General features: G+C 33.5%; 148 protein-coding genes and 5 pseudogenes (1 of these 153 cut by a window edge). 117 read left to right on the top strand and 36 right to left on the bottom strand.

The features are described from left to right. The first annotated feature begins 52 nt into the window (after window positions 1–52). The 17 genes from FH508_RS13720 (at window position 53) to FH508_RS13640 (ending at window position 19197) form a co-directional block, all read left to right on the top strand. Window positions 53–1786, top strand: a complete 1734-nt coding sequence (locus FH508_RS13720) for an ABC transporter ATP-binding protein (protein WP_172771852.1) — start codon at window positions 53–55, stop codon at window positions 1784–1786. Beyond that, the gene (locus FH508_RS13715; protein ID WP_172771851.1) at window positions 1783–3603 is read left to right on the top strand and encodes an ABC transporter ATP-binding protein; all 1821 of its coding nucleotides are present in this window, start codon (window positions 1783–1785) and stop codon (window positions 3601–3603) included. The genes FH508_RS13720 and FH508_RS13715 overlap by 4 nt, the downstream gene beginning before the upstream one ends. 211 nt (window positions 3604–3814) lie before the next feature. Then, window positions 3815–4345 (top strand): sigma-70 family RNA polymerase sigma factor, encoded by a 531-nt coding sequence (locus FH508_RS13710; RefSeq protein WP_228134515.1) that lies wholly within the window; start codon window positions 3815–3817, stop codon window positions 4343–4345. Further along, window positions 4329–5231 (top strand): signal peptidase II, encoded by a 903-nt coding sequence (locus FH508_RS13705; RefSeq protein ID WP_172771849.1) that lies wholly within the window; start codon window positions 4329–4331, stop codon window positions 5229–5231. The genes FH508_RS13710 and FH508_RS13705 overlap by 17 nt, the downstream gene beginning before the upstream one ends. 208 nt (window positions 5232–5439) lie before the next feature. Then, window positions 5440–6162: a toast rack family protein gene (locus tag FH508_RS13700; RefSeq protein ID WP_172771848.1), complete on the top strand. Its 723-nt coding sequence runs from the start codon at window positions 5440–5442 to the stop codon at window positions 6160–6162. 112 nt (window positions 6163–6274) lie between these two features. Beyond that, entirely contained in the window at window positions 6275–6799 is a 525-nt protein-coding gene (locus FH508_RS13695; RefSeq protein ID WP_172771847.1) for a tubby C-terminal domain-like protein, read from the top strand. A gap of 249 nt (window positions 6800–7048) precedes the next feature. Then, window positions 7049–7972 carry a DoxX-like family protein gene (locus tag FH508_RS13690; RefSeq protein ID WP_172771846.1) on the top strand — a complete coding sequence of 308 codons (924 nt, stop codon included), beginning with the start codon at window positions 7049–7051 and terminating at the stop codon, window positions 7970–7972. Next, entirely contained in the window at window positions 7969–8580 is a 612-nt protein-coding gene (locus FH508_RS13685) for a DUF4166 domain-containing protein (RefSeq protein WP_172771845.1), read from the top strand. The genes FH508_RS13690 and FH508_RS13685 overlap by 4 nt, the downstream gene beginning before the upstream one ends. Further along, on the top strand, window positions 8549–10102 hold the full coding sequence (locus FH508_RS13680; RefSeq protein WP_172771844.1) for a YndJ family protein: 1554 nt from the start codon (window positions 8549–8551) through the stop codon (window positions 10100–10102). The genes FH508_RS13685 and FH508_RS13680 overlap by 32 nt, the downstream gene beginning before the upstream one ends. Window positions 10103–10498: 396 nt before the next feature. Continuing rightward, a complete protein-coding gene (locus FH508_RS13675) occupies window positions 10499–12181 on the top strand; it encodes a methyl-accepting chemotaxis protein (RefSeq protein WP_172771843.1) in 1683 nt (560 codons plus the stop codon). Between the two features lie 341 nt (window positions 12182–12522). Continuing rightward, window positions 12523–13446, top strand: a complete 924-nt coding sequence (locus FH508_RS13670) for a hypothetical protein (RefSeq protein WP_172771842.1) — start codon at window positions 12523–12525, stop codon at window positions 13444–13446. A 235-nt stretch (window positions 13447–13681) separates the two neighbouring features. Then, window positions 13682–14587: a hypothetical protein gene (locus FH508_RS13665; RefSeq protein WP_172771841.1), complete on the top strand. Its 906-nt coding sequence runs from the start codon at window positions 13682–13684 to the stop codon at window positions 14585–14587. A 230-nt stretch (window positions 14588–14817) separates the two neighbouring features. Further along, window positions 14818–16392, top strand: a complete 1575-nt coding sequence (locus FH508_RS13660) for a right-handed parallel beta-helix repeat-containing protein (protein ID WP_172771840.1) — start codon at window positions 14818–14820, stop codon at window positions 16390–16392. 537 nt (window positions 16393–16929) lie between these two features. Further along, window positions 16930–17121 (top strand): hypothetical protein, encoded by a 192-nt coding sequence (locus FH508_RS13655; RefSeq protein WP_172771839.1) that lies wholly within the window; start codon window positions 16930–16932, stop codon window positions 17119–17121. Between the two features lie 359 nt (window positions 17122–17480). Continuing rightward, window positions 17481–18077 (top strand): class I SAM-dependent methyltransferase, encoded by a 597-nt coding sequence (locus FH508_RS13650; RefSeq protein WP_172771838.1) that lies wholly within the window; start codon window positions 17481–17483, stop codon window positions 18075–18077. A gap of 30 nt (window positions 18078–18107) precedes the next feature. Further along, on the top strand, window positions 18108–18665 hold the full coding sequence (locus FH508_RS13645) for a DNA-3-methyladenine glycosylase I (RefSeq protein WP_217270091.1): 558 nt from the start codon (window positions 18108–18110) through the stop codon (window positions 18663–18665). Between the two features lie 331 nt (window positions 18666–18996). Beyond that, on the top strand, window positions 18997–19197 hold the full coding sequence (locus FH508_RS13640; RefSeq protein WP_024360941.1) for a cold-shock protein: 201 nt from the start codon (window positions 18997–18999) through the stop codon (window positions 19195–19197). 91 nt (window positions 19198–19288) lie between these two features. Here the strand turns inward: FH508_RS13640 and FH508_RS13635 are convergent, their stop codons facing one another. After that, window positions 19289–19576: a transposase gene (locus FH508_RS13635; protein ID WP_172771836.1), complete on the bottom strand. Its 288-nt coding sequence runs from the start codon at window positions 19574–19576 to the stop codon at window positions 19289–19291. A 690-nt stretch (window positions 19577–20266) separates the two neighbouring features. Between FH508_RS13635 and FH508_RS13630 the strand changes: the two genes are divergently transcribed. Then, window positions 20267–20569, top strand: a complete 303-nt coding sequence (locus tag FH508_RS13630; protein ID WP_172771835.1) for a hypothetical protein — start codon at window positions 20267–20269, stop codon at window positions 20567–20569. Window positions 20570–20750: 181 nt separating this feature from the next. Here the strand turns inward: FH508_RS13630 and FH508_RS13625 are convergent, their stop codons facing one another. After that, window positions 20751–21218: a hypothetical protein gene (locus tag FH508_RS13625; protein ID WP_172771834.1), complete on the bottom strand. Its 468-nt coding sequence runs from the start codon at window positions 21216–21218 to the stop codon at window positions 20751–20753. Between the two features lie 375 nt (window positions 21219–21593). Here FH508_RS13625 and FH508_RS13620 point away from each other — a divergent pair, with 375 nt between their 5' ends. From FH508_RS13620 to FH508_RS13590, 7 genes are all read left to right on the top strand, one after another. Beyond that, window positions 21594–21989 carry a hypothetical protein gene (locus tag FH508_RS13620; protein WP_172771833.1) on the top strand — a complete coding sequence of 132 codons (396 nt, stop codon included), beginning with the start codon at window positions 21594–21596 and terminating at the stop codon, window positions 21987–21989. A gap of 145 nt (window positions 21990–22134) precedes the next feature. Next, the gene (locus tag FH508_RS13615) at window positions 22135–22785 is read left to right on the top strand and encodes a hypothetical protein (RefSeq protein WP_172771832.1); all 651 of its coding nucleotides are present in this window, start codon (window positions 22135–22137) and stop codon (window positions 22783–22785) included. Window positions 22786–22879: 94 nt separating this feature from the next. Next, window positions 22880–23500 carry an NAD(P)-dependent oxidoreductase gene (locus FH508_RS13610; protein ID WP_172771967.1) on the top strand — a complete coding sequence of 207 codons (621 nt, stop codon included), beginning with the start codon at window positions 22880–22882 and terminating at the stop codon, window positions 23498–23500. Between the two features lie 274 nt (window positions 23501–23774). After that, complete coding sequence (locus FH508_RS13605; protein WP_172771831.1) at window positions 23775–24155, top strand: hypothetical protein; 381 nt, start codon at window positions 23775–23777, stop codon at window positions 24153–24155. Beyond that, entirely contained in the window at window positions 24142–24777 is a 636-nt protein-coding gene (locus FH508_RS13600; RefSeq protein WP_217270090.1) for an O-methyltransferase, read from the top strand. Before FH508_RS13605 ends, FH508_RS13600 begins: the two co-directional genes overlap by 14 nt. A gap of 252 nt (window positions 24778–25029) precedes the next feature. Then, on the top strand, window positions 25030–25776 hold the full coding sequence (locus FH508_RS13595; protein ID WP_172771830.1) for a polysaccharide deacetylase family protein: 747 nt from the start codon (window positions 25030–25032) through the stop codon (window positions 25774–25776). A gap of 165 nt (window positions 25777–25941) precedes the next feature. Beyond that, window positions 25942–26511 (top strand): cysteine hydrolase family protein, encoded by a 570-nt coding sequence (locus FH508_RS13590; protein WP_172771829.1) that lies wholly within the window; start codon window positions 25942–25944, stop codon window positions 26509–26511. A gap of 49 nt (window positions 26512–26560) precedes the next feature. Here the strand turns inward: FH508_RS13590 and FH508_RS13585 are convergent, their stop codons facing one another. The 3 genes and pseudogenes from FH508_RS13585 to FH508_RS13575 all read right to left on the bottom strand — a co-directional run. Then, window positions 26561–26737: an asparagine synthase gene (locus FH508_RS13585; RefSeq protein ID WP_172771828.1), complete on the bottom strand. Its 177-nt coding sequence runs from the start codon at window positions 26735–26737 to the stop codon at window positions 26561–26563. A 201-nt stretch (window positions 26738–26938) separates the two neighbouring features. Beyond that, complete coding sequence (locus FH508_RS13580) at window positions 26939–27151, bottom strand: YjcZ family sporulation protein (RefSeq protein ID WP_172771827.1); 213 nt, start codon at window positions 27149–27151, stop codon at window positions 26939–26941. A 367-nt stretch (window positions 27152–27518) separates the two neighbouring features. Further along, window positions 27519–27674: pseudogene (locus tag FH508_RS13575) on the bottom strand (GNAT family N-acetyltransferase); the annotation flags it as partial. Window positions 27675–28368: 694 nt separating this feature from the next. Between FH508_RS13575 and FH508_RS13570 the strand changes: the two are divergent. Together FH508_RS13570 and FH508_RS13565 are read left to right on the top strand one after the other, a co-directional pair. Continuing rightward, on the top strand, window positions 28369–28746 hold the full coding sequence (locus FH508_RS13570; protein ID WP_172771826.1) for a phage holin family protein: 378 nt from the start codon (window positions 28369–28371) through the stop codon (window positions 28744–28746). 432 nt (window positions 28747–29178) lie between these two features. Next, window positions 29179–29487 carry a hypothetical protein gene (locus FH508_RS13565; RefSeq protein ID WP_172771825.1) on the top strand — a complete coding sequence of 103 codons (309 nt, stop codon included), beginning with the start codon at window positions 29179–29181 and terminating at the stop codon, window positions 29485–29487. Window positions 29488–29613: 126 nt separating this feature from the next. On the opposite strand, the gene FH508_RS13560 is transcribed toward FH508_RS13565, so the two are convergent. Next, entirely contained in the window at window positions 29614–30153 is a 540-nt protein-coding gene (locus FH508_RS13560; RefSeq protein WP_172771824.1) for an HXXEE domain-containing protein, read from the bottom strand. A 545-nt stretch (window positions 30154–30698) separates the two neighbouring features. Between FH508_RS13560 and FH508_RS13555 the strand changes: the two genes are divergently transcribed. The 7 genes from FH508_RS13555 to FH508_RS13525 all read left to right on the top strand — a co-directional run bounded on the left by FH508_RS13555 (window position 30699) and on the right by FH508_RS13525 (window position 35687). Then, entirely contained in the window at window positions 30699–30860 is a 162-nt protein-coding gene (locus tag FH508_RS13555; protein ID WP_172771823.1) for a hypothetical protein, read from the top strand. Window positions 30861–31026: 166 nt separating this feature from the next. After that, complete coding sequence (locus FH508_RS13550; protein ID WP_172771822.1) at window positions 31027–31551, top strand: GNAT family N-acetyltransferase; 525 nt, start codon at window positions 31027–31029, stop codon at window positions 31549–31551. Window positions 31552–31748: 197 nt separating this feature from the next. After that, a complete protein-coding gene (locus FH508_RS13545) occupies window positions 31749–32084 on the top strand; it encodes a mediterrocin family bacteriocin (RefSeq protein WP_172771821.1) in 336 nt (111 codons plus the stop codon). An 87-nt stretch (window positions 32085–32171) separates the two neighbouring features. Further along, window positions 32172–34112 (top strand): hypothetical protein, encoded by a 1941-nt coding sequence (locus FH508_RS13540; RefSeq protein WP_172771820.1) that lies wholly within the window; start codon window positions 32172–32174, stop codon window positions 34110–34112. Beyond that, window positions 34109–34717, top strand: coding sequence for an ATP-binding cassette domain-containing protein (locus FH508_RS13535; protein ID WP_172771819.1), 609 nt, complete (start codon window positions 34109–34111; stop codon window positions 34715–34717). The genes FH508_RS13540 and FH508_RS13535 overlap by 4 nt, the downstream gene beginning before the upstream one ends. Further along, window positions 34714–35157 carry a hypothetical protein gene (locus FH508_RS13530; protein WP_172771818.1) on the top strand — a complete coding sequence of 148 codons (444 nt, stop codon included), beginning with the start codon at window positions 34714–34716 and terminating at the stop codon, window positions 35155–35157. The genes FH508_RS13535 and FH508_RS13530 overlap by 4 nt, the downstream gene beginning before the upstream one ends. Window positions 35158–35360: 203 nt before the next feature. Next, the gene (locus tag FH508_RS13525; RefSeq protein ID WP_172771817.1) at window positions 35361–35687 is read left to right on the top strand and encodes a hypothetical protein; all 327 of its coding nucleotides are present in this window, start codon (window positions 35361–35363) and stop codon (window positions 35685–35687) included. Between the two features lie 119 nt (window positions 35688–35806). Here FH508_RS13525 and FH508_RS13520 read toward each other — a convergent pair whose 3' ends face one another. Next, window positions 35807–36451, bottom strand: a complete 645-nt coding sequence (locus FH508_RS13520) for a pentapeptide repeat-containing protein (protein ID WP_172771816.1) — start codon at window positions 36449–36451, stop codon at window positions 35807–35809. A gap of 350 nt (window positions 36452–36801) precedes the next feature. On the opposite strand from FH508_RS13520, the gene FH508_RS13515 reads away from it, so the two are divergent. The 5 genes from FH508_RS13515 (at window position 36802) to FH508_RS13500 (ending at window position 40409) form a co-directional block, all read left to right on the top strand. Further along, window positions 36802–37362 (top strand): GNAT family N-acetyltransferase, encoded by a 561-nt coding sequence (locus FH508_RS13515; protein ID WP_172771815.1) that lies wholly within the window; start codon window positions 36802–36804, stop codon window positions 37360–37362. 151 nt (window positions 37363–37513) lie between these two features. Further along, window positions 37514–38386: a gluzincin family metallopeptidase gene (locus FH508_RS13510; RefSeq protein ID WP_172771814.1), complete on the top strand. Its 873-nt coding sequence runs from the start codon at window positions 37514–37516 to the stop codon at window positions 38384–38386. Window positions 38387–38608: 222 nt separating this feature from the next. Then, the gene (locus tag FH508_RS13505) at window positions 38609–39187 is read left to right on the top strand and encodes a hypothetical protein (RefSeq protein WP_172771813.1); all 579 of its coding nucleotides are present in this window, start codon (window positions 38609–38611) and stop codon (window positions 39185–39187) included. Window positions 39188–39332: 145 nt separating this feature from the next. Further along, complete coding sequence (locus FH508_RS24135; protein ID WP_370635635.1) at window positions 39333–39695, top strand: DUF6713 family protein; 363 nt, start codon at window positions 39333–39335, stop codon at window positions 39693–39695. Window positions 39696–39776: 81 nt separating this feature from the next. Next, complete coding sequence (locus FH508_RS13500; protein WP_172771812.1) at window positions 39777–40409, top strand: hypothetical protein; 633 nt, start codon at window positions 39777–39779, stop codon at window positions 40407–40409. Between the two features lie 127 nt (window positions 40410–40536). Here FH508_RS13500 and FH508_RS13495 read toward each other — a convergent pair whose 3' ends face one another. Then, window positions 40537–41583 carry a beta-propeller fold lactonase family protein gene (locus FH508_RS13495; protein WP_172771811.1) on the bottom strand — a complete coding sequence of 349 codons (1047 nt, stop codon included), beginning with the start codon at window positions 41581–41583 and terminating at the stop codon, window positions 40537–40539. A 564-nt stretch (window positions 41584–42147) separates the two neighbouring features. On the opposite strand from FH508_RS13495, the gene FH508_RS13490 reads away from it, so the two are divergent. The 6 genes from FH508_RS13490 (at window position 42148) to FH508_RS13470 (ending at window position 47614) form a co-directional block, all read left to right on the top strand. Beyond that, a complete protein-coding gene (locus FH508_RS13490; protein WP_172771810.1) occupies window positions 42148–42366 on the top strand; it encodes a hypothetical protein in 219 nt (72 codons plus the stop codon). 158 nt (window positions 42367–42524) lie between these two features. Then, window positions 42525–43616 (top strand): collagen-like domain-containing protein, encoded by a 1092-nt coding sequence (locus FH508_RS24130; protein ID WP_370635633.1) that lies wholly within the window; start codon window positions 42525–42527, stop codon window positions 43614–43616. Window positions 43617–43630: 14 nt separating this feature from the next. After that, window positions 43631–45160: an exosporium protein gene (locus tag FH508_RS24125; RefSeq protein ID WP_370635632.1), complete on the top strand. Its 1530-nt coding sequence runs from the start codon at window positions 43631–43633 to the stop codon at window positions 45158–45160. Window positions 45161–45439: 279 nt separating this feature from the next. Next, window positions 45440–46357, top strand: a complete 918-nt coding sequence (locus FH508_RS13480) for a DUF4868 domain-containing protein (RefSeq protein ID WP_172771809.1) — start codon at window positions 45440–45442, stop codon at window positions 46355–46357. 25 nt (window positions 46358–46382) lie between these two features. Beyond that, window positions 46383–46928, top strand: a complete 546-nt coding sequence (locus tag FH508_RS13475; RefSeq protein WP_172771808.1) for a hypothetical protein — start codon at window positions 46383–46385, stop codon at window positions 46926–46928. A 527-nt stretch (window positions 46929–47455) separates the two neighbouring features. After that, entirely contained in the window at window positions 47456–47614 is a 159-nt protein-coding gene (locus tag FH508_RS13470) for a hypothetical protein (protein ID WP_172771806.1), read from the top strand. 175 nt (window positions 47615–47789) lie between these two features. On the opposite strand, the gene FH508_RS13465 is transcribed toward FH508_RS13470, so the two are convergent. Together FH508_RS13465 and FH508_RS13460 are read right to left on the bottom strand one after the other, a co-directional pair. Then, entirely contained in the window at window positions 47790–48224 is a 435-nt protein-coding gene (locus FH508_RS13465) for a hypothetical protein (RefSeq protein ID WP_172771805.1), read from the bottom strand. A gap of 288 nt (window positions 48225–48512) precedes the next feature. Next, window positions 48513–49043, bottom strand: coding sequence for a GNAT family N-acetyltransferase (locus tag FH508_RS13460; protein WP_172771804.1), 531 nt, complete (start codon window positions 49041–49043; stop codon window positions 48513–48515). A gap of 540 nt (window positions 49044–49583) precedes the next feature. On the opposite strand from FH508_RS13460, the gene FH508_RS13455 reads away from it, so the two are divergent. The 3 genes from FH508_RS13455 to FH508_RS13445 all read left to right on the top strand — a co-directional run bounded on the left by FH508_RS13455 (window position 49584) and on the right by FH508_RS13445 (window position 51349). Next, complete coding sequence (locus FH508_RS13455; protein WP_172770965.1) at window positions 49584–49772, top strand: hypothetical protein; 189 nt, start codon at window positions 49584–49586, stop codon at window positions 49770–49772. A gap of 224 nt (window positions 49773–49996) precedes the next feature. After that, on the top strand, window positions 49997–50185 hold the full coding sequence (locus FH508_RS13450) for a hypothetical protein (protein ID WP_172770965.1): 189 nt from the start codon (window positions 49997–49999) through the stop codon (window positions 50183–50185). Between the two features lie 150 nt (window positions 50186–50335). Next, window positions 50336–51349: a S66 family peptidase gene (locus FH508_RS13445; RefSeq protein ID WP_172771803.1), complete on the top strand. Its 1014-nt coding sequence runs from the start codon at window positions 50336–50338 to the stop codon at window positions 51347–51349. 442 nt (window positions 51350–51791) lie between these two features. On the opposite strand, the gene FH508_RS13440 is transcribed toward FH508_RS13445, so the two are convergent. Further along, complete coding sequence (locus FH508_RS13440) at window positions 51792–52358, bottom strand: GNAT family N-acetyltransferase (protein ID WP_172771802.1); 567 nt, start codon at window positions 52356–52358, stop codon at window positions 51792–51794. A 176-nt stretch (window positions 52359–52534) separates the two neighbouring features. Between FH508_RS13440 and FH508_RS13435 the strand changes: the two genes are divergently transcribed. Next, window positions 52535–52819, top strand: a complete 285-nt coding sequence (locus FH508_RS13435) for a hypothetical protein (protein ID WP_172771801.1) — start codon at window positions 52535–52537, stop codon at window positions 52817–52819. 214 nt (window positions 52820–53033) lie between these two features. Beyond that, entirely contained in the window at window positions 53034–53399 is a 366-nt protein-coding gene (locus FH508_RS13430; protein ID WP_172771800.1) for a hypothetical protein, read from the top strand. A gap of 206 nt (window positions 53400–53605) precedes the next feature. Here FH508_RS13430 and FH508_RS13425 read toward each other — a convergent pair whose 3' ends face one another. Next, a complete protein-coding gene (locus FH508_RS13425; RefSeq protein ID WP_172771799.1) occupies window positions 53606–53779 on the bottom strand; it encodes a hypothetical protein in 174 nt (57 codons plus the stop codon). A 142-nt stretch (window positions 53780–53921) separates the two neighbouring features. Next, window positions 53922–54110: a hypothetical protein gene (locus FH508_RS13420; RefSeq protein ID WP_172771798.1), complete on the bottom strand. Its 189-nt coding sequence runs from the start codon at window positions 54108–54110 to the stop codon at window positions 53922–53924. A 381-nt stretch (window positions 54111–54491) separates the two neighbouring features. On the opposite strand from FH508_RS13420, the gene FH508_RS13415 reads away from it, so the two are divergent. The 5 genes from FH508_RS13415 to FH508_RS13395 all read left to right on the top strand — a co-directional run bounded on the left by FH508_RS13415 (window position 54492) and on the right by FH508_RS13395 (window position 58328). Then, on the top strand, window positions 54492–54929 hold the full coding sequence (locus FH508_RS13415; RefSeq protein ID WP_172771797.1) for a VOC family protein: 438 nt from the start codon (window positions 54492–54494) through the stop codon (window positions 54927–54929). Between the two features lie 50 nt (window positions 54930–54979). After that, the gene (locus FH508_RS13410) at window positions 54980–55186 is read left to right on the top strand and encodes an N-acetyltransferase (RefSeq protein WP_172771964.1); all 207 of its coding nucleotides are present in this window, start codon (window positions 54980–54982) and stop codon (window positions 55184–55186) included. 314 nt (window positions 55187–55500) lie between these two features. Continuing rightward, window positions 55501–55719, top strand: coding sequence for a lactate dehydrogenase (locus FH508_RS13405; RefSeq protein WP_172771796.1), 219 nt, complete (start codon window positions 55501–55503; stop codon window positions 55717–55719). 267 nt (window positions 55720–55986) lie between these two features. Next, window positions 55987–56553 (top strand): hemoblobin-interacting domain-containing protein, encoded by a 567-nt coding sequence (locus tag FH508_RS13400; protein WP_172771795.1) that lies wholly within the window; start codon window positions 55987–55989, stop codon window positions 56551–56553. Window positions 56554–57143: 590 nt separating this feature from the next. Further along, window positions 57144–58328 (top strand): multidrug effflux MFS transporter, encoded by a 1185-nt coding sequence (locus tag FH508_RS13395; protein ID WP_172771794.1) that lies wholly within the window; start codon window positions 57144–57146, stop codon window positions 58326–58328. Window positions 58329–58559: 231 nt separating this feature from the next. On the opposite strand, the gene FH508_RS13390 is transcribed toward FH508_RS13395, so the two are convergent. Next, window positions 58560–59507, bottom strand: coding sequence for a bile acid:sodium symporter family protein (locus tag FH508_RS13390; protein ID WP_172771793.1), 948 nt, complete (start codon window positions 59505–59507; stop codon window positions 58560–58562). Between the two features lie 310 nt (window positions 59508–59817). On the opposite strand from FH508_RS13390, the gene FH508_RS13385 reads away from it, so the two are divergent. Beyond that, entirely contained in the window at window positions 59818–60042 is a 225-nt protein-coding gene (locus tag FH508_RS13385; protein WP_172771792.1) for a hypothetical protein, read from the top strand. A 104-nt stretch (window positions 60043–60146) separates the two neighbouring features. On the opposite strand, the gene FH508_RS13380 is transcribed toward FH508_RS13385, so the two are convergent. Both FH508_RS13380 and FH508_RS13375 read right to left on the bottom strand, forming a co-directional pair. Then, window positions 60147–60476, bottom strand: coding sequence for a hypothetical protein (locus FH508_RS13380; protein ID WP_217270088.1), 330 nt, complete (start codon window positions 60474–60476; stop codon window positions 60147–60149). A 389-nt stretch (window positions 60477–60865) separates the two neighbouring features. Beyond that, complete coding sequence (locus FH508_RS13375; RefSeq protein ID WP_172771791.1) at window positions 60866–61303, bottom strand: general stress protein; 438 nt, start codon at window positions 61301–61303, stop codon at window positions 60866–60868. A gap of 188 nt (window positions 61304–61491) precedes the next feature. Between FH508_RS13375 and FH508_RS13370 the strand changes: the two genes are divergently transcribed. Next, window positions 61492–61785, top strand: a complete 294-nt coding sequence (locus FH508_RS13370) for a transporter suffix domain-containing protein (protein WP_172771790.1) — start codon at window positions 61492–61494, stop codon at window positions 61783–61785. Next, window positions 61778–62209 carry a MarR family winged helix-turn-helix transcriptional regulator gene (locus FH508_RS13365; protein WP_172771962.1) on the top strand — a complete coding sequence of 144 codons (432 nt, stop codon included), beginning with the start codon at window positions 61778–61780 and terminating at the stop codon, window positions 62207–62209. Before FH508_RS13370 ends, FH508_RS13365 begins: the two co-directional genes overlap by 8 nt. A gap of 48 nt (window positions 62210–62257) precedes the next feature. Here FH508_RS13365 and FH508_RS13360 read toward each other — a convergent pair whose 3' ends face one another. Next, window positions 62258–62488 (bottom strand): hypothetical protein, encoded by a 231-nt coding sequence (locus FH508_RS13360; RefSeq protein WP_172771789.1) that lies wholly within the window; start codon window positions 62486–62488, stop codon window positions 62258–62260. A gap of 119 nt (window positions 62489–62607) precedes the next feature. Here FH508_RS13360 and FH508_RS13355 point away from each other — a divergent pair, with 119 nt between their 5' ends. The 7 genes from FH508_RS13355 to FH508_RS13325 all read left to right on the top strand — a co-directional run bounded on the left by FH508_RS13355 (window position 62608) and on the right by FH508_RS13325 (window position 70072). Continuing rightward, the gene (locus FH508_RS13355) at window positions 62608–62844 is read left to right on the top strand and encodes a DUF3953 domain-containing protein (protein WP_172771961.1); all 237 of its coding nucleotides are present in this window, start codon (window positions 62608–62610) and stop codon (window positions 62842–62844) included. A gap of 307 nt (window positions 62845–63151) precedes the next feature. Then, window positions 63152–63574 carry an ester cyclase gene (locus FH508_RS13350; protein WP_172771788.1) on the top strand — a complete coding sequence of 141 codons (423 nt, stop codon included), beginning with the start codon at window positions 63152–63154 and terminating at the stop codon, window positions 63572–63574. Between the two features lie 236 nt (window positions 63575–63810). Continuing rightward, the gene (locus FH508_RS13345) at window positions 63811–65217 is read left to right on the top strand and encodes a YfcC family protein (protein WP_172771787.1); all 1407 of its coding nucleotides are present in this window, start codon (window positions 63811–63813) and stop codon (window positions 65215–65217) included. Between the two features lie 329 nt (window positions 65218–65546). Further along, complete coding sequence (locus tag FH508_RS13340; RefSeq protein WP_228134075.1) at window positions 65547–66260, top strand: hypothetical protein; 714 nt, start codon at window positions 65547–65549, stop codon at window positions 66258–66260. Window positions 66261–66745: 485 nt separating this feature from the next. Beyond that, complete coding sequence (locus tag FH508_RS13335; protein WP_172771785.1) at window positions 66746–68446, top strand: hypothetical protein; 1701 nt, start codon at window positions 66746–66748, stop codon at window positions 68444–68446. Between the two features lie 764 nt (window positions 68447–69210). Beyond that, complete coding sequence (locus FH508_RS13330) at window positions 69211–69501, top strand: hypothetical protein (RefSeq protein ID WP_172771784.1); 291 nt, start codon at window positions 69211–69213, stop codon at window positions 69499–69501. 136 nt (window positions 69502–69637) lie between these two features. Further along, window positions 69638–70072, top strand: a complete 435-nt coding sequence (locus FH508_RS13325; RefSeq protein WP_172771783.1) for a YxiJ family protein — start codon at window positions 69638–69640, stop codon at window positions 70070–70072. A 387-nt stretch (window positions 70073–70459) separates the two neighbouring features. On the opposite strand, the gene FH508_RS13320 is transcribed toward FH508_RS13325, so the two are convergent. Together FH508_RS13320 and FH508_RS13315 are read right to left on the bottom strand one after the other, a co-directional pair. Continuing rightward, window positions 70460–71890: a serine hydrolase domain-containing protein gene (locus FH508_RS13320; protein ID WP_172771782.1), complete on the bottom strand. Its 1431-nt coding sequence runs from the start codon at window positions 71888–71890 to the stop codon at window positions 70460–70462. Then, window positions 71887–72528 carry a DUF6241 domain-containing protein gene (locus tag FH508_RS13315; protein ID WP_172771781.1) on the bottom strand — a complete coding sequence of 214 codons (642 nt, stop codon included), beginning with the start codon at window positions 72526–72528 and terminating at the stop codon, window positions 71887–71889. Before FH508_RS13315 ends, FH508_RS13320 begins: the two co-directional genes overlap by 4 nt. Window positions 72529–72953: 425 nt before the next feature. Here FH508_RS13315 and FH508_RS13310 point away from each other — a divergent pair, with 425 nt between their 5' ends. The 8 genes and pseudogenes from FH508_RS13310 to terS all read left to right on the top strand — a co-directional run. Further along, window positions 72954–73121 (top strand): hypothetical protein, encoded by a 168-nt coding sequence (locus FH508_RS13310; protein WP_172771780.1) that lies wholly within the window; start codon window positions 72954–72956, stop codon window positions 73119–73121. A gap of 773 nt (window positions 73122–73894) precedes the next feature. Continuing rightward, window positions 73895–74053, top strand: coding sequence for a DNA adenine methylase (locus FH508_RS24120; RefSeq protein WP_370635630.1), 159 nt, complete (start codon window positions 73895–73897; stop codon window positions 74051–74053). A gap of 108 nt (window positions 74054–74161) precedes the next feature. Continuing rightward, entirely contained in the window at window positions 74162–74527 is a 366-nt protein-coding gene (locus tag FH508_RS24115) for a DNA adenine methylase (RefSeq protein ID WP_370635629.1), read from the top strand. Between the two features lie 310 nt (window positions 74528–74837). After that, complete coding sequence (locus tag FH508_RS13300) at window positions 74838–74987, top strand: hypothetical protein (RefSeq protein WP_172771779.1); 150 nt, start codon at window positions 74838–74840, stop codon at window positions 74985–74987. A 360-nt stretch (window positions 74988–75347) separates the two neighbouring features. Continuing rightward, window positions 75348–75767: a hypothetical protein gene (locus tag FH508_RS13295; protein ID WP_228134074.1), complete on the top strand. Its 420-nt coding sequence runs from the start codon at window positions 75348–75350 to the stop codon at window positions 75765–75767. 148 nt (window positions 75768–75915) lie between these two features. Further along, the gene (locus FH508_RS13290; protein ID WP_172771778.1) at window positions 75916–76206 is read left to right on the top strand and encodes a translation initiation factor 2; all 291 of its coding nucleotides are present in this window, start codon (window positions 75916–75918) and stop codon (window positions 76204–76206) included. A gap of 87 nt (window positions 76207–76293) precedes the next feature. Next, window positions 76294–76524, top strand: coding sequence for a hypothetical protein (locus FH508_RS13285; protein WP_172771777.1), 231 nt, complete (start codon window positions 76294–76296; stop codon window positions 76522–76524). A gap of 157 nt (window positions 76525–76681) precedes the next feature. Continuing rightward, a pseudogene (gene terS / locus FH508_RS13280) lies at window positions 76682–77408 on the top strand (phage terminase small subunit); the annotation flags it as partial. Here the strand turns inward: terS and FH508_RS13275 are convergent. Together FH508_RS13275 and FH508_RS13270 are read right to left on the bottom strand one after the other, a co-directional pair. After that, window positions 77359–77793: a type II toxin-antitoxin system HicB family antitoxin gene (locus FH508_RS13275; RefSeq protein ID WP_217270087.1), complete on the bottom strand. Its 435-nt coding sequence runs from the start codon at window positions 77791–77793 to the stop codon at window positions 77359–77361. The pseudogene terS and the gene FH508_RS13275 overlap by 50 nt on opposite strands. 111 nt (window positions 77794–77904) lie before the next feature. Beyond that, window positions 77905–78120 carry a type II toxin-antitoxin system HicA family toxin gene (locus FH508_RS13270; RefSeq protein WP_172771775.1) on the bottom strand — a complete coding sequence of 72 codons (216 nt, stop codon included), beginning with the start codon at window positions 78118–78120 and terminating at the stop codon, window positions 77905–77907. Between the two features lie 113 nt (window positions 78121–78233). Between FH508_RS13270 and FH508_RS13265 the strand changes: the two are divergent. The 8 genes and pseudogenes from FH508_RS13265 to FH508_RS13230 form a co-directional block, all read left to right on the top strand. Further along, window positions 78234–78518 (top strand): annotated as a pseudogene (locus FH508_RS13265) (phage terminase large subunit); the annotation flags it as partial. Between the two features lie 465 nt (window positions 78519–78983). Further along, window positions 78984–79946 carry a helix-turn-helix transcriptional regulator gene (locus tag FH508_RS13260; RefSeq protein ID WP_172771774.1) on the top strand — a complete coding sequence of 321 codons (963 nt, stop codon included), beginning with the start codon at window positions 78984–78986 and terminating at the stop codon, window positions 79944–79946. Window positions 79947–80018: 72 nt separating this feature from the next. Beyond that, the gene (locus tag FH508_RS13255; RefSeq protein WP_172771773.1) at window positions 80019–80651 is read left to right on the top strand and encodes a type 1 glutamine amidotransferase family protein; all 633 of its coding nucleotides are present in this window, start codon (window positions 80019–80021) and stop codon (window positions 80649–80651) included. A gap of 447 nt (window positions 80652–81098) precedes the next feature. Further along, entirely contained in the window at window positions 81099–81449 is a 351-nt protein-coding gene (locus FH508_RS13250) for a hypothetical protein (protein WP_172771772.1), read from the top strand. 59 nt (window positions 81450–81508) lie between these two features. Continuing rightward, on the top strand, window positions 81509–82072 hold the full coding sequence (gene lepB / locus FH508_RS13245; protein ID WP_172771771.1) for a signal peptidase I: 564 nt from the start codon (window positions 81509–81511) through the stop codon (window positions 82070–82072). 124 nt (window positions 82073–82196) lie between these two features. Continuing rightward, window positions 82197–82562, top strand: a complete 366-nt coding sequence (locus FH508_RS13240; RefSeq protein WP_228134073.1) for a hypothetical protein — start codon at window positions 82197–82199, stop codon at window positions 82560–82562. 436 nt (window positions 82563–82998) lie between these two features. Continuing rightward, window positions 82999–83286, top strand: coding sequence for a hypothetical protein (locus FH508_RS13235; RefSeq protein WP_172771769.1), 288 nt, complete (start codon window positions 82999–83001; stop codon window positions 83284–83286). A gap of 195 nt (window positions 83287–83481) precedes the next feature. Continuing rightward, a complete protein-coding gene (locus FH508_RS13230; RefSeq protein WP_172771768.1) occupies window positions 83482–83667 on the top strand; it encodes a hypothetical protein in 186 nt (61 codons plus the stop codon). 97 nt (window positions 83668–83764) lie between these two features. Here the strand turns inward: FH508_RS13230 and FH508_RS13225 are convergent, their stop codons facing one another. Next, on the bottom strand, window positions 83765–83974 hold the full coding sequence (locus FH508_RS13225; protein WP_172771767.1) for a hypothetical protein: 210 nt from the start codon (window positions 83972–83974) through the stop codon (window positions 83765–83767). A 329-nt stretch (window positions 83975–84303) separates the two neighbouring features. On the opposite strand from FH508_RS13225, the gene FH508_RS24110 reads away from it, so the two are divergent. From FH508_RS24110 to FH508_RS13165, 13 genes and pseudogenes are all read left to right on the top strand, one after another. After that, the gene (locus FH508_RS24110; protein ID WP_172771766.1) at window positions 84304–84462 is read left to right on the top strand and encodes a DnaB-like helicase C-terminal domain-containing protein; all 159 of its coding nucleotides are present in this window, start codon (window positions 84304–84306) and stop codon (window positions 84460–84462) included. Further along, a pseudogene (locus FH508_RS13220) lies at window positions 84441–85088 on the top strand (DnaB helicase C-terminal domain-containing protein). The gene FH508_RS24110 and the pseudogene FH508_RS13220 overlap by 22 nt, the downstream one beginning before the upstream one ends. Then, a complete protein-coding gene (locus FH508_RS13215) occupies window positions 85085–85579 on the top strand; it encodes a hypothetical protein (RefSeq protein ID WP_172771763.1) in 495 nt (164 codons plus the stop codon). Before FH508_RS13220 ends, FH508_RS13215 begins: the two are co-directional and overlap by 4 nt. A 136-nt stretch (window positions 85580–85715) precedes the next feature. After that, on the top strand, window positions 85716–85934 hold the full coding sequence (locus FH508_RS13210; protein WP_172771762.1) for a hypothetical protein: 219 nt from the start codon (window positions 85716–85718) through the stop codon (window positions 85932–85934). 91 nt (window positions 85935–86025) lie between these two features. Further along, entirely contained in the window at window positions 86026–86223 is a 198-nt protein-coding gene (locus FH508_RS13205; protein ID WP_172771761.1) for an XtrA/YqaO family protein, read from the top strand. Between the two features lie 64 nt (window positions 86224–86287). Then, on the top strand, window positions 86288–87004 hold the full coding sequence (locus tag FH508_RS13200; protein WP_172771760.1) for a hypothetical protein: 717 nt from the start codon (window positions 86288–86290) through the stop codon (window positions 87002–87004). 46 nt (window positions 87005–87050) lie between these two features. Continuing rightward, a complete protein-coding gene (locus FH508_RS13195) occupies window positions 87051–87665 on the top strand; it encodes a hypothetical protein (protein ID WP_172771759.1) in 615 nt (204 codons plus the stop codon). Window positions 87666–87745: 80 nt separating this feature from the next. Next, window positions 87746–88174: an ArpU family phage packaging/lysis transcriptional regulator gene (locus FH508_RS13190; protein WP_172771758.1), complete on the top strand. Its 429-nt coding sequence runs from the start codon at window positions 87746–87748 to the stop codon at window positions 88172–88174. Then, a pseudogene (locus FH508_RS13185) lies at window positions 88171–88704 on the top strand (tyrosine-type recombinase/integrase). The gene FH508_RS13190 and the pseudogene FH508_RS13185 overlap by 4 nt, the downstream one beginning before the upstream one ends. A gap of 270 nt (window positions 88705–88974) precedes the next feature. Next, window positions 88975–89424: a hypothetical protein gene (locus FH508_RS13180; RefSeq protein WP_172771757.1), complete on the top strand. Its 450-nt coding sequence runs from the start codon at window positions 88975–88977 to the stop codon at window positions 89422–89424. Between the two features lie 258 nt (window positions 89425–89682). Further along, window positions 89683–90252, top strand: a complete 570-nt coding sequence (locus FH508_RS13175; RefSeq protein WP_172771756.1) for a hypothetical protein — start codon at window positions 89683–89685, stop codon at window positions 90250–90252. Next, window positions 90221–90466, top strand: a complete 246-nt coding sequence (locus FH508_RS13170) for a phage terminase large subunit family protein (RefSeq protein WP_228134072.1) — start codon at window positions 90221–90223, stop codon at window positions 90464–90466. Before FH508_RS13175 ends, FH508_RS13170 begins: the two co-directional genes overlap by 32 nt. Before the next feature lie 194 nt (window positions 90467–90660). Continuing rightward, window positions 90661–91287: a hypothetical protein gene (locus tag FH508_RS13165; RefSeq protein WP_172771754.1), complete on the top strand. Its 627-nt coding sequence runs from the start codon at window positions 90661–90663 to the stop codon at window positions 91285–91287. A 17-nt stretch (window positions 91288–91304) separates the two neighbouring features. Here FH508_RS13165 and FH508_RS13160 read toward each other — a convergent pair whose 3' ends face one another. Beyond that, the gene (locus FH508_RS13160; protein WP_172771753.1) at window positions 91305–91661 is read right to left on the bottom strand and encodes a hypothetical protein; all 357 of its coding nucleotides are present in this window, start codon (window positions 91659–91661) and stop codon (window positions 91305–91307) included. Between the two features lie 226 nt (window positions 91662–91887). Here FH508_RS13160 and FH508_RS13155 point away from each other — a divergent pair, with 226 nt between their 5' ends. From FH508_RS13155 to FH508_RS13135, 5 genes are all read left to right on the top strand, one after another. Then, window positions 91888–92193 carry a sigma-70 RNA polymerase sigma factor region 4 domain-containing protein gene (locus FH508_RS13155; RefSeq protein WP_172771752.1) on the top strand — a complete coding sequence of 102 codons (306 nt, stop codon included), beginning with the start codon at window positions 91888–91890 and terminating at the stop codon, window positions 92191–92193. 63 nt (window positions 92194–92256) lie between these two features. Continuing rightward, window positions 92257–92778: a hypothetical protein gene (locus tag FH508_RS13150; protein ID WP_172771960.1), complete on the top strand. Its 522-nt coding sequence runs from the start codon at window positions 92257–92259 to the stop codon at window positions 92776–92778. A gap of 153 nt (window positions 92779–92931) precedes the next feature. Beyond that, window positions 92932–93231, top strand: a complete 300-nt coding sequence (locus FH508_RS13145; protein ID WP_228134071.1) for a hypothetical protein — start codon at window positions 92932–92934, stop codon at window positions 93229–93231. After that, window positions 93231–93494 (top strand): hypothetical protein, encoded by a 264-nt coding sequence (locus FH508_RS13140; protein WP_172771751.1) that lies wholly within the window; start codon window positions 93231–93233, stop codon window positions 93492–93494. The genes FH508_RS13145 and FH508_RS13140 overlap by 1 nt, the downstream gene beginning before the upstream one ends. Before the next feature lies 1 nt (window position 93495). After that, window positions 93496–94164 (top strand): M15 family metallopeptidase, encoded by a 669-nt coding sequence (locus FH508_RS13135; RefSeq protein ID WP_172771750.1) that lies wholly within the window; start codon window positions 93496–93498, stop codon window positions 94162–94164. Window positions 94165–94214: 50 nt separating this feature from the next. On the opposite strand, the gene FH508_RS13130 is transcribed toward FH508_RS13135, so the two are convergent. Further along, a complete protein-coding gene (locus tag FH508_RS13130; RefSeq protein ID WP_228134070.1) occupies window positions 94215–95513 on the bottom strand; it encodes an Ig-like domain-containing protein in 1299 nt (432 codons plus the stop codon). 691 nt (window positions 95514–96204) lie between these two features. Between FH508_RS13130 and FH508_RS13125 the strand changes: the two genes are divergently transcribed. Both FH508_RS13125 and FH508_RS13120 read left to right on the top strand, forming a co-directional pair. Then, window positions 96205–96864, top strand: a complete 660-nt coding sequence (locus FH508_RS13125) for a hypothetical protein (protein ID WP_172771749.1) — start codon at window positions 96205–96207, stop codon at window positions 96862–96864. Window positions 96865–96866: 2 nt separating this feature from the next. After that, entirely contained in the window at window positions 96867–97997 is a 1131-nt protein-coding gene (locus FH508_RS13120; protein ID WP_172771748.1) for an RES domain-containing protein, read from the top strand. Window positions 97998–98045: 48 nt separating this feature from the next. Here FH508_RS13120 and FH508_RS13115 read toward each other — a convergent pair whose 3' ends face one another. The 11 genes from FH508_RS13115 to FH508_RS13065 form a co-directional block, all read right to left on the bottom strand. After that, entirely contained in the window at window positions 98046–99200 is a 1155-nt protein-coding gene (locus tag FH508_RS13115; protein WP_172771747.1) for a tyrosine-type recombinase/integrase, read from the bottom strand. Between the two features lie 15 nt (window positions 99201–99215). After that, entirely contained in the window at window positions 99216–99572 is a 357-nt protein-coding gene (locus tag FH508_RS13110; protein WP_172771746.1) for a helix-turn-helix domain-containing protein, read from the bottom strand. Between the two features lie 54 nt (window positions 99573–99626). Further along, window positions 99627–100124 (bottom strand): ImmA/IrrE family metallo-endopeptidase, encoded by a 498-nt coding sequence (locus FH508_RS13105; RefSeq protein WP_172771745.1) that lies wholly within the window; start codon window positions 100122–100124, stop codon window positions 99627–99629. Between the two features lie 77 nt (window positions 100125–100201). Further along, on the bottom strand, window positions 100202–101821 hold the full coding sequence (locus FH508_RS13100; RefSeq protein ID WP_172771744.1) for a DUF2326 domain-containing protein: 1620 nt from the start codon (window positions 101819–101821) through the stop codon (window positions 100202–100204). Next, window positions 101805–102026, bottom strand: coding sequence for a hypothetical protein (locus FH508_RS13095; protein WP_172771743.1), 222 nt, complete (start codon window positions 102024–102026; stop codon window positions 101805–101807). The genes FH508_RS13100 and FH508_RS13095 overlap by 17 nt, the downstream gene beginning before the upstream one ends. Continuing rightward, window positions 102023–102772 (bottom strand): HNH endonuclease signature motif containing protein, encoded by a 750-nt coding sequence (locus FH508_RS13090; protein ID WP_172771742.1) that lies wholly within the window; start codon window positions 102770–102772, stop codon window positions 102023–102025. The genes FH508_RS13095 and FH508_RS13090 overlap by 4 nt, the downstream gene beginning before the upstream one ends. 100 nt (window positions 102773–102872) lie before the next feature. Continuing rightward, entirely contained in the window at window positions 102873–103772 is a 900-nt protein-coding gene (locus FH508_RS13085) for an exonuclease domain-containing protein (RefSeq protein WP_172771741.1), read from the bottom strand. 86 nt (window positions 103773–103858) lie between these two features. After that, the gene (locus FH508_RS13080) at window positions 103859–104305 is read right to left on the bottom strand and encodes a hypothetical protein (protein ID WP_172771740.1); all 447 of its coding nucleotides are present in this window, start codon (window positions 104303–104305) and stop codon (window positions 103859–103861) included. Between the two features lie 56 nt (window positions 104306–104361). Then, on the bottom strand, window positions 104362–104721 hold the full coding sequence (locus FH508_RS13075; RefSeq protein WP_172771739.1) for a helix-turn-helix domain-containing protein: 360 nt from the start codon (window positions 104719–104721) through the stop codon (window positions 104362–104364). 260 nt (window positions 104722–104981) lie between these two features. Beyond that, complete coding sequence (locus tag FH508_RS13070) at window positions 104982–105704, bottom strand: SWIM zinc finger family protein (RefSeq protein ID WP_172771738.1); 723 nt, start codon at window positions 105702–105704, stop codon at window positions 104982–104984. Between the two features lie 146 nt (window positions 105705–105850). Further along, window positions 105851–106216, bottom strand: coding sequence for a helix-turn-helix domain-containing protein (locus tag FH508_RS13065; RefSeq protein ID WP_172771737.1), 366 nt, complete (start codon window positions 106214–106216; stop codon window positions 105851–105853). Window positions 106217–106351: 135 nt separating this feature from the next. Between FH508_RS13065 and FH508_RS13060 the strand changes: the two genes are divergently transcribed. The 14 genes from FH508_RS13060 to FH508_RS12995 all read left to right on the top strand — a co-directional run bounded on the left by FH508_RS13060 (window position 106352) and on the right by FH508_RS12995 (window position 112431). Then, a complete protein-coding gene (locus FH508_RS13060; protein ID WP_172771736.1) occupies window positions 106352–106549 on the top strand; it encodes a helix-turn-helix domain-containing protein in 198 nt (65 codons plus the stop codon). Between the two features lie 44 nt (window positions 106550–106593). Beyond that, the gene (locus FH508_RS13055; RefSeq protein ID WP_172771735.1) at window positions 106594–106818 is read left to right on the top strand and encodes a helix-turn-helix domain-containing protein; all 225 of its coding nucleotides are present in this window, start codon (window positions 106594–106596) and stop codon (window positions 106816–106818) included. Further along, a complete protein-coding gene (locus FH508_RS13050; RefSeq protein WP_228134069.1) occupies window positions 106787–107065 on the top strand; it encodes a helix-turn-helix transcriptional regulator in 279 nt (92 codons plus the stop codon). Before FH508_RS13055 ends, FH508_RS13050 begins: the two co-directional genes overlap by 32 nt. Before the next feature lie 20 nt (window positions 107066–107085). After that, a complete protein-coding gene (locus FH508_RS13045; protein ID WP_172771733.1) occupies window positions 107086–107394 on the top strand; it encodes a DNA-binding protein in 309 nt (102 codons plus the stop codon). A 75-nt stretch (window positions 107395–107469) separates the two neighbouring features. Next, entirely contained in the window at window positions 107470–107739 is a 270-nt protein-coding gene (locus FH508_RS13040) for a helix-turn-helix domain-containing protein (protein WP_172771732.1), read from the top strand. Between the two features lie 19 nt (window positions 107740–107758). Further along, window positions 107759–108124, top strand: coding sequence for a hypothetical protein (locus FH508_RS13035; protein WP_172771731.1), 366 nt, complete (start codon window positions 107759–107761; stop codon window positions 108122–108124). A 117-nt stretch (window positions 108125–108241) separates the two neighbouring features. After that, window positions 108242–108451, top strand: coding sequence for a hypothetical protein (locus FH508_RS13030; protein WP_172771730.1), 210 nt, complete (start codon window positions 108242–108244; stop codon window positions 108449–108451). Between the two features lie 102 nt (window positions 108452–108553). Further along, on the top strand, window positions 108554–109204 hold the full coding sequence (locus tag FH508_RS13025) for an ORF6N domain-containing protein (protein ID WP_172771729.1): 651 nt from the start codon (window positions 108554–108556) through the stop codon (window positions 109202–109204). After that, window positions 109201–110007, top strand: coding sequence for a conserved phage C-terminal domain-containing protein (locus FH508_RS13020; protein WP_172771728.1), 807 nt, complete (start codon window positions 109201–109203; stop codon window positions 110005–110007). Before FH508_RS13025 ends, FH508_RS13020 begins: the two co-directional genes overlap by 4 nt. Then, window positions 110007–111284: a replicative DNA helicase gene (locus tag FH508_RS13015; RefSeq protein ID WP_172771727.1), complete on the top strand. Its 1278-nt coding sequence runs from the start codon at window positions 110007–110009 to the stop codon at window positions 111282–111284. Before FH508_RS13020 ends, FH508_RS13015 begins: the two co-directional genes overlap by 1 nt. Next, a complete protein-coding gene (locus tag FH508_RS13010; RefSeq protein WP_172771726.1) occupies window positions 111281–111775 on the top strand; it encodes a hypothetical protein in 495 nt (164 codons plus the stop codon). Before FH508_RS13015 ends, FH508_RS13010 begins: the two co-directional genes overlap by 4 nt. Then, on the top strand, window positions 111768–111887 hold the full coding sequence (locus tag FH508_RS13005) for a BH0509 family protein (RefSeq protein ID WP_172771725.1): 120 nt from the start codon (window positions 111768–111770) through the stop codon (window positions 111885–111887). The genes FH508_RS13010 and FH508_RS13005 overlap by 8 nt, the downstream gene beginning before the upstream one ends. 36 nt (window positions 111888–111923) lie before the next feature. Beyond that, window positions 111924–112142, top strand: a complete 219-nt coding sequence (locus tag FH508_RS13000; RefSeq protein ID WP_172771724.1) for a hypothetical protein — start codon at window positions 111924–111926, stop codon at window positions 112140–112142. A 91-nt stretch (window positions 112143–112233) separates the two neighbouring features. Then, entirely contained in the window at window positions 112234–112431 is a 198-nt protein-coding gene (locus FH508_RS12995; RefSeq protein WP_107896292.1) for an XtrA/YqaO family protein, read from the top strand. Window positions 112432–112448: 17 nt separating this feature from the next. On the opposite strand, the gene FH508_RS12990 is transcribed toward FH508_RS12995, so the two are convergent. Beyond that, entirely contained in the window at window positions 112449–114188 is a 1740-nt protein-coding gene (locus FH508_RS12990) for an AIPR family protein (RefSeq protein ID WP_172771723.1), read from the bottom strand. 143 nt (window positions 114189–114331) lie between these two features. On the opposite strand from FH508_RS12990, the gene FH508_RS12985 reads away from it, so the two are divergent. Further along, window positions 114332–114784: a hypothetical protein gene (locus tag FH508_RS12985; protein ID WP_172771722.1), complete on the top strand. Its 453-nt coding sequence runs from the start codon at window positions 114332–114334 to the stop codon at window positions 114782–114784. A 261-nt stretch (window positions 114785–115045) separates the two neighbouring features. Continuing rightward, window positions 115046–115343, top strand: the 5' portion of a protein-coding gene (locus tag FH508_RS12980) for a hypothetical protein (RefSeq protein WP_172771721.1). It continues 293 nt past the right edge of the window; only the first 298 of its 591 coding nucleotides appear in the window; the start codon lies at window positions 115046–115048; its stop codon lies beyond the right edge, outside the window.

The following is a 115343-nucleotide window of genomic DNA, read 5'->3' as shown; positions in this document are numbered from 1 at the left end:
TTTCAGTTATAATGAATAGCGAATGTGATTTCCAAGGAACGGAGACGAAAGAATGCAGGCAGTTAGACAGTTAGGGCGCTTTTTAGGGCCTTATAAATTTTTTACGCTTATTGCACCCCTTTTAATGGTGCTTGAGGTAACGATGGATTTAATCCAGCCAACTATTATGCAACATATGATTGATACAGGGATTGCGAATAATGACAATCCATATGTATTTAAAATGTTTATTTTCATGCTTATAAGTGCTGTACTTGGATTAGTAGGGGGGCTGGGGTGCTCTATTTATAGCTCAAAGGCAGCCATTCATTTTGCCTCTGATATACGTCAGTCTTTATATGAGAAAATGATGACCTATTCGGCAAAAGAACGGGATGCGTTTACTACTGGCAAGCTGATTACAATTTTAACAAGTGATGTGGAAAGTATTCAGCGTGCGTTTATGATGACGCTTCGTATTTTTGTACGTGGACCATTGTTATTTATTGGTGCGGTTGTCATCGTGTTTGTAACGGCACGCGAGTTATTTTCAATATTGCTTGTAATTGTACCAATCTTAATTATCGCAATGTATTTTTTCACTAAGTATTCTGGAGTTTTATATCGTAAAGTACAGGAGGCAATTGACGGGGTTAATACGAAGCTGCAGGAGAATTTAGCAGGAATTCGTGTTGTAAAGGCTTTTTGTCGTGAAAAACATCAAGTAGAGCAATTCGGAGATCTAAATGATGCACTTACAAAACGTTTTATTACGGCTGAACAAATTGTAGGTGTGCTCGTACCGTTTACAATGTTTGTAGTGAACCTCGGAATTGTTGCAGCACTTTGGCTTGGTGCTATTAAAGTTGAAGCAGGCACATTGCAAGTTGGTGTAATTCTCGCTTTTATTAACTATTTAACAATTATTTTAAATGGGCTAATGTCTTCCAGTATGGTGTTAATGCAAATTGCTCGTGCACTTCCATCTGGCGAGCGTATTGTTGATGTTCTGAACAAGGAAGTAGCAGTGCAAGAAGCAGCACAGCCAATTACTTCGTCTATTCAAGGAACAATCGAATTTCAAAATGTAAGCTATCGTTATTATGAAACGTCAGAAGATGTATTAAAAAATATAACGTTTTCGGTGAAGGCAGGGCAAACCGTTGGACTCATTGGTAAAACGGGTAGTGGTAAATCGACCCTTGTAAAGCTATTACCACGTCTATTTGATCCGACTAGTGGTAGCATTCTGCTTGATGGTAAACCGCTAAATCAATATGCATTGACCACATTACGTGAACATATTGGTTTTACCTCTCAAAAAGCGCTACTCTTTTCTGGCTCAATTGAAAAAAATATTCGTCTCGGTAAGGAAGCAGCGACACAAGAACAATTAAATCAGGCTCTCGAAGGGGCATGTGCATCTGAATTTGTTGAGAAGCTTGAACGAGGGCTAGCGCATGAACTATCACAGGGCGCAACGAATTTATCTGGCGGCCAGAAGCAACGGTTAGCCCTTACACGCGCATTTGTAAGACAGCCAGCTATATTAGTTTTGGACGATACCACATCTGCTCTTGATAGCGCTTCTGAAAAGCATGTGCAGCAGGCGATAAGCGAGCATTTTCAAGAAACGACAACATTTATCGTCGCGTCGAAAATTACTTCCATCCAACAGGCAGATCTTATTTTAGTGTTAGAGGATGGCGAAATTGTTGGTCAAGGTACGCATCAACAATTATTACAAAGTAACCAACCATACCAAGCAATCTACGCTTCACAGCAAAAGGCTGGTGAACAACAATGAGTCAAAATCAACCAAAGCAAATGAATTTTGGACGTGGGCCACGTATGGGTGGACCTGCTGAAAAGGCCAAAAACCAAAAAACAACAATTTTACGTGTATGGCAATATATCAGACAACAAAAAGTAGGGCTGTTCTTTTCGATATTTTTTGTTATCGCCTCTACATTTTTAAGTTTGGCAGGACCTTATTTGATCGGACATATTGTTGATGATTATATTATGAAAAAGCAAGTTGCAGGTACGATACGACTCGGTATTGTGCTAGCTTGTATTTTTACAGTAGCATCAATTTTCGCTTGGCTACAAACTTATGTCATGATTCAAGTGGCGATGAAGACAATTCGTACATTACGCCTGGACCTATTTAAAAAACTGCAAACATTAACACTGAAATTTTTCGATCAACGTGCACTTGGTGATTTAATGAGTCGTGTAACAAATGATATTGATAATTTAAATACAGCATTGGCACAAAGTGTGACTCAAATCGTGTCGTCCATTTTAACAGTAATCGGTGTTAGTATTGCGATGTTCTCACTTAGCTGGCAATTAGCCATTGTGACACTAATCATTATTCCTTTAATTGTTTTCACTACAAAGCAAATTGTTAAACGTAGTAGTAAAAACTATGCAGCACGTCAACGTGATTTAGGCAAACTGAATGGAACAATTGAGGAAATGATTACGGGAGCGGAGGTACTTACACTTTTCGGTAAAGAGCAACAAACGATTGAATCGTTCCGTAAACAAAATAACAACCTACGCGACTCAGCACAACGCGCAGAAATTACATCAGGCTTATTAGGTCCAATCAATAACTTTATGAATAATTTAGGGCTAGCTGTTGTAATCGGTACTGGTGCATTTTTAGCGGTCAAAGGGGTAGTGACTGTCGGGATAATCGCGGCATTTGTCACATACACTCGTCAATTTTTCCGTCCATTGAATCAGCTGTCGAATTTATTGAATACGTTTCAATCAGCGATTGCAGGGGCAGAACGAGTATTTGAAATTATAGACGAACCATCGGAAGTCGCGGATAAAAAGCATGCAATTGATAGTCGAAGCTTGAAAGGGGAAGTTGCATTTCATCAAGTTTCCTTTAGCTATTTGCCAAATCAACCTATTCTAAAAAATATTAATTTCCATGCTAAGGCAGGGGACACCATTGCACTTGTTGGTCCGACTGGCTCAGGAAAAACAACAATAATTAACCTACTAACTCGTTTTTATGATGTGGATGCTGGTGAAATTCTTATTGATGGTCATAATATTGAGGACTACAAGATGACAACGATTCGAGAGCGCGTTGGGGTCGTGTTACAAGATACTTATTTATTCACTGGTACGATTCGTGAAAATATTCGCTTTGGCAAGCTAGATGCTTCGGATGCAGAGGTGGAGGAAGCGGCAAAAATTGCGAATGCGCATAATTTTATAAAGTATCTCCCAGCGCGATATGATACAGCTGTGCAGGCAGGCGGTGCTAATTTAAGTCAAGGGCAACGACAGCTTATAGCCATTGCACGTGCCATTATAGAAAATGCTGATATTTTAATATTGGATGAAGCGACATCTAGCGTAGATACGCAAACAGAGGTCGATATTCAAAAAGGGTTACAGCATTTAATGCGTGGTCGCACTAGCTTTGTCATTGCACACCGTCTGAAAACTATTGAAAATGCCGATCAAATTTTAGTTATTCAACAAGGTGAAATTGTTGAACAAGGTAACCATCAGCAACTTATGCAAAAACAAGGGATATACAGAAACCTTCAGCAAAAGTTACTTTTAGAAAAAGATGAGCTAAATTTATAAGTCAATAAAAGTTTCATGAGAAAATATTTATTTTTTCATGAAACTTTTTTATCGTTCGGTTGTCTAACTACAAATCGGTTCTTACTCTATATTTAGAAAAAATATAAATATTTTCCTTAAATAAAATTTATTTTATAATGTGTATCATGATTGTGCATGTTACGAGGTTTGCACAAATCACAAGCTTTATGGATTGGGGGCGAGCAAAGTGATGAAAACTCAGAAGGATGCTTGCTTAACAAAAGCGATGACGCAGTATGGCGATTATTTAGTACGTGTGTGCTATACATATGTACAAAACTGGGCAGTAGCCGAAGATTTAGTGCAGGATACATTCGTAAAATATTATGAAAAAATGGACCAATTTCGTGAAGAAGCATCTGTAAAAACATATTTGTATCGTATTGCTATTAACCATTGCCATAATTATTTATCTAGTTGGCGTTATAAACAAATACAAGTTATAGAGTATTGGAATAATTTAATGGGCAATGAAGTAAATCCAGTTGCTCAACTACTTACAAATGAGTCTGATACTATGTTAGTTGCAGCTATTGAGAAACTACCTACAAAATACAAGGATGTCCTATTACTATTTCACTTTGCGGAATTATCGTTAAATGAAGTAGCTGAAACATTAAAGATGAAAGAAAATACAGTCAAAACGAGACTCAGAAGGGCACGTCAATTAATTGGCATGACATTGCAGGAGGAGGGATTTGAATATGGATCAGATTCGTAACGCCATTAATACTGTCTATAAAGAAGGATCATTTTCAATAGACAATCAAGCAAAAACCTTTCATAAAATCCATCAACAAAGAAAACGTTCCCTCATGCCTGTTTTATTAACAATCTGCTTAACTGTAATTCTTTTTATAGGACTAGATTTACTTTTATTTAAAATAGATCTTTTATCACCCGATGCGCCAGCAATAACAGGCTCAGCAAATTATCCCGAAAAATCGGGTAAGGAAAAAGACTATACAATCCTACAGCAACCTTTAATGATAGGTGGGCTAGTAGCAATTGTCATTTGCTGTTGCTTTGTCCTCTATGCGTTACGTAAAAAGTGGCTATGGTGGGTGTTGCTTAGTACGATTATTGTACTCGCAATTGTCGGCAATATGACTGAACGCATTGGCTATCGCTATTATGTAGCAAATGAAGCCGATATCGTGAGTACATTACAATCAGGGGTATGGTCAATAGGAAATACAGAGGATTTGCGTCTTTTTGACACGATGACTATCAAACAATATCGTATGAGTTATTTTTCGACGCCTAACATGCAAGGTATTTCTTTTTTCAAGAATGATGGGAAAGGCTATAAATTAGATTACGGTTTTTTAAGCTCTGAAGGTACGATGCGAGTGATAGCAATACTTGATATTCAATATTTAGTGATTCCCCTTGTTGACGGAAATGACATTGAGAAATTAATCGTAAGCATGAATTTTGAACAGATTGAAGTGCTTGTGAATGCAAATCGTGCACAGCTAGCTACGGTACCTTACCGCTCGAATGTCGATTTATCAGACATCACAATACGAGCTGTTCACGAAGATGGTATTATGGACAATTTATATGAACCATCAGACATAATTTTTTTGCCAGACAATGAATAGCAAATTTAATGAACCCTTCATCTAGAACTGTTTTTAAGAGAAAAGATGAAGGGTTCAAATTTTGCCTAGGGCAAGCATATAGATGAATGGTAATGAAAACCACTACGTCTCAAGTCTTAGTCGAAGTTAAAGCTAAGGGTCGTTTTCATTTTTCTTATATCAGATAAAATGGATTTAATGGAAGAATATAAGGTAGGAGGAAATAACAGTGAAAAAATTGATAGGCTTTGCTTTAATATTTAGTGCTTCGTTGCTCATATTAACAGGTTGTTTTTCTTTTATTCCAGAGAAAGTAAAAGAACAGGAAAATACATTGTCAGTTAAAAAGGATAATGCAGAAAAATTAGAAGTAGAAATAAATCTTGGTGTCGGCGAATTGACGGTTGCAAAAGGTGCAAAGGAATGGATGGAAGGAAATGCTCAATATAATATAAAGAAACTAGCACCAAAAGTACACTACAAACAACGCGGGAAAACTGGTGATTTAGTCATCGAACATAAAGGATCTACTAAAATTGGACTTGGCAATATTAAAAACTTTTGGGATATTGAACTGAATGAAGATATACCAATGGATCTTTCTGTAGAGACAGGAGCATCAAAAGCAAAGTTAGATTTACGTGGCCTAAAGCTTGAAAACTTAGATATTGAAACAGGTGTAGGCGACTTATACGTTGATTTAGGTGGCGATTGGAATAAAAGCTTCGAAACGAATATTGAAACAGGTGTTGGTCAAACTACAGTTATTTTACCTTCTACAGTTGGCGTAAAAATAACGACTGATAAAGGAATTGGCTCAATTAATTTGGAGGGCTTTATTGCTAAAGGTAAAGGAATTTTTGTCAATGAAGCATATGAAAAAGCAGATGTTATATTAGAGATAAACGCTGAAATGGGCGTGGGTGATATTACATTTAAGCTGGATAAATAGATACTAGCGCTATTCCTTGATAAATAAGTGTCAAATACATCAGGTAAATTGTATTTGATGCTTATTTTGTGTTAGCTTAATAGAAGCAACGGACATTGAAGGAGCGAATATTTTGAGAACTTTTACATATAAGCAACCCGCAGCGATTGAATCGACAAACGTAGTTCAAATAGTGGATGAGGAAGGGCAAGTCTCTTCAAATGTTCAGCGGATATACTCTAACGGATTGAAAAAGGTATTTGACCGTATGATGGATTATCGGTATTTTGTACAATTTGATGTAAGGGCACAAGATGGGCAACGTCTTTTTACATGTAAAAAAATATCACGTCGGGGCCGTGTGCATTTTAAAGGGAAAGACATTTTAACAGGTAAAGATTATATGATTGCCTATGATGGCTGGCAAATCATGATTCCAGATTTAATCATAACAGATGGTCACCTTAAAATAATGCTGAATAAGGAAATGGAAGACTGGTCAGTGTTTACATTGGATGAACAGCCAATTGCACGCTGGCAAGCAATTTTTCATGAAACCCATTTTGATATTACACTCCAAATTGAAGATACTAGCCCGATTCAGCATGAAGCCTTTTTTATTGCAATAGGACAGGCTGTGTTGTTTGTAGGTGCATAATATGAGTAATGCATCACATAAATAATTGTTTTAGAATTGTTTTAGTGCCTGGCACTCCCTGTGAACAGCTTTCATCTTGAAAGCTGTTTTTTTATTGAATCGAGGGGTTAATCATAGGAAATTCACTGTTATAATGTTAAATATAGTATAAAATGTTTTCGCTAACTTCAAATTGTAATGTTACACGATAAGGACTTATAAAGATGTAAAAGACTTAAATTTTAAGTCATTACTTGAGGGGAGAATGGAATGAAAAAAAAACCGATATACGTTGAGGTTGATATGCAAGCATCAATTGAAGATGCGTGGAAATATACCCAAAATCCGAAGCTTCATGAAAAGTGGGATTTGCGCTTTACTAAAATTACATATGAAGATAAAAAGCATCCAAATGAGCCTCAACGTTTTACCTACGAAACGAAAGTAATGCCTGGTGTAAAAGTGAATGGTTGGGGGGAAAGCAAAGGGGAGCATATAAAAAAAGATGGTTCGAAAATTTCCTCTTTGCATTTTGGGACGCCACAGAAAATATCGCCAATCGCAGAGGGAAAAGGATACTGGAAGTACATCCCTAAAGATCATGGATTAACATTTTTAACGCAATATGATTATGAAGTGCGTTTTGGCAAACTTGGTAAACTCTTTGATTTTGCATTTCGTCCGATAATGGGCTGGGCAACAGCACTTAGCTTTGATGTATTGAAAAGATGGCTTGAGCAAGGAGAAAATCCAAGTACCCAGTACCGACGTTTCTTTTTAACAATGTTTATAAGTATATTTTTTTGCTTTATATGGCTGTACCATGGTCTTGTGCCAAAAGTAATGGTTCAGCATCCTGATGAAGTGATGATGGTAAAGGAATCACTTACTTTTCTGAATGGTGCCAATCTAAATCTACCGTTTCTAGTTTTTTGCATTGGTATTATAGAAATGATTTTTGCACTCTGCTGGTTATTACCAAGGGGAAAACGGCTACTCTTTCTAATACAAATTATTTTGTTTCCATTATTAACATTATGCGTGTTAGGGGTAAATATAAATATAGCGATGGCGCCATTTAATCCAGTGACCTTTAATGGTGCATTATGGGTATTATCCATTGTCGGGTATATACTTAGTAAAGATTTACCTAGTGCAAAAACTTGTAAACGAAAGCGAGGGGAAGAGGGATGACCATTTATCAAACATTATTAGGTGAAGATTATAAAAGACTTCATCCGAAACTCCAACAGCGCTATGCATTGCCATTAAATCAAACTTTTTCTGCAAAAGGTGTTATGCATAGTATCCAATCAGGAGCGAAATGGATGCGTCCTTTTTATATCGTTGCAGCTAAGTTTAAGTTTTTATTTCCCGAATCAGGAAAGGATGTTCCGTTTACAATAAGCAATATTTGTCGCCAATTACCTAATGGAGAACTAGAAGTGAAATGGGAACGAACTTTTTTTATGAGTAAAAAGACAAGGCATTTTGATGCAAGGATGACAGTAGATCCAGTCAAAAAGGTTGTTAAGGATTATTTGGGTTCACCAGCTCTTTTCTATTCGGATTTATTGTTTTCTGTAACACGTGAGGGGAAATTAGTAATACGCTCTGGTGCACAACGTTTTGTTATGTCTAAGCTAGAATGTAAAATTCCTAAAATGTTAGAAGGACATGTGATTGTCGAGGAAGGCTATGATGACAGCAAAAATGTTTTTACCATTCATGTATATATTCATAATCCACTTTTAGGGAGGTTAATGATGTATGCTGGCGAATTTACGCAAAAATCTCTTTAGTCCAGTGTTATTCCTTGGATGGATACTCTTTATTATTTGCTATCTATTTAGTAAGCAACCGAATTATTTAATTTTACTTACATTTGCTCAACTTGTATTAGTGCCTGCAATGGTAAAAATCGTCGTATCTTTCAATAAAAAGGGTCATGTAATTATGAGTGTGATGATGATTGCTGTAACACTGTTGCATTGGTTAGCTGATAGTGAGCTGGCAATTTACTTAGCAATTGTATACGTTCTTTATACAGCGTTTATTGCATTACAAGGGGTGACACGATTTTTACACAGGGGTTTTGTGAATATCGCTGAGATTGCTATAGATATTGGACTCATATATATATTAATTGGAGGACTGTGGTTCTTTGCTTACATTGCGGAAATCGATACAGGATTTTCTCCGTTAATTACGTGGTTAACCGCTATTCATTTTCACTATTCTGCATGTTTATTAGCTATTTCCATTGGCTTGTTTGGAAGGATACATAAAAGTAAAGGATACAATATCGTTGTTTTCATTTTACTGACAGGCCCACTGCTCGTAGCACTTGGAATAGCATTTTCAACAATTATTGAAATTGTGTCCGTTATGCTCTACATAGTTGCAATCTATTGGTTGTTTAAGCTTGCGTTAAAGATAAGTTTACCAAAAAGACAGTGTATTTTGTTGCAGGTATCTTACGGTGCATTATGTTTTACAATAGTATGGTCTTTACTTTACGCATTCGGTAATTTCTCTGGCATTATCATAGTCAGTATACCAGATATGCTAACATTTCATGGCTTAGTAAATTGCTTCCTGTTTGGGTTGATAGGTGTAATAGCATGGGGCTTGGAAGTTCCGATTTCTACACATCAATCATATACTTTTCCAGTAAGTCGAATACGTGGAAAATTACATACAACAGGAGATGCACATGCTGGTTTAGTCGATGCACTTCAGGATTTTGTCGATACGAGTCATCTTCCTACAGTCATTCCTCATTTTTATGAACACACCAACTGTTATCAATTAATTGCTTCCGTACAATGGCGAGCATGGTTTAAACCACTAGCGTTGATTTATCAAGGTATTAGTCGTTGGATGCAGCAGCTTAATTTACCTTTAACAAGCAAGCAAGTGGAGATGAATGGCGTCATTGTCAAAGTAGATGAACGACAGGATGGTCGACAAGCGCCACGAGCATGGATTCGTACGATCGATGAGCAAACAACATTTGTGGCCATCTATTCACAACATACGACAGCTCAAACAACTTTTATGAATATTGCTTTACCACTCCCTTTTTCAACAATGATAGGTATTTTATATGTTTATGAAAAAGACGGGGACTTACATATAACGAGTTCCGATGGAGGGGATGCAGGCATTTATTTAGCAATGAAACACTATGTATTTAGACTTCCTTTAAATGAGCATTTTACTATTACTGCTAAAAATGAGACAACATTATCGGCTGTGCATACGATGCGCATTTTTGGACTGCCCTTTTTGCGTATAGATTATCAGATCGAACGAAAATAAGGCAAACGATGTCTGCATGTACAAGCAAAATCTCCTGTTTCGTGTTAAAAACGAAATGGGAGATTTTGTTTTTAAGCATTACTAATATAAAAAAACGGGTGAAAAGTCTTAGTAATAACCGAGATTTATAATCCAATTGGGAAAATAATTTGTAAAAAGGATGCTTAAAAACACAAAGAAACTACTAATTTATTCAATTATATTTAAGAAAAATTCTAAAATCATCCTAAAGCAAATAAAAAATGATAGATTACTAATATTGTGCAATACAGTTAAATTTTTTTGATTGTAAACAAAGGTTGTTTTTATTAGGTCTAAAAAGGTTTAGTAGTATATTTCATTAGCAAAGTGAAGGGGATAAAAAAATGACTATATCAAATAAGGGGATAATGAAGAATGCACTTTAAATCCATCGGTAAAAGAATTGTTTTTGCATTTAGTATTGTAGTAGCTGTAATTGTTTTCTATATTAGTTTTAATTTTTATGAAATCTCGCAAAGTAATAAGGCAACTGAACAAATTGTAGATGAGGAATTACAATTATTAATAACTGATTATGAGTTAGCATCAACAATTGGTTTACGGATTGCAGCAGCACGTGGATATGTGTTATCTGGTAATGAAAAATATATAAATATTTATAATGAAAACGTAGAAAGAGCCCTAGAAAATGAACAAAAACGTTTATCTATTTCGGAATCATCGGAATTTACCAAATATGCGGAAATGGCAAAAGAATGGAGTAGCTATGTCCAAAAAGAAGTATTTGATGTATATGACAAAGGAAATGTGGAATTAGCTGTACATAATTTAGCGGCAATGGATACAAAAGCTACAGAAATTCGTGAAGGTTACGAAGGTTTAGCAGAACAACGAAAACAATCCATTAATGCGGTAGGGGATTCCCTGCTTACGTCAGGTGAGCGTAAGCAAACAGCAAGTATTATCGTTGGAATACTTATAGTTGTCATTGCAATTATTACAGCGCTAATTAGTGCGCGTCTTATTTCGAAGCCGATTATTTTAATTACTAAACGCATGCAACGCATTACAGAGGGTGTTTTAAGTGAGCCTGCATTAATTGTAAAAACAAAGGATGAAATAGGGCAATTAACTGAAGCGACAAACACTATGTCTCAAATCTTAAATGATTTGTTAAAGCATATTCAATCTGTTTCAAATGAAGTGGCTACACACAGTGAGGAATTAATGCAATCAGCTACAGAGGTAAAAGAAGGTACAGAGCAAATCGTTGATACGGTTGGAGAAATAGCGAGTGGAACAGAAGTGCAAGCGAGTAATGCTTCTGATGTTGCGACAAGCATGACTGACTTTTCAACTAAAGTAACGGACGTCAACCAAAGTAGTAAGGATGTCTATCAGTTCTCTGAATCTGTGATGAAGTTAACCGAAGATGGTAAAGAGCTTATGGAAGCTTCTACACAGCAAATGATGACCATTGACTTTATTGTGAAGGATTCGGTTGAAAAGGTTGACGAGCTCAATAAACAAACACAGGAAATCTCTAAAATTATTGCGGTCATTCATGAAATTGCTGCTCAAACAAATTTATTAGCGCTAAACGCAGCAATCGAAGCGGCACGTGCTGGCGAGCATGGTAAGGGCTTTGCCGTTGTAGCAGATGAAGTCCGAAAACTAGCTGAACAAGTATCCGCATCAATTAATGAAATCACGACTATTATTAAAATAATTCAAGATGATTCTATGACTGTCACAACATCTTTAGAAAAAGGCTATGGTGAGGTTGCAAAAGGAACAACTCAAATCGTTTCCACTAATGAGACATTTAGTGACATTGCCAATGCTGTTTATTCCATGTCATCTAGCATTGTCCAAATGTCTACTAAGTTAGAGGATGTTGTTCAAAGTACGATGGATATTAATAAATCAGTTGATGAAATTGCTGCTGTTTCAGAGCAATCAGCAGCGGGTATTCAAGAAACCTCTGCAACGATTGAACAAGCTGCAAGCTCTATGGATGAAATTAAAAATAGTTCAAGTAATTTAGCGGAAATGGCAGAAAATTTAAATGACCTAGTTGGTAAATTTAAATTATAAAAATGATTAAACCAATCGGATTTCATACTTTCATCACAATTAAGAGAAATACTTAATGGAAGGTGGAGTAAAATTGACACAACTTTGACTGTTGTACATACGATGCGTATTTTTGGACTATCATTTTTTACGGATAGATTATCAAATCGTACGAAAGCAAATCGGACACGTGTAGGAGATGCCAACACTTATCTTTTTAACTGAAAAAGGGGATAGTTCTATTGCCCATTTAGAAGCTAGAAAGAAAATGTAACAGCCTTTTCATAAATAAATATAAAATTATCAAATTTCAAACTTTCATCACAAATAGTATTTATACTAGGAATTAGGAGGTGGAAGATTTGAAAAAAATTATACTCATAATATTGATGATTGGAATGTTCATCATTCCGTCAGCAGCTTATGCACATCCAATGGATAAAAGTATGCTTTATTCAGATGTTTCTGCTACTACACCTAATTTACAGGAAATAATGGTTCTTCATAGTATTGGACTGCTAGGATATAATGGCGTAGATATGACGTTGAACCCATCAGAAAATTTATCACGCAAAGATTTTACAGCTTGGCTAGGAGGCTATTTGGGTCTAAATGGTTCTACTTTAGATGAACTAGCGCTAGCCGCGAAAAATGAAAACTATATCTCTACTTTAGAAGGAGATATAACATATAAAGAAATAAATTCTGCATTATTGCAACAGAAGTTGGAATTGGAAAAGCCAGATGCAACGCTCACAAAGGATGACTATATTTCTTTTATAACTAAAAATTTGGATTTAGATATAAAAGGAAGTTCTATACTTCAAATGGGCGGTTTCTCTTATGGTCCAATGGGGATAATTGAAGACGTAGTAACAGGTGATGAATTAGGCATTATTATTGAAGGAAAAACATACAGGTTATCTGGTCATGTTCGTATATTTGCTGATTCAACTGACCCAAACAGCTGGATTGGGCAAAACTTAGAAAAGTCTATTTTAACCATGCATGATGATCACGGTCATGATCATGGACAAGGCACAAGCGATGATCATGGACATGAAGAACAGCTGTCTGATTCATCAACACTACAATATATTCAAATAGGTTCAACTACTCAGCAAGTTACGGAAGAAACCCAGCAACAAGAAACGAAGAAATCTTCTAATGAAAACGAAACAGCTGATACAACTTCAACAAGTTCAAGCACGTTATGGATTGTTACACTTATTGCACTTGTGGCAGTTATTATAGCAATTTTCTTGATGAAACGTAAAAAAAAATAAGTATGACTTCAACCAGTAATTGGCGATTTAATCGCTAAATTGCTGGTTTTTATTTGGCTTGATCGAACGAAATCAATTTGAATTACTATTACCTTATCAATACCGAAACAGTCTTTACAATGTTATAACCCATTGAATTGTAATTAATTTGTACAAAATAGTATTATACCTATCGGATTTCATACTTTCAACACAATTAGGCGATATACTATTGTAATGGAAGGTGGAGTAAAAATTGAGAAAATATATATTATTACTATTAATGAGTGCACTACTTATGGCGCCAGCAGTAGCCTCTGCGCATACGACAGATAAAAGTATGCTTTATACAGATGTCCCTGCAACTTCAGAAAACATACAACAAATTATGGTCCTTCAAAGCTTAGGGCTTATTGGATATAATGGTGTCGATATGGCATTGAACCCATCAGAGAACTTATCCCGTAAAGATTTTGCAGCTTGGATAGGAGCATTTTTCGGTCTGGAAGGTTCAACAGTGGAAGAGCTTGCCCAAGCAGCAAAAAATGAAGAATATGTCTCTTCACTAGAGGGAGACATTACGTATAAAGAAATTAATACAGCATTACTGCATAATAAATATGAATTTGAAAAACCAGATGCAACGTTGACAAAAGAAGAGTATATTACCTTTTTATCTGAAAACCTAGATATGGATATGGGTGGACATACTTTACTTCAAATGGGTGGTTTTTCTTATGGACCAACAGGAACAATTGAAGATGTCGTAACAGGAGATAACATGGGCGTTATCGTTGAAGGCAAAACGTATATGCTATCAGGGCATCCTCGTATTTTTGCTGATTCAACTGACCCTGAAAGCTGGATTGGTCAAAACTTAGAAAAATCTATTTTGACGACGAGCGGTGGTCACCATCATGGACATGAACAACAGACATCAGATGCACCAACAATACAATACATTCAAATCGCTTCGACTACACAACAAACAACGGAAGATACAACAAACAAGTATGAAGGAACGTCAACACTCCGAGAAGATCAGCAAAAGAATGAAGGAAGCGATAAAACTTCAACTAGCTCAAGTATGATATGGATTATTGCAGTCATTGCACTAGTCGCAGTGATGATAGCAATATTCTTCATGAAACGAAAAAAATAATGTAGCAAAAAACCAGTAATAAGCGAATGTATCGCTTTATTGCTGGTTTTATTTTTTGTTTTTACTATTGTTACATAAAAATATCAGTTGATACCATTGCCATTTCTTTTGAATTGAAGCCAACATCATATATATTGTAAATTATTTGTACAAAATTGAATAACAGGTAGTTCAATGGGTATATAAATAGGATGTAGAGGGATTGAAACAAAAAGATCGGAGGCATGTGGATGGCAACACTTGTTGTAAAAAGGAGTATAATGCATCGTTATCAAAGTATTAACCAGGCGCTGCAGGATGCTGAAGTAGGAGACTTTATAGAAATAAGAGATGGCGTTTACGAAGAAAGTATAGAGATATCAAAAAGGTTAACGATTTACGGTAAAGGTGATGTCACAATTAAAGGTAGTGTATTTGTTCGCTATCAAACACATGTAGAAATGCGTAATCTCCGTTTTAGTCAAGGTCAGGGAATTTATATTAAAGGTGATTTACAGCTTGAAAACTGTGTAATTGAGCAACAAAGGGTGAGTACGCAAGTTACAGTTAACTTTGGAAGTCTGTTGATGAAAAATGTCGATATAATAGCAAGTCCATCCAATCAATTTGGACTTAGAATTGATAATGGATCTAGCGTGATGCTTTCGGAGTCTTCGATACAACAACATACAAAGGCTCAAATTATTATACAAAATAGTGAAATAGCAATGTCAAAATGTTTGTTGTTAGAGGGTGCGATGAATGGAATTTTTGCCATTAGAAATGTAAAAATGACGATAGAAGATTGTGAAATCCATGGGCACAAAAAAACACAAATTGTTGGAGCTTCGAGTACAATCAATATGCTAAATACAGTAATTCACGGAGGAAAGGATTTAGGTATTCAAGTAATTAGTGGTTCCGACTTAACAATGGATCATTGTGAGATTAAACATCATATAGGAACAAATGTGGTAGTTCATGAAAGCAAAATGGTTGCGACAGATAGTATCATTGCATACGGACAAAGTAACGGATTATATATAGGGGAAAAATCAAAGGTAATTATCTATGATTGCCAGATTTATAAACATGTAAAGCCACAATTGTTTATTGAAAATAGTAAAGCTGAGGTTCGGAAATGTCATGTGAAAAAGGGAAGTACAACAGGAGTTACTATTTTCAATGAATCCGATGTAATAATGACTGAATGTGATATCCAACACCATACACAATTCCATGTTATTGTAGACGCAAGTGGGCTTGTAGTCGATCAGTGTAAAATACATTTTGGGCAGACGGGCGGAATTTATGGCAACGACCATGCGAAGATTACCTTGAAAAATTCACGTATACAGGAATTTGAAAGCCATCATATTTATATAAATAATGCACGTCTTTTTGCGAATAATTGTACTTTTAAACATATTGTAGGGAACGGTATTACGTGTATTGATGCAATTGTGGAAGTAGTGGATAGTAAGTTTTTACAATGTCAGCAAAGTCCTTATTCGATTTTTTGGTCTGATAAGTCAATGGGACGTATCCAAAATTGTGCAATCGATGAAACAGATAGAACTTTTTTAGCGATGACCAATCAATCACTTCTCGAAATCGTCAACATGAGTTTAGCGCATATGAAAACAGTAGCTATTGTACAAGAACAAAGTCAGCTCTATATACGTGGGCAATATAAAGATAGTCAATGCCAAAGAGATAGCTCCTCAAGAATCAGCCGTCCAACCACACAGCCTGTAACATCAGAAAAAATACAGCAATCTGTTGACAGCTTAAGTACATGTAATAGTAGCAATGGAAAAAAATGAAAAAGGGTAGCATAAGTAGTTTCAAAAAAATTTTGAAATTACTTTTTTGTATGTCAATAAACGTATATTTAGCCCTAACACCCTTCATTTTTAATAAGCAAAATTGCTACAAGAACGTAAAGCAGAGAATACATGAAATATTTGGGCAGTACGAGTGAAAATACTTGAACATTACTTTTTTTTGATGCAAAATATTGACAAAGATTACTGGATTTCGACAATTAAAGTATTCTTTTTTACAAGTATATTGTCATTCTTAATTATTGCCTAAGATAGTATTATTTTAGAAAACCTTGTTAATTTATTGGAATTATGGAATAAAATATTTGTAATATTATATACAATATAATAATAAGTGTTGCTAAAGAAGAATATATTATTAGAAAATTTAGTTTTTAGATTGATTATTTCGTATGTTATATCCTATAATTAGTAAAAATGGTTCATTAATAATAATGCTTGTCTTGAGTACTAGAACTTGGATAATGTTTTTGGAATAGTGAATTATTTTTGAAATATGAAATGGGGTGATTAAAGATGTTTGGGCTTTCGAAAGAAGAAATTATGTTGATGCTGAAGAAGGTTGAACTAGCAGATAACCAAAAAAGTGCAATAGCTGATATTTTTCATCAAAATAATCTGCGAATTGAACAACAGTTAGCATTTATTATCCATCTAGTAATAGATGAGCGCGAACGAAATACTTCAAACAATACATATTTAAATTAATTTAGAGTGTTTTTGTCGAAGGCATGCAAAATATGTCCAGACAAAACAATAAAAATTTGTCCATATAAAGTGAACTCATATATATATTTATCGAAAAAATCACAGTGAAATGTAACTGTGATTTTTTTTATGTATCAAAATGGAAATTATTGAAACTTTTAGGTTTTGTAAACGTAAAAATTATATAGGAAACTTACAGGGAATGGAAACGAAAAAATACGAAAAGCATTGCTGCTGAAAATGTAAAGCGATTATCTAGTAGAACAATCGAATATCAGTTTCAAAGCATTAAATTCAACCATAGCCCAAACGTAAGTAGACATCGGAAAAAATTATCGTGATATAGGAGGTTAATTATATTGACAATTTTACAAAGGCTTATTGAACAGGCAAAGCACCCAAATGGGTTAATAGGGTCAATAATGCTACGTATTATGAATGTTGCTCACCGTGGAATGACTTCTTGGTTAATCGAAAGTGGGGCAATCAAGAATGGAGATATTGTTTTAGATATAGGATGCGGGGGTGGAAAAACAATTCAAGCATTATCTAGAATTAATCACCATGGAAAAATCTATGGAATTGATTTTTCCGAACAAGCGATACGAAATGCAACGAAAGTAAATAAGAAAGATGTCGCTAGTGGCAAAGTAATTGTAAAACAGGCAAGTGTTTCTAATATTCCTTACCCAGATGCTTATTTTGATAAAATAATAGCATGCCAAACACATTATTTTTGGCAAGACTTTGCGAAGGATGTTAAAGAAGTATTTAGGGTTTTAAAAAAAGATGGTCAGTTTATTATCATTTCAGAACTTTATAAAATCAATTATCATAGAGAGGACTATAAGACCAATAAAGAAATAAGACAGCTATTTGACCACGTAGGTTTTCAATTTGTGAATATACAAGAACATAAGAGAAATGGCTGGCTTTATATAATGGGCACGAAATAGTCCGATAAAAAATACAATGGAGGTTGAATGATGAAAAGATGTGAATGGGTGAAGTTGGACGAGCCGTTATACGTAGAGTATCATGACAAGGAATGGGGTGTGCCAGTTTATGACGATCAACATTTATTTGAGATGCTATGTTTAGAAGGAGCACAGGCTGGACTTAGCTGGTGGACCATTTTACAAAAAAGAGAGGGCTACCGTGAAGCTTTTGATAAGTTTGATGCTTCCAAAATCGTCACGTATTCAGAAGATAAGTTAGCTGAACTAAAAGAGGATCAGCGGATAGTGCGCAATAAACTTAAAATAGCTAGTGTCGTAACGAATGCGCAAGCTTTTTTAAAAATACAACAACAACATAAATCATTTTCTGATTACATATGGTCCTTTGTAGATCATCAGCCTATTGTCAACAATTGGGCAACAATCGCCGAAGTACCTGTGACAACAGAGTTAAGTGAACAGATGAGCAAACAGTTAAAAAAAGATGGATTTAAATTTGTCGGAAGTACGATATGTTATTCATTTATGCAAGCGGTAGGTATGGTGAATGATCACATTGTAGATTGCAGTTGTCGACAAGTTTAAAAGCAGAGCGGTTTATTGTAGTAAATAGTAAAACGAGATGTATCGTTTATAAGAAAGCGCCTTCAATTAACAACTCTAAAGTTGAATTTGAGCAATTGAAAAGTGGCATAAATAAAGGCGTATCGCATGATTGCTTTAAAATTTAACGAAATTCAGCTAGACAATTGGTATGTTTTCGTATATAATGAAATTAATAAAAAGATTTCTTGATTTAAAATATTGAATTCACCTATTACAAAAAGTAATCGTGTTTTTCGGTACTTTTTATAATAGGTGAATTTTTTTTAAAAAGAAATTGTTTATTAATTTATTTTTTTTGGAGGTTTCGTATATGAAACAAGGTACAGTTAAATGGTTTAACGCAGAAAAAGGTTTTGGATTCATCGAAGTTGAAGGTGAAGCAGACGTATTCGCTCACTTCTCAGCGATTCAAGGCGAAGGTTTCAAATCACTTGACGAAGGTCAAAAAGTTGAATTTGAAGTGGAAGACGGTAACCGCGGACCACAAGCTAAAAACATCGTTAAACTTTAATTAATAAATGCATTTGCAAAAGAGGCATCCATCTGGATAGCCTCTTTTTTTTGTTGTAGAAATATCACTATCTGTTTGTCATGGGTAATTGTCACTTTTCATGCCATGTTAAAAGCATGAGCCTGTAAATAATGAAGACGCCAATATAAGCGCCTGCCATTAAAAATAATGGATTTAAAAATACGGCATGGATCGTGGTCATAAAAACTGCATTATCCACAATAATTTGATAGATGGAGGTGGATGCAATGCCCCCGAAAAAAATCATAGCCAAAACTGCTAATGTGTTAAACAAAGAACGTACGATTTTGCTTTTCAATTGAAGCAATACCATCACAAAAGGAACAAATATGCTTGTAACTACTATTAAAATTTTCAATCCATCACTTCCTTTCCTTAATTATGACCACAGTCTTTTAGACATAAACATTCGCTTTATTAGTTATTCTTTTTAATGAATAACAGCATTTTAGGAAAAAGAAGTGTTAAATAATTGATAATCGGGTAATAAAGATTACGAGAGAGCGTATATAAGGTATCACCAGTTAAGTAATTTAGAAATTTATATGCTGATATAGGATGGTCGTGCCTTACTAAACATATAATGATTTATGAACCAACTTAAAAACAACTGTTATCGCCATAAAATGTGGAGAAAGGGGGAAATGAAAATAAAAGTTAGTCGTGTTTTACACACCAGAAGCCCGAAAAGGAAGGTGTATAACATGGAGAATAAATCGGTTGTAAAAAATGGAATAGGATTTGGTTCTGTTCTAGCAATAACAATATCGTGGAGTGTCAATCATTCAATAATTTGGGCAATTATCCACGGTTGTTTTAGTTGGCTATATGTAATTTATTATGCTTTAACAAGATAAGGTGTTTCTAAACATAAATTCAGACTATGCATATAGTTACTAATCATATACTTTGCCGTTTTGGCATACATAACTAAGTGTTGCTTTGAATCAAGTAAAAATTCAAGCATCAGTATTAGAAAAAAGGATGATACTATTCGTTTACGTAACAAGATAATGATTAAATGGTTTATTGTAGAAAGGTTGATTGGATGACACATCAAGTTACTGCTACGAGCAATATTAATTTTTGTGCAACAGGTGTTGAGGAAGTATTGCAAAATGTAGCTTATATTTTATCTACATTTGTTATGTCTTACCCAGAAAAAAGGGTAAGAGATAAGAAAAAGGAGCATGAAGTACCTTTTCAGTTTGCAAAGAGACGGAATACCGAACGTATTATTGATAGTATTCAACGTTTTGAACCGCGCGCAGTTGTAATAGATGTGGACTATTTAGGAGATGCATTTATCGGAAAGCTAGAACCAATTGTAAAAGTAATAGTTAATGGCTAACGGAGCTTTACTACAGAAGTAAGATAAAATAGTCAGATATCATATAGAAAGCATCTGCTTGACAATGACGGAATAAAATAATGACTGGAAAACGCAGCAGACTTTGTCTGAGCAGCACGGTAATATTTATTCTGGATTGCAAGCAGATGCTATTAAAGTTTAGTTGACCTCTAGTTTATAATTACACAGTAGCAATACGTCTAATTGCGTCAATTTTTTCGCAATCGATAATAATTGGTTCAGATGCTGCTGCCTGTTCTACAAAATATGCACAGCAATTTCGATTATCTAGTTTTAAAAATACAACGCCACGGAAGCTACCTCCACCAGATAAGTAAACATCAACTGTAGTTCCTAGCTCAAACCGTTTTAATAGATGACAAATACAGCCTTTACATTGATGATCATGTTTGCATTCATCTTTCTCTTCTTTCCAGCAATGTTTTTCTTTTTTACATTCATCTCTGTCTTCTTTCCAACAAGATTTCTCTTCTTTGCAATCACAATGATGCTCTTTATGTTTCCATTCATTATATTTATGACAGCATGGTTTTTCTTTATGTCCTTGGTCATGTTTATCACAGCAACATTTCTTTTCAGATTTGCTATAATCCCAATTCATATGTTTGTAATATCTATTATCTTGCATTATTATTATCTCCCTTTTGTTAGTATTTTGTGTAATGCCAGCGCCAGCCTTACATTTATATACTATGAATTGAAAAATGATTGACTTGGTAAAATGTCCAACAAATAGATTTAAAATAAAATATAGCTTCAAAAATTAAATTGGTATGTATACCTAAAAGAAACAGATGGTATAAAAAATATAAGGTCAAATAACATAATTTAGTAGGTAATAGCTTCGGACCATTCACACAAATTCGAACGCAACATGAAGTTATATCACTGTAATGAACTACATATATCTAATACAATCGCTATTACTTAATAATAAAATTACTTCTATAAGAAGGATTTTTTTAAGGTTTCGTCATTTATTCATAAAGGAGAGCTAGAGAGGGTGCAGTTAAGACTAAAAAGAGGCTTTTTTTATATCATGATTATGTTGATTATCTTTTTAGCAATTTATTTAAAAAATCAAATCCCCTCAACTGTACAAATTACTCAAAATAATTTTTCGCAAACAAACGCTGAGGACATAGCACAGAAATTACAGAGTACACAATTAACAAAAAAAATTATTTTGGCGTTACGTGCTGAAGGTTATCAACCAGATAGTACAGTTGAATATTTAATAGATTCCTCTGACAATCAGATTATTACAATCCATCTACATGATTTAGAGAAATTAGATAATAGAACGGAAAGCAAAATTCAAAAAATAGTAACTAATATTGCCCAAAAAAATAGCTTTGATTTATTTATTGTGGATGTGCAACTGACCAATAATGATTGAATTGGATGTAAATGTCCTTGGCAATCAATGAAAATAGATAGTAATAACTATCTTAAATTGAATAATATTGTAAAATTATTATAGTTTATACCTCCTTTTATTGGTATATTTAGTATGTTAAAAGAATTTTTGGGAGGACTTAGTAATGAAGAAGTTTGTATTAATGGCTGTACTTTCTCTACTAGCAATTATGGCAGCAGCATGTGGAAATGAAGTGAGTAAGGGTGGAAACACCTCATTACCATCGAGCGAAGCAAAGAAGGAAGAAACATCACCTGAAAAAGAAACCGAAATCAAAGACGAAGCAGAACAAGAAACAGCTGCTTCAGTAGTAACGGTGAATTATGCTAGAAATTATTTAGAAGATATTCCTAGTATTACGGAAGATCAATTAACATTGGATAAGCAATCATATAATTTCATTTCATCAAATCCAGATTTGTTCCCAGCATTATCAAAAGAGGCAATTCAAAAGACGAAAAAGCTTGCAGATGATAAAATCACATCTAAGCATTTAAATAAAAATGTAAAGCCATATTTAGAGCAAATGGTAAACTTTGCTGGCGATATTATTCAGATTCAAGAGGAAACATTAGATGATGGGACACCAGTGTCGGTGATTTTAATTGAGGATATGGATTTTAACGCTATATTTGCCATCGGTTATCATTCAACAGAATTCCTTGAGGGAGATTTTGTTGAAGTATGGGGTCTACCGTTAGGTCCTTATAATTATGAAAATGTTGATGGTGGTACTACGTTAGCGCAAGTTATTGCCACATCCTTTATCGAATAGTAAACAAGGGCACACTCTTTGAGGTGTGCCTATTGTTATGCAAAAGTAAATGAATAGAACCTATGATATAATCGCTAGGAAAGAGGTGATTATACTGAATATATTAGTTTTAGGCGCTACTGGCCGTGTAGGTAGTCATGTCGTTTCATTGGCATTAAAAGATGGCCATCAAGTCATAGCGTTAGTACGTACGCTAAGTAAATTAAACATAACCGATGAAAACTTACTTGTTAAGCAAGGGAATGTCTTAAATCGTGAGGATATTGCGTCTGCTATGGCTAAAGCAGATATTGTCATTAGTACTTTAAATACTGATGGCGCATCAACTCTTACAGATAGTTTTCCTCTAATCTTACAAGAGATGAAAAAAAGAAAAATAAACCGAATTATTACAGTAGGAACCGCAGGAATATTACAAAGTCGTCTAACACCTAATTTGCTAAGATATCAATCCAGTGAATCGAAAAGAAAGACAACAAGAGCTGCCAAGGAACATCATAATGTTTTGAAAATATTAGAACAATCGGATATGGAATGGACGATTGTTTGTCCTACATATTTACCCGATGGACATTATACTGGTCAATATCGCGTAGAACGAGATTTTCTACCCGATGGTGGAACTGAAATATCAGTAGCAGATACTGCCGAATTTACTTATCAACAAATTCAAAGTACAAAATATCTAAAATCTCGAGTGGGCATTGCTTACTAAAAGAGATAAATATTTTTATTGTCGTATTTGCCTAAAATTAAACACACTAGTTTTAACGATATTTGTTAAAGCTAGTGTGTTTTTTGATAACTAAAGATGATTAATGTTAAAAAAGTGAAAAAAGCTACTTCAATAAAAAGTAGCCCAAAACAGGAGAGTTTTTTGTGAAAGCTGAGTTTTTAAAAGTAAGTATATTATTGACAATGTGTATACAAATGTATACAATCAATTTATATTAAAATGTATACGTTTGTATACAAAAGGAGGATGTAAAATGAGAAGAGAAGAATTTAAAGAATATAAAAGAGAAGGACACCATCGTGGCGAGCGTTATAGAGGAAAGGATAGTTCATCGCATCATCGAGGACCGAAGACATTTCGTCGAGGTAGAGCTATAGCCTTTTTAGAGACACTGAATATAAAGCGTGCAACGATTAAACAACAACTAGAACAGCCTGAGTATCAATCAATTCAACCAATATTAATTGGAGAATTAAAAGCAATGGATACGGTCATTAATGAATTCATTCAATTATTTGAAATTCAAGAAAATGAAACAATGGAAATGGTAAGTGAAGAGGAAAATACGAGTACAAATAATAAAGAATCTATGCTGCAAGAGCAGGCAGGTGAAGATAGTAATGCAACAAATTAATCACTATATCGATACAACTTTTTATCATCAAGATCCATTATTGGAGGATGTGATGGCATCTATAGAAGAAAATGGCATGCCTTCAATCTCTGTTTCACCCTCCTCGGGTAAATTTCTAACAATGCTTGTCTCGATCTCTGGTGCCAAAAAAATATTAGAAATAGGTGCTCTTGGAGGATATAGCGGAATCTGTCTAGCTAGAGGATTTGGGAGTACAGGGAATTTAACTTCCCTTGAATTAGAGGAAACATATGCAAGGCTAGCTGCAAGTAACTTATCAAAAGCGGGATTTAGTCAGCAAGTATCATATATGACGGGACCAGCTTTACAAAGTCTTGCAACTTTAGCAGAACAAAAAAAACGATTTGATTTTTTCTTTATTGATGCTGATAAAGATAATTATGAAAATTACTTAAACTATTGTATTTCACTTGCTGAAGAAGGAGCCTTAATCGTTACAGATAATGTCCTTGCTGGTGGCAGTGTAGCAGATCAGAATGCAAAAAGTAAACGTTATACAGATATTATGAAGAAATTTAATGCAACAGTGGCTAATCACCCACAATTAGATTCTATTCTTATCCCAATTGGTGATGGCATCACAATTTCAAAAGTGAAATAAATGAAAGCCTCGAGAGTTTGCTCTCGAGGTCTTTTACATTTATTAAATAAAAGTAAACAAAAAAAGGCTGTAGCAATAAAAGCTACAGCTTAAAAGATGTTTAGGGAGATTTATGGCTTTAAATTTATTATGGCAAAGATGTAGTATTTTTATACTTCTGATGATAGTTATTATTTTAATTTAAAAAGCATTTTTTAAAGAAATCAACAAATAATAAAGTACTAAATATTTTTCTCTGGGAAGTGAAGATTTTTGAAGAAGTTTCTGCTGGTAATCGTGCCTATTTGTATCTTGGCTGTATCTGTCTTTTTCGTGAGCGAAAGTTTCTCTGCCGATAAAGGGAGGAAATATTACGAAGAAGCAGGTCAAATATTGTGGGAAATTAAAACAAATGAAAAAATAATAGCGTTGACCTTTGATGATGGTCCTCATAAAAAGTACACATCAGAGATATTGGATGTATTAGCTAAATACAAAGCGAAATCAACATTTTTTGTCGTTGGGGAAAATGCAGAAAAAAACTCGGAAGTTGTGCAACGAATGTATGAAGAAGGACATGAATTAGCCATTCACACATATACACACCCATTACGAACGACAGTCCCAAATTTACTGAAGGAAATTAAACAAACACACGATACGATTTACGGTATTACTGGGTATACACCGACTTTATTCCGACCAGTAGAAGGACAATATACAGATGGAATGATTGAAGCTGTTGCAAAAGAGGGATATAAAGTAGTGATGTGGTCTTGGCATCAAGATACGATGGATTGGAAAAGCCCTGGCGTCAACAAAATTGTTCACACTGTATTAAAAGGAGCTAAAGAAGGAAATATCGTACTTTTTCATGATGGCGGAGGAAATCGAGCACAAACCGTTAAAGCTTTAGAAAAAATACTACCTGAACTTGAGAAGCAAGGATACAAATTTGTAACAGTTTCAGAACTACTTGACGTACAAAAGGCAAATAAAAAATTAGATGAAAATAAATAATGATTTTAGTTTAGAAATGGTCACAACTAAAAAATGATTACCTCGATTAGATGCGCAAAAGAAGTGAGCACTTTTCGAGGTTTTTCTGTTCAAGTATGTTGGTTTTATATTATAGTAATTAATGGAATAATTAAAAATTTTAAAATATAGAGACGAGGGAAATGAATGAAGCAAGCTTTATTAGTGATTGATGCCCAACAAGAATTAATGGATGGTAATAATGAAGAACAAGAAGTATTTCAGAAAGATAGATTAATTGAAAATATTAATTACGTAATTCAACAAGCAATAACAGAGAATGCTTTAATTGTTTTTGTTCGAGATAAAGATGTTGCTAACGGACAAGGGCAAGGTTTCCAAGTTCATAATAAAATCAATATCCCAACAGATAACGCAATATTTATTGATAAACTGGCGACAAATGCTTTTTATCAAACAGACTTGCTGCAATATTTTAAAGATCAGAACGTGCATCATATAGTCATAATGGGCTGTAAAACAGAACATTGTATCGATACTGCAGTGAGATCAGCAACAGTGCAATCGTTCGATGTTACACTAATTGCAGACGGACATTCAACAACAGATTCAAAGGCACTTTCTGCTGAACAAATTATTGCCCATCACAATGCAACACTACACGGTCATTATAATGTTGATAATTTTGCTGTTGTCAGAAACGCTCAAGATTGTGTATTTGAGCCTACTCACAATCAATATCGAACAGAAATGTAGATATTCGAATATCTAAAAAAGAAGAGCACAATTACGTGCTCTCCCATTACTAACGACGATGTTCTACAAGGTCTATTGCTCCTAACACAATATGAGCTAAACCAAATCCAAAGACTGTGTTTGCAATCATTTTGTTAGAACCACTTTTTTGCTTAAGTGCATAGCCAGCGGCCGTAACAGCAGAACCTAAAATAGTTGGGATTAAACCTTCTCGAATGTTATTCATCAACAACCCCTCCATCGTAGTTAATTGGCGTAATGACACCATTATTACTATTTACGAATATGCATAATGCTATACTTGTCTATTGTTGATATGTAATATCTCGTCTTTAGACAGACATTATAAAAAGGGTCACTTGGGGGAAGTGACCCTTGGATTTAATAGGAGTTTAAAAATGGTAACACACAATCATTTCTTTGAATGTTAGTAATTAATAAAAGCAGTACCGACAATAATTAAAAGAATAAAGAGTACAACAATTAACGCGAATGCTGAGCCGTTGTTACCGCCACCGTAGTAATTGTCACCAGAGTTACAACCACCGCCATAGTTACAGCCACCACCGTAACCACCGCCATAGCTATATCCACCATAAAAACTATTGTTCCAATTACCTACATTTCCGTAGTATCCCATGAAACATTCCTCCTTCCTTCAATTTATAATATGTTCATTGTAGAATTGCGGAGGGGTATTTATCCCAGTTTGGTTTTTGAAATGTTTTAGTTATAAAAAAATTATAATTTGGATACTTATAATACGTAGAAAACAGTAATGCCACCTAAAAAAAGCTGTAGCGCACAAAGACGCTACAGCTCAATATTGGTTACCTTTTTGGTTTGTCAGTACAGTTATTATAACATACTTTTTTATTAAGGCATAGGATAGCTATTGATTATGAGTAATTGTAGCACTGTCCGAGTCATTGCGATTCGTTTTTATTTAAATTTCTTTGCAGCTAATTGGAATGACAACGTTATCATGTAAGACCTCGATATAATTGCTAAGCCAATTCCAAACGCATGATATGGCTCATATCTTGGAATTCTTGTTTTTCGTATAATGCAGTCGCCCCTATATTTCCCGACAAGACATTCAACTCCATGTAATCTAATTGACGATTTTTTGCCTCAGAAAGCAAAGCTGAACCGATACCCTGATTTTGATAGTGACTTCACACAATAATATCGACAATAAAAGCGTATTGATGTTCAACGATACATGGATAGGAAGGAGACGTAGTTTCTTGTATTAGCAAAAAGCCTACTGTTTGGTTATCGATGGCTGCTATTACAATATATGAGTCTTTATGATTTATCGTATTCCGAATAAATGTCACATCTTGTTTTGCAGGTTTTATATACTATGGTTGTAAGGTGGACATTTCTATAAATAGCTCTTGATATAAGCATTCAATGTCAGGAATTTCATTCACTGTAGCAATCTTTATTTTCACATTAAAACCTCCATTAGCTTTAGTTTTTAATGTAATTTTTTTTATAATAACTTTTTATAATATTGTTTATATATTGTATTTTTACGTTAGGGTAAAAGTTTTAAATATAAAGAAAGAAAATAAATAGCTGGAGTCTAGAAGCGAAAGAGATAAATCTAGTGATTGTATATAAGAAAGATTACTAAAAATAAAATATTTTTTATGTTTGTTGTTTCTGTATTATTGTTAACGTTCATCGAATACGCAATTGAATATGCTAGAAATGAAGGCGTTATAGCGAAATCAAACGATGTAAGTACGGTTTGTGCCTTCAGCTATCACCTGTGTGGGTTTATAAGAAGAGGAAGTAGGTGATATTCTGGAAACAAATACGCTTTGGTCATCATTGGTAGGTGGTATGACTGCATTAATTGCATATCTAATTGGCGGTGTAGATGAATTGGTAACATCTTTAACAATCTTAATGGCTATCGATTTGATATTAGGAGTAATGGTAGGTTGGATAATAAAAGATATCGATTCCCGTAAAACGTTTAAAGGGCTCTTGAAAAAAACAGCCATGATTTTAATGGTTATCGCAGCTGTACAATTGGACAATGCTACAGAAAGCGGAGATTTCATGCGAAATGCTATGATTCTGTTTTTAATAGGAATGGAAGGAATTAGCATAATCGAAAACTTAGGGAAGTTAGGTATTCGTGTTCCAAATTTTTTAGCTAATGCTTTTGCACAGTTAAAAAAGGATAACGATGATAAAAAGGATGATAAAAAGTAACTGTAAGGTAACGTTGCGACTCTACAATAATTTTAATCAAAAAATTATCCCACACAGGAAATGGCAATACACTTAATCAAACAAGACCAGAGCAAAAACAAACAGTCTCCACTTCTTGTCTATAGAATAGTAACATTAACAAGAGCTAAGGCATCAATGAGTAGTGATTGGGAGGAATAAATATTGAAAAATGCATGATGGACAAGTAAATAACAAGCTAAATGGGCTTATTATTCAACAATATAGGGACTGCTAATCCCATTGAAAAAATAAAAAAAGAGTCACATCTAACTAGGTGTGACTTTTTATTATGCATTTAATGATTATGGGGGAAGAAATGTTGAATATGTAGAAAATGCAAAACTCCTTGATGCAGGCCTAATTATGGAAATCAACAACCGAACTCTAGTTTATAAGGAAGAGGTGTTATAAATGCAATTGACCGACGGATCTTGGATTTTTGAAACAGAAGAAATAGATATAGCTGCAATGAGTTTAGAACGAACGGATTATGAAAAAGAAATGCTAAACGCATTTGCTCGTTATGCATATTTACGGTATAAGCAAATAAGAGATTATGTGAATCCACGAAAATGTAAATATATGTTGATTGATAAAGTGAGAGAACAATTAAAGTCACCTGCTAAATTACGAAGAGTTTGCAGTTTAGTAAATATGACAGAAGAGGAAGTACAATACATTGTTACATTTGTGAAAAAGCATTTGAAATATGTAAAGTAAATAAATTTAAGCCCTTAATAAAAGCAAAAGTGTTTAACATTCATGCATAAAAAATACCAATGCCCAAAATAAGATTTAGTCTAACATCTGAGTACAAGCGCTCTTACGATAATCCCAAAAATATATTTATTCAATAAACTTTCTTCCTAACCAATGTGCTATTAAAACAATAGGGAAAAATAAAAGTCCAAATGGTAAACAAATTATTATCATTTTCCATGTAACGATTTCCGCCATAAATAACGATCTATATAAAAGAATGCTGTAGGGGATGATAATAATTAACGATGTAACAGTTCCAGGGGTAAGAGAGCGAAATAAAATCGTCTGCCCAATGTGCGTAAATGCATGGATAAAAAATACGGAAGTAATAATGATGAAAAAATAAAGATTTGTTGCTATGCCATTATAGAAATATATATTAGCGGATATTGTAGCGGCACTTATAAGTAAAAAAATAAGGAGAACGGCCACTGCAAATTGAGCTGTAGTCATTGAAAATTGCTTCACTATTCGATTGGCTATTTTTGTTGGCAATCGTTTATATAGGTTGGTTTGATTGTTATGCAGCCATTTTTCAACCATAATAATCTCTTCAAAATCGTGGATGATAAACATAATAGGGAACAACCATATTAATGTTTGTATAGTTAGCAAAAAATCCATAGTGCAACGCCACTTTCTATTAGTAAATTAAATAGGGTCACTGGACCAGAGTGACCCTAACCAACAAATCAGGAGGTGCAAAGCTAAATTCGCTTTACACTACTATTACTATGATGAAATAGTTATGATAGCTAGCTATTAGCCTGTAAACTAGAAAAAATAAAAGTTATTTACTTAAAAATAACCCCTTAGTATCTACTTTATAAATTTATACATTTCCGTAAGACTTATTATACCAACTAAGAGGTTATTGTTTAATATTTTTTGTTTAAAAGGGAGATCATATAATGATAGAAATCCAATTTACTTGTATTTATAATAACCTTCAATAATTCCCGATTGTTGCTCCTCTAAACTATCTAGTGTTTATGGCACTTAAATAAAAATGCGTATTTAATAGGATAATAGTATAGTGAAGCATTCATATAATAAGCCAATGCTCATGTGATATTGTCGAACTTATTAATCAAATTTACCATTTATGATTGTCAGAAAATATCAATATAGCATATAATGAAAAAAAATATAAAATAAGAGGTGAACTTATGGGGAAACCAGTAGATTACAATCTATTTCCGGCCTATCAAAACACACTTGATGACAGACTGAATGAGCGAAAAGAAGAATATATAGAAGAATTAGAAAAAGCAAAAATCGGTGGATACCTTCTAGACTTTGAAAAAATAACTGAAGAAATACCGCAATAAATAGAATGCATCTCACTTTAAAGTGAGATGCTTTTTTTATTAAACTAACGTGGGAGAGCGCTGCTTAGTGAGTGGTATTCGATTCTGCCCTACAAAAAAGTAATGTAAATATGCAGGAATTGTTATAGAATGGTAAAAATACTCTTTTCGAAAGTAGCGTGTAAAAATGTTTCCTATATTAAAGACCAATCGTTTAGTACTAAGAGAATTAACAGAAAAAGATGCGCAAGCAATATTAGATTGCTTTTCAAACCCAGATGTTTTACGCCATTATGGACAACAGCCATTAACGAGCTTAGAACAAGTAAAACAGATCATCCAAAATTTCTCTAATAATTTTGAGAGCAAACGTGGCATTAAATGGGGTATTGAAATGCAAGGGCAAGAAGGAATAATCGGTACTATTGGTTTTCAAGAGTGGTCCACTGAGCATAAAAAAGCTGACATTAGCTACGCGTTATTTCCCGAAAGTTGGGGGAAGGGCTTCGCAAAGGAAGCTGTAGAAAAAGTGATTTCCTATGGTTTCCAAGAGATGGATTTAGTGCGTATTGGGGCCATTGTGTTTACTGAAAATAATGCATCCAACAAGCTATTAGAAAAATTAGGGTTTGAAAAAGAAGGGGTTTTAAGAAACTTTATGCATCAAAATGATATGCCATATGATACGAATATTTACTCTTTAATTAAGTAAATACTATTATAAAACTTAATGTTACGACCAGCGAAGTGAATATAGCGAGCTGGTCTTTTGTTATTTTTTTAAAAGCACTATCTAAAATCTGAAAATTTAGTTAACTGCATTGATTTTTTTGTTTTGATAGTATATAATGATCGCAAAAAAAATTAAACAAGGAGGCGTAGTTTATATGTAAGAAAAAGGTAAAAAATTTGTCCGCAGGGTTTGCTCTGGTCAGTGCCTTAACGTTTTCAGCAGTAGTTCCTGTTTCCGCTGCTACATTAGAAGCTACGTATAGCGGAAACTTTGTAACAGCTTGGGAACGGTATGCTACAGGATCGGATGGGTTATCTACCATCACGTATGGTTATAATACACGGTTTATTAATGAAGATTATGTTTGGGCAAACCATGCGTCGAATGAGCATTATGCGTCTTTATTTAATGGTGAATGGCATACAGGTTCAAGTCAACCTGCTTCAAGACTATCAAAAGTAGAAGTACGTCATAGAGATAGTGGTACTTATATATATCGTTGTAATTGGTAATCTAGTAAGACTACTAAAGCGAGTTAACACTAGGTTAACTCGCTTTTGCTATCTAAAAGTATTCTAATCCTTAACAAGGTGATTGCGGTGAAAAAAGTAAAGTATATTCTTAGTTTACTACTTTTTAGTATAGGGTTCACTTTTATCGGAGAGACATACGTATGGCATTTAGTTAGCTTTGAAACGAAATATGATTACGTTACGATGTATAAAAATGGAGTAATGTCTATCCATATTCCTCAAGAAGAGATGTTAAAGGATATTACAACAGCAGCTAAGGAAGAAAATTTAGAGGTTTTTGTGGTGGATAGAAAAATTTCCACTATTTATTCTGAAAATATAAATATATATGCGACAGAAGGAACCGCAAATTATTTAAAGGAAAGTTCATCAGTACAGCCTGGTCATTATCAAAGCATCTTTTTAGGGGATATCCAATTTGAGGTTTTACCAATCACCACTATTCCAGATGTTAATAAGTTTGAAAAATATTATGTGATTGGGAATAAAGAAAACCAGATTCGTTTTAAGCAAAAACTGATTGATAAGTATGCAGGAAAGTTTCCACAGGAGGGATATAGTGCCTTTAATAGTGCCTTCAATATTAGCGTTACTTGGGTTATTATATTAGGTCTTTTACTTTTAATCACTTTCTACGAAGTGGCTCAAATGAGGAAAGAAGTAGCGTTAAGAGTTATTTCTGGAGAAAGATTGCAACATATTATTTTTCGAAATGTTATCGCAGATACACTGTTTTTTCTTTGCACGTATTTAGTGCTAATCCTATTATTTATACAGTTTACTAATGCAAACTTTCATATTAGGATTTCCCTTTTAATGTTTGCAATTTTTGTTGTAGTGAATGCATGTATCTTTTTCACACTTTTTTTAAGTGATTATAAAAAAGATATGAAATCCAAAGATAGTGTCAAAAAAGTTTTGCAGTTAAGTTATGTATACAAAATTATTACTATTTGTATAACGGTGATACTGGCTGCGGGATGTCTAACGGCAATTGATGAAGGGCTAACATTTTATAAACAAAAACCTTTTTTTGAAAATGCTAAAGATTATTCTTATGTAAATATAAATGTTGAAGACGGTGAAGTGACACAACAATTAAGATTTGATTTTTATAAAGAGAATCTTGCAATGAATAACACCCTTTCTTTAGTAGATTTACAAACTAAAGAGCTAGGTTCTCCATTTGTTTTTGCTGATAGTGGTACGCTTGAGTATTTACATGATAAAATAAGCGAATTTAATACTGCTTCGCTCGAACAAAAAGTGTATTTTTTAGTTCCAGAAAAATATAATTCTAAAAGTGTTCAAACGGAAATGATAAAAATATGGGAAACGTACTATCCACACCCTTATGAATTTAATATTATTGCCTATAAAAAACAACTAGATATTATAGCAATAGATAAAGGTTTTAATATTAGTAGTAAGATAGTGAAGAATCCAATCATTCTATTCAACAATATGGACACAAATGCGCTTAACCCTTACTGGAATGTTTTTATATTTGGAACATCCATGTATAAAATTCAAGACCAGGAGTGGGAACAATTTATTGAAAACAACCATTTAAGTCTTTCTAAGGCAAATAATTTCAAGACAAATGTTTATGAGCATTATCTTCATCAATGGAATATTTATAAAAAAGGGATAGTTATAGCTTGCGTTTTACTCATTGTTTTATTAATTTTAGAAGCCATCATTATTAAAACCATTTTAAGCTACGAATATAGTATCAATGCAGTTGAAATTGCATTGAAAAAAATAATGGGTTATGGCTTATTTGAAAGATATAAAAAATTATTTTTAACAACCATTATTTTTGGCGGTATTGCAGGAAAGGCTGCTTTTATAATAGGGTATTTCCTGGATTGGAGTTCGGGACTATACTTAATCACTGGTGGATTTTCAGTTGTCATATTAGAACTTTGCTTTGTTTTCTATTACATAAGAATAACAGAAAATAGAAGCATACAATCAATTCTTAAAGGTGGATCCGTTAAATGATCGAAATCAAGAACTTAAGTAAATCTTTTGGAAATCGAGAATTATTTAAAGATTTTAGTTTAACTATTCAAGATGGAGAGTTTATTGTATTTTCAGGGCCAAGTGGATGTGGTAAAACAACACTTTTAAATATGATTGGTGCGATTGAACAAATAGATAGTGGCACAATTTTAGTAGACAGTATGGATATTAGTCAGAAAAAAAACCAGTTAAATTATTTTGGGAATAAGGTAGGATTTCTTTTTCAAAACTTTGCATTAATAGAAGATAAAACCGTAAGTTATAATTTGAAAATGATTAAACAAAAAAATCGTTCAAGTATTAGTCTTGAAGAAGCGTTAAACTCTGTAGGGTTATTAAATAAACTAAATGATAAGATTTATACGCTATCTGGTGGCGAGCAGCAAAGAATTGCACTAGCACGGTTAATGATAAAAAAATGCGATATTATTTTGGCAGATGAACCGACAGGCTCATTAGATAAAGCGAATGCAGACGTAGTAATGAGTATATTAAAAAATATGCATGCATTGGGAAAGACGATTATTTTAGTTACACACGATGAAGACATTAAAAAAAGAGGAGAGCGGATTGTTGAAATATGAGAAAAAAGAAAAAAATGATCATCATTTTAGCAACTATTTTTTCTATGTTTATTGTCTACAATCTATTTTGGTATGCCTGGATGAATGTTAAGTATTCTAACTATACGGGAGAATTAAATGAATTTATACCAAATCGTAGTTATGTATTATCGCAAAATGCTTATCTTTATAATGTGAAATTTCCAGATTATTTATCGTTAGTCGGCAATTTAGCTGTTTCTACTGAAGATAATAAATATGCATTAATTATTTGGCCATCATTTATAGGAGACAATAAATATGGTGTTCAAATTACAGATGAAAATAAGCAAACGTACTCTATTATAATTAATAGAGATTTAAGCGTTATTGATGAGGCTCATAAAAATCTAATTGAACAAAATAAAGAACAAATAGAAACCTTGTTTATAAAGGCGAAAGACATGTGGGGAGAAATATAATTTATGCAAGTTAGCGGATGGCTCTGTACTAGCAGAACCATATTACGTTAGCTCCCATACACGAAGTGCTTCCTAAAGGAGAAAACTCGCATTCATGTTTTCAAGCTGCGAGTTTTTTCTATTTGCTATTTTTGAGCATACTTCGCAAGGGAAAAAATATATCATTTCTTAAACCCATTTTAAAAAGATAAAGGGGAATCACTATGCAAATAGAAAAGCTCAAAATGATAATAAATGGTGACCTATCTTCATTTATAGTTTATTTGGAAAAATTAATTCAAACTAATAGATTTGATGATGGGGAAGTGTTAGGAATTGCAGTACAAGCTTTAAAGGATGGACCTGAGAGCTTATCAAATAGGCAATGGATTTTATTACTAGAGAATGTTATTTTAAGTGATAAATACATTGATAAATGTGAGCGATGTGCGGAAGATATGCCATGGTTAAATATGTATAATGCGATTTTTATTTATCAAGATTTTCTCTGTGATAATTGTCGTTACATGGTAAATAAAATAAATGTCTAGTATAAGGACTTTACTAGCTTGGAGTCAATGAATAATCCAAGTAGCAATTAAACTAGAAAAAAGAGCACACTATGTGTTCCAATCAATACTACTTGGATAAATCAGATGAAAGCTATTTTTTATACTACTTTTATACCTAACAATGAAGCAAACCCAACTGCTTGTTGTGAGGATACTTCACACCCTTTCAAACTTTCCAATGAAACATTCAACCTTTCAAAACTACATGTACTAATATCAATACCTTTTAAAGATGTTTGAGAAAAATCAACATCGTTAAGGTCACATTGATTAAATACGACCTTATTAAATTTGGATTCAAAATAATTGGCTCCTTGTAGTGTGGAATGATTAAACATGACCTGTTTTAAACGAGTGTCTGTAAAGTCACATAAATTTGCAATACAGTCTTCAAATGATACATTTCCTAAGTTAGCTTCCGCTAAATTCAAACCTAATAATTTACAGTTTTTGAATTTGACTCTGTGAATTAGTCCTTCACTAAAGCTGGCATTCGATAAATCGCAATTTTCAAAAATTACATCGGTTAAATCAATTTTTGTAAAAGTTACATCTATAAATCTTACATTTTTAAAGAGTACTTTTGAGAGGACTAGCCTTTCAATGCACTCATTATTAATAACAGTGTTAGAGATTACACAATCTGATAAAAACGGATCTTCTTCATAAAAAATATCTTGAAAATTTGCATTTTCTAAAGATAAAGGTAATTTAGGTGATTCGATTTTAAATACTTTTGCCACGAGGAGCACACCTTTCAAATGGAAGTCTTCATAAGAATAATAAAAAATACATTAATATATAAGACTTTATTTTTTAGTAATAGTGTGGACAAGAAAAAATTTCATACTGGATTAGTCCACGAATTACAAATAGGGGGGCTTTCAATTGGCTATTACGCTCGGAAAATATAATTTATAAATGGTAAGGAGGGATAAATCGGGAAATTAATTGGTACTACGAAAGATGACGTATGAATCCTAGGTAGTATTCGACTGTTCGATGTAATACTGATTTTTAAAAAATAATACGAAAATTTATGTTACGATAATGGGAAGAACGTATGTTAAATTTAGGGAAAAGGATGATGGATATGCATTCCAATTTAAATTTTACTAGTTTACCGATATTTACAACCGAACGTTTTATCTTGCGTAAAGCACAAGAAAATGATTGTCATGATCTTTTTGATTTGTATTCAAATGAGCAAGTGACGAGATATACGCCTTTAACCGCATTTACATCTATTGATGATGCGATGGATGAGTTGAATTGGTATGACACGATTTCCAAAGAACAGACTGGTTTTAGATGGGTAATTGAAGAAGCGGAGTCTAAAAAAGTAATAGGTACTTGTGGCTTTTTGAATTATGAAAAAGAACATAATCGTATTGAGATTGGCTATGATTTAAATCAAAGCTATTGGGGGAAGGGCGTTATGAAAGAAGCGATTAGTTGTATTATTCCATTTGCATTTTTGACGATGAAAATTAACAAAATAGAAGCAAAAGTGGAACCAGAAAATCTATCATCCATTAGATTGTTAGAAAAATTAAACTTTTATAAAGAAGGTGTATTAAGACAACATGAATTTGAGAAGGGGAAATATATTGATTTAGCTATTTTCTCCATTTTAAAAAGTGAATATCAGTGATGTTTTGTTTAAAAAGTATCTCTATTCCATAATTGTGTATTTTCCGTTGGGGTCTTTATATTTTTTATTTTTAGAAATTTCCAAAAAAATGAAACTTTCATAGTTTATTTCCGTATAAAATGGAAAATACTATTTTTTACGGGAGGTAAATATGGTTAAGTTTAGAGGCTACTTTCTTATATTAGTGTTCTTACTAACAGCCTGTACGCAGGATACAGTTATTCCTAAAGAACAAGAAAAAAGTAATGAAAATATTGTGACTACACCTGATGGTAAAATAACGTTTGAGGTTATTAATAACATTAAAATTCCCCAAGAAAAAGTAGAAACAATTAAAGAAGAGATACTTGCTGCATATGAAGTAATAAAAAGTTCAATCCAAACTACATATGTTCCATCGGAAAGAATTCAGATATTTCTCAATGAAGGAAGTCAAATGTCATGGGGCTTTGCAAAGGAAATCCAGCTATATGACATTAAGGATGATCGATATCCACTTGTCCATGAAATGACACATTCTTTACTCGGTTATGGAAATAATTTTGATACAAGCAGTGGTTATTTTACGCAAGAAGGTTTTGCTTCTTATATGGAACAAAAATACGGAAATGATAAAATTAATTCTCATCGGTTAATGAAGTATTTTATGGATTCAAATAAATTAATCCCTATTATCAAGTTAATGGATATGAATTATGCTTCATCTTATTTTCGCCCAAATCTTACAAATCCAATTGAGGAGAGTATCCTAATGGCTCTAAGCTATAATCAATCCAATTCTTTTGTAACATATTTAATTGATACTTATGGAATAGAGAAATTTGAACAGATTTACAACGAAAAGGAGTTGGATAAAAAAATAGAAGAGGTTTACGGTAAAAATATTGATGAGTTAGAAAAAGAGTGGATAGCTATTATTAATAGCCAAACTGATCTAACAACAAATGAGAAATTAGTCAATGATCTCTATAATATTGTCTCAGTTATAGATAAAATAGATCCAAAATATTTTACAAAGGAATAATTTTTTAAAATCATTTATGGCGCTAAGGAAAGCTAATTGATGCAATGCTTTATAAATAATAATAATTTTTCTTTTGCCTGCTTTAATTAGTTTTCTGATCCCCACCTTAAACTAAAAATCAAAGAGCATTTATTTCCATTTTATACTTTAAAGCTAATTGCATTTTACGTTCCAATATTATATTCTAACGTAATACATAAATTTGGAAATGAGATGATTGACGTGAATAGTTTAGAAAGAGCCAATAAAAGAAAAACAAGAGCTATGCAAATTTTGGATGAATTACAATTAATTCAAAAATGGAGTACTGTAGGGGACTGTTATTTAGTAGGAGCAACAGCTTATAATTTAATAGTGTCACCTGATATTGATATGGAGACATTTAGTGAAGAGCTAAATCCAGACAAAATTATGAAAGAATTAGCGTCACTAATTAACAATAAAAACGTATTGGAACTTAAATTTAAAAATTATATGGACTCAGACTTTCAAGGCTTTTACTTTAAAATCATATATCTAGATAATCAGGAAGAGTGGAATATCGATATGTGGCTTTTTTCAAATGAACGTCAAGGCGCTCTCTCAAAAGATTTAGTACCTTTAATGAAAAAAGCATTATCTGATACTACTAGACAAGCTATTCTTGAAATTAAGGAAGCATTATTACAAGAGAATTTAATTTATTCATCAGTATATATTTATCAAGCTGTATTAGATTATGGAGTGAGCAATGTCACTGATTTTTTAGCTTGGACGAAAAATCATAATACGAATGGGCTTATTCCATGGAAGCCTCAATAAGGATGGATGGTGTACTTAATGATAGGTACACCACACCAAATTCACTTTCTTAGCGACTTTTAATGGACATAGATGGCGATTTTACATTGTTTTTTGTACATAGCTTTACAGTAATATTAGGTATATAAAGATGTAGGAGGTTTTTATGCCTAATTTAATGCTTATTCTTTTTTTAATTAACCTTTCATTATTTCTTTTACATGAAATGGACGCAATAAGGCGCTCGGAGTGGCGGTTGTTTGTCATACTAAAAGATATGGAAGATTCAAAGGCTTATAGCATATTTACATCGATTCACCTTTTTCTTTACGTGCTTATTCTTTCCTTACTTTTTAGTGAGTATCAACTAATAATTTTTTGGGTTCTTGATGTATTCTTTATCATTCATACAATACTGCACTTATTTTTTGAAAGGCACCCTCGAAATGAATTTAAAAATTCGTTTTCAAGATCCGTTATTTATTCAATGGGGTTACTTGCTATAATTCATTTATTATTTTTAATGTAGATTTAAGTCAATAAGATGTGGCTTTTTTATCTGGTCGTATATCTCCAAATTATGTATATTTATGTAAAGGAGGTATTGCAAATGAAGAAAATATTAATTGTACCATTTTTATTATTGCTAAGTATTCTTATAGCAGCATGTAGTCAAGATAAGGAAAAAGAGAGTGGTGTTGAAAAAGAAGTTGCTGCTGAAAACTCTACTGAAAGTACATCTGATGGAGAGCCACTAAAAGTTGATAAAGGGGTATTAAACGTTGAAGTAACGATACCAGGTACTTTTTTTGAGGGGCAAGATATTGATAAGGTTATAGCTGAAGCGAAAAATGATGGCATTAAAGAAGTTATAAAAAATGAAGATGGTTCTATCACTTATAAAATGTCTAAAGCAGAGCACAAAAAAATGATGAAGGAATTAGAAGAGGGGATTATTAAATCAGTAGAAGAAATTAAAACGAGTGAAGATTTTTCCTCTATTAAAGATGTAAGTTATAATAAAACATTTTCAGAATTTACATTGTCAGTCAACAAAGAAGAATTTGAAAACAGCCTGGATACAATTGCTTCTTTCGGACTTGCAATTACAGGTATGTATTATCAGTTATTTAATGGCGTAGATCCAGAAAAGTATAAGGTGACAGTCATCTTTAAAAATGAATCGAATGGTGAAGTGATTAATACCATTGTTTATCCAGATGATTTAAATGAGAAAAAGTAAAACAATAATCCAGAAATAAATTACAAATAAAAACAAATAAAAACCAGAATAATTCTACGTTTGAAGAATTATTCTGGTTTATTTTGTTAAATTTAATGCGTTACCAAACATTGATTAGAAGAAATGTTTAGTTTGAATTACAAATAGTACCTGTTTTTATTCCTGTAGGGCCATTAAATCCTGGTATTGTATCAATTACAGTATTTGTTGCTATATCTATCACGGACACAGTATTGTCAGCCTGATTAGTCACATAAGCAAATTTTCCATCTGGTAAGATTGTAACTTGGTCGGGAGATGATCCTACAGGGATTGTTGCAATTACTAAATTTGTAGCGGTACTAATAACGGATACAGTATTACTACCTTTATTGACAATGTAAATAAAGGTGCCATCAGGTGTGATTACTGTTCCAACAGGACCTGTTCCAACAAAGATTGTATCGACTACAGTATTGGTCGCTACATTAATTACAGAAACAGTGTTGCTGTTTTCATTTGTAACATAAGCAAATTGGCCATTAGGTGTGAAAACAATTGATCTAGGGCGAATTCCAACAGGGATTGTAGCAACTACAGTATTGGTCGCTGTATTGATAACAGAAACTGCATTTGAATTTTCATCAGCCACGTAAGCAAATGCGCCATTTGGGGTAAAAGCTATACCTTGAGGTTGAAGCCCTACTGGAATCGTCGCTGTTACAGTATTCGTTGCTGTGTTAATGACAGATACAGTATTATCACCGTGATTTGAAACATAAGCGAGAGTGCCATTAGGTGAAATTGCTACACCAAGAGGATTAACTCCAACAGGTATAGTTGCAACTACCGTATTTGTTGCTGTATTAAAAACTGTTACATTATTGGAAAAGAGTGCAGGTACATATCCAAATTCACCATTTGGTGTAATTGCGACTTCAAGAGGAGCAGTACCTACTGGAATGGAAGCGACGATCGTATTAGTAGCTGTATCAATTACGGATACGCTGTTATCGGGAGTTTCCAATTGTCCAGCGTCTGTAACATATACGAGATAGTTACAGCTTGGTTGCACAGGTAAATATGGTGGTTTGCACTTACAATTACAACAAAATCCGCAGCAATGACAATGACAATTAGGATTTGATATAAATTTGAACTTGAACATTTTAAAATTATTTGGGTCTTTATCCATACTGAACCTCCTTTCAAACGTATATTGATAGAATATGTAAACTAAACTAAATTCCTTGTATATTGTCCTAAACTATTATGAATAAGTTGCAAGTGCTATAGGCTTCTACAATTGGTTGGAGTAATCAAGAGTGGTACTTAAAAGATAAATTCAAAGAGGACTTTCATTAGAAAGGGAGGTAATTTTATAGGAAAGTGTTGTAGTAAAACATCATAGGAAAAATTAATACTTGTTAAATTTAAGCTCCATTAAATAATATTTCGTTATTAATTTTTTTCCCCTTTTTAAAACCACATTTTTCGCATCATCTATTGGCTCTTTCATTCGAGATTTTTATGAGTAATTAATTCAAACCATGATAAACAATTCAATATTGCTACGAAAATATTAATCTAAAAATAAACTTGTCACGAAATAAATTAGGGGATATTAGGTAAAATGTAGGTTGAATTTTCTGAAAATAATAGTCAGAATTAAATTTAATAGATAGTTTGATATCACTGGAACGTATTAATTATATAAAAAGCATAATTCAAACATAAAAGAGTATTGAGGGGGATGAAGATGGGAAATGTGAACATTTTTGAATTTATTGGTGTTTCGACTGATCCTATTTATGAGGTGCTGAATCAGCTTAGTACTAATGAAGAAATCTTTATCGATAAATATATTATTCGGAGAACGGCTAAATTTTATGAGATTGAGAATAGAGATCTGCATGAATGCTTTAGAGAAAAAGAAGGTTGCTATCAATTTTTAAGCAAATTGCTAATAAAAAAATAAACTAATTTGCCATTCAAACATCAGGACAAATTGAAATGGACACGATAATGAAGGCTAAATTGTATTGTCAATCTTAATTCATTTAAATCACCTAGGTATATTGTCTATTTTACTTATTCTAATAAGAATACATTAAAAATGAGGCAGGAGGTGATTTTTTGTCGTTTAGTGATAACAAAGATAGAATAATAAACGATAGCAATAATGAATACTTCAAATATGGTACAAATAATGTTAATCAATTTAGATATAAATGTAATGAAAATGGGTGCTATAGTTACCCTTACAATGCTCAATATTCTTCTATATTTACTGGTCCCACTGGTCCGACCGGCCCACAAGGAATACAAGGTGTTACAGGAGCTACAGGTCCTCAGGGAGGTGTAACAGGGGCAACAGGGCCACAGGGAATCCAAGGAGTAACAGGGGCCACAGGTGTGCAAGGAATTCAAGGAGAAACTGGGGCAACGGGTATCCAAGGAATCCAGGGAGTAACGGGAGCAACAGGAGTCCAAGGAATCCAGGGAGAAACTGGAGCAACAGGACCTCAAGGAATTCAAGGAGTAACGGGAGCCACAGGTGTGCAAGGAATCCAAGGAGAAACTGGAACCACAGGAGCCCAAGGAATCCAAGGTTTAACGGGCGCAACAGGAGCCCAAGGAATTCAAGGAGTAACGGGCGCAACAGGTGTGCAAGGAATTCAAGGAGTAACGGGCGCAACAGGAGCCCAAGGAATCCAAGGAGTAACGGGAACCACAGGTGTGCAAGGAATCCAGGGAGTAACGGGAGCCACAGGAGCCCAAGGAATCCAAGGAGTAACGGGAACCACAGGTGCCCAAGGAATCCAAGGAGTAACGGGAACCACAGGTGCCCAAGGAATCCAAGGAGTAACTGGCGCAACAGGTGTGCAAGGAATTCAAGGAGAAACTGGTGCAACAGGACCTCAAGGAATCCAAGGAGAAACTGGTGCCACAGGTGTGCAAGGAATTCAAGGAGTAACGGGCGCAACAGGAGCCCAAGGAATCCAAGGAGTAACGGGAGCCACAGGTGTGCAAGGAATCCAAGGAGTAACAGGAGCCACAGGTGTGCAAGGAATTCAAGGTGTAACAGGGGCAACAGGTGTGCAAGGAATCCAAGGAGTAACGGGAGCCACAGGTGTGCAAGGAATCCAGGGAGTAACTGGAGCCACAGGAGTCCAAGGAATCCAGGAGAACCTGGAGCAACAGGACCTCAAGGAAATCAAGGAGTAACGGGAGCCACAGGTGTGCAAGGAATTCAGGGAGAAACTGGGGCAACAGGAGCCCAAGGACTTCAAGGAGTAACTGGAGCCACAGGAGCCCAAGGAATCCAGGGAGTAACTGGAGCCACAGGAGTCCAAGGAATCCAGGGAGAACCTGGAGCAACAGGACCTCAAGGAAATCAAGGAGTAACGGGAGCCACAGGTGTGCAAGGAATTCAGGGAGAAACTGGGGCAACAGGAGCCCAAGGACTTCAAGGAGTAACTGGAGCCACAGGAGCCCAAGGAAATCAAGGAGTAACTGGAGCAACAGGTATCCAAGGAATCGAAGGCATACCAGGAACAACTGGCCCGCAAGGAATCCAAGGAGTAACGGGGGTAACGGGTCCACAAGGAATTCAAGGTATAACGGGAGCAACTGGCTTGCAAGGAATAATAGGAGCTACAGGAGCCCAAGGAATTCAAGGAGTAACTGGTGCAACAGGTGTGCAAGGAATCCAGGGAGCAACGGGAGCCACAGGTGTGCAAGGAATCCAAGGAGAACCTGGTGCAACAGGAGCCCAAGGAATCCAAGGAGTAACGGGAGCCACAGGTGTGCAAGGAATCCAGGGAGTAACTGGTGCAACAGGTGTGCAAGGAATTCAAGGTATAACGGGAGCAACTGGCTTGCAAGGAATCCAAGGAGTAACAGGAGCAACAGGAGTTCAAGGAATCCAAGGAGTAACAGGGGCAACAGGAGTTCAAGGAATCCAAGGAGTAACAGGAGCAACAGGAGCAACAGGAGTTCAAGGAATCCAAGGAGTAACAGGGGCAACGGGTACCCAAGGAATTCAAGGAGTAACTGGTGCAACAGGAGCCCAAGGAATTCAAGGAGTAACTGGTGCAACAGGTGTGCAAGGAAATCAAGGAGTAGCGGGAGCCACAGGTGTGCAAGGAATTCAAGGAGTAACGGGAGCCACAGGTGTGCAAGGAATTCAAGGAGTAACGGGAGCCACAGGTGTGCAAGGAATTCAAGGTGTAACAGGGGCAACAGGTGTGCAAGGAATCCAAGGAGTAACGGGAGCCACAGGTGTGCAAGGAATCCAGGGAGTAACTGGTGTAACAGGTGTGCAAGGAATTCAGGGAGTAACTGGTGCAACAGGAGCCAGTGGGCCAAGGTTAATGGAAGTCTTTTTCTCTACTGATCAGTCAGTTGGTAATAATGACTTTCTTGGAACAGGTACTTCATCAGCATCATTTATTAGGAGTTCAATTGTCATTCCGCTAAATGCAACAATTACAAGCATTACTCTAAATATAAGAGATCACACTTTAAGCGCTGGACAAACAGCTTCAGCTCAAGTATTTACAAGTACAAACTGTGGATTTACTGCACCAGTAGCTACAGGAGTTAGAGCTACAGTTACAGGGCCAAGTTCTTCTACAACACCGAATTGTTGTGCAACACAGTCTGCAAATTTAGCTATAAGTGGATGTACACTTTTATCAGTACAAGTTACTACCACGGGTGGGGCTTTCTCAAATGGTGTTTCCGTAACTATCTTATTGTCTACTTAAGAAATTAATTATTTTTGACTAAAATTAATTTATTTTTTATAAGATTATTAATAATGTTATAAAATTCTAATTATCTAAATAATAAAAGGCTCTGGAAATTTTACACTATGTAAAACTATCTGAGCCTATTTTTAATTGAGAAAGGTAAAAGTATCATATATAAGCTTTAACCGTTCCAAATAAATAAACAAATTTCTTTGGGTATACTGTTTTACTAAAAAAACCAAATATTGTATGATTTTATTAATAATTTGATTCAGATAGTTAGGGGGATTAATATTGGATATCGAATTTATTAACAGCAAGATTTCAGAACACTTATTAAGTGGTACATTTGAAGTAAGTTTGTTTCTAATTGAAAAGATTAAAACACATGAACATTTAGATTATTTTTCATTTAAGCCATCTTTAAGTCGGTCTTTGCAAATCGATATTGTAAATATTATTCATCCAACTATTCATAAATTAGTGGGTAAAGAGCAAGTTGAGTTTAATGAAAATGGTCGATCAAATGGAGTTGTTGAATACTGTATGTCATCCTATATAGGGGTTACATATGATAATTTATTCGAAAGCTTACAAGAACCTGGAGAAACGTTGAGTGAAGATACGCAAAAAGATTTATACTGTATTAAAATTGAAATAGAATCGGGGAAATTCGCTTATTTTTTAAATCGTATACCTCAACTAAAGAAGTTTACTAAAGGACTTTGGGGAACAATAGCAGATGCTACTTTTAGAAAAGTATCAGACTCATTTATAGGAATTGAACCAGGGTTTGATTTACTTATTTTTGAAGACGAAGTACTTGTAATTAATAATGTCGCTATGCAAAGAATTTTTGATTTGAAAACAAAGTATGTTCAGAATACGAATTCTGTATTAACGGTCTTTGAAGAAACGAATAAGTTAGAAGGGTTTGAACAGTTTAAAAATGATAGTATTGAGGATGGAAATATTGTAAAGAGGGTTTCAAGATTAATGACAAGGCCTGAGAGAATGACTAGGTTTGTTGACAATTTTGATAAAGTAGAAGAAATTATTATGGAGTTTGATTTAAATATTGAGTTAAATGAAGAAAAAACGAAAATAAAATATACTGATAAAAAACAATTAAATGATATAGTCAAATTACTAAACGATGCTTATTATAAAACGGTATTAACAGGTGAAAGAGGAAGAGATGACTTAAGGTAATTTATAAAGAAAGGGTGGGAGAAAATTGACAAATCTTTTTAAATTATTTTTATTCATATCGTCCTACTCGCCATTATATTTAATTGTAGCAATATCACTATACCCCTATGAAAAATTTAACATACATTCAATTTTTGAAGATAAAGTAACCGTTGCAGTGTATATAATTTTAATCGTATTATTTATTGTTTCATTTTTACCTATTTGGTATATAAATAAATGCGAATTAAATAGCACAATCGTAAGTGAACGTGTAACACGAAAAAATGAAGAAATATTAAGTTATTTAGTCACATATATTGTGCCTTTATTGGCAATCGATATAAATGAAAAAAGTACATTGGTTACAAACGGAATATTGTTTCTTTTGATTGGGTATTTATATATTAAGTCGAATTTAATACATGTTAATATAACGTTTTTAATTTTTGGATGGAATACTTATGAGGATGAGCTTGGACGAATTATAATTTCGAAGGAAAGTCCAGACTATTTTAATAGAATGAAAATTGGTGGAAATAATATACGAGTTAGAAAAATGGCTAATAATATTTATTTGCATCGAGCCTAATACAAGTGTGAAGTTCATAAAAAATAAAATGCCTTTTAGACATCTGGCTATAACATCGAGCAGCCTGATGTCCTTGCAAAAGGCGTTTTTTTATAGATTGAAGTCAAATTGTTTTGAGAAGAGATGGGGCAATCAAAATAAAATGGTTTGAATTATCTGGTCATTTACAAATGCCTTTAAGAGAAATAATTCATTTTCATTTGGCTCTATTTTATTTTCAACCTTAAAGCATTCGATAGCTTTTTCAAATAAGGTGGATTTTACAGCAAGATTTGCTTTTGTTAACTCATTCCAATATATATTCATTTCATTAGCATCACAGATTGATTCATAACCGAGTAGGAACATTTCAGCATCGTAGTGAATGTCATTAATCATAGGCAATAGCAGTGATTGTTTGAAATGGTAGAGTGAATCACATATAGACTGAAGAGGAAGCAAGCTTAAATTTACTACATAATATTGATATTTAAGTTGAAAGTATAGATATTTAAAAAAAGGAAAGTGTATTACTGGAGGTGATTATTATGACGAAGAATAAACAAAACAAAAAGGCTGTAGAACGAGAAGAATTTGGAAATGATTTAAGCCCTGATGATTTAGATGTACGTGAAGATAATGATCTTACAAAAGAACAAGTTAAAAATGCGAATGAAAAGAATGAACAACAAGCAGAAAAACAGTAAATATAAAATGAACAAAACTCCAGATCACACTGGAGTTTTGTGCTGTTAATGGCTTCTTAACTGTACAACTAAATTTTTTCACTTTTCTCATCAATTTTAATGCATCTAATTAGACGCTGTCATATCATAATTCTTTGCAAGACTTAATCAGTTCATTAACCGTTAGTGCTCAAAGTTAATTAGTGAATTTAGATAACTTCTCAAATTGTTCTGGCGTAATATTTTTTACTTTATACGATATAACTGCTTTATTTGAAATCACTTTATATATAGTTGAAGCTTCACTAGAAGGTATTCGAAAAGTAATGTTAATTAGTTTGTATGGTGGATTGTGTGCACCTTCAAAAGTAATAACCCTTAAAGAAACATCATAAAAGTCATTCTGTCTATTTCTTTCAATTTTTTCGATTCTTCCAGAGGTAAATAACTGATTATCTCCGTAAGAAGACATTGTTTCAAGAATGGATTGACCTAATTCACGTAAAAATGCTAATTCAATTACACTTGGTGGTTGATCTTGTGGGAAATATTCTGTATCGGATTGAGCAAAAGCATAACTAATGACGAAGCAAGACATTAATAGTAATGAGATGATTATTTTTTTTCTCATAATACAAATTCCTTTCAGCTTTTGCTCTTGTTATTTGTAGATTCAAGAAAATTTATGTACTAGAAATAATAGTATATGAGGTAAACAATAAATTGAGCTTGCTTAAGTTGAGCATGGCATCCCATTATATATAAAATATTGATTAAAATGATGAGGAAGCCGTTTTGTTGCTTCTTTTAATCTTATTTTTTGATATAATCACCATTAAATACAATAACAGTAGGGGGAATAATCTCAAACAAAAAAGAATGCCTATATCTATGTTACCGATATAGGCGAAGTTTAAAATTAATCCATTTTTAACAATGAATACATATTAATATTTATGAAACGCTCATTAGGTTCTTCGTATTGTCGATGTTGACCTTCGAACATGAAATTAAGTTTTTGTAACACTTTAATAGAATTTACATTTGCAGGCTCCACTTTTGCTTCAATTTTATTTAATTGTAAAGTGTTGAAAGCGTAATCTAGGAGTGCCTTTATAGCCTCTGGAGCGAACCCCATGCCCCAATACGCTTTTGCCAGATCATAACCAATTTCTGCCTTGCCATTTTCAAAATCTATAAAATTGAATCCACATGTTCCAATTATTTCGTTGGATTTTCTTTCAATCATGCTAAAGCGAATCGCCTCATTTGCCTGGGCCAATTCTTCAAGTAGTTCAATCATTTCTTTTGCTTGCGCTTCATGTGTAAAGCTAGAAATGTTCATATATTTTGTTACATCAGGATCAGACCAAATTTTAAACAAGCTATGTGAGTCTGAAATGTCCATTCTTCTTAAATGAAGTCTTTGAGTATTTAGTTCTTTTATCAACACGTATACCTCCAATATTTTTAATCAATGAGATAAAAAATATTGCCATCTGCGCATAGTTCAGTCCCTTCAAAGTTGTATAGTTTAATGATACCAAGCGTGACAAAATAAAGGAATAATAAATTGATTAACAACTTGAAGAAATAAAGCCGAGAAAAACAAAAAATTATGTTAAATCATTTTCATGAGGATACAACTTGAAGAAAACTTTTTCAATAATCATTCTTTTACTAATAGTTCTATCTGTACATCATTTTTAAAGATACAATCATTGAATCAGTTGATGATTCTCCCCAAAAAGTAGAGCGATTTTTTTAAAAAAAAGAAATGTATGAAACAGCACATGAAAAATATGGGGTTTATAGCATGGGGGTAGTTCAAAAAGATTAATTATTACTTGTAAGTCTGAATGTATCCAATTATGTATACAAGGAAGATGTAGAAAAATATTTTGAATAACAACTATTTATCCATGGTTTAAAAGAATATAGTATTGAAGTATATTTTTACGAAAATGGAAATAGATAACGAGGTGATCTAATGAAATCATTATTAGCAAAAATTAAGGACAGCTTTATAAATACTACACCAAAATTTTCTAACAAAGTATGCTATTTTTGTAAGCGTAAAGCATCCGATTTACGGAATTATAAAAATGAGAGAAGCCAAAAAATCAAAGTGTGCTTTTTATGTGTTGAATATGCAGAGAGAAGAGCTTATCGTAAATAAAACATATTTTATCTTCTTTTCGGGGACCTTACATAGCTAGGTGATGCAATTGTTCAATAGAATGCATGCATTTGAAGGCTTTGAATTAACCATAAGATTAACTAGAGCAATAACATTCACTAAAGTGATTATAAAACGAGGGGGATACGTATGATTAAATATCCATTTTTAGAAGATGGGGCAACAATTGGTGTTACAGCACCGTCAGATAACGAGGTGATCTAATGAAATCATTATTAGCAAAAATTAAGGACAGCTTTATAAATACTACACCAAAATTTTCTAACAAAGTATGCTATTTTTGTAAGCGTAAAGCATCCGATTTACGGAATTATAAAAATGAGAGAAGCCAAAAAATCAAAGTGTGCTTTTTATGTGTTGAATATGCAGAGAGAAGAGCTTATCGTAAATAAAACATATTTTATCTTCTTTTCGGGGACCTTACATAGCTAGGTGATGCAATTGTTCAATAGAATGCATGCATTTGAAGGCTTTGAATTAACCATAAGATTAACTAGAGCAATAACATTCACTAAAGTGATTATAAAACGAGGGGGATACGTATGATTAAATATCCATTTTTAGAAGATGGGGCAACAATTGGTGTTACAGCACCGTCATCGGGAATACCAAGTGAACTGCATGACTTATTAAAAAGTGCTTGCACTCGGTTGGAAAAGGAAGGATATAAAGTTTTTTGTGGAGAAACAGCTTGGACTCAAGATAAAGCAAAGTCTGCTTCAGCTAAAAAGCGTGCTGAAGAGTTTAATTACATGATGACTAATGATGAAATCCAAATTATTATTCCACCATGGGGTGGTGAATTACTTATTGAAACACTTGAATTTATAAACTTTGAAACTATCCCGACTAAATGGGTATTAGGCTATTCAGATATTAGTCTTTTATTATTGGCTATAACGTTAAAAACAGGTATAGCTACGGCTCATGGAACGAATTTAATAGATTTAAGAGGAGAATATGTTGATGACACGACAGCGATGTGGCAGTCGGTTTTATCATTAAAAAAAGGTGAATCAATCCTCCAACATTCTTCAGATCAATATCAAAAAGAGTGGGATTTTGACAAACCTAGTCCATATGTTTTTCATTTTACAGAAAAAACATACTGGAAAACTACGCAAGAGAAGGGTGCTAAAATACAGGGGCGTTTACTTGGAGGATGTATTGATACGATAAGGCATCTAATTGGAACAGAATTTGGTAATATCCACACCTTTAATAAGACGTTTATTAAAGGTGAATCTATAATTTGGTTTTTTGAGAACTGTGATTTATCTACTACCGATTTACGTAGGACACTTGTTCAAATGAGATTAGCTGGATGGTTTACAAATTGTTCAGGCATTATGTTCGGTAGAAGTAATGCTGAAATCTCTGTTGAAAATTATACCGTCGAGGATGTCTATAGGGAGCTTTCGAAGGAACTTGAAATGCCGATTATATACGACATTGATTGTGGTCACTTACCGCCCCAAATTACACTAATAAACGGAGCATTTGCAGAAGTGCAAACGAATAATGGTAAAGGGACTATTTTACAACACTTTATTTAATCATGTGCTTATAAGGAGCCACTTGGAAAGAAACTATTTAAGGGTCACCCTGGGATAGTGGCGACCCTTAGAAACAAATCAGGAGGAAGTTAAACTATTTAGCTTAACACTATTATTTATATGCTGCATACCATTAGATTTTATAGTTAATTGCCTTTGAAAAATAAAAAAAGTATAAAGAGGCTCTTAAATTTAGAGAAACTATTCTCGTAGGTATGATCTAAAAAAATTTTAGCACTGCAATATGTATGGAATAATGCAACATAAATTTTTATGTAAAAGACTTATAGTAGCGTTTATAAGGACTAGTGGGGATATGAGGTATTATTGAGTTGTGGTCGCGGAAACTACTTATAGTGACCTGTACGCCAATAGGTAATGTCCATTGGGGTTCAGGTCTAGTTAATAAGTATGTTAAGTGAAATAAATAACTTTTAATATTTTAATGGTGATTTACCTTCTGTAATTCCCACTCACTACGTAAAATGCCCATTTTAATTGCATCATAGTATTTTCCATCAACTATTCGTGCATCTCTTATTTTTGCCTCTAATTGCATCCCCAATTTTTCAGCTACTCGCATCATTCTTTCATTGCCAGACCAAGTAGACATACCTAGGCGATGAAGAGTAGTTTTTTCAAAAAGATAATCGATCCATAAGCTATAAGCCTCTGAACCGTAACCACCATTCCAGTATTCCGAATTATATGTAACAATCCCTGTTTCAAGCCAATTTGTATTTTTGTCAATCCAATAAGCACCAACAACTCCAATAAATTGGTCATTTACTGCCATGACTAATGTACTTGGAACACCTTCAAACAATTGTTCATCATTGGCCCATTCCTTTAAAAACTCATTTTTGGTCATTTGTTTTTCTGGAATATAAGGTCCATTCCATTTTTTAGCGGCCTGTCCTTTATCTACATATTTCCAATAATAAATTGCTTCTAAATCCTCCATTGTAGCTGTTCGTAAAATAACTCTTCTACCTTTTTTATGAATCATTATCATTCTCCTTTTGTTACCTAAAAAATAACTAATTTTATAATATCATACACAGTTTTGTAAGTTAATAAAATAACATTGGTTATATGTAAATGTTGACTAATATTATATACTTGTCTGAATTTAGAGGAGTTCTGCTCTTCTTGTCGAATTAGTACATAAATGGAGGGATACTATTGTTAACCAAAATTAGAAAAGTTAAGTTTGAAAAAGAACGAAAAAATCCTATTTATAATGTTGTTATGGAATGTCCAGATGGGAAGGAACTTTTTGTTAAGTTTGATTATACTTACGCTACAAAAAACTTTTGGCCATTAGAAGTAAATTATAATAAGAAAAATTACGGTGCTAAACTAGCATGGTATACAAGAGAAGTGGAAAATATGACGGTTGAATTATTCCTAGAAACCATTGCAAGCAAGATAAACAAAAAATATAACTTTGTGCTACAGCATTCGTAATTTGAAAAATTTCTTTTAGGTCCTTCACAGCTCGTTGTAAGGGCTTTTTTGTATAAAATGAACAAACCTGTTATGTAGAAGTACTTGTTACTGTGTGAGGACTCTTTCATGACTTTTCAGGCATATAAAAAGCAAAATTTAAGAGAAAAAGTTTGAAAAAAATATTCCATTTTTATAGTTTTCTTTTTATTATTAAAGTTGGAGGGGATATTAGATGTATAGTAATACAGCGAATATGTTTAAACAAACTACTAATCTTATAAATGCTTTGAATAAATTAAAGCAAAACTTATCTTTTGTAAAATCAAATGTAAATAACGATAAAACGCTGGCCATCTATTTTTTAAGTAATGCGTATAGTGACTTTAATTTATTTAAAACAATCTACTTATCTGTAACACCTGGTGATCATAAAATTGAGGCATTTTTAAAAGAGTTTGAGAAATTTTTTGTAGATGTAAATAAGTATTTAGTATTTATAACTGAAGATAGCATAGAAGATACACTTCATAAAGAAGTGGTCCTTTCAATAAATGAAGTAGAAAGATATTTGTTAAATCAGTTAGATATGTATAGATAAAAATTGGGGGACATTCCTTAGAGGAGTGTCTTTTTCTTTTTTCTACTACAACACGCTTTAAGTGATGAGATGGAATGTCAATCTACATCTTTCATAGCATGCATGTATTTTCGGATAATCGAGGAGATGATGGGCTGTGAAATCCATATTAGATAATGGGTTTACACATTAAAAAGAGCTGCCTTAGAAAAGACAGCTAGTTAACATTATTTGATGGCTTTTAAAAAAGCTTTCCCTTTGCTGTATACAAAACGTTCCCACCTAGCTAATAACCCGTCTCCATTTACGCCATTTTCTAATTCTAAAGCATGTTTCTTATGGAAATCTTTGATTCGCTTATTATGTTCTTTTTGCCATTGATGTAAAGGATTATGTTTCATTCTTTCCCTCCTTTTAGTTTGTTAATTATATGGTTAGAAAGGGTCAATTGAAAGCAATATATCTACTTACTTTAAAAATAAATCTGGTAGTTACAAGTGAAGCATATTTAATAACTTGATTAGTAACATTAAAAAAGAAACATTAAGTTTGTTTCTTCTTAGACAACATGACAACACTTGATAAAATGGTGATAAAACCGCCAATCAAGAAAATATAAGCTACTAATATGGACATTTCTTCTAAGTTGTTTGTAAAGATTCTATAGGCTCCTAAAGTAAATAATGCTAAACTACTTACTAAACTAAGAATCGTTCTATTCTTATTAGTCAATACAACGCACCTCCAAATAATGGGATTGATAATAAGCGATAATAACACTTCAGCTAATTAGAAAATCTCATACAATAGGTTTTCTTTCTAACAAATCCAAGTTCCATTATTAACATTATGCCAAATGGAGGTAAAAAAGGAAAATACCCCGTAGAAAGCGAAATTGATGTACTTACCGAATTTAGTCCACTCAAGCACTTTAATATGTAATTTATGTAAATAATAACATAATAAAAACTTCAAAAACATCTTAAAAATTTTTTATGGTGATACTTTTTTTATTTGTTATGGTTAGTATATTATAGATTTACTATTTATCGCTTTGACAATACTGGAAATTGTATACATTACGTTGAAAAAACAACTGAGGAGGAATGAAAGTTGAAAATCAGAAGGATAGATCATGTGGCTATTGTCGTAAACGATCTTTCTGCCGCTAAAGCGTTTTTCCACGATTTTGGACTTGAAGTAAAAGGGGAATGGGAAGCGGAAGGAGATTTGATGGGATATGCAGTTGGACTTAAAGACGCTAAAGTTGGGTGTGTAGGATTGGGAACTCCAGACGGTCCAACATGGATAGAACTCATCAAATTTTATTCACCATTAGATGAAAAAGATCTTCAGCAAACTTTTGCAAATACACTCGGTATCCGACACCTTGCATTTACAGTTGAAAATATGGAAGCTATTGTTGCTAAACTAAAAGGGAAAGGTACGGAAATTTTTAGTGAAATACAGCAATATGAAGATAGTTATAAATTATGCTACGTTCGAGGTCCAGAGGGAATTATTTTAGAGTTGGCTGAGGAAATCCTATAAGTAATGAATGGAAAACTCGAAAATAACATCGCTGCCAACGTTGTAATGGCATAGGTACTGCACTCTTAAAAAGAGCTAAAGGGTGTGCTTTAGAAAAGGAAATGAAAGGTTTTACACTTGAAACACAAGTTGTTAATTTGCTCGCTTGTCGTTTTTATTCTAAAAATGGATTCACCATAGGTTCAGTCGACAATATGCTTTATGCAAACTCAAAATATGCGAATGAAAAGGCTGTGTTTTGGTATTTAAAGTTTTAAGCCTTACTTATAACGCCATGAATAGATGTTTTATGGCTGACATCACTTTATAAATATTGAAAATTTTAAAGGCATGCCAGTAAAGCATGTCCTTTTTTCGCTTTTATAATTTCTTTACTGTACAGGCTGATTATAAAATTCTATATTGTCGCTGACTAGTAAAGAAGCTTCGTCATAATATAGTGGTTAGTGCTAGCCTGACAGGTAGTAATAGATGGACGTATTACTGTTATTTTTATTGTATTGCAATATTTTTCGATAGATAGTGGCATGATATGAATTAGAGGTTAACAAATGTGTAAGGAGGAAAATGATTGGACACTTTATTAACGGAAATTCGAGAAGGAATGGACTATCTTAATTTGCAGGGCAAGCATATTAATAAAATTAAAATGAACGCTGATATTTTTGATAATATGACTAAACTTACCAATATCGAACATGCGAATGATGCCGCTACTTTATTTGGAATTACAATTGAGTCAGATGAAAATATTGAAAAATATGCATTTATTTTAGAAGACGTCAATTAATGAGTAGTGGCTTATTTAAAAAAGTCTGGAACAGCCCTTACATTTGCAGAACGACCAGTTGGATGCTTGGATGAAAGAAAGTGTAACAAGCTAAATAAATATGTACAAAAATTTAATTATAGTGACAATAACCTATGACTAAAGTTATAATTTTTTTGGGGAAATAAGAAAAATTATTACTGACGGATCGCCGTATGTGATGAAAGTCGCCTGTACGGTGAAGGCTCGTTATAAAACTTAAATATAGAGGTATAAGACGAGAATAGCTTGTTAGAAGCACCAATTTTAATACCTGATACTACAAATAACTACTTGGACAATATACTCGAAATTAGCTTCTCTTCTAATTCTTCTTGGGAATCTAAAATAAATTCCATTTTAATCAGTACAGACGGTGGAGTTACATTTAATCCTTTAAATTATGACTTATCATGGGTGAGTTCGGGAAAGGTCACACTTCCTAAAGGATTGCCTTCAGGCTCGTTAATTTTCAAGTTTCAAGCTATTAGTTATAAAGATGCAGTTGTAAATCAAAATGTACTTGAACCATTAGCGGAAGTAAGAATAAAAACAAAAGACACAAATATTGTACAACTGGACAACACAATTGGATTTATAACAGTTAAATCGACAGCAACAGTAGGTGAAATTAAAGCAGCAATTGAATCCTACAATGGTTCAGCTCAAAGCTATGTATTTAGAAAAAATATCGGTGATGATAATTTCGACTATACAGAATCAGATACGATATCAAATATCTATGTATCATGGCTGGATATTACGTCTGAAGATGGGTCGACAAAAGGGCAATATATAATAAATTTTATTGAATAAAAAATGAGAACGTCCATTATGGCGTTCTTTTCTTTTTGTTCAACTACATATTGAGTTAGTAAAGACTGAAATCCTCATTTCATAGAGGAATCATGGCAATGAGGCTAAAGACAATGAGATAGAGTTTTATCAAAAAGCAGAAGGGAATGAGCTTAATGCACCCCCCGTTCAGTTAAAAAGGATGGCATTAGCATTTAATAAAAGCTGGCTAGTAGGAGGGAATGGTGCTCATTTTAAAGCCTATGGATATGATGACAGCATTTAAGCTAACAGGTCATCGATTTTTTGCTTTTAGGATTCACTTCATTAACAAAGTAAATCCTTTATTTATACAGAAAATGCGAAGATCTAGCTTTTTACTCCAATACCTCTATTTTGACACACTACGTGCAGAAAATGATTTAGTTTTTAACTTATAAAAAAAAACCTGTCGTCATTTTAACCGTGGGGATGGTATAATTTTACGTATATTTAATTAGGAAGGAAGTGAATTCATGAGTGATTTAGAACAAATTAAACTCGTGAAGCCACCATTTCCCAAGCTACGATGTTTTTCTTTCAAACCTATAATTATTTAGGAGAGGATTATTTTGAAGAAAAACATCGGAAACAAAACACCTAGCTTATTATTATTAATTGTATTAGTAGGTTTTCCACAAATTAGTGAAACTATTTTTAGCCCATCATTACCTTCTATCGCAGAAGTATTGAACACTTCTATGAGTGAAGCACAGCTTACTATGAGCGTATACTTTATCGCTTTTGCCTTCGGAGTATTTTTCTTTGGACGACTTTCTGATAAAATCGGACGTCGTAAGGCAATGCTTTATGGGTTATTTTTATATTTTGTTGGTAATGTACTTTGTTTAGTAGCAAATGAAATGGCAGTTTTATTAGTCGCACGCTTTATTCAAGCGTTTGGTGCAAGTGTTGGCTCTGTCGTGACACAAACGATTTTACGGGAAAGCTTTACTGGTGTTGTGCGTCATAAATTGTTTGCTCAAATTTCAGCAGGCCTTGCATTTACACCTGCACTTGGTCCGTTAATCGGAGGTTTTACTGATTATTATTTTGGCTTTAAAGCTGTATTTTTAGTGTTAGTCGCTATGAGCATTATTGTATTTTGCTATGCGTCTTTACGCTTACCAGAAACAGCGCTAGCAACATATGAGATGAAGCCAATATTACCAATAGTAAAACGCATGCTTACAAATCCGCGTCTATGGCGTTACGGCGTATTAATTGGCGGTATTAATGGTGTTTTATTTAGCTACTATACCGAAGCACCTTTTATTTTTACGCAATACTTTACACTAACAAGTGCGGTCTATGGTTATTTAGGCATTATCGTTGCACTCGCTTCTATTGCAGGGGCGATGCTATCTAAACGACTCGTTAGTCACACAAAACCTGAGAAAATTATCGTCCGTGGTTTAGTTATAATGTTCATCGGTACATTATGCGCTACAGCAGTCCATTTTTTACCTACTGTATTACAGATGCCCACGATGATTATGAGTGTGTTCATTATTCTATTTGGTACAGGTACCGCTTTACCAAACTGTTTAAGCTTAGCGCTCATCGATTTTCAAGACGTTATCGGTACTGCTAGTGCATTATTTAGCTTAGGCTATTATTTACTCGTCAGCGCGACAATCTTTGGCATGAGCCTTTTCCATAATGGAACAGTCCTTGCAATGCCTTTATATTTTTTGGCGTTAGGAATTGTAATGCTTTTAATAAGCTTACCGTTACTTCATAAACAAGTTTCATAAAATTCATAAAAGTATCCTCTTTTGAGGATGCTTTTTCTTTTGCATGAGTATGGAAAAGAATTATATCCGATCATAGAGGCTTTATAAGTGCTGAAAGGTTGAGCATACAAAAGTATCGAACATTATGGTGAGTACCATCTTTATTGAAAGAAAGTGTGCAGTAACTAAAACAAAAGAACACCAGTATTCATTTTATGATTGTAAGTAGCAGGTAACAAATTATTATTTAAGTTAATTATTAGAAGAAGTGACTGTACGTTTTGTAACAATTTTGCTAAATAAGGACGCTAAAACTTGTTGAAACAGCATTCCGAATACAACGGGCATTGCTACTTTACTTGGGAAATATGTTGTTGCAACAATGACACCAATTGCAATATTTCTCATTCCTCCTGTAAATACTAAAGTCGTCATTTGTGGATAGTCTTTAATAATATATCGACCAATTATTAAAGCAAAAACATAGCCCGAGACAGCAATTACCAAGACTAAAAGTAAAACTGAAATTAGATGTAAGTTGAAATTTGTTAAATATGGAGAAATGGCACTACTATTAATCATTATCACTGCAAATAAACACAGTTTTGAAAAAGGAGCAAGTTTTTTACCAAATTTCTTTGGTATTTCTCCTTTGGAAAGTTCGTTCACTAATATACCTAGAATAGTGGGCAACACAATCATCAAAATTAAATTAAGTATAAGGGAAGCAACATCTAATTGAATTTTTTCACCTGAAACTATATAGAGCATGAACGGCATGATAAACGGAGAAAGTAGCGTATCAATTAAAATAATAGATAAGCCTAACGGCAAGTTTCCCTTACAGATATTTATCCAAATAACACTTGTTACGCCGGTAGGGACTGCAACCGATAATACAAAGCCGACAGTTAATAAATGATCATCGAAAATGATTGTCGATAAAAAATAAGCCCATAAAGGCATCAATAAGTGAAGAAAGATAATGGAAAATAAGATGAGAGCTGGATGTTTTGTGAAAATTTTTACATCTTTAAATTTCATGTTTAAACTTCCAACGAATGTCATAAAAGCAAATAGCCAAGATACGAGGAATAATAGACTGTGTCCAAAGCTTTCTAATAAAACACCTACAACTAAACTTAATGGTGTTAAAATAGCAATGTATTTTTGGAGAAATCCATTTAGTTTTTCTAACATAAACAAGACCTTCTTTTTGAAATATTATTTAAATAACTTTAACATATGTTTTTAGTAAAAAGTAAAATAATTAAAACGCTACAAGTTGATTTTATCTTTTCTAATTTAATGAAAATTACTATAATGTACTTTCAAGCTAAAATGGCTAGGTGAAATATAAAGTCAACCATCGAGTGCTACGAGATTTGGAGAAAACAAGTTAACATAAGTTTTGATTAAGATATTTTTGTGCAATACTTTAATATATGTTAAAATAAACCATATCAATATGTTAAAAGACACAGAAATCATTTAAGAGGAGGGTGAGCGTATGAGTGCAAAGAAGAAAAATGGAAAATTACAAATATTAGCGATAATTTTAATAATATTACTATTTGTTGTGGCATTTGTTTCTTTTTTCTTAGGTCATTTCATGGTAGGTTCAGTTTTATTTGTGATCTTTATCGTTATTTTGAATGCTATTAGTAGTTGGACGAGAGTCAAAAATACAGAGTACATTCATTTTAAAAATCACAAAAACAATGAGAAGTGGTGATTTCCCCCACATTAGCATATTGGCCATTCACTTGAGTGGCTTTTTATATTTGTTTTTCTCTTCTTATAGGAAATTTAATGGAGAAGGGTAGAAAGCAAAAGGTATTATTCCTCTTGCTTCGTTTCTAAAAATAAAGAGAAACTAAATGCAATTAACATTACTATTGAAAAAACAATTGAAGGAGTGGATTTATATATTAATGAAGCAGTCAATAATACTAGAGCAAAAATGATGGTGACTATGCGCAATAGCATATCTGTTTTTTTACTGGGGTTAAAAAAATCTTGAAGTATTCCAAGTAATGCTATTAACCCTGCAAATAGAAGATACAAAGAAAGAAGTAATGGTTCTAAATAGTCTGGACTGAAACTAATTAATCTTACAGTAAAAATGATTAAAAATATGTATTTAAGATATTTATATATGCCTGACAAAATATCACCTCTTTTAAATGATAGTACATCAAAATAATATAAGTACAGAGGGGTATAGAAGTAAATTTGCCAAATCATTAATTAGTAGTTTTATTATATTAAAATTAGGAGCACCTACATGATAACAAACATGGCGCCAAAACTTAAGTAAAATCTGTCTCTGAACAAATGGAGATGGCATGCACTGGACTTCCTACATGGGGTGCTATTTGAGGAACATCTTATGTCGCCAAATGAAAAGCGACAAATAAAAAAAGTCCTATGTTTGTACAAAATCCATACAAACATAGAAACTCACTTATTTTTTATAGTTATAGTAAGTGATTTAGCGAATTTTAGCTTAAATCACAGCATGTTAATTGGGAAAGTAGAGACTTTTCAATTCTTCCTCACGCGTTGTGATGAAGTAAAACTAGGATTTTACCATCTTCAGCGTCATTTGAATAGCGTTCCGCTTCATCATCTGGGACTCCAATTTCCATAAGTGCATGCTTTAAGCCACCAGCTCCAGAGTTTGCCCCTACGACTGCTCCTCCAATTGTTGTAATGATAGGGCCTGCAGCCAATACAGCACCAAATCCTGGAATTAATATACTGGACAATCCTACTATCACGCCTGCTATGCCAATGGCAGCTCCAGTCGCAGCTCCAGCAATGGCCCCATCCATAGTGGAGGGTTTTACTTCCTGTGTGTTTACTGATAGTTCTTTTGCTTTTTTAGCAATAACTGAAATTTCCTCAGTTGTATAGCCGCTCTCTTTTAAATCTTTAACTACTTCAGCTGCTTTTTGTTCATTATCGAATACGCCAATAACTTGATTCTTCATTTCAAATTACCTCCTGTTTGTTTCTTCAACTATGTATTCTTTACCCGTGTTTTTGTATTTCTAGACACAATTCACTTTTAGATTGTTGATGAGACGTTTTTATAAGAGTGATTGTATTTTAAATTCTTGTAATCAAAAATCATTTGGTATATAATTTAGTTAACTTAACTAAATTAGGGGGATTGAAATTGGAAAGAGAGATTATTACAGATGAAGCTAAGAAAAAAAAACCATTTCTATTTAAACTTGGAATAGGGCTTCTAATCCTTTATCCTATCTTATGGGGAGCGGCTGCAATCGTACCATTTACGCCATTTCCGACTCATATAAAGGCAACTTTTATAACATTATTTATAGTTTTGGGAGAAATACTTTGTTTGTTAGGTATTGCGCTTGTTGGGAAAGAAGTGGTGACTAAATATAAAAGTAAGTTAAATCCTAAAAATTGGAGAAGAAGAGGTGATCAACAAAATGATGAATAATGAAAACTTACCTGAGGAAATAAATAAAACTTTAGAAGAGCTTTGGCTGTTACTTGAAACAAAAGAACGAGCTTATACAAATTTCCAATTAAATAATCAACAATATTCGTTATTAACATTAATTATTCGACATCCTTTATCCACTCCTACAGAGTTAGCAGAAAAAATGAATATTACGAAAAGCGCTATTAGCCAACAGTTAGTAAAACTTGAAGCGGAAGGTTATATTTATAGAAAGCAACACGTAGATGATAAGCGTGCATTTTCTGTTGAATTAGCCGAAAAAGGACTGCTTTATAAAAAAGAAATGGATAGATTTATGCAGCAGGTTTCCGAAAAATATTATGCGATTTTATCACCCCAAGAGTTAACAAGCTTTTTATCCGCACTTCAAAAACTAACTAAAGTAATAGAAGGGTTATAGCGCTGAATTTAGTTTCTTATATTGTTTATGAGCATTCAAAAAACTATTCTACCATTTTAAATCTGGATATATTTCAGAGATCTTCATACCTTCTATTGTTCCATTTTCAAGGAGTTCTTCATATCCATTAAATTCTTGAGAAAATTGATCTTTAACTATTGTTAAATAGGATTTCCCACGACTATGACTTATCCAAAGTTCTTCACCTTTATAATAAAAATTTAGTTCATCATTCATCTCGAGATGGCTTTTGAACTCTAAATATTCTTTTTCTGTCATATAATATCCTCCTTTATACAGGGCCTCTTTTGCTTAACTAATATAAGAGACAAATGTGTGGAAATTACAACCATATTACTTTTTGTATTGTATAATCAAAATACAATATTTAAAAGGTGATGGTTATTTTGCTAACGATATTACAAATTCTTTTTTCAATCATAGTAATATCACTCTCGACTTACTCAATTATCACGAGTGATTACCAGTTGAGTTTCCTAGTGATATTCTTCTTAGGATTATTGATATGTATTGTTGGAATAAAAGAATTTCAAAGAGAGAGAAAAGTTTCTGGTTGGTTCCATATAGGGGTATTTTTATTTTCAGTATATGTTTCAATTAAAATCTTTTTTTGATTCAGGATAAATGGCTTACCGTTTTTTATAAAACTCATACTTGAAGTAAGATAACCTACTCGTTAATTTATCACAATAGACTAGAAGTAATGCAAGGCCTTAATCCAGTGCAGGGATGGGGCTTTTCTTATGCTTTAGAAACTATATCAAACATCCAAAACACTTTTGTGATAGGAAGGTTGAGTTTAGTGTTGTTTTGAGCATGTGAATTATAGAAGAAGATTCCATTCTTTTGACTCATACATTATGATTAAGTATGTAGAGATTGTAAAATCCTTGCTATCATATTTAACAACGGAGGACTAAAATGACACCAGAACAAATTGTTAAGAAATTTTTTGAAGAAGTACGTTCAGGGAAAAATCCTGATTATGCAACTGAATTAATGGCAGACAAAGTAATGGCACACCAAGTTATTTCTGAAGAAGAAATAACGGTTATAAGAACGCCGAAAGATTATTCAGATCATGTAAAAGAAATGGTAGATGCGTATGGCAATTTTTCGTTAGAAATCCAAGAATTTATGGTACAAGATCATAAAGTATATGTACGATGGAAACAAGTTGGTACCCATGTTGGAGAGGTTGATGGATATCAGCCTACAAGTCTTCCAGTTATAGAAATAGCAAGCGCAGTTTATCGAATAGAAGATGAAAAAATAGCAGAATATTGGATACAAATCGATCGAGCTGGTATTGAAATACAACTAAATCGCAATAAAAGTAATTAACATCCTTCGGGGTGTTTTTATTTTGCTTTGAAACGGGAGTTTTGGGAAATCCATAACTGAATTGTTGGAAGTGGTGTGTTTATATAAATTTTATAAGGCAACAATCAAATTATTTTTGAAATGGGGGAAAATTAAGACTTTACAAAGAATTCTAACTCCTGTATATTTATTTTCTATTAACGACATATATCGACAATGTTGTTAAATGTTTAAATCTTTGAAAGGTGTGTTATTTAATGGAAAATGAACAGCGAGAAAAGAAGAGGAGTTGGCTCAAAGTACCTCATACATATACTATTATTTTTGCTATTATTTTTTTAGCAGGTATTTTAAGTTATATTATTCCAGCAGGTGAGTTTGATCGTGTAGAAGATGATGAAGGGCGTATGCTCGTTGTAGATGGAAGCTATCATCATATTGAGAGTGATCCAGTTTCATTTTTCGAAATGTTTACAGCGATTCCAATGGGGCTTGAAAAAGGAGCTCAAATTATATTTTACATTTTCTTAGTTAGTGGTGTATTTGGCATTATTCATAAAACAGGTGCGATTGAAGCTGGTGTCTATAAAGGAGTAAAAGCTTTAGAAGGCAGAGAAAAATTACTTATTCCTTTATCGATGATTTTATTCTCTGTTGGTGGTTTTACAATGGGGATGGCTGAAGAAACAATTATTTTCGTACCCATTGGTGTGGCAATTGCACGCGCGATGGGCTTTGATGCTGTAACAGGAACTGCCATGATCACACTTGGTGCTGCTAGTGGATTTTTCGGAGGCATGCTTAATCCCTTTACAGTAGGTGTTGCGCAATCATTAGCAGATGTACCATTATTCTCAGGGATCGGCTTCCGTGCAGTAGTCTATGTTTTTGTATTAGGCTTTGCTATTTTCTATGTATCTCGCTATGCTTTTAAGGTGAAAAAGAACCCGCAGGCAAGCGTTATTTATGATATTGAGCAAAAAGCTAAATCTAATGTATCAGTGATTGACATTCCTACATTAACTGGAAAGCATAAATTTGTATTTATTGTCATGGCTTGTGGAATTGGCTTTAATATTTATGGTGTCTTTAATTGGGGTTGGTTCTTAACACAGCTAACTGCATCTTTCTTAATAATGGGATTAGTTGCAGGATTAATAGGCGGTTTAAAACCTGCCTCTATCTTTGATTCCTTTATTGAAGGAGCGAAAGCTGTAACATTTGGTGCTTTAATTGTAGGTTTTGCCCGTGCCATTACAGTTGTTTTAGAACAAGGGAAGATTATTGATACAATTGTGTATGCAGCATCTGAAACAATTGGACATTTACCACATGCTATTAGTGCAATCGGCATGTTAATTATCCAAGCACTTTTAAATTTATTTATTTCATCAGGCAGTGGACAGGCTGCAGCAACAATGCCGATTATGATTCCGATTACTGATTTATTAGGATTAGAACGACAAGTGGCTGTTTTAGCATTCCAATATGGGGATTCCCTCACAAACTCTATTATCCCAACTTCATCAGCATTAATGGCTTATTTAGCTGTTGCAGGTATCCCATATGAAAAGTGGATTAAATTTATTTGGAAGATGATACTTGGTTGGGTAGTCATTGCTTGTATCGCGTTAATTGCAGCGGTTGCCTTAGGTATCAGTTAAAACATAAAGTAATCAAGTTAGACATAATATAAGCAACTTCTAAGATCTGAGTCCAATATTGTATTGGGCTTAGGTTTTTTAATTTAGCTTGTATATGTTGGTGATTATTGTAATGACATGCCTTTTTGGTATGTCTTTTTTATATGATTACTAATTTATATTCACAATCATAGTCTTTCTAATGTCATCAATCGACAGAGCATAGGGAAAGCATTTTTTAATTTATGTTACCTAAAGATGCTTTGGGAACTTAAAACACTTAAGGCCCAATAAAATCCATTTATGTTATTATTGAAGTAACTTTTTAAATAATTTTAAATGGGGTGAAAATGTTGAAAATCTATTTTTACATAAGTATGTTATTAGTAACATTGGCTTTATCAGGCTGTACTAATCATGAAGCTGATAACGCAGAAGCTACAGCGGAAACGTTGGCTAATGAGCGTTCCAGCACAATTATTAACGAGGATAATAGTAAAAAGACTGTAAAAGTAGAACCTATTCCTTTGAACTTAACGCAAGAGCAAAAAGAAGATTATTATCAAAAATATGTAACTATCATAGAAAGAGTAAATGCAGCAAATAACGAAGACTTCGAACTTGAGTTGGAGCCTATAACAGATTTTCTCGAAGAATATTGGATTGAAATAGAAGACTTTGAAAAGATAGCAAAAGAGCGAGCTAATGCGTCAATTGTTGTTGTAGAAAATAATGAACGTTTTAATCCGATGGCAGTACCGAAGACAGTAACATTAAAAATAGGTTCCAAAGAAGCAAATATTATATTTAAAGGATCTTTTGATACACAATTGAATGAAAATACATCAAAGGGAAGGCAACTATTTTCAATATTTAACGGTATTTCTTCGGAAGCTGTTGACGCTAATGGAAGTTGGACACAACTAGGTTATGAGGAGTCTTTAATTGAGGGTAAAACTGTATATAAAATCGCGGTTGGAGGAAACTACTCGCAAAGTGGTATTATTTCTTCACATATCATAGAGATGGAATTTCATTGTGATATAAACGGAGGAATTAGTTAGAAACCCTAAGCTGCTACAATGGCAGACACATGAATTTGAGTCATACTAATATACAATTAATCCGTAAAAATATTATAAGTTCGATTGGAAAGGCACTCGTGAAAAATAGCGAGTGCCTTTACTTAACATTTTTTATAATTTTTATTTCACTTTGCATTTGATGAAAATTGCTTTTAATTTCTTTCCTAAGGTAATTCATGACCATGTAATTATAAGAAGATACACTGTTAGAAGAATTCCAATAGTAAATATACATTTATCTTTAAACTTATCTCTTTTTCGTCATTAATAACTCCTTGCAATCTTTTTTTATAACATAAAGTATTTTTTCCAAACTTGCCATACTTTCAAAATTAGTCTAATTAAAACAACAATGTAAAATTGGAGGTAGGTTCGGTGCACGACATACATGGCCTGCCTAGTTACTTAGAAAGATTAGGTTCTTAATAAGTAACGTTAAAAATAAAAAATTGGAGTGATTTGATTTGACAAAATTTACACCCTTGCAAGAAGCTCAAGCCTTTGCAGAAGCGTTTCTACTACCTATTGAGCAGTTATCTATAAAACATCCTTATAAGAAGGATAAAGGTCGATATCCTCGAGTCAGAAAATTTATCCAAAACTATTTATTAAATGGTTCAAGTGAAACATTCAATTCTTCTCCAATTCAACAAGGTGTTGGACAACTAATGATGTTCTGTGCTCAGTTTGCACAACAAAAGGCTCAAGCTGGAGAACATGATGCAGTTTACAAAGAAATTGTTAATACTGTTATTCCCAAACTTATCGATAAAGCTTTTAATTTTCCGACGAATCCAATTGATCAACTAGCAGGTTTAATTTATCTTGGGGCAGCAATGCTTAAGAAATTAGATGATTCTCAGAGCGATGTTTCATTTTCTAATGTAGATACATTGTTAGAGCAATACCGAGAGCATTTTGCTAATGAAGTATTAAGTTCCAGAGAATACAATATTTTAAAGTATTATCGTACTCCGTCAGCTTGGGCATACGATGATTCAGAAAAATCATATCGTTTTGCTGCTGGGCCATATGAGGGGCAAATCGGATATTGGATCACTACAGCGGATTTATCAACTGATCCTCAGAAAGATTACTTAAATAACCCAACTGTTCTTGATGATTCGGGAAAGGTTACGTTCGCAGGTATTCAACCAGGTACAAGCGGTAAAGATTATATTAATCATCATGCATATTTTAAAACTAAAAACGAACGATTTATTCTTAATTCTTCACTAAATGCTGTTGCTTGTTGGATGGCAGCGCATGTATATGATGTAAAGGTTAATGAGACTGGCGCTTCATTAGATCCTGCACATAATCTGAAAAATGCGATCCGAGATGTTCTTAGTTATACTCAATGGGGTTCCAATACTTCAGTGGCCAATGCTTCTAAAGGTTGTTTCCAGCAAGAGCCCTATAACAATTCATTATCTGCAAAAAGAGTTCTTCCTGTTCACGGGTTTTCTGATGTCAACCTGACAAATAATATGCTACGTGCTCGGTTCGATTCTCCTGCATATAATGCTTTTGCAATAACATTCTTGCAAATTTATGCAAGTTTAATAGAAAACCCAACAGCCTCATCATGGCACAGTCTTATTCCGAATATAGAATCGGATTCTGGAGTTATGGTTACTCAGTTAATTAATACCTACAAGGAGATTTTTGATAACTATTCAACTATAAAAAATAACTTAGTTAGTAATTCGTTTAGCCAAGCGAAATATTGGGGAATGTACATTCCTGAAAATGCCATGTTAGGTTCATCAGAGTTGATTAAAAATCCGTGGCAAATGCCTAATAAAGGCGAGGGAATCAATCAAGCTATGGTTGGATTATTTAATGTTTATCCTGGAATTACAGGACAAGGAATAGCAAGTATGGAAAACAAAGTATCTATAGCGATTAAACATCAACTTGATGTTGGTCAAGCATTACACGGCCAAAGTAAGTTTCCATCGCACGGTCGTTCAGGCCTTTGGGATTTGGCTCGCTTAGATATATTAGCCGATACTACAAATACAAGTGGAACTGTTGATGCTGCTACAGACCTTACTACCACCGATAAAGAATCTCCGAACTGTGCTGGAGCTCGTCGAGCATTCTACGCTTTAGCTATGGCATTAGCAGTTGATGGTTCTAGTGGTTTTACATTAGATTAATAGGAACTTAGGCTCCTTCTTCCAAACTTCTACGACCTAAAGAGCGAGCTTTCGACAATTATCACAATAACTAAATAGACGAATGCAAACCCCTTGAGTGGATTCGAGGGGTTTTTATTTTGTTTTGAGAGTGGAATTTCTTATCACGGCTTTTATTTTTCGCTGCTATCTTATTATTACCTGTACAATTCTATAACAACAGCGAAAAAGACTCTGCTACAATTTTACAACGAGAATGCTAAGGGCAATAGAGCTTGATTGACAGATTAGTATAAAATATATTTAGGGAATATTTTACATATAATATATGCACAATGTTAAAATATAAGAGAATAGTTTGTCTGGGGGGAGAAAGCCTTGTTTTGGGTCGCAATCACCATCTATATTCTTTTAATAGTTAGTTCTATAATTCTCGAAAAGTTGTTGAAACGGAAATTTAAACTGGAAAAGGATTTTAAATTTAGTAAAAGGTTCACTAAAAATCAAAATTTAATAGAAATTATAATGTTGATTATATTTGTTATTGGTTTTTCTATAACCTTTTTTCCTTTTTATTAATTAAACAGCAGGGACATTTGTTGAAGATATCGAAATAATGCAGCAAATAGAAACTTCTTTAGTATTAAACATACGGGAGCGATTCTGTAATAAGTAGCAATGTTAGCTTTCATTTAAGGACCCTTTAATAAAAAAAGCTAGGAAAGTATCTTTATCTTTACAGGAAATAGTGTTATAAAACGCTGTATTCATTAGGAGGTGTTATTGTGATGGAAATATTCTGGATAAACGGACAATATCAAGAAGATGAACGGATTTTTGATTCCCAGTTTGAAGTTTATGAATGGACGGACTCATTATATCAAGATTTCTCAAATGGCTTTTTGAGAAAAGAAAATATCGGTTATGCAACTCCTGATGCAAAGGTAATCGATTGTTTATCGGAACTAATACCACAATGGGCGGGATACACAAATGTAAATGTTACATTGCATAAAGATATAATTGAAATAGACGGTAAAGATCTGTATAGAATATGGATTACTTATGGTAGATAAAATTATTCCACAATCGAGAGGGATTGTGAAATAACAATTATGAAAGATAACCAAACAATGCTTTGGAAGAGTTTGTGTTAGTCTACTGAACAAACTTAATAAAATAGGTATTTGACACAAAAATAAGGGAGAAAATATGAAAACTATTATAAAACAATTAACTGAAATGAAAGATGAATTAAGACAGCCATTTCCTACTGAAGATATTAATAAAATAAGTGAAGATTTTCGAACAGAATTTTTGAATTTATCGAATGAGGAAGAGGTGGATTTCTATGAGGATTTTCGATTCTACTGTTCAAACATAGCGGGAACATTAAGTTATGTTTTAGAAGGAAAGATAAATCAAATTCCTGAAGGACAAATTGACATGCTATATAAGTCTTTTTTTGAATACTATAACCAATATGAATTTCTTGAAGACAAGATAGCACACTATAATCATTTCTTTCAAGAATTTAAAATCAATGAGCAAGCAAGAAAATGGTTATTACAGCTGTTGTCAAATAACCACTATCCATTAAAACAACAGAGTCTTTACACTAAAATAAATCTGAATAATGAGAAATGAACTTTACAAGTATACAAAAAAATTTAATTCGATCGAGAAAATGGTAAGAAAGCTAGTAAACAATAGAAGTGGAGAAAGATTATCGAGCACTATGGTTTAAAGAGTTAGAAAAAACATATTGAATCAGATGAAGAAGTAGCCAATGTGCTACTTCTTTTTAACAACATTTGCTTAACAATCGTGTCAGAATGTTGAATAACTATCTTTTAAAATGTTACCTAACAACGCTTTTGCAAAAATAATATAGTTGTTTAGTTTAATTCATTTTAAAAAAATAGTTTTATTAAAAAAAAAGACACCGCAGTGTCTGATGTTTTTCAAATTAAGCATACTGATAAATTGAAATTCAATTACTTATAATTATTCTTATCACGGGAGCGAGATATTTTATCGGCGAGTGTATACAAACCATGTAATACTTGCTGTTAATAATGCAGAGGAAATCAAAGCTGTAAAAACGCTATATGTTTGCCAAATAAGTATCGTTGACCAATCGAAAGCAAAGCACAGTATACCCAGGACGATCGTAGCAATCAGGAAAATAACTGTTACGATTGTTCTCTTTTTTGTCATTCGATGTCGCTCATTCGTTTTCCTTCTGCTGCGTAATCCTAATAGAAATAGCAAAACTGCCAATAGGGAAAGAATAATGGTGAAAGACGACAAAATAATATCCAAAAGCTGTGTGCCGCTTATTTCATATGACTGAGTTAGATTGCCATCTAATATATCTTTAACTTTTAGTACTAGGTTTATATTGGTATTTGCACCATTACTCAGCAAGCAAATGGCTGTGCGTTCATTTGGCAATATGACTACTTCGGTTCTGAAATTTGGATTGCCCCCAGTGTGTTCTATAATCGTTTGGTCGGCGTTTACCAACCAGCCTGCCGCATAATACATATCGTTGACAGACGAAACTGACATATCACTCTTATGTGATTTTTCGATAACCGTTTGCAAAATTTCGGGTATGTTCTGCACGATATCCATTTGTATGCCCATCCAACGCGCCATATCTTTTGTATTAGAAATGATGTAGCCTGCAGGTTTATTCCCAGCATAATCTGGAGCTTTAAATGGAGTTGTCATAAAAAAGGAAGAACGGTAGCCTTGTGCCAACTGTCCAGTGGCTTGAGCATCTTCTTTATAAACATACGTCTGGTGAAGACCTAACGGCTGAAATACCTGTTCTTTCATAAAGTCTTCATAGCTTTGTCCCGACGCCATCTCAATAACCAAACCCAATACGTCATAATTAACGGTTCCATAGTTATACTGTTCACCGGGAGGGAACTCCAATTCTGCATCAGCGAGCATTTCCACAGTCTTTTGCAACATATCTGGTGTATTACCTTGTGGAATATTTTGAGTATGTCTAATATTTGTTAGACCACTTGTATGATGAAGAAAGTTATTTAATGTAAGACTTTGCATATCAACAAGTCTCCCTTGATACTTTAACGTAAACCAAGGTAAATATTTTTGGACAGGATCAGTCATTGAGAGCAACCCTTGCTCTTCCAACAGCAAAATACCCAAACCAGTAAAAGCTTTACTGACTGAGGCTAACTCATAGAGTGTATTTTCACTTGCAGACAACCTCTTTTCACGGTCTGCGTACCCTGAAGAAAAGTAGAGCACTTCATTATCAACAAGAATTGAGATTGACATTCCTGGAACACCTGATATATGACGGGCATCATCTAGCAACGCTTGTATTGCCGCAGATTTCGAATCTGACAAGGCATAACTTTGTGTTGAGAATCCTGAGAATAATATAAATATCATTAATATAAAAATAAAAATCTTTTTCATAAACCCTGCTTTTCTGTCGAACCAAAAACTTCATCAACCTCTTTTGAAAAAACTTGGAAAATATAGTTTTTCTCTTGTTCTTCCGAAGCAATGCCTGTCCCTAAACCTTCAGGTGTTTTCCCACCTTGAATAAACATTAAAATATTATGGTCATCGTCAACTGTTGAAAAATCACCTTTTTGCCAACGTTTTAATATATCTAGATATATTTCATAAGGTGCATATTTATCAGACATTTTATGACGTTCATATTTATCTTTGTTTTCTTCTACCATCTGTATTAAAGTTTCGATTCTTTCTGGTGTAATCATAATAGAACCTTCTTTCGATTCAGCGATAATCTTTTGGTGTGCCATCTCTTGAATCACTTCTTCTACTAGATTGCCAACAAAGGGTTCATCTCCACTTTTCCATTCATCAATTTTCTTGGAGAAAATAGGATTTTCCCATCCCATACCACTCACATCAACCGTTGATACAAATTTTTCTTTTTTCTCTTCTTTTGAATTGTTCTTTAATTCTTTCACATTATGTTCTGACTCTTCTTTCTCATAGATCTTTTCTGTGATTAAAAGAGTACCACCTATACTCAATAACGCAGTTAAAACAACAATACCTAAAACATATGTCCACTTCATTATTCCACCACCATAAATAACATTTTAAACCAAATTATCATATATAATCCTTTGTGTAAACAACGATTACATTTTCTCGTTCTCCTGACAATTCACTTAATAAATCATATTCCAATTCACACAATGTACTCTATTTATCTGCGTGATTTGATGAAATTGAATAATGTGCAATAAACAACATATGTAAAAAAAAACATATTTTATTTTCATACGCGAAATAATGTGTGTTTTAACTTTTTAATAACTTTTTTTGTACTTCTGACGTAAACCCGTTGTATCTGAACAAGGGGCCTTTCATTCGTCTATTATTTCAACTAACGGATGCTTCGTTCAAGAAGGATTTAGCAATCAAGATAACTTTTTTATTATTGAAAGAAGTGTTGAAATACGCTCCTAAATCTACCTAGCTTCAAAAGGTTATAGAAGTGGATGAAACAATTAAAACGGAATTTGCAGAAAATATGAGGGAAGTTATCGAAGACACAGATTATGCAGTTTTTGAAGAAGAACCGATGCAACACATGGAAGTGTCAATGAACAGTAAAACTTGTCATTTCTTGCGCTTACCCGGGAAATTATTATTTATTTCCTAACTGAAATATCACATTTCGAATAGCATTTTTGCAGGAACAAGCCTTAATCAGATGGTGTTACACATAAGCCTCTACAAAAAAATATCAGTACAAAGAAAATGAGATAGGGTTTTATCAGAACCTTGAAGCATTACGCGTGCTGAAAGGTTTGAGCACACAGGACGAAGCTTTAGATTATGCTATTACAATGACTGAAAGAGCGAGGGCTTCATGAGACTGTGAAACGGTATGCAAATTGAAATTATTAGTGCGTGTAAGCCAGTGCTAAAAGTTAGAGAAAACGGCTTTAAGTTGTTTTATCAGCAGACTTGAAGCATTTGAGAGAAACTAGTATCGATTATTAAGTGGGTTTTGAATAGTTAATTAAACATGTGCTTTTCTTTTTGTGATAAGTGAAGCTGAGAGTAGCACAATCCCAAAGATCAAATACTACACCTTTCCTTCATAAGAGATCATAAGTATAAGCTCCCACAAATTTGAGGGACCTGAATTAGGACTATCGCTGAATGGATAAGCAAATAAAAAAGGGAAAAGGCCAAAGAATGTAGCAACTAATCCAGAAATCAGAAATAGCTTCGAAAGATTTTTCAAGAAAATTCCCCCAGTCTTTTTAATTTCATTTTAACATGAAATATCGGTGTAATGAGTAACTGGATTTACTGAGAACTTTGATGATGAAGCGAAGAAATGTGCAATACAGGAGGTGATTGTTTGAAGCGAGTCTAAATTATGTCGGTTCTAAATGGAATCTGGCTAGATGGATAGTTAATCAAATGCCTAAGCATGAGGTGTATCTTGAGCCATTCTTCGGAAGTGGTGCAGTCTTATTCAATAAACCAGCCGCGCGTATTGAAACAATAAATGATTTAGATGGCAATATCGTTAATCTATTTAAAGTGATTCGTGACCAGCCAGAAAAATTGGCTCAATAAATTCAAATTACGCCCTATTCAAGACAAGAATATAACGAATCATTTACAGCATTGAAGGGTGAATTAAATGCGTTAGAAAGAGCTAGGTTATTCTTAATCCGCTGTTGGATGTCTAGGGGAGGAAAAACAAGTAATCGTAAAGGGTGGCGTCACAATGTAGATTCATCGACTTTCAGTGCATTGCCTGATTGGCGCAAGCTACCAGCTATCGTTTTAGAAGCAACTGAGCGATTGCAAAATGTCCAAATTGAAAATTTAGATGCTGCAACATTGATTGGCCGTTATAACAAAGAGGATTGTTTGATTTACAGCGATCCACCGTATTTATTGAGCACACGTACAAAACGACACTATGCTCATGAAATGACGGATGAACAACATGAAACGTTATTGCAATCTTTAAATAAACATCGGGGTTTTGCCATGATTAGTGGATACAACAACGATATGTATAACATATTTTACGTGGTTTGACAAGGATTTCGAAGATGGCCACAACCGAAGCTGCGAAAGAAAAATGCGAAAGCTTGTGGATCAATCCTCAAATAATTGAGCGTGGGTATAGACAACAATCTCTTTTTGAAATGGTGTAGGAGGGCCAATATGAACGCGCATATAAATATTATTCAGTGCAACCAATGGCTGTTCTAACGATTGAGTATGAGATAAAAAAACTGAAGTAAAGGTAGATGAAAAGAAGAGGTATAAATTTAAAATTTGGCAACCATTTGGGGGATACCAAACAATTCCTATCGAAGATGAATTTGAAGCAATAATCTAGGGATTGAATCATCAAGTAGATATTTTCGCACAAGATGACAAATTGGTATACAGTACAAATGATGATGAAGAAAGCAATTTTGAACGACTTGAAAAATATGGTGTGCAATGTATTGATAATAAAAATGGACGTTGTTGGGGACGAATTCCTTAAACTATATATCTTAGGGCGCCAGAGCAACCGTTACTAAAGCAGAGCCGCACATAGCGGCTAAATGACCAACGAAATCTGCTAAACATTCAAACAAGAAATTATTATTCATAGTAACCACCACCCGATTCTTTTTCGCTTTAAAGAGTAATTGTAACGATATTAGCAAAACAAGTAAGGTTGCTAACAGACACACCGGGCCTAGCCCCCTAAGACATATCTAAATGAAATATATCACATATTCTCCTTAATTTCTATATTTTTCTATTTCAACAATCAAAAAGCTGCAGCGTTGTCACACGCTGCAGACCGCCTTCTTAATCCCTTTTGTATTAGCATTATAACACATAGGAGGGCGGAACTATGTTAAAAGAGAGAACGCTACTAAATCGCTACCAGCTAGACAAGGCAATTAAAAATTACCACGACAATATGCGTAGGTATATGAGAATGAAGGACGAACTTGAATCATTAACGGCGACTGCATCTACGGTGAAGTATGGTATTGAGGCAACTATGCCAAAAGCAATTGGGAAGACACGTGATCCTGTTTATGCACATGTTCAAATTAGAGCGTCGTGTGTTGTTCGTATAGAAAAGATTAAAAACGAATTATTGATGGTGCAACATTTAACGACAAAAGTAACTGGTGATGTAGAGCAAGAGGTGCTTTATTTGTTGTTAGAAGGAAAGCCTTTCCGTTGGATTGGTGCAAAGCTTAATATGAGCCATACAAGCGTACAAAGAGTGCGAGAACGAGTTATTGATCTGATGATGAAGTGACCTTCGGGTTGCTTCATTTCTTTATTGGCATGATTTTTGTGATTTCACCTACAATAGACAAGAGATTTCTTAATTATCTTATTGAGTATGAGGAGCATATAATGATTTAGGATAATTTATGTATATCTTTAAATTAGGAGGAAAAGGCTTGGGTAAAGATAAAAATCAAAATCAAAATCAATTAAATCAATCTCCTGACTCTTTAGATTTATATGTTGCTAAACTTGCGTTCATTGGAGCGAGCATAGCTACGCTTGGAGATGGCTTGACTGCAGTTGCGGCAGGTATTGCCTTAGAGGCTTTAGAAAAAAAAGAACAATCAAATGATAAAAGTTCTCAAAGTCAGAATGGTCAATCAAGACAGTTAGAAAAAATGCAAAAACAGATTGATGAATTAATAACTGAATTAAATCAAGTGAAGAAAATGTTTAGGTGGTAAAAGCTTTCTGTTACTTTCAAATCATATTTATTACTTACTTCGGAAAATGAATTGTATGTAAAAAAATTATCTAAGTGAGGGATAGTGATGAGGGATAATTATGTTTATAACTGGGATTTTCAAAATTTAAAAGCTGAAAGTATCACTAAGGAATTGGTTGAAATTTCCGAAGCCATGTATCAAATCAGTAATGAAATAAATAAGATCTCTGTAGACCTTGCCATGAAGGTAGATCAAAGTAAAATTAAAGCCATTGAAAATTTATCTGAACAAATTGATTTTTTAACCAAAGAATTAGATGAGATTAAAAGAGCCTAAGATAATTTTTATTATAGAAGAATATACATGATACATAAATGCCAAAGTAAATCTTCTAACTAGTAACATAGTTGTTTCAAATGTTACAAATTTGCCAAGTGTTACAAATGTTCCAGATGTTCCAGATGTTCCAAACGTATCATTTTGGGTAGGTTGCGATGTAGCTGGGAAGCATGACATAAAGCTTGGAACATTAAAGAGCCGAAAGAGCCGTGAAAAATGGTTGAGGGATGCAACTGAAAAGGATGCAACCAAAGAGAAACAGGTTGGAGCTCCTAAAGGCAATGATAATGCTAAAGGGAATAGAGGTAATTCTAATCCGACACCTAAGTTTCCGAAACGCAACTCAATCGCAGAGAAGCATGGCTTCTTCTCAAAGTTCCTACCAGAAGAAACGCTTGAAATTATGGAAGCAATGAACGAACGTTCTCCAGCCGATTTAATCTGGGACCAAATACAAATCCAGTATGCTGCTATCATTCGCGCTCAACGTATTATGCATGTTGAATCAAAAGACGAAATCATAAAAGAGCTCAAACGAGAGAAGGTGCAAGGTGCAAGGTGGTAAAAATCCTTCGCATGAAACTGAATACAACTTCCAATTTGCATGGGAACGACAGGCGCAACTACTAACTGCTCAATCGAGAGCTATCGGGGAGTTGCGTTCTTCTATTCGTCAGTTTGTGGAAATGGCTGATGTTGATGATGAGCGTAGACTTAAACTAAAGCAGATGAAGCTGAATATTGATAAAACGAAAGTGGAGATTGAAAAGCTTGGTTCTAATCAACAAAATGAACCTATAGAAATTCAAAATATCAGCAAAAAAAGCAACCTTAATTGGCTGCTTTTTTGTCGTTTTGGTCAATACCAAGAGCCTCTTTAAGGGAAGCTTGAAGTATCTGTGAGAAGTTTAAACCTGCATCTTCAGCTGCATCTCGTAACCAGCGAGGTAGCGTACAGTTTTTTGTTACGGCTTTATTTACAGCCTCATTACGAAATGGGGGCATGTAAACGTCAATAAAGATAATGCGATCTGATTCTGCATGCAAAACGATATCTGCAGGATTTGATGGATTGGGCAGAGATGTTTCCTTTTCTTCTAATTCAAGGATACGAAAAGCTAACATATCTTTCGCTTCTTGGATACCTTCTTTAATATGGTCAGCTAAAATAGCTGTGCCCGCAAAGTCAGGGAAATACATTCCTAAACCACCATCGGCTGCAGTTTCAACAACGACTGGGTAAATAAAATGATTGGCGTAGCTCAATATTAATACCTCCTTTCTTTTAAATGCTATTATGTTACTTTTGGACATTGAGGTAAGGCAATATAGAGAAAGGCAAGTTAAGGTAAGGCAATAGATGTAAGCAGAGAGGGGTTAGAATTTAACCCCTGAAGTCTGCTCAATACTTTTAAGTGTGCCTACCGGAATCAATCGACCATCAGCTTTTACGCTTATATCAGCAAATCTTGTTGGGTCATCTTTATGTATGTATCTCTGATGACTGCCAGGACCCTTATGAGTAGGAGATTTGATGAATCCTTCTTTTTTGAGTCTTTTTAGTGCTTCTCTTATGGTCACTTGCTTTCCCATTACCTTACCTCCTTTCTAATATCATTATAACACGCATAAATAACGCGTGTCTAATTTGGGGTGTGAAAATACGCGTGTTTTTTATGCGTGTAATGTTAAAGGAGTTGAGTAAAATGACATTATTAATTGAAAAAGAAGTAAATCCACATTTCGAAACTTTCTTATTCGACTGGCGTTGTAAGACACAAGTCCTCGTCGGTGGTTATGGCTCATCGAAATCCTATCATGTTGCATTAAAGATAATCTTTAAATTACTTGAGGAAAAACGTACAGCTCTAGTCGTTCGTGAAGTTTACGATACGCACAGGGAAAGTACGTTTTCTTTATTTAGTGAAATCATTGAAGATTTAGGACTAGGAGGCATTGTGAAGACAAGTTCTTCGCCTATGCGGGTTAGCGGAGCGATCTCAATCAGCGCTTGATGAGGAACTAGCGCGATTGACAAATTCAATGATAGAAATAGCAAATTACTTAGAATGAGAATTTTTTCCCTTTTTTAATTTAGTATACGAGATTTATGTAATACATTTGTTTGTATGAGCATAACTAATTTAGATCTCAAATTAAGTTTGATAAATCACCTCGTTAGTTTTGCATAGAGTTGATTTTATTGTTGGTTATATGTGTTAAAATTGAATTGGTTTGGAAGTCTTGTTTAAGTTTTATTCCTTAATTGGACCAGATTGAGGAATATCGGAGTTGATGAGTTATACTAAAAATCAGAAATAGATTGTTAAGAATTTTACTTTATTTAAAAAGACAGAATAATCTAAGTCAAGGAAATAAGTTAAATTTAAATGTAAACTAAAGTTTATTTATTACGAATTAATAAAAATAAACTTATCTTATAGAGGTGGATTTATATGCCTAAAATGGACAATGTGTTAGCAATTCTATGGATGCTTCGTTCAGGTGAAAAAATTACTGCACAACAAATTTCAGAAAAGTTAGAGATGAATATAAGGACTGTGTATCGTTATATTGATACACTTTCAACAAGTGGCGTACCTATAATTTCAGAACCAGGACATAATGGTGGATACACTTTATTGAACAATTTTATTGAGGCTCCTCTATTTTTTGATTTTGAGGAGCAAACTTCACTTTATCATGCTGCTGTTTTTGCAGAAGAAGCTGGATATTATGGTGGTGAAGCACTAAATAGTGCTATTTCAAAGCTAAGCAAATATTCAAATCAAGAGCAGAAAATAAAGATAAACCAACATTTGGCCAATCTTGAAGTAATAAGTCGATTAAGTTCTCAGCCTATGGATCCTTTCTTGAAAGAGTTGGAGCAGGCAGTAGCTGACGGAAACTCTTTAAAAATTCTTTACCATAAAAGTGGCGAAGATCAATCAAAGTATAGACTTATTAATCCTTACAGAATTATTTATTGGAATAATAAATGGTATGTGATTGGGTTTTGTCATCTTAGGAATGAAATCCGTAGTTTTAGAGTAGATCGAATTGAAAGTTTAACGCTAACCGAAAATAAGTTTAACCGGCCAGAAAATTTTTCAGCGAGTGACTTTTTTATGAAAAACCTCCTTCCAACTATAGAAGATACGGAAGTAATTATTTCTTTGGTTATTAATGGGAATTCATTAACGTTGGATGATATTTGCCAACATTGGTTTTTAGGACATTATTTACAAACACGGACTTCAAATCAAGCAGTTTTTCTTCTTGAAAAAGATATAATACATACATATGTACCTTATTTACTTTTACCGTACAATAAATCTATTAATGTTATCGAGCCAATAAGTCTTAAGAAAAGAATTATTGAAGTTCTGACGGAATTAATAAATTTTCATCAAGTATGATAACTTCCCTGACGTTAACTGTCAGGGAAGTTATTTTATAATAGCTATATCAAATGTGATTGGAGTGTTTGGATGCAAACAAAAAAAGTTTTTCTATATGTCTTTAATACAATGTCGGACTGGGAATATGGATATTTAATTGCTGAACTAAACTCAGGAAGATATTTCAAAAAAGACTTACCATCTTTAAAAGTAATTACAGTAGGAGCTAATAAAGAAATGATTACTACTATGGGAGGACTGAGCATAAAACCAGATATTTCACTTGATGAATGTATTCTTGAGAGTAAAGATCTTTTAATTTTACCAGGAGGGACTACTTGGAGTGAAGAAATTCATCAACCTATCTTGGAGAGAGTTGGCCAAGCTTTAAAGTTTGGCACTATTGTTGCTGCAATTTGTGGTGCAACTGAGGCCCTTGCGAATATGGGATACTTAGATTCTAGAAAACACACAAGCAGTGACTTAGAGTATATTAAAATGGTCTGTCCTAATTATAAAGGAGAAAAATATTATGAGATGAGACCAGCGGTATCTGGTGAGAATTTGATTACTGCATCAGGAGTAGCACCTCTAGAATTTACGATGGAAGTACTAAAAAAATTAGACGTCTTTGCACCCGACACATTACATTCATGGTATAACCTAAATAAGACTCATAAACCGGAGTACTTCTTCCAGTTAATGAATTCAATAAATAGCTGAGCTAAAAAATTACCTAAGCAGTTTCATATTAGTTCAAATAAAAATCATACTTTAGACAATGTCAAAGTATGGTTTTTGTATATAATTTAAATATGTTTATGGAAGTAAAAAAACTTACATAGTACTCCGGAAGTTGTTATAAATAGAATTGGTATCTAAATCTCTTTTTAATCTTGTTGAACAACGGTGTGCTTTTTTCTTTGGCAATAATGTTGGAATAATCTTCAACAATCTGGCGCGATTCTGTAATAAGGATCAGCGCTCGTTTTCTTTATAGGATCAGATTGTGGATTAACGGTTCTAGTCAGATTTATGTGGAAAAGAAAAGTCCCCAACCGACACTTTGGGAAGGTTATACTTCAACTAAAGACAAGGTTTAGTTGAATAAAGAAACAAGAAGAAACAGGTTACCGAATATTTACATACGTTATATAAAGGAGGCTGTATATGCGATTACTATCTACTGTTCTTATAATATTCTTAATACCTTTTATATTAATTGGCTGTTCAGGAGGTCTTGGTCAGAATGAATGGGGAGTGTTAAGTAAGGAACAAGTATTAAAACTAAATCCAGATGCAGACATCTTTGAATTTGATGGGAGAGTTTATAAAACGGGTATAGATTGGATTGAAGAGGAAGAATTAATAAAAGATGAACAAATAGGGGAAATATCTGAAGGGATGGCAAATAAATTACCAGTTGGTGCAAAGATATTTTCTTCAAAAGAAAGTAGAGATATTTTGATTGTTGAGTATGATGGGAAAGAAAAGAGGTACTTGCTTCAAGTTGGCGAATAGGTTTATTTATCTTCATTGGTTTATAATTGATTTAATGGTAATTAAAGGGGTTGTTTGTTTTGAAGAAATCTAAGAAAAAGGAATTATTAGACTGGGTTAAGTCTACAGTAATAACGTGTGTTATTGTTATCGCTACGATGTCATTTATTGTTTCCCCAACTAGAGTAGGTGGTGCTTCAATGATGCCAACATATGAAGATGGAGACTTTGTTCTAGTAAATAAAATTGGTAAGAAAATTTCTGGTATTGAAAGGTTTGACGTTATCTTATTCATAACCCCTAATGATGAGCTTTATATTAAACGTGTCATAGGATTACCCGGAGACCATATTGCTTATGAGAATGAAACCCTTTATGTAAACAATGAAGCCTTTGAAGAACCATATTTAGATTTGCATAAAAAACAACTACTAGACACTGGTACAATAACAAAAGATTTCACTTTACAGTCTTTAACAGATCATTCAACAATACCAGAAGGCTATTTATTTGTTTTAGGTGATAACAGGAGAAATAGTATTGATAGTAGATATTCTAGTGTTGGATTAGTACCATTAGAAAAAGTATTAGGGAAAGCCAACGTTAGATTTTATCCATTTGACAGTGTAGGTATTGTTAAATAATTCGTTCATCAGAGAAGTTCTTTGTAAAACTACTGTAGTTCTGAATTGTAGGCAAAGAGAGCCTTTTAGACGAATAAATAAAAAGCGACGTATTCAAGTGCTTCTAGCTGTTGTGTTCACATTTATGATGACAATAATAGGAGCATGGATCGTACAAGATGTTGGGGCAGTCAATGACATCTTTTTCCCAGATGAATGGGGAATCGCAACTGTAACAGATGATACGGCGGAAGAGTGGGAGGGTGTAAAGTTTAACGATCAAAACTATATAATATTTGATAGTATTTTTTGGAGAAAAGAAATCGTTAATTATGCAAATAATGAAAAGAACGTATTATTAAGAGTAAAAGATGATAATGACAATATAGTGATTGATGAAGTTCAAGTACCTGCTGGAACAAGTGTGAAATTAGACGGCTTGAAAAGAAATGAAAAATATTATATTGAAATCAAAGCACCACAAGGTAGATTTACTCTCACTGCGACATGAAGAAAACGGAAATAGCCAAATATATTTGAGTATAATTCAATATTATGGCAGGATTGTTGTATAAGCACTGCTGTTTTTCTATAACTTATGGGTTCAAGAATGTTCATCTATTATTAAAAAACTTTTATAAAGGTAAACAAGTCATTCATTTTGATTGGCTTTTTATTATGCCTAACAGGTGGTGAAATACATGTTAGTAATCGTTTACTCATTACCTTAAGCGTAATTGTCTTTCTTCTAGCACGACATTATAAAAACTGGGAAAAATACTTTCCAACAGTTTAGGGATTCAACAAAGTAACTTAATTGGACAAGGTGGAAATGATTATAAACACTCTATTAAATTTAATAACCTTTTTACCTTTATCTATTCGCTGATTGTGGTGAAGGAAATCCATCCATTACAAGGAAATGGCGAAACGGATAAGGGGCTAAAATGACACTTGAAACGGTTCAAGCATTTCTAATCGACAATGATGAGGATGAGACATGGTTCCAATCATTTGCTGATACGAATGTAACGGAAGCGATTAAAACGTATGAAACGAAACAGTTACGTAAGTTAAAGGCGCGATTTCAGCAATCACATAAAGAAGCTGCACGTGAAAAGTTAATTAATCAGGCATTATCTATTCCAACCACACTGAAGAGTAATCATACTTCATGTCTAGCTTGGGACATTGCCATGGCTCCTCCACTAAGCTTATTGGCCCAGATCGAGTAGGGTCAATAGTTAGTAATTTAGGTTTAACGTGTGGCGGTGATTGGGCACGCAGCATTGACCGACCTCATTTTGAAGTGAAACGCAATTGGAAGATGCCTAGAGGGTACAGATTAGAAGGACGAGTTATCGTACAAAGTAATAGTAAAATGAAAGATTTTTTAATTAATTGTGAAATACAAGTAAGAGGAGGTTACGGTGGCTAATACAAATTGGAATCCTAGTTCATCAGCAATGAGAACTGAAACAGAAAACTTTATTGCACAGTCTTTGAAAGAGGGGATTATAAATGCTTCACATTTGAATGACTTGCAGAATGGCATTTTGACAACGGATCGTTTAATCGGTCTTTATATTACTATTCAGCAGAGAAGGAATAAATAGTAATTTGTAGAGTTAAGAGCAATCTATAAACTATCAATACTCACTTGTAGTTAAAAGGAAAGTTACGGATACAATAGTACAAAAAGACCGATAGTGCTCAATCGCTTTCTTGGTCTTTTTTTTCTTGTTTTTTACCAGTAGAAGCCCATTCATACAAAAATATAAAGAAAAAAGTCATTAAGGTCTTTGAGAAGTTCATACCCCATTCAAACCTATCATACTTAAAATAATCATAAGAAGTGTAAGAAAATAAAATTAAAAAGAAAAAAACGATTGTTAAAATAATTTTTCTTAAATTTATATTCATAATTGCCTCTTTTCTAAAAATCTTTCGTCCTTATATGAATTATAACATTTAACTAATTTGTAAAATAATACACTTTTATTTTAGCTTCACTAAATTGCATAAATGGTACCATTTTGATCTCTCTTAGAAGTTCCCCAATACGTAAAGACATCCATTTTTGGGGTGTAAAACAATTCCCAACCAATCCCACCTCGTTACACAAAAAAAGTCACGAAAGTCACGAAAAAGTCACATTTCTCCCGGAAACATGTGATTTTGGGCGAAAATAAGATATACGACTACCAATACGGGCATTAAAGCCGACCTAATGCAAATGGCGAAGTGACCTTTTGAGCAAGAAAACAGCAAAACAGGGGTGCTTACAGGTCTACTCGATTTGGAATAAGCTGCTAAACGGTTTTCAGGATGCTGAGCTCACAATAATTGCCGCTAGACCCTCAATAGGCAAAACGGAGGCTATTTACCAATCATCTTCTCACTGGAAATGAGTCGTACTACGCTTATTGATCGGCTCATTGCCGCAACAGGTAATTTTAATCGCTTAAAGATGCGCAATCCCTATGAGTATTTTACAGACGGCCAAAAAGAAAAGTGGATGTCAACGCTCGATATGCTTGATAATGCCAATATCGAAATCGATGATCGAGCCGGGATGACCGTCCCACAGATTCGAGCTACTGCTCGAAAAATTATTAAGGCCAATCTTGAAAAAAAGCCAGTGATTTTGATTGATTACTTGCAAATCATTCGAGTGAGCAACCCGCGTGATAATCAAACACAAGCAATTGGCCAAATCTCATGGGATTTAAAGTAAATGGCAAAGGAATTTAACTGCCCTGTAATTTGCTTAGCTCAACTGAATCGCAGTGTCGAGCAACGTCAGGACAAACGCCCTGTTATGAGCGACTTACGAGACTCAGGCAATATCGAACAAGATGCTGATGTTATCGCGTTTTTATATCGCGATGATTACTACGCCAAAGAATCCGAACGCCAAAATATGTTGGAGTTTATTATCGCTAAGCACCGAAATGGCCCGACTGGGACAGTGTTCGCCAGCTATGTAAAAGATACTGGCAGATTGTCGAATATAGCCTGGAGTGTTGCCAAATGAGCGACCTTATCACGGTAAAGGAGATTTTGGAGTATGCGACAGAGTTTGAATTGTGTTGGTTTGCACATCAAGTCTATTGGGCTGTGTCTACACAACAAATTCAGTTGGAGGACGATTCTAATAAATTGCTAGAGGTGGTCTATGATGATGCAGCAGTACGTGAAATGACAAACCGAAATGTCCTTGGCATTGGCCATATTAAGCTATACGTCGTTAAAAGCTTCGCGCAATATGCTTTTTACTTTGCCAGTGATCCGCTAGAGGTCAACATGCTGCATCAAGCGTTATTTGGTGAAGTGGCAGGAGACATAACAGAAGCTCATCGATTGTTAACAAAGATGATGTATTTTGCCAATTTCGATATACAAACTTCACTGCTAGAATACCGAAAAACAATCGTGCAATTTCCAGCTTATCTAGGTCATGCAGAGGCAGGACAATATAACTTATACCGCCTGGATTTGCATAAAGGGGTGAGAGGGATTGTCTAAGCAAGAACGTGAAGAGATCATAGCCATAATTATGCTACGGAAAAATTATGCGGAGGAAATGCTTCGCAATATGTCAGTGAAGACGTTGGATGAGTTATAAAAGTGACTTTAGCGTGAAGAAAAGAGAGGGATGAACATGGATAATGTGAATATTTATGAAATCATTGGCGTTATGATGGACCCTATTTATCAGGCACTCAATCAGCTTCATGATGATGAAGAAATCCTTATCGGCAAACATACCATTCGCAAAACAGCTAAATTTTACGAAATTGAAAATGATCACTTACATGAATGCTTTAAAGAAAAAGAACGTTGCTATCAAGTGTTAAGTAATTTGGTCATGACCAATTAAAAAAAGCTATGGCTGCAACCATAGCTTTGATAGAGCAAAGGCTTCTCCCTTGCTACCAGTAATATCATTATAGCATAAGGGGGAAGCTATTGTGAGATTGAAAGAGTTAAAAATTAGTATTGATGGAAACCTTTATCTTGATATAATGGAATTACCTGAGACTTGCGTCATAGTTCTTTCGAATAGGGTTGCCAAGTTAGCTGAGCTCCCACCGTATGCAGAGACAAAGATCATCACACACCAAGGAAAGGTGAAACGAGTAAAGTGGGATGAGGGTGAAGAATTCTAAATGTAGAATGTACCTACCACTGGAAAATTGCATTAGCGTTTTATCAAAATAAAGGAGAAATGATTTGAAAAATTTCGTTCTTAAATATACTATTTCATCGATTATTTTTATTGTAGTACAAGTTTCTTTACAGATATTTGTGAGTGAGACTGTTGGAAAAATTCTAACACAATTAATGATACTTTTATTAATTGGCATATTACTAAAACCATATTTAATAGCGACCAGGAATGACTCAGATAAAAATGATTTGAATCTAGTAAAAAAACAAAGGAGAGAAAAGTGTAAACTATACATTCGGTTAGGTGAAGAATTTGATACTGACTTATTTGTTTATAAAATAGTTGGTGATTTAGAAGGAGCTAATGATGATTTATCTGATATAAGAGTGTTTAAAGCTAAAATGGTTGAAAAGCTTGGCCCAAATTTAAATGACTATTATTTAATTAGAGAAGTAGTGGAATTAAAACTAAAGTCAGGATTTCTAAACTTTTTAGGGGGCTTTGCTAAGCAAATTTTAATAAGCAGTATTACAGTTATTATTTCAGGTCTATTTATTAACAATATGATAACTATTATTAATAAGGGAGGGAATATGTGGGGACTATTGGAGTTATTAATTCAATTAATAATTTCAGTAATACTTATCTTAGTTCTTATACATTTATTTTACATTGGTTTTAAAGGTACAAAAAATAGAGCTTTATTATTGAAATCTATATTAGATTTAATAATTAAAGAGAAAGAGAAAGAAGGATCAAAACATTTACATATTTATTAGACGTTAAATTAATTAATAACTAAAAAATTAATCAAGGCGGAATATTATGAAATTAACTAGAGAACAAAGAAAGCAGAAAAAACAAAGTGAGATTGAGAGGTTAAAACGTCCGCAATATAATAGAAAAAAAGAAGAAAGAAAAAATGAGCTCATTGAAAAGTATTTAGATGCGGTTATTGGAAAAAAAGATGCTGCTGAAAAAATAGATAGTCTATTATATTATGAAAGAAATCTAATTTACTTAAGTCAAAATGCTAATAAATTCAGAAAAATTTCAATTGGTATAATAATTTTTGAGATAATAATTTTCTTATATCTTATTATGCAAACTTCATTTACAGATTTAAGTGAAAAGGCAGTTGTAATTGCAGGATATACAGCTCTTGTTGCAATAACAATGCCAATACTACAAAATATGCTAAATAAAAGTAATAATGTTTATGAGAAAAAAATTGAATTTTTTTTATTGACTATATCTGAATTATTAGTAGAGGATAAAAAATTTGAAAATTCAGAGGACCGAAAAAGGTATGAAGAGGTTCTTAGCAAAATTCATAGGATGGACTATCCAAAAGATATAAAAAAAGAAGATTTTGAAATTCAAAAACGGAAGAACATGCAAGATGAGCTAATGAAAGAAATATGGGAAAATAAAAAGTAGTTCTACCAGCTCTCTGGAGGACAACAAATGCTGCCATCATTTGTTGTCCTCTTTTTATTTTAACCAAAGGAGTGGATATAGTGGATATCTTAAAAAACATCGATGGAAAAGCTACTCAAAAAGCCATTGAAAAGGTCTTACGACAATATCGCACGTATCAACTGACAACCCCTGAGGATATGTTGCCGACAATTACAGCGAATTATACGCTAAACATGCCATCATACAGTGGAGGATTCCATTCAAAAGTTGAAAATGCTGCAATCCGAAATGTAGAGCATTACAAGCAAGCGAAAGCATTTTTTGAACGATTTAATCGTGGTTTTTATAAACTGTCTCAAAAAGAACGACAAATTATTGTTATGGCTTGTTTAGAGGAAACACCTTTGTTTAATTATCAGATTTCAAAAAAGCTCAATATTAGTGAGCGAACGTTTTATCGTATCAAGGCACAAGCATTGTATAAATTGGCATTGCGGGTGGAGGTATATGAGGGGGAGAGTCAATGAATTTTGTCCAGCCAATACGTGATATAGACAAGATTCGTAATGTTCGTAAAACATTGCAAGGCAATCCACGTGATGAATTACTTTTCTGCTTCGGCATTTATACTGGGCTAAGAATAAGTGATATTTTGCGATTAAAGGTAGGGGATGTTCGTCATAAGCAAGTGCTGTTTATAAAAGAGTCAAAGGTACAGAAAAAGAAGCAGAATAAGACGAAACGCATTCCAATTTTAAAAGAACTGCAAAAAGTGCTCATTCCGTACATTGAAGATAAGGAAGACCAGGAGTATTTATTCAAATCACGACAAGGTAAAAACAAACCTATCACAAGAGTAAGGGCATATGCAATATTATGAGCAGCTGCATTAGCTAATGATTTGGATGAAATAGGGACACATACTCTACGTAAGACGTTTGGTTATCATGTGTACCAAGAAGAAAAAGATGTGGCGTTGTTGCAGGATATTTTTAATCATTCAGCTCCTTATATTACATTGAAATATATTGGAGTAAATCAAGATGCCAACGATTAAGCCTATCAAAAATTAAATAAACGATTGAAATTTTAAAATAGCACTGATATGTTGGTGCTATTTTTATTTTGCTTATTTTGGGAAATGGAGCAAGTTCTAAAATTGTTTAACACTTTCACACACTAAAGACATTTACAAAATAAGGACATGTAAAGCTCATAATCTGAATGGCGTGTAAAGTGTTAAGAAATCTAGCATTTTAATACTATCTGCACCTTAACAGAATGTAAGATATGTTAATGTGGTAAATTAATGGAGGGAGATGATTGTATGGATATTCTAGAATTGAAGAAACTTATTTTTTCCAGTAAAGATGTAGAATTAATGCGCTTTTTGAAAAAAAATCTAAATGAAAAAGATCACTCGAATTCTATTGGAAACTTAAAATTAATTGATGATATGGAGGAAAATGATAGGAGGTTTTGGATAGCAAGATTGGAGAGCATATATGAAAAAGCTTCATTAGCAAAGGTTGCGGCAACATGTAATACTTTAATAATAACGTTAATTATTTTACTTATTACTATCATTTTAAATGTTAAGATAGAATTCGATGAAATAATTCCTGGTCTTAGTGTAGATAAAGTGGCAGTAATCATAATGATTTTTATAATATTTATATTAATTATAGTTACATATAAGTTTTTTAATACAGAAATATATGAAAAAGCTGATGCTAAATATTATTTGTCATTATTTAAAAGAGATTATAAAAAATAAGTGGCAGACTTTTGGCAGTAATTTGGCAGGATGTTGGCACACTCTTTCGAAATAAACATGCTATTATGGTAGTATGCAATATCTATCAAACAACATTAAGATAGGCGATGCAGCACATGCTGCGTCGTCTTTTTTTGTCTTAGGTTCTTCTACTCAAGAGAGCCAGGCTGCGGGTCTCCGAGGCCCGGAAAAACGCTAGATATTATGTCAAAAAAGGTGTTCCTTCCATCCTGTAAACCAAGTGAGGTGAGTGCATGTGTGACAGCGAAAACGAAATTGGATGATCGAACGATTGTCAATACGAAAACGATTGCCAAAATGTTTAATATGACAGAAAGGAATGTTCGTTATTTAGTCGAAGAAGGTGTGATTGGGCGTGTTGCTCATGGCCGCTATGATCTGATTGATACCGTCAGTCGCTACATTACTTTTTTGAAAATGTCCTTTGATGGCATTGATGAGAACAAGGTGATGGAGTCCTTAGATTATGAGAAATGGCTACATGAGAAGGCGAAGCGGGAGAAGGCAGAAATTGAGTTGGCGCATCTAAAACGAGAAATGCATAAGGCAGATGAGGTGGAGAAAATTCAAAATCACATGGTCATGGCGTTTCGTTCAAAGATGTTGTCGCTGCCCTCAAAATCAGCGTTACTTTTAGCGAGTAAGGATGACCCGAAGATGATTGAAGCATTACTGGAAAGAGATATTCATGAAGCATTAGCAGAGCTTGCTGAGTATGATGCGGCACATTATTTCACAGAAGATAAAGTTGAATTAGAATTGGAAGGTGATGAAGTTGGTCCAAAAACAGACAATGAGTCTATCTAAAGGAATTGCTAGCTTAGTAGTACCTCCTCCAAAGCTTACGGTATCGCAGTGGGCGGATAAGCATCGTGTATTATCCAAGGAATCGTCAGCTGAGCATGGGCGATGGAATACGGAGCGTGCGCCATATCAAAGAGAGATTATGGAAGCAGTCAATGATCTTGAAGTTCATCTTAATGTCGAAAAAATTAAAAAAAGTGGTCTTATAGAAAAATAATCTGTTTTTAATAGTTATATAACATTCATTGGATAAGTCTCTTAGTTTCGGTATGTCATTTTTGTGAAACTGAAAATGGAGATTTAATATAGAAATCATGTGATAAATCTTGTATAAATAAAAGAGTTTAGAATTTCGTATACACCTTATGATTAGTTGTATCTATATGACAACATGATAAGGGGGCATCTTAAATGGCAATAAATAATGGGAATACAGATTTTGGTTTAAGAGTCTCAAAAACAGGAATCAAAAGTTTAAGAATTTCTTGGAATAAAAGGGGTGGTATAGGTTACAATGGATCAATTCAAGTACAGCGGCCTGGAGATGGAAAAATCATTTTCACAAAAAATTATAGCCAATCAACCTCAAGAGACTCTTTTACGGTAGAAACGCCTTTTTTCGGAGAGGACAAAGTTCATATAAAGTCAAATAACGGTTATACGTATGATATAGCTTATACAAAAGTGCATTTATCAAGAACAACATCTACAACATATACGTTTACATCGCGTGATGTATTGAATTGGAAGGTAGGTGCAATATTTACAATAGGAACTTTTGCCGCACTGGGCTTAGTAAGTTTTGTAGCTGTAAGTGTTATATCTACAGTAATTACAGTTGGTGCATCAATTAGAGAGGTTTGGGTATATGATACTCAATACGAACCATTTCCAACCCCTAGGGCTGGCGATAGTATAACTACTAAAATTGAACCAGTAGCTGAGGGAGTGAAGACAACAATGTCGTACAAAGCTAAAAATGGTGCGGTATATCCTGACAAGGTTGTAATAGCAAAATACTTGTCATATCCTCGATAAAAATCCAAAGCACATGTCTATTCATGTGCTTTGGATTTTTTTATATATTTATAAAGCTGATAAAAAAACATTATGTAACTAAAGAGCAAAATAAAAATAATCCCTAAATTTAGAATGTCAAAATTGATAAATAAAATATCTTTTATATTAAATACAAGACTGTTAATTAGCAAAAATAGAGCGAAACTTGCAATTAATTCAATAAGTTGTTTTTTTCGTTTGAAAAAGAGAGGTAATAGCAATTTTAATGAAAGGATAACTGCCAAAATAGTTAAATAGTGCGACATACCAGTATCGAATTCTACAAATATTCTATTAATACCCGTATCTATTTCCATTTCATCACCTTGTGTTTTAAATGTTTTAAGACTCAATTCATGAAGGGCTACCTTTAATTATTATAAAAGGGTGTTTTAATTTCGTACAGTCAAAAAGGAAAATTGAAAGTAGGTTATTATTTGGGGATATTGTGAAATAAATCAGTTTTTTACTCCACTTAAAGTAACAACCTATTTGGTGATTCGCTTTTAAAATCGTTAAATTAGACAAAAAGATGAAAAGTAAAAGGGGTATCGATTATAAAATAAGGTGGAATTTTCAATGAAGAATAACCGTAAACTTGATAAATTGGTAGAGGAATATTTGAAACTATATCCATATATAAATAAAGTAAAAGATGGAACTTTAACGAAAAATCAAAAAATTGTAATATGTATAGATGAATTATTAAACATAATGCCTGAAAAAGAAGTCTACTTCATAAAGCATAGATATTTTAAGGAATGGACTATAGTAAAGATTGCTAGAAAGATGAATTATAGCCCACAAATGATATATGTCATTCGTAAAAATGCATTAAAAAAGATTTATCACGGTATCAGCCACATACTATACGATTCAGAATAAGATTTATATGTAGTTAAAATAATACTAGTGAAGTCTATTTATACAAAAGTACATCAAATAATTATGGATGTTTGGTGTTATGATATTAAAAGTGATTATAATCATCATTTTTTACTTAAAGAAGATACATTAAAAAACGCAATGTACTATCATATTCGAAATCGACTAGGTGATACATTCATAAAAGACAACAACTTAGCAATTTTTACAGAATATTATATCGATACGAATCAAAAAATCGATTTAGTAGTAGTGAAAATAGATGTAGATAAAGCAAAAAATGATCATTTAGGTGATTGTGTAGAGGAAATATTAGCAATTGTAGAAATGAAGTATAAAGGACTGAATGTTTCAGAAAAACATTTTATCAATGATGTTGAAAAAGTATTAGTATTCACTAATCAGTTTAACTCAGAGGCAACGAAGTTCTTTCTAGCATTTATTAGGGAAAAATATTTCCTAGCTGATGAAGTTACTAATTTTTTATCATTTTATGAAGGTTATCCAAGTGGTAGAATAGTAGAACTTTTATCGTATGGATCTGTTGAGGAAGATGATATGGTTTGGAAAGTATTTGAACCTTGATGAAAGCCAGTATCTTAAATCATTTTTTATAATGATACATGCTAATAGTATTCGCTGAAAAACAATCTAGTTATGCAACAGTATTTAGTTATTGTTATGTTTTTCCAGGTTTCTCAGCGCTTTTATATTATTTAAAAGGGTGGTGGTAATGGTATGGATGTAGTTGCAGTAAATGAAATTGCTACAAGCCAAGCAGTATGGGCAATTGCATGTTTAATTATCGCGTTTGGAGCGTTTCGTTATTTAATTAGTAAAAATGATAAGTTGATGAACAGGGCGGAGGAACGTGAAAACAAATTAATGGATCACTTAGAACGGTCTAATGACTCGCAAGAAAGAACGGCCATTGCACTCGAAGGAATAAATCGGTCGTTGAATGTTTTGGAAGGTCGTGTGGATCGTATCGAAAAACACACACTCAAAAATAAAAATACAGAAAGGGAAGCTGAATAATGGATCTAAAGAACATTTTTACACTTGCAGCGATAATGGTTGCAATCGTTTTAGCCGTTTCAGAGGTACTAAAAAAGACATTCAAAATTAATACACAATACATGCCAATCACTTCCGTTGTGATTGGTATTTTTATTGGTCTAGTTTGTTGGCCGTTATCAGAGTATCTAGTGTACATCATGTTAATTGCTGGTTTTGTTGCAGGATTAACAGCTTCTGGAACATTTGATTTATTGAAAGTATCCAAAAAGGTTGGTGGATAGAATGACTAGTGTCACAACTACATGTCGAGATTTAGGTGAATTACTACCAGTGGCACAAACGGCCTGCAGATTGCTCTTTCAACAGTGCTATAAAGCTGGTATTGATAATATCTTTGTTACGGAAACTTACCGATCACAAGCACGGCAAAATTACCTATATGCACAAGGTAGAACAAGACCAGGGGAAATTGTAACGTGGACACTGAAGAGTAACCATACTTCACGATTAGCTTGGGACATTGCCGTCGCTCCCCCTAAAACCCTCTATGACGTAAATACATTAACAAAAGTCGGGGCAATAGCTCGTAAGTTAGGTATTACGTGGGGCGGTGATTGGACACGCAACATTGACCGACCTCATTTTGAAGTGAAGCGTAATTGGAAAATGCCAAGAGGTTACAAATTAGAAGGACAAGTATTCGTGCCGAGCAACAGTAAATTGAAAGTTCAATTAATTGTGAAAGACAAGAAGGAGGAAATCAAAGTGAGTAATACTATTTGGGATCCTGGTTCACCAGCGATGAGAGCGGAGACTGAAAACTTTATTGCACAGGCTGTGAAGGAGGGGATTATTAATGCTTCACATTTGAAGGATTTACAAAATGGTGTGATCACTACGGATCGTTTGGTTGGATTGTATATTACAATACAACAGAGACGTAGTAAATAAAATAGAAAGACCGCTCTACTAGTAAATCATTGTGTAGGGCGGTCTCTTGATTAATACTCTCTTACTTCAAATGAAGCAATCTTGTCGTGTACAATATATTCAGTTACTTTTTTATAAGGTGAGATAGTTTTTGTGAATTTGAAAGTTGAAGTACCTTGAGCACTTTCAAACCAATTCAAGTAATTATTTAAAACGGTATTAGTAACAACATATTCTTTTGTAATACCATTTACTAGTGTGATACTAAGGATAGCACTAGAAGATTCATTAATAGGTTTTTTAACAATCACGGTGCTAGTAGCTGCAATATCAGTGTTTTCTATTTTTGCGGTAATGATTGCAGTTCCTTCACGAATAGCTGTCACATTTCCATCCTGATCTACAATGGCAATTGATTCATCACTTGAAGACCATACCACATTTTTATTAATAGAGTTTTCTGGTAAGACAGTAGCAGTTAATTTATCCTTACTACCCTCAAGAAGTTCAAAATTATTTTTGTCTAATTTAATTGATTCAGATTCTATACCACTTTGTTTCTTCACTGTAACGGTACAATTTGCAGAAAGATTTGTATTTTCTACTTGTGCTGTGACAGTAACTACTCCTTCTTTGAGGGCAGTGACATTTCCGTTTTGATTAACAGTGGCAATACTTTCATCACTACTTGTCCAAATAATATTTGCGCTGTCTGGAGTAACTACAGCAGTAAGCTTTTCTGTTTCACCTTCAGATAGTTCTAGATTATTTTTGTCTAAAGTAATGGAATCTGTATTAGGAATATCATTCTCAGATATTAAAAATCCATCCACATCAATAGCGTCTAATGCAAAATACTCATTCTTTATGTTGTTTGTTATATCTATCTGAACTTTGTGTTTACCATAAGGCAAATCTACTTTTTTGTAGAATACAGTCTGTGAGCTAGAATTACCTCCTTTTGCCGAAGCTGATTCTGAAACACCATCTATATTGATTGAGAAAGTCGCTCTATTACTATAGATGAAGTCAAGTAACATAAATTTAGTTCCTTCAAAAAAGAAGGTAAAACTCATATCTTTAGCAGTACCTTCTATACGTGTTCCCTTGTATAAGGATGAACTTGAAAATGAATGCATATTTGTATATTTTACCAAAGAGTTTGGAACATCATATCTTTTCCAACCAATTTCAGGTTTTAAAAGCCTACTCCCAACTACCGCACTATTTTCAGGGGTATTATTTAAATTTGTTACTCCTTCTTCGTAATCAGCGAGGTCTGCTGCAGATGCACTTTCAAAACCAATACTAACAAAGGCTAAGAATGTTATAGCTAAATAAAAAAAACCTTTTTTGAATAAATTAATCACTTATGTATCCTCCTTCAATATATCTAAGGGCAATAATCCAAACACCCCGCAATAACAACTTTAACCATATATAATTTAATTTACCATAATAAAAATCGACAATTTTTGATAACAAAAAATGTACAATCAAATAATCAACCATTTTTTAGGTGTAAAACAACCCCCAACCAGCCCCACCTCGTTACACAAAAAATGTCACGAAAGTCACGAAAAAGTCACATTTCTCCCGCAAACATGTGATTTTGGGCGAAAACAAGTTTTTGTACATTCGTAAGAAACCTTGCTATAATGGGCTTTGTGATTACATATGAAAGAGGGTAAAAGCATGAACGCTTACGACGAATGTATGCGTTCATGCTTTTTCTATGTCTTGATATAACAACGTTTGTAGGGGTTTTTTGAGGTTGGTTTTTTGGGAAAAGTCACGGAAAGTAAACATTTATACTGTTTTTCTTCTTGAGGATATATTCATCAATTATATACCTTTAATTATACTACATGGAAAGTCGATACAAAAAATAGTATCGGCTTTTTCGTTTTATAAAATTGTGTACAAATTAGAATAATTATATTAGTAGGGTAATGATCTAAAAACAAAAATACATAAAAGCATTAGAATTTCTTTAAAGTATTGTTAATAAAAATAAATAGAAATAGAATGGAATTATATGAAAATTAGGAGTTGCTGAAAATGGACAATAAAATAAGACCTATACCAATTAAAGAAATAAAGAAACAATTAAATGATGTGAAGACAGATGCGATAAACACTCATTTTGTTCCATTTTTCGAAAAACTGAAAGATAAGTATATATTAGGTACTGTTAACAGCAAACCTAAAATAAAAGTTTTTAAATTGGAAAAAATAGAGGATTTTGATAATGAAGTATTTGATAACTCAATTGGCTTTTATGTTATATTGACAGATTATAAAAATGGTTATGATGATAACGAGTGTACTATGAGACTAAAAGGTGACGATTTTAAGAATGTTAAGGCGATTTATCGAGGAGAAGGAGGAAAAGTCAAGTTACGTTTGATGAGTCATCTTTTTAATAACACATATGTAAAGGATAGAATGACAGACTTAAATAATAAAAAAAAACGACCAGATAATTATGTTAACTGTCTAAAATTAGTTGGTAAGGAAAATAAACAGGGTATTAATATAGATGAAGAAGAGCTTAGTCAAGCAAACTGGTATATTGCATTTCACACTATGAGTAATAGTAACCAAGATATTCGTAAGTTAGCTGAAGAAGCATTCGATATAGTATTTGGTAAGCCAATTTGTAGCCGTGAAAATAATAATTCTGATAAAAAGGGATTAAATGAAGAGTTGGAGGAATAAAATTGACCATTTCAAAATTATGCACAAATTCATTAATAGAATTTGAACTACCAATTTATATCAATTCCGATTCAGATTATCTTGATGCCGTAAAGTATAAATTGGAAAAATATCTAGAAGTTGTTAGGGAAAGACATCTAGTTAAACAGGAAGTTTTTGAACAAATAAAGGGAACTGTTAATGCAATAATTAAAGCAATAGATGCATATTACAATGCGGATATATCAACCGCCAAAAATTTAATTTTATCTATATTAAGGCGTTATCAAAATGAACCTTTTATATATTCAAATTTAAATGAATCATATGCTTTTCGAGGTTTAGCTCATATAGATAAAGATTTAGCTGATGATTCAATACGTCATGCTCCACTTTCTTTTTTTAGAGCAAGAAAAGGAATAGAAAATTATAAACATACAGATTTGCTTCATATTCCTTTTAATCAAAGAGGATTAGTAGGTACACAGCGATTTAGTATCGCTGGTGTACCATGCATGTATTTTGGAACAACTTCTTATGTTTGCTGGCTAGAAATGGATAAACCAGCAGATCGAGAATTTAACATCAGTTCGTATATTTTACCTTCAAACCTTCAAATATTAAATCTGGCAATTCCTTACAATCTCTTATTTGGTTTATCTATAAAAGAAATGTATAAGGGCTCACTTCAAAATATGATGGAAATATTTCCGCTGGTGATTGCTACATCCATCAAGGTAAAAGAAGAAAAAAGGGCATTTCATAGTGAATATATAATATCGCAATTAATAATGCAAAGTCTATCCGATTTAAAAATAGATGGTATAGCATACATCTCAAAAAGAGTAAATGGAGATGCACTAAACTTTCTCCATTGTGTAAACTTAGCAATTCCTATGAAAAACAATCACCATTCTGAATATAGCTCCTTTGCTAAAGAGATAACATTAACAGAACCAGTTAATTTTGCAGAATATAAGAATTTAAAAGTTTTACCAACTAATATGAGCAAACGTGCATTTGTAAATAATTTCAAAGAATATAATGGTGAAATATGGTATTTAGGGATGGCTAGATCCTATAATGAAATAGAATTTTCTAAACTAGATGATTTTATTGTAAATCAACCACATAAAAGATTTGGTGAAAATTAAGTTTAAATATTTTATATAGAAGAAATTATTTAATCTAAAGTATCTTCTCTATTTTTCATTCCCCAATAACTCAATAAACCTAGCATGCATTTTCTTAGCAGCAGCCACACGCATCCCAGAAGTAACATGCAAATAAATCTTCGTAGTAGTATCAGAATTCTTATGTCCAACACGATTCATAATAAAATTCAAATCCACCCCAGCCTCTGCCAGTAGACTAATATGTGTATGGCGGAGGATGTAGGTGCGGAATTGTTTGTTGATGTCGGTGAGGGCGCCGATGCGTCGGACGGTTTGGTTGAGCATTTTTACGGTAGGGGGGATGCCCTCTTTGTCACCGAATACAAAGTCGGATTTAATCCATTCACGATATTCACGCCTTTGAAAGAGCTGCTTCAACTTCTCAACCACAATATCATCAATATCGACGGAGCGGACGCTACCTGCTGTTTTGGGTGGAGTGAGCTCGAAGTCACCCCTTAAACTTTTCTTTGCATACACGGTTTTATTGATGTGTATAACCTTCTTCTCTAAGTCGACATCCTCATACTTTAACGCAACGGCTTCGCCTGGTCGCATTCCTGTAAAAGCGGTTGTGTAGATCAGCGTGCGATAGATGATATTACGATGTTTGTCCACATAACTTAAAAATTCCTTCAGTTCATTGGTTTCTAAATAAAGCTTCGCTGTGTCCTCACTGCTTGCTTCCTCTAGCGTCATTTTCTTCTTCGGCACAAAAGTAGCTTCCACAGGGTTCATTTCAATCAAACCAGATTCCTTAGCATAAGCAAATAGCATTTTGGCTGTATTGTGGGTGCCCCGAAGCGTATTATAGGCTGTTCCATTAGCAAATAAATGATTGAGTAAACTCTGTAATTCGATAGACGTGATTGCGGTCATTTTCTTTTTGGCCAAGTATCGATTGAGTAGGGTGATGCAGTAGGCACGATGTTCGTTGGTTGTTTCCTTGTTGCCCTTCATACGGTAGAGCTTTAACCAATCTTGGCTAAATTCTTCAAACGTTATCTTCGCATCGAAGTAATATGCTTTGTTTAATTCAGCTATCGCTTTTTCAACTCTTTCACGTGCTTCCGTTTTACTTTTACCACGACGTGTAATTTGACGGCGTTTCCCAGTAGCTGGATTACGAGGACCTTCACCAGTGCACCGCCAAGTTGTTTTATTAATTTGAACAAAATGCATTAGCTGTCACCACCTTTATGAAAGTACTTCCCAAATTATTTTTAGTTTCTCGACGTTTTTCTCATTACAGTGGGGAAGAGACTTGTACCATTGCTGTAATGAGGGATTGTGGGGAAAAGGTTCTTTTAATGCAGGATTATAAGTAGGGTCATCGGACAAACCTGCAACATCAATTAGCTTTATGTAATCATATTGATAGGCTGTGGCAATGCGTTGCAATGTTTCAGGCGTTGGTTTGATCGCATTGCCAGTTCGACGATCCGTTCCTCTTTCAAGCATAGCCAAGTAAGAAAACGTAATATCCATACGTTTTGCTGCATCACGTAAAGATTCATCACCACGTAGTTCCTTTAATAACTCACCTAAACTCAAAATCGTTCACCTTCATTTCATTAGTTTTGAATGCATATACCATTCTGTTTTCAACTATAAAATAAAGTTATCTTTCTCTCTATTCCAATTTAGCATAAGTAACTTTTTACTGCGATACTGCTCCAATCGTTTGAATGCCAAGTCATATTCTACATTAAATAGCCGTTGGACATTTTCGACAGTAAGATCACCAGGCTCTAGTTCATCCAACATAAAAGAGGGGACACAGGCATGGTACATAAAGTTGTTTGCTTTATATTCTTGGTATTCACGGAATAGGGGATACATCCGTTGTTGATTGCCAGTATGTAAGAGAACATGGCCTAGTTCGTGGCAGAAATCTTGCCACAATTGCTGATGTGTAAGTTGATTGTTTAGAATTATGTAAGCATCTTCTCTATAGAAGAGGGCTTGGCTTTTATCGTCCCAATAAAAAATATAAATATTAAGCTTTAATGAAATTTTCGCGATTCCTAATTGGTCAGGGGTAATGATATCCAAATGATTATATAAATTTTTAATAAATTCTTCTGTGTATGATGTGTTAAGCATGAAAACAACTCCAATTCATATACAGAACAAATGTTCTATTCGGATGTATAGTAAAACCCTACTTTTTATAAGTAGAGTTACTTTAAGTTTGGCTTAAACAAATATCCCTCGTCAGTGTCTGACAATCTATGTTTAATCCATTTTTTATTATTTATATAATTCCAATCTAAATTTCTATCGTTTCTAAGTGTTAGAATAATTTGTAAGCCATGTTTTTTAAATAATCGGTCAGTTATTTTTAATAAAGCAAAGAGGTTATTAGAGTCAATTCCGTCCGTAATATCTGTATCTAAAATTAAAAAGTCAATTTTTCTTTGAAGACAGATATTATTAAATAACAAAATAAAAATGTAGTAAATAATGATTTTCATATTGCCTTTTCCAGTACCATTATCATCATCGTATTTGAAAATTATATCAAGCTTAGTATTATACTTAATATTAAACTCAACATTTTTATTAGATTTATACACTAGATTTACAAATGTTGTTAAAAAGCGTCTGTAATTATTAATATTCTTTTTATTATTAGATATAATTTGAGGTATTTCTTCATTTTTTATTTTTGCAATATCCTTAATATTACTATCAACTATTGATGTAATAGCTTGCCCACCATTTTGAATTAAATTGTTTAGAATAATATCATCAATTTTAAAATCATCGAATTTTTCATTATTTAGGTTATGAGTTTTAACGTAGTTATTCAATTCTTTGTACTTTAACCGTAAACTTCCTTGTAAATTAGCGAGGCTTACATTATTTTGAGATATTTCGTTTTCAATAACCTCAATATTTTCTGAAACTAATGAATCATGAAATGTCTTAGCTTCTTTAAATGTCTTTTTTATGTAGTCACCAAGTTCTATTTCTATAATCCTAAAGAAAGACTTAAAATCTTCATATGAATCAACATTAGTTTTAGTCCTTAATTCATTCAAAGTGGTTGATAATTTTTTATTTTTTAAGTTGATTAAATTAATTTTTTTTTCTAATTGGCTTATCTCATTTTTTAATTTTGCGATGTCTTCTATAATTTTTTTGTTAGAAGTAGAGATATTTTCAATCTTAGGTACTATTTCTGGAATAATTTCTAATGATTTTTTTAAAGTATTTAAATACTTATTAAAGTTTTTTTTCTCACTAGTGATTTGTTTTGTTTGTGAGTGTTCTTCTACTGCATCAGTTGCTAAATTAAGTAAAAATGATTGAAATAATGAGGTTTTATATTCAGGATCGTTTTTATAACTTCGAAGTGCTACTTCAAACTTTACTGATGTGTTGTTTTGATAAAAAAAGTGAAATAAATTACGCCAAGTTATTATATTTGAATCGCCTTTTCGATTAAATAAACTCATTAATAACTTTTTTTTCCATTCATCATTAGTCCAGGGAATAATAGAATAAGAGTCCCTAATGAATTTATTGTTGTCTTTGGAAATTTCCCGGCAATATTCCTTTTTCTGAGCATCTAAATCAATTATAGCTTTAATAGAATAACCGTCTAAATCCTTGTGTTTTGATAAAATACTCTTGCTATAATCAGCACCCATAATAAAATTTATACTTTCTAAAAACAAACTTTTTCCTAGACTATTAGTAGTGTTTATTTTATTTTCTGCAAGAATAATATTTACACCAGATGTTAAGTTTATTTCTTTAAAATTTGGAAAATCACTATTAATTTGATGGATCAATTTTACTGACCTCACTTTCTTTTATAATACCTAAGGTATATAAAAGAGTTAGTACTTTTATATACTCATCAACATCTTTAAAAATAGATTTATTATATTTATAATTGTCTCTTAAATTAAAGATTTCTGGATTGTCAAAATAAAGTTGCATGCTTTTATAAATTAAAGATTTTTCTGGAGGAGTATATTTGTCTGGTATAATCATTTTAAAAATACCTCACATATTACAAAATAATAAGTTAAAATAATTTCATTACCTAAAACTTGTTTACTGGGGTCGTACATATGTTCTAACATTTTATCATAAATTTCTTCTTGATTCTTTGATTTTTTTGATAATCTATTATACAGAATTTGAATAGCGGCTTTTAATTTTATAGCAATAATAGGGTTTTCTTCTAAGTTTTCTTTTAATACGAAGAGCTCTGCAGCATAAAGGGATTTTATTTTCCTTTTTTGTCTAATATTAAATTTATTTATTTCAATTTTTTTTAAATAGTCTATTTTCTTAAAATCAGTATGTTTTTCAATTACGATTTCAATTTCCTCATCAGTTACTTCTAACTTTGTGATTAGATTTTTGTAAAATTCCTCTAGCTCTATGTAGTTTTCTTGATTATTTATGCCTAATTGCCTTTTATATTCTTCTTCTAACAGAAACTTCTCTCTAAAAGAATTATTTATATTAAATAATTCTTGGATAGTATAAGTATTTAAATCTTCATCGTCTATTAAATCGTGACAAGTATTACACAAACTTAAACCATTTTTAGAAGAAGCTATGAATTCTTCACTATAATGTTTCCTATATTCAGATCTGGGTCCATTTTCTGCGGCAGGGATGATATGAGCAATTCTGGGTTTTGTAGTTGGAGTACTACATATCATACAATGGTTTCCAGCGATAATTTGCAAATCTCTTTTTACAGTACTAGAAAAATCTACCCTCAAAGTATTTGTCTCCTTTGAACTGATACTCAATTATAAATACTTAGCAAATTTAGTAAAAATTTATATTAAAATTGATGATTGTAATTATAACTACTAATAGTTATAACATTAACAAAAATTCCTGTTCCCCAACAATTTCAATTTCTTGACCTGAGTTGATTAAACTTTCAACTTTCTTCATTTTAGAGCTCTTTATGCCATCTTTAAATTTGCTTAAATCTTGATTACCGACCACTAAGAATGATGTAGTATTATTAACGGTGTTGCTAAATTTTCCACCTAGGTCAACAACCATTTGCGCAGCATCATTACGTACCATCGATTGAAGGGTACCTGTAAAAACTACTGTTTTATTATAAAAAGGATGATTAACATCGAAATTAATATTTGTCGTAGAAATTCTATTTTGACTAATAATGGACTTAGTAATACTTGGTTTATACCCACCAGCAAAGTGTTGTCCTACTATAAGATTAGTTATTTTAAATAATTCATCAAATGTAGAAGTATTTGAATCTTTAAACAACTGAATCAAAATTTTTCCACAAGCAATTGCATCCTCTAAAGCATTGTGATGATTAAAAGTGAAATTACAGTTATTAGCCAATGTATTTAACTTATAATTAAGGAGTCCTGGCCATACTTTTTTTGAAATTTGGTATGTACATGTATGTTTAAAGTTAGGGTACTCTAATGAATTGCCATCACAAGCATGACGCAAAACACTCATATCAAAAGCAGCATAATGAGCAACAAGCGTTTCATCTTGTATTAAGGATTTTAAAGTAGGGAAGTATTCAGAAAAAGTTGGTGCATTTCTTACCATTTCTTCTGTAATACCATGGATTTCAATATTATATTGGTCGAAATAATCATTGGGATTAATTAGTGTTTCAAATTTATCCACAATTTCCCCATTACGGAATTTAGCGATGCCAATTGCACAAACACTGCCTCTGTATGAATTAGCAGTTTCAAAATCAATTGTAGTAAAATTCATATATATTCATCCTTTTCTATGATTATATTGACTTGCGTAAATGTAACTATAAAAACGGTAAAAAAAGAGGATAAATAATGGAAATGTTATTTCGTAACTATATCATTTATATCTTTAAAGTTTGAATTTAGAAATTCTGAGAGTTCATACTTCGAAGGGAATTCATAAGATTTTAGCCCAACAAGTAAATTAAACTGATTGCCAAAATTGTTTTTCCTAATTGTGATGGTAACTGAGCCAATTTTATTCTTGTATTGAACTATTTCCTTATAGACTTGTATAAACTGATATTGTTTTACTAGAACACCATTTTCATAAACAATAAATAGCGCTTCATTTTTTATATTGAAAAATGTAATTTCTTCTTTGTCATATAAACCTTTCGAACTCCAGTTTTGGATATTTCGATCGAGATGTGAATTTAATCTTTCAGCATTGTAAAAACCCGTTATATAAACTCTATTTTCTACATAATTTAATATTCCACTGTTTAATTCATTGATTCTACCTTGTAATAAACTATTTGTTGTCAACAATAACACCTCACTGTTATCAATTTATTTAGAAGGACATGCTGTTTCAGCATGTCCTATTTCTTCTCATTTTTTATGATTTCCCAAATGTTCCGTAGCATACGTACAGCTTCTTCATCTGATTCAGGAAGCTCCTTATAAAAAACATTAAGTTCAGGGTCATTGGCGAAAGCTTGAAAAGCAGCTTCGTCTTTTTCTTGTGGTGTGAGTGCAGAGATGTTAGTACGTCCAAGAAGGTAGTCAAGTGATACTCCAAAGAAGTCAGCTAGTTTCTCTAATGTATCAAAGTCAGGTTGTCTACTTCCTTGTTCATAAGCTCCATATGTAGCACGAGCAATACCAACTTTGTTCGCTACATCAGCTTGTAAAAGATTTCTTTCTTTTCTTAAAGAAGTTAAACGAGTGTTGAATTCCATGTTTGTAACTCCTTCCTTATAAGGAATTATAACGCTACAAAATGTAGAATTAAACATTTTCTTCTAAATGAAGAATTTTTGTTAAAAAACTACAAAAAGTAGAATATATTAATCAGTTATATATTCTACTTTTTGAAGAATGAAAGTGGGAGAAAAGTGCGCCATTGGCTAAAAATATTTCGTGATAAAAAAGGGTGACTCGTAATGATTTAGACTACCGCACTGAACGCGTAAAGTTTTAGTCATTTAGTTTTCGTTAGTCATATCCAATCTAAATCTTCTCTAAATTTATTATTTAAATGGATATATACTCTTCTTTTTGTTTTGGTAAACATCGGATTAATTGTCACTGCTGTTGATGCTGAAGTAAGCTCTGGAATGATTTCGGGGGCAGTATCTATAACCCATTCAATTAGCCTTTCTTTCTTGAGATTCTTTTTGAATCCAGGAATACTAAACGGTTCAATCATATTATTTAATTCGTTCCGTTTGTATGCACCTATTGCAGCCGCAATATCGTCAACAACAATAAAAATATTATGTTTAATTAATTCTATAATATTATCATTGATAACAAATCCTAAGTTTTCATGATTGTGATATAGATGATTATAAAGGAACTCTCGAAGTATTTTTTGAGATTCTTCTGAAATAGAATCTATCATTGCTATGGCGTCATTAGGGGATAATTGGTCAATAACTTTTAGTATATTAGATTCATACTCTCCTTTAATTATGCCTAATTCTAAAGCTAACCGATATATATGCTTACATGGTTGTTTATTTCTAGAAAAATCAACACAGCTACATTCTTCTAAAGAAGTTGAATAACGTATTTTTTTTCCTTGAAAAACTGCTGAATAATTACTTTTGTCGATAGAAATGGGTGTGCATGCTATTTTTTTTGCTGAATTAATCCTTTTTAATTGGCTTTCTTGTTCGTGAATGTCTCCCCATGATTTCCAAATATTTTTTAAATCCATAAGAACAACTCCTTTTTTTCTAGTTTTTCTAGTGAAGTTATAATTTTAAATTTAATAATATTCAGTCTTTTGTTTAGTTAAGCAATAATGTTAAATATAAGTTATGTAAATTAAAGGACATTCCATATTTGGATGTCCTTATTTTGTTACTTTTGTTGACCGTTTATCATTTCCCAAATTGTTCGTAATTTGCGAAGTTCTTCTTCACCAGATTGTGGAAGCTCTTTATACCAAACACCAAGCTCTGGATCATTAATAAATGCCTGAAAAGCATCTTCGTCTTTTTCTTGTTGGGTTATTGTGGATGAGTCGGTGCGACCAAGAAGGTAATCAGTGCTAACTTCAAAATAATCAGCAAATTTATTAAGTAAGTCAAAATCAGGTCTTCTTTCATCACGCTCATACATACTAATTGTGCTTTCAGCTAGACCGAAAAATTTAGCAAACTCTTTTTGAGACATATTTTTACGCTTTCGAAGAGTCTTAAGTTTTTGACCAAAAGGTTCTGTCATAATTTTATCACCTATCTTTATAATAACACATATTGTGTTAAAGAAAAATTTCTAACTTTTTATTGACTTCACATTTTGTCTTGTTTTATATTATAAGTAACAACACGATTCGTGTACTTGCGAGGGGGTGTTTAAATGAATAGGGAAAGAATAGGAAAAATTTTAATGGAATTACGGGGTGATACTTCCCGTGAAGAAGTATCTAAAGGCATTGGAGTAAGTGTAAGTGCGTTACAAATGTATGAGAATGGACAACGCATTCCTAAAGATGACATTAAAGTTAAAATAGCCTCCTACTATAATAAAACTGTAGGAGAAATTTTTTACACTTAAACTACACGAAACGTGAAGTCTGATAAAGGGGAGTTGATTAAAATGTGTTTTATTTAAAAACTATTAGAAAAACAAAAGGGTTATCCCGTTACCAGTTAGCGGATCTATCAGGAGTGAAGGATTCTACTATACAAATGATTGAAAATAGCGAGAATCCGAATCCTACATTCAAAATCATGTGCAAATTAGCAGATGCATTAGAAGTAAGTTTGGATGATCTAAGGGGAGGTGAGAAGTTTGGGATGGAGCATGACAAAACCGAAGCGTAAAAAGAAGCGCAAAAAGCCTTTACCTTCGGATGAATTTCGAAATGTAAAAGGGGTAAAGCGTGAGCGGATGATTGCTGAAAGGAAAGCGAGACAACTCACGCAAGCACAGTTAGCGAAATTGGTTGGCTGTTCAACTGCAATGATAAGCGCTATTGAGAGTGGTCGGGCTAAACCAGGATTAGAGGTTTCATTGCAGTTGGAAGTTGTTCTTGAGACATCACTTTTTGAATTGTTTCCTGACCTATAAAACTGAGAGGAGGTGGGGGGATGTATAGCGAGGAGTTTAAAGCGGAGATAAAAGAGGAGTTTCGCAAGTTGCTTCGAGAGGAGTTGGAGAAGACATTTACACGAAAACCATTAATTTGTGAGTTACCGATTTTATTAACTCGTAATCAGTTGATGGAGTTATTCAATATTAAAAGTACAAAAGCGTCTGCGTTATTAAGGCGAGACGATTTCCCAAAGTTTTATGAAGCGGGTCGGGTCTTAATTCCATCAAAAGCATTGTTGCAATGGATTGATGAGCATACCGAATGGGTTCAAACACATACCAAGTATTTTCAATCCGTTGGTTAATGTTTCATATGAAAATTTTAAAACACAACAACGTAATATTGTATTCCGGTTTGGAATGTGAAAGGTGGTGAGACGATGAAAATTGGCGCCATTTTGCAAGCCTGTCGTGAACGCGCAGGGTTGTCACAAGAAGAACTGGCATTCCGCATGAATCGATCGCAGTCCTGTATTTCAAAATTTGAAAATAGTGTAAAGATTCCTGATGCTATCACCTTTATGGAATGGTTTAAGCAAACAAATTCACAAGAGGTCGCTGTCGCGTTTTTAATGGGGATGGACGGGCTAACGATATTACAAACATTGCTACCGATGGTTGGTGGGTTTGTATGTTGGATTATTTTATGAAATTAGAAAGGAGAACACTATGGAAAAAATCAAAGCATTTTTAGCTTATCAAGATGCAACTAAATTCACATTGCATAGGGTAGCGAATGCCAATTTAGATATTTGTTATTCAAATTTTAAAATGACGGAATTGTTATCCATGTTAAAGAAAAAGCATGAAATGGCAGAAAATGCAGGGGTTTTAGGGATAGATTTTTATGATGGAATCTGTAATGTGCAAGTGTCGTATGACGATTTTCAACGTTTAACGGAAGGTGTTCAGGACATTCGCATTGAGCCGTCTTTGTGTCCTGAGTTTGAAAATGAGCATGTATATGCTGAAGTAGAGGGCGTTCATTTAGTAGCTGTTCGTTCGATTGAAAAAGAAAAAATGCAAGCGCAATAGCACCTGCATAAAGGTTGAACTGTAGCTTTGGCGGGTCACAGTTCAAAAATTTAATAAAAATCTTGTCCTTTTATTATGGACAAGAACTGGATAGAAGTCAATAAAGGAGGAACGGATATGAAAGAAGTTTTAGAGAAACTAAATACATTTCTGGCGCAGGAAGAAGAGTTGTTACGGGATTATGCCGTCGATGTAGCGGAAGCCTTTGATAGTTGTTTGTATGTGAGTAATCAAAAGGATTACTTCGAACAAAAAGGGAGAGTCACTGCTATAAGAGCTGCTATTGAACTAGTGGAAGATTTAGAGAATCAATTGCAAATGGTGTGATTTATTTTAGGGTTTATCAATTGTCTAGTGAATTTGATGTTGCAACCTTGCACTCATAGGGTGGCGACAAATTGTCGCCACCCTTATGAAAGGAGAAGTCGCATGGATTTAACAGAGATTCAACATGCAGATAAAAAGGTGTTAACAACGGCTCAGATTGTTGAGGCGTACGAAGTGGACAGTAAGTCGTTAATACGAAACTTTCAACGAAACAAGGAGCATTATCAAGAAGGTACGCATTACTTTGCGCTTACAGGGGAGGCACTGAAACAATTTAAAGGTGGGCGACAAAATGACGCCACCCTCAAATTTGTATCATTGCTGTATTTGTGGACCGAAGAAGGGGCGTTTTTGTTAGCGAAGTCACTCAGTAGCGACAAGGCGTGGGAGGCATACCATCTGCTTGTTGCACAGTATTACAAACTGACAACCGAATTGCAGCAAGCACAGCCCGTTGCATTGCCGTATGACGAGAAACGCTTATTAGCCTTGGAGCAACGTGTACAGGAAATTGAACAACAGCTACATGGAATCACACTACATACGGGCGAGCAAAAGCGTTTACGACAAGCTGTGACTGAACGTGTTAATCAATTATGCATGGTACAAGCGCGCCGTCCTGCCTTTTTCGCGTCACTTTATCGTGAAATCAAAAGACGCTATCAAGTGGTGTCGAATCGAGATGTTCCACAGTGCAAGCTACAAGATGCTTTGCACTTTATTTCCACATGGAGAGGAGGGGCAGACACATGAATCTACTCATCAATGAACCGCCTTTACAAGTTCTGCCTAGTTTAGCTGCTAAGGTGGGCTTGAATGAGGCGATTGTATTACAGCAATTGCATTATAAATTGCTGATTTCTGCACATGTCTATGACGGGCATAAATGGGTGTTTAACAGCTATCAGCACTGGAAAAAGGAGTTTCCGTTTTGGTCTGAAAAAACGATTAGGCGTACGATTAGAAAACTTGAGGAGAATGGCTATATTATCTCTACGGATCAATACAACAAATATAAAATCGACAAGACGAAATGGTATCGGCTAAATTATACAAAACTTGGTTATATAACGATGGGACAACATGACCTATCGAGCGAGTCAAAATGTCCTGACACATGTGGACAACATGACCTTACACAGGGGGACAAGTTGACCTCATCAAGTGGGGACACTTTGACCGCACCAATAACCAAAGATATTAAGAGTAATAAAAATAATAATAATGTCGAGCAAATCGACATTGTGCATGAAATAATTGCTCACTTAAACAAAACCGCTCAGAAAAACTTTAAAGCCACAACAGCTGCTACCAAGCGACTCATCCATGCCCGACTGAAGGATGGGTATACGTTAGAGCACTTCAAGTGCGTCATCGATACAAAGGTCAAGCAGTGGCTGCATAATCCCGATATGAATAAATACTTGCGTCCGGATACATTGTTCAACGCTACGAAATTTGAAAGCTACTTGAACGAAAAACAGAGAGCACCAAAAACCCAAACTCATTTGCCTGAATCACTCGATTTAGATTTTAGCAAGGGGGAAGATCTGTAATGACATACCAAAACATTAGCATCGAACTAGCGGAAAAAAGTCTACTGGGAACGATGCTCCATGAAAATTATTTAATTGCAGATAGCAACTTAGAAGCAGCTCATTTTATTTCGCAAGTGCATCAAAATATTTTTACGAGTATGTTACAGCTTGTCAGTGAACGTAAAGCTGTTGACTATATCACATTGCTGACAACAAGAGAGCCGATTGAACTTGGTGGGGCAAATTATTTAGCCGAGCTTGGAAGCTTTGCCAGTGCAACGAAATTCGAGGAATACGAAACCATTGTGCTTGAGAATTGGCGAGAGCGATCCAAGCGTCAAATGATGGAGCAAGCGCAGCAAGAAGATTGGGGCATAGCGGAAATTCAACATGCACTGGACAAGCTCATGACGCAATATACGACTACAAATACGAGTATTAAAGCCGACTTAATGCAAATGGCGAAGCGACCTTTTGAGCAAGAAAACAGCAAAACAGGGGTGCTTACAGGGCTACTTGACTTGGATAAGCTGCTAAACGGTTTTCAAAATGCTGAGCTTACGATTATTGCAGCTAGACCCTCGATGGGTAAAACGGACACGATGAACCATATCGCGCTAAAAGCAGGATGGGATGGCTATTTACCAATCATTTTCTCACTGGAAATGAGTCGCACTACGCTAATTGATCGGCTTATTGCCGCAACAGGCAATTTTAATCGCTTAAAGATGCGCAACCCCTATGAGTATTTTACAGACGGTCAAAAAGAAAAGTGGATGTCAACGCTCGGCATGCTTGATAATGCCAATATCGAAATTGATGATCGAGCAGGGATGACCGTTCCACAAATTCGAGCCACAGCTCGTAAAATCATTAAGGCCAACCCAGATAAAAAGCCCGTAATCTTAATTGATTACTTGCAAATCATTCGAGTGAGCAACCCGCGGGATAATCAAACACAAGCAATTGGCCAAATCTCATGGGATTTAAAGCAAATGGCAAAAGAGTTTAACTGCCCTGTGATATGCCTTGCTCAACTCAATCGCAGCGTGGAGCAACGTCATGACAAGCGCCCTGTAATGAGCGACTTACGAGACTCAGGCAATATCGAACAAGACGCTGATGTTATCGCATTTTTATATCGGGATGATTACTACGCCAAAGAATCAGAACGCCAAAATTTGTTGGAATTTATTATCGCTAAGCACCGAAATGGACCGACTGGGACAGTATTCGCTAGCTATGTGAAAGACACGGGAAGGCTGTCCAATTTAGCCTGGAGTGTTGCTAGATGAGCGACCTTATCACGGTAAAGGAGGTTTTGGAGTATGCCACAGAGTTTGAATTGTGTTGGTTTGCCCATCAAGTCTATTGGGCTGTGTCAACAAAACAAATTCAGTTGGAGGATGATTCTAATAAATTGCTAGAGGTAGCCTATGATGACGCGGCAGTGCGTGAAATGACCAATCGAAATGTCCTTGGCATTGGCCGCATTAAGTTATACGTCGTCAAAAGCTTTGCCCAATATGCTTTTTACTTCGCTAGTGATTCACTTGAAGTCAACATGCTACATCAAGCGATATTTGGTGAAGTGGCAGGAGCCATTACAGAAGCGCATCGATTGTTAACAAAGGTGATGTATTTTGCCGATTTCGATATACAAACTTCGCTGCTAGAATACCGAAAAACGTTTGTGCAATTTCCAGCTTATCTTGGTCATGCAGCAGCAGGTCAATATAACTTGTATCGCCTAGATTTGCATAGAGGAGGGAGAAGAATTGTCTAAGCAAGAACGTGAAGAGATTATTGCTATTATCATGCTACGGAAGAATTACGCTGAGGAAATGCTTCAGAATATGTCAGATGAAGAGCTTGTGAAAACGTTGGACAAATTATAATTGTGACTTTAACTTGAAGAAAAGAGAGGGATGAGAATGGATAATGTGAATATTTATGAAATCATTGGCGTTTCTATGGACCCTATTTATCAGGCACTGAATCAGCTAAATGATGATGAAGAAATCATTATCGGCAAACATACCATTCGCAAAACAGCTAAATTTTACGAGATTGAAAATGATCGTTTACATGAATGCTTTAAAGAAAAGGAACGTTGCTATCAAGTGTTAAGCAATTTAGTCATGACCAATTAAAAAAAGCTATGGCGGCAACCATAGCTTCGTTATAACAAAGGCTTCTCCCTTGCTACCAGTAATATCATTATAGCATAAGGGGGAAGCATTTATGCGATTAAAACCACTAGTCATTTCGAACGACGGCATCCTTCAAATCGACATCATGGAACTCCCCGAAAACTGCGTCATCGTCCTCTCCGATGGCATCGCAAAATTCACCGAGCTCCCTGCACACGCTAAGACAAAGATTGTTACGTATCAAGGGAAGGTGAGGCGTGTTGAGTTTGATGAGGGGGAGGAGTTTTAATTAGCTCAATAATATTTTTAGGCTAATTGGTTATTAAAACTAGATTCAAGATGATCTCTGAAGCCCTTTTGAATTAACTTTCTAGCTTCAGAAACATCAGCATTATAACTTTTTAATAAATTCTCCAGATGTTCAATTGCATCTGAAATATTTAATTCTGAGAAAGTAATAAGGTAAATAATATAGAACATTTTTTGATCAGAAACTTTGTAATTTTGCGTATTATTGTTATATTCTTTTTCTATTTCGAAGAATTTTTCTGCTTGGTCTAAACAATTCTCAAGTGAAAATTTTTCAGATTTAAATATTTCGTCATAATAATCTATAAATAATCTTCTTTTTTGATTACTAGCTCTATCGGGATAACCTATTGATGAATATAGTATTTGGGCCATTTTTTCCATAGATATTCTTTCTTTGTACTCTTTTTCTACATCTCCTAAGTCGCCAGCTTTACGTGCATATTGAATACCGATTTCTGAAAAGTATCTCTCTAATTGTATTTGGATAATATCAATTGATTTTAAATCAATATCTGAAATTGCATTTTGACTATTAGTATATTCAGCTATAGAGTTTTGTAAAGTATCATCTTTACTTGTCTTAAAGATCCTTATTAGCACATAAGCCTCTCGTAATTTTGATACTTTTTTTGAATCTTCATTATCATTTAAAAATCTATAGATTGATCTTATTGTTTGACCACCATTAACGATTTGGAAGTTTTTGATTGTAAATAGATATTTTACACCGCTGTTTTTTGGTTCACAGTCAATGTTTTCAGCTGTTATCGTAATGCCGTTATTGAACATAAAGAAATATTGATGATTATTTATTAATGTATCAATTATATTTTTATTATATTTTGTATCACCTAGGTAACCTCGCACATTGTCATATAAAAGTGAAAAGTCTAACTGAGAACTCAAAATTTCTTCATCATTTTCAATTGAATAATTATTGGATAAGTCTTTATTATTTGAAGAGATTCTTATTAAATCTAGTAATGATAATTTTAAAATATAGGATTTTTGAGTAGATTTTTCATCGCTTTGAAAAGACAAAAATTCATTTTGGGATATCATAAAAGCACTCTTACTATCTTGATTTTTAGTATTATAAAATCCAATGATATCATCAATTGAAATATTAATTATTTTCATTCCATAATTAGATTCTAACAATTTGAGATATTCGTTACTACTTGAAGAGAAGCCTTTTGCTTCGTTAGATACCATATACATAGAGATGTTACATATTTTACTGCTATTTAAATGGCTTATTATCTTGTTTATTTGTTTATGTACAAGGCTATTTGTTTTTTCATCTAATTTTTCATTTCTAATTAGATATTCAAGAAATTTAGTACTTCTAGATATATCATTTTCACTTTTTGTTTTTTCTGGATTAAATGATTCTCTATATTTAAAATTAAATAATTTAATGTCTATTTCACCATTTGTGCTTCGCATTATTGAAACAGCATCCATACCTAAATCATCAACATCAGGATCGTTGTTCACGTATCTATTATATACAGTATCAATAATTGTACATGTATTACTATTATCTTCACTTGTAGTATCTTCTGATGAATTTGAATCTAAAAAACCTGTAACATTTTCTAGAATTAAATGATAAAAACCTAATCTTTCTTTTGTTAGGTCATCCAAATTTGTACTATTTTGAACTTTAAGATAGTCAAACATTTTTTTGCTTTTTAATTTTATAAGGATAAAGTCATTTCTATTAGCCATTGTAGTCTCCTTTAAATTCTTTATACGCTAATAAGCAATATTAGGTATAATAATATCATATAAATTACAAAAATTTAACATGATATTTTACCTCTAGAAAATTGCTTATGAAGCTTTGTTCTATAAAAGGAGTTTTATTAATAATGGATGAATATTTAAAAGATGAAATAAATAATTTAACATTAAAATTAAATTTTAGATCAAAATATAACGAGATTAATTATGAAGATATAAAGGAATTAAAAAAGTTGATTGGTAGAGTAAATTCTAAACTTGAAAGAGAAAAACAAGAATCTATATATGTGGCGATTATAGCTATATTAATGTCTGTTTTAATTGCGGCAATACCGAAATGCATCGATAGTTTTGTAAAAGTTACCTCCTTAATCTTAAACAACTACAGTATTTCTTCACAACAAGTATTATTATCTGGTTCTTTAGAACTTTTGTGTTATGCAGGTACTCTATTTTGGTTACTTTATATTGTAAAAAAGCCTCTAAAAAAAGTATTGAATAAGATTGAAAAATTAGTTTTATTAAATGAACTGTTAAAAATGTTTATTGATGATAATTTTACAGAAAATAATAATGAATAGTAACTGTAGGATTATGAAGTTTACTAATAGCTCAGTCTTTAAAGATTTTCTAAAGTAGATAAAGTAATTCTTCTGAATAATTATTAGGGGAATTTTTTAGAACAAAATAGTTAATAATTGGTTTTATAGGGCATCTTATCTTGATATAATAGAGTTTAATGAGACTTGTGACATAGTTCTATTGATGTGTATAATCAATGTATTTTTAGTCAATTCACAAGGTCGAGTAAAATTGTGATAAAAGGATAAAGGTGAGGTAATTTGAAGTCTTTTGATTATGAGAAGAATAAAAAAATTATTAAAAAAGAAACAAACGCAAAACTTTTTACTTTAGCAGAATACATATTTATTATGATAATATTAGGATTATTTTGTTATTTTATTTCCTTTGTTGTTTCTATATGGATTTTTCAGAATTTATCGATTTGGGAAGTGTATAAACAAATATTTACGTATGGAACAAAAGGGATTGAAGAAACACTTGCAGGATATAGCATTCTATTATTTTCCATTTTATCAACTTTCTCAGCTTTAATTTATGCTTTTATTTTGAAATTAT

Source organism: Lysinibacillus sp. CD3-6, assembly GCF_006351725.2.
Taxonomy (GTDB): Bacteria; Bacillota; Bacilli; order Bacillales_A; family Planococcaceae; genus Lysinibacillus.
This window is presented reverse-complemented; position numbering and strand designations above follow the sequence as displayed.

Coding starts and splice junctions, on each gene's coding strand:
- FH508_RS13085 (WP_172771741.1), bottom strand. CDS start 103,772: ATGAATTTTACTACAATTGATTTTGAAACTGCTAATTCATACAGAGGC.
- FH508_RS13390 (WP_172771793.1), bottom strand. CDS start 59,507: ATGTTAGAAAAACTAAATGGATTTCTCCAAAAATACATTGCTATTTTA.
- FH508_RS13360 (WP_172771789.1), bottom strand. CDS start 62,488: ATGACAGAAAAAGAATATTTAGAGTTCAAAAGCCATCTCGAGATGAAT.
- FH508_RS13680 (WP_172771844.1), top strand. CDS start 8,549: ATGCTGGCGAATTTACGCAAAAATCTCTTTAGTCCAGTGTTATTCCTT.
- FH508_RS13250 (WP_172771772.1), top strand. CDS start 81,099: ATGCGATTACTATCTACTGTTCTTATAATATTCTTAATACCTTTTATA.
- FH508_RS13035 (WP_172771731.1), top strand. CDS start 107,759: ATGGAAAAAATCAAAGCATTTTTAGCTTATCAAGATGCAACTAAATTC.
- FH508_RS13550 (WP_172771822.1), top strand. CDS start 31,027: ATGTTTCCTATATTAAAGACCAATCGTTTAGTACTAAGAGAATTAACA.
- FH508_RS13150 (WP_172771960.1), top strand. CDS start 92,257: ATGGATGTTTGGTGTTATGATATTAAAAGTGATTATAATCATCATTTT.
- FH508_RS13355 (WP_172771961.1), top strand. CDS start 62,608: ATGGTTATTTTGCTAACGATATTACAAATTCTTTTTTCAATCATAGTA.
- FH508_RS13705 (WP_172771849.1), top strand. CDS start 4,329: ATGGATCAGATTCGTAACGCCATTAATACTGTCTATAAAGAAGGATCA.
- FH508_RS13715 (WP_172771851.1), top strand. CDS start 1,783: ATGAGTCAAAATCAACCAAAGCAAATGAATTTTGGACGTGGGCCACGT.
- FH508_RS13495 (WP_172771811.1), bottom strand. CDS start 41,583: ATGGATAAAGACCCAAATAATTTTAAAATGTTCAAGTTCAAATTTATA.
- FH508_RS13655 (WP_172771839.1), top strand. CDS start 16,930: ATGTTTGGGCTTTCGAAAGAAGAAATTATGTTGATGCTGAAGAAGGTT.
- FH508_RS13490 (WP_172771810.1), top strand. CDS start 42,148: ATGGGAAATGTGAACATTTTTGAATTTATTGGTGTTTCGACTGATCCT.
- FH508_RS13165 (WP_172771754.1), top strand. CDS start 90,661: ATGGCAATAAATAATGGGAATACAGATTTTGGTTTAAGAGTCTCAAAA.
- FH508_RS24120 (WP_370635630.1), top strand. CDS start 73,895: ATGCCTAAGCATGAGGTGTATCTTGAGCCATTCTTCGGAAGTGGTGCA.
- FH508_RS13030 (WP_172771730.1), top strand. CDS start 108,242: ATGAAAGAAGTTTTAGAGAAACTAAATACATTTCTGGCGCAGGAAGAA.
- FH508_RS13135 (WP_172771750.1), top strand. CDS start 93,496: ATGACTAGTGTCACAACTACATGTCGAGATTTAGGTGAATTACTACCA.
- FH508_RS13645 (WP_217270091.1), top strand. CDS start 18,108: ATGAAAAGATGTGAATGGGTGAAGTTGGACGAGCCGTTATACGTAGAG.
- FH508_RS13510 (WP_172771814.1), top strand. CDS start 37,514: ATGGTTAAGTTTAGAGGCTACTTTCTTATATTAGTGTTCTTACTAACA.
- FH508_RS13720 (WP_172771852.1), top strand. CDS start 53: ATGCAGGCAGTTAGACAGTTAGGGCGCTTTTTAGGGCCTTATAAATTT.
- FH508_RS13375 (WP_172771791.1), bottom strand. CDS start 61,303: ATGAAGAATCAAGTTATTGGCGTATTCGATAATGAACAAAAAGCAGCT.
- FH508_RS13500 (WP_172771812.1), top strand. CDS start 39,777: ATGAAGAAAATATTAATTGTACCATTTTTATTATTGCTAAGTATTCTT.
- FH508_RS13580 (WP_172771827.1), bottom strand. CDS start 27,151: ATGGGATACTACGGAAATGTAGGTAATTGGAACAATAGTTTTTATGGT.
- FH508_RS13560 (WP_172771824.1), bottom strand. CDS start 30,153: ATGGATTTTTTGCTAACTATACAAACATTAATATGGTTGTTCCCTATT.
- FH508_RS13010 (WP_172771726.1), top strand. CDS start 111,281: ATGAGCGACCTTATCACGGTAAAGGAGGTTTTGGAGTATGCCACAGAG.
- FH508_RS13565 (WP_172771825.1), top strand. CDS start 29,179: ATGCAATTGACCGACGGATCTTGGATTTTTGAAACAGAAGAAATAGAT.
- FH508_RS13615 (WP_172771832.1), top strand. CDS start 22,135: ATGAAGAAGTTTGTATTAATGGCTGTACTTTCTCTACTAGCAATTATG.
- FH508_RS13215 (WP_172771763.1), top strand. CDS start 85,085: ATGAGCGACCTTATCACGGTAAAGGAGATTTTGGAGTATGCGACAGAG.
- FH508_RS13345 (WP_172771787.1), top strand. CDS start 63,811: ATGGAAAATGAACAGCGAGAAAAGAAGAGGAGTTGGCTCAAAGTACCT.
- FH508_RS13140 (WP_172771751.1), top strand. CDS start 93,231: ATGGATCTAAAGAACATTTTTACACTTGCAGCGATAATGGTTGCAATC.
- FH508_RS13425 (WP_172771799.1), bottom strand. CDS start 53,779: ATGAAACATAATCCTTTACATCAATGGCAAAAAGAACATAATAAGCGA.
- FH508_RS13445 (WP_172771803.1), top strand. CDS start 50,336: ATGATTAAATATCCATTTTTAGAAGATGGGGCAACAATTGGTGTTACA.
- FH508_RS13285 (WP_172771777.1), top strand. CDS start 76,294: ATGAGGGATAATTATGTTTATAACTGGGATTTTCAAAATTTAAAAGCT.
- FH508_RS13075 (WP_172771739.1), bottom strand. CDS start 104,721: ATGGAATTCAACACTCGTTTAACTTCTTTAAGAAAAGAAAGAAATCTT.
- FH508_RS13070 (WP_172771738.1), bottom strand. CDS start 105,704: ATGGATTTAAAAAATATTTGGAAATCATGGGGAGACATTCACGAACAA.
- FH508_RS13255 (WP_172771773.1), top strand. CDS start 80,019: ATGCAAACAAAAAAAGTTTTTCTATATGTCTTTAATACAATGTCGGAC.
- FH508_RS13095 (WP_172771743.1), bottom strand. CDS start 102,026: ATGATTATACCAGACAAATATACTCCTCCAGAAAAATCTTTAATTTAT.
- FH508_RS13675 (WP_172771843.1), top strand. CDS start 10,499: ATGCACTTTAAATCCATCGGTAAAAGAATTGTTTTTGCATTTAGTATT.
- FH508_RS13295 (WP_228134074.1), top strand. CDS start 75,348: ATGTTAAAAGAGAGAACGCTACTAAATCGCTACCAGCTAGACAAGGCA.
- FH508_RS13640 (WP_024360941.1), top strand. CDS start 18,997: ATGAAACAAGGTACAGTTAAATGGTTTAACGCAGAAAAAGGTTTTGGA.
- FH508_RS13020 (WP_172771728.1), top strand. CDS start 109,201: ATGAATCTACTCATCAATGAACCGCCTTTACAAGTTCTGCCTAGTTTA.
- FH508_RS13210 (WP_172771762.1), top strand. CDS start 85,716: ATGGATAATGTGAATATTTATGAAATCATTGGCGTTATGATGGACCCT.
- FH508_RS13525 (WP_172771817.1), top strand. CDS start 35,361: ATGCAAATAGAAAAGCTCAAAATGATAATAAATGGTGACCTATCTTCA.
- FH508_RS13155 (WP_172771752.1), top strand. CDS start 91,888: ATGAAGAATAACCGTAAACTTGATAAATTGGTAGAGGAATATTTGAAA.
- FH508_RS13270 (WP_172771775.1), bottom strand. CDS start 78,120: ATGGGAAAGCAAGTGACCATAAGAGAAGCACTAAAAAGACTCAAAAAA.
- FH508_RS13385 (WP_172771792.1), top strand. CDS start 59,818: ATGAGTGCAAAGAAGAAAAATGGAAAATTACAAATATTAGCGATAATT.
- FH508_RS13060 (WP_172771736.1), top strand. CDS start 106,352: ATGAATAGGGAAAGAATAGGAAAAATTTTAATGGAATTACGGGGTGAT.
- FH508_RS13180 (WP_172771757.1), top strand. CDS start 88,975: ATGGATATTCTAGAATTGAAGAAACTTATTTTTTCCAGTAAAGATGTA.
- FH508_RS13125 (WP_172771749.1), top strand. CDS start 96,205: ATGGACAATAAAATAAGACCTATACCAATTAAAGAAATAAAGAAACAA.
- FH508_RS13660 (WP_172771840.1), top strand. CDS start 14,818: ATGGCAACACTTGTTGTAAAAAGGAGTATAATGCATCGTTATCAAAGT.
- FH508_RS13625 (WP_172771834.1), bottom strand. CDS start 21,218: ATGCAAGATAATAGATATTACAAACATATGAATTGGGATTATAGCAAA.
- FH508_RS12995 (WP_107896292.1), top strand. CDS start 112,234: ATGCGATTAAAACCACTAGTCATTTCGAACGACGGCATCCTTCAAATC.
- FH508_RS13530 (WP_172771818.1), top strand. CDS start 34,714: ATGAGAAAAAAGAAAAAAATGATCATCATTTTAGCAACTATTTTTTCT.
- FH508_RS13115 (WP_172771747.1), bottom strand. CDS start 99,200: ATGCATTTTGTTCAAATTAATAAAACAACTTGGCGGTGCACTGGTGAA.
- FH508_RS13315 (WP_172771781.1), bottom strand. CDS start 72,528: ATGAAGTGGACATATGTTTTAGGTATTGTTGTTTTAACTGCGTTATTG.
- FH508_RS13690 (WP_172771846.1), top strand. CDS start 7,049: ATGAAAAAAAAACCGATATACGTTGAGGTTGATATGCAAGCATCAATT.
- FH508_RS24135 (WP_370635635.1), top strand. CDS start 39,333: ATGCCTAATTTAATGCTTATTCTTTTTTTAATTAACCTTTCATTATTT.
- FH508_RS13430 (WP_172771800.1), top strand. CDS start 53,034: ATGTATAGTAATACAGCGAATATGTTTAAACAAACTACTAATCTTATA.
- FH508_RS13630 (WP_172771835.1), top strand. CDS start 20,267: ATGACACATCAAGTTACTGCTACGAGCAATATTAATTTTTGTGCAACA.
- FH508_RS13455 (WP_172770965.1), top strand. CDS start 49,584: ATGAAATCATTATTAGCAAAAATTAAGGACAGCTTTATAAATACTACA.
- FH508_RS13605 (WP_172771831.1), top strand. CDS start 23,775: ATGAGAAGAGAAGAATTTAAAGAATATAAAAGAGAAGGACACCATCGT.
- FH508_RS13515 (WP_172771815.1), top strand. CDS start 36,802: ATGCATTCCAATTTAAATTTTACTAGTTTACCGATATTTACAACCGAA.
- FH508_RS12990 (WP_172771723.1), bottom strand. CDS start 114,188: ATGGCTAATAGAAATGACTTTATCCTTATAAAATTAAAAAGCAAAAAA.
- FH508_RS13235 (WP_172771769.1), top strand. CDS start 82,999: ATGACACTTGAAACGGTTCAAGCATTTCTAATCGACAATGATGAGGAT.
- FH508_RS13320 (WP_172771782.1), bottom strand. CDS start 71,890: ATGAAAAAGATTTTTATTTTTATATTAATGATATTTATATTATTCTCA.
- FH508_RS12985 (WP_172771722.1), top strand. CDS start 114,332: ATGGATGAATATTTAAAAGATGAAATAAATAATTTAACATTAAAATTA.
- FH508_RS13470 (WP_172771806.1), top strand. CDS start 47,456: ATGACGAAGAATAAACAAAACAAAAAGGCTGTAGAACGAGAAGAATTT.
- FH508_RS13570 (WP_172771826.1), top strand. CDS start 28,369: ATGACTGCATTAATTGCATATCTAATTGGCGGTGTAGATGAATTGGTA.
- FH508_RS13555 (WP_172771823.1), top strand. CDS start 30,699: ATGGGGAAACCAGTAGATTACAATCTATTTCCGGCCTATCAAAACACA.
- FH508_RS13260 (WP_172771774.1), top strand. CDS start 78,984: ATGCCTAAAATGGACAATGTGTTAGCAATTCTATGGATGCTTCGTTCA.
- FH508_RS13465 (WP_172771805.1), bottom strand. CDS start 48,224: ATGAGAAAAAAAATAATCATCTCATTACTATTAATGTCTTGCTTCGTC.
- FH508_RS13240 (WP_228134073.1), top strand. CDS start 82,197: ATGATGACAATAATAGGAGCATGGATCGTACAAGATGTTGGGGCAGTC.
- FH508_RS13685 (WP_172771845.1), top strand. CDS start 7,969: ATGACCATTTATCAAACATTATTAGGTGAAGATTATAAAAGACTTCAT.
- FH508_RS13045 (WP_172771733.1), top strand. CDS start 107,086: ATGTATAGCGAGGAGTTTAAAGCGGAGATAAAAGAGGAGTTTCGCAAG.
- FH508_RS13440 (WP_172771802.1), bottom strand. CDS start 52,358: ATGATTCATAAAAAAGGTAGAAGAGTTATTTTACGAACAGCTACAATG.
- FH508_RS13585 (WP_172771828.1), bottom strand. CDS start 26,737: ATGAATAACATTCGAGAAGGTTTAATCCCAACTATTTTAGGTTCTGCT.
- FH508_RS13015 (WP_172771727.1), top strand. CDS start 110,007: ATGACATACCAAAACATTAGCATCGAACTAGCGGAAAAAAGTCTACTG.
- FH508_RS13225 (WP_172771767.1), bottom strand. CDS start 83,974: ATGAATATAAATTTAAGAAAAATTATTTTAACAATCGTTTTTTTCTTT.
- FH508_RS13040 (WP_172771732.1), top strand. CDS start 107,470: ATGAAAATTGGCGCCATTTTGCAAGCCTGTCGTGAACGCGCAGGGTTG.
- FH508_RS13535 (WP_172771819.1), top strand. CDS start 34,109: ATGATCGAAATCAAGAACTTAAGTAAATCTTTTGGAAATCGAGAATTA.
- FH508_RS13065 (WP_172771737.1), bottom strand. CDS start 106,216: ATGACAGAACCTTTTGGTCAAAAACTTAAGACTCTTCGAAAGCGTAAA.
- FH508_RS13365 (WP_172771962.1), top strand. CDS start 61,778: ATGAATAATGAAAACTTACCTGAGGAAATAAATAAAACTTTAGAAGAG.
- FH508_RS13590 (WP_172771829.1), top strand. CDS start 25,942: ATGAAGCAAGCTTTATTAGTGATTGATGCCCAACAAGAATTAATGGAT.
- FH508_RS13105 (WP_172771745.1), bottom strand. CDS start 100,124: ATGCTTAACACATCATACACAGAAGAATTTATTAAAAATTTATATAAT.
- FH508_RS13025 (WP_172771729.1), top strand. CDS start 108,554: ATGGATTTAACAGAGATTCAACATGCAGATAAAAAGGTGTTAACAACG.
- FH508_RS13000 (WP_172771724.1), top strand. CDS start 111,924: ATGGATAATGTGAATATTTATGAAATCATTGGCGTTTCTATGGACCCT.
- FH508_RS24115 (WP_370635629.1), top strand. CDS start 74,162: ATGTCTAGGGGAGGAAAAACAAGTAATCGTAAAGGGTGGCGTCACAAT.
- FH508_RS13710 (WP_228134515.1), top strand. CDS start 3,815: ATGAAAACTCAGAAGGATGCTTGCTTAACAAAAGCGATGACGCAGTAT.
- FH508_RS13600 (WP_217270090.1), top strand. CDS start 24,142: ATGCAACAAATTAATCACTATATCGATACAACTTTTTATCATCAAGAT.
- FH508_RS13325 (WP_172771783.1), top strand. CDS start 69,638: ATGAAAACTATTATAAAACAATTAACTGAAATGAAAGATGAATTAAGA.
- FH508_RS13195 (WP_172771759.1), top strand. CDS start 87,051: ATGAAATTAACTAGAGAACAAAGAAAGCAGAAAAAACAAAGTGAGATT.
- FH508_RS13340 (WP_228134075.1), top strand. CDS start 65,547: ATGTTGAAAATCTATTTTTACATAAGTATGTTATTAGTAACATTGGCT.
- FH508_RS13145 (WP_228134071.1), top strand. CDS start 92,932: ATGGATGTAGTTGCAGTAAATGAAATTGCTACAAGCCAAGCAGTATGG.
- FH508_RS13450 (WP_172770965.1), top strand. CDS start 49,997: ATGAAATCATTATTAGCAAAAATTAAGGACAGCTTTATAAATACTACA.
- FH508_RS13350 (WP_172771788.1), top strand. CDS start 63,152: ATGACACCAGAACAAATTGTTAAGAAATTTTTTGAAGAAGTACGTTCA.